This is a genomic window from Pigmentiphaga daeguensis, from assembly GCF_039523035.1.
GTDB classification, from domain to species: Bacteria; Pseudomonadota; Gammaproteobacteria; order Burkholderiales; family Burkholderiaceae_B; genus Pigmentiphaga; species Pigmentiphaga daeguensis.
Window position 1 is genome coordinate 55,534 of record NZ_BAAAEN010000003.1, and the last position, 114,259, is coordinate 169,792.

The following is a 114,259-nucleotide window of genomic DNA, read 5'->3' on the forward strand; positions in this document are numbered from 1 at the left end:
CATCGTGCCTCCTCCCGCGTGGCGGCGTGATCGACCGTGGCGCCGCTGGCCACCATGGCCTGGATGTCCTCCTCGCCCAGGCCGGCGTCGCGCAACAGTTCGATGCTGTGCTCGCCGATGTGCGGCGCGGGCCACTTGAGAGCCGGCTCGTAGGTCGAGAAACGGACCGGATTGCGCAGGTTGGTGATCGTGCCTTCGGTGGGATGCTCGACCTTCTGGAACAGCCCCGTGTCGGCCAGGTGCGGATCGTCCAGCACCGAATCCAGCGTGTGCAGCGGCATCGCGGGAATGTCGGCGGCCTCCAGGATCTCCAGCCATTCGGCCGTGGTCCGCGTCGCGAACACCTCGTTGCGGATGCGGAACATCTCGCCGATGTTCTCGAAACGGGCGCGTTTCTCGGCAAAGCGCGGATCGGTCCGCAACTCGGGGCGGCCCATCGCCTCGAACATCGCGAAGACTTGCGCGTCGGTATTGGCGGTCACGCAGATATAGCCGTCGGCGGTGCGGACCGGCCGCGAATTGGGGTCCAGCAGGCGCGAGTCGCCGGTGGCGCCCAGCGGCGGATCGAAGGTCTTCAGGAACATGTGCTCGGCCAGCACGAAGGCGGTCATGCTCTCGAACATGGGCACCTCGACCACTTGCGGGCCGCCGTGCCGCAACCGCTGCACCACCGCCATCAGGATGCTGTTGGCCACCATCACCCCCACGGTACGATCGGCGATGACCATGGGCACGAAACGCGGCTGGCCGTCGCCGCCGTTGTTGATGGCAGCCAGGCCCGAGGCGCCCTGGATGATGGAATCGTAGGCGGGCTTGTCGCGGTAGCGACCTTCCTGGCCGAAGCCCACCACGCTGCAATAGATCAGGTCGGGCTTGAGCCGGATCAGGTCCTCGGCCGACAGGCCCAGGCGCGCCGCCGCCGACGGCCGCATGTTGTGCACCACCACGTCGGCCGACGCGATCAGCTTCTTCAGGGCATCGAGCGCGCCGGGTTTCTTCAGGTCCAGCGCCAGGCTCTTCTTGTTGCGGTTCAGGTGCAGGTATTTCGCCGCCATGCCGGGCGTGGGAGAACGCCCGCCTATCCAGCGCGCCAGATCGCCCGAGGGATGCTCGATCTTGATGACCTCGGCGCCGAAGTCCGCCAGGAACTGCGTCGCGTAGGGCCCCACCACCACCTGCGTCAGGTCGACGATGCGCAGGCCTTCCAGCGGCGCGCGGCCCGCCTGCTGCGATACGGATGCCGTCATGCCGACTCCTTCGTGGCCGAGCCTTGCAGCGTGGTCTTGCCCGCTTCGGTCACGACGCGGAACTCGATCGCGCCGGGCGCTTCGCCCGCGCGGCTCTCGACGCGGAAGGGCACGCCCTCGAACAGCGGCGAGGTATTGCGGGTGGTCAGGCTCGACAGGCGCGCGCCGCCCCAGGCCTCGTGCAGGTGCTCGGCGGCGCAGAGCGCCCCCAGGCCGCCGTTGACCACCAGGCCGGGATAGCCTTCGACCTGGGTGGCATAGGGCTGGTCGTAGTGGATGCGGTGGCCGTTGAAGCACAGCGCGCTGTAGCGGAAGATCATCACGGCATCGGCCACGATGGTGTCGGACCGGTGCAGGGCCTCGAAGGCGGGCGCGGCGGCAGCCTTGGCCGCGCCGCCGTCCTTGGCCAGGGTGCTGTCGCGGTAGACCACGTCCTGCTCCTCGACCACCACGGTGCCGGCGGCATTGCTGACGACGTGGCGCACGGTAACGAACACCAGCGGTCCGGAACTGCCCTGCTTGGGGGTGATCGAGGCGATGGTGGACACCCGCTCGAGTTCGTCGCCGATGCGGATGGGCGCGACGAACTGGATGCGCTTGCCGGCGAACATGCGCTTGGGCAGCGGCACGGGCGGCAGGAAGTCGCCCAGCGCCGGATGGCCGTCGCGGCCGAGCTGGGAGCGCGGCACGACGCGCGGGAAGAGCACGCTATACCACATCTGCGGGAATTCGGCGCCCCGGGCGAACGCGGCGCCGCGCGAGGACTCGATGGTGGCCGACAGGCGTTCGGCCAGTTGGGGGGTGACGACGTCGGCGTTCGTCTCGCTGCGGCCCACCCAGGCTTGCAACGCGTCGAGTGCCGCGGGCGTGGTGTCGGAGGTCACGATGGTGTCTCGCTGGAGTTCTGTAGTACGGCGCCCATCGTAGACCCGCCCCTCGTTTCCGAGAAATGATAAATTGCGGATGTCTATTCCATTTTGGAAACGTACTCCTGGAATACCCCCATGAAACTCCAGCAAGTGCGCGCCTTCTGCGCCGTCATCGACCATGACATGAGCGTGTCGCGGGCGGCGCGGGCCCTGCACACCACCCAGTCGGCGGTCAGCAAGCAGATCGGCCAGTTGGAGGACAGCCTGGGCGTGGCGCTGCTGATTCGCGCCAAGAGCCGCATCCTGGGGCTGACCGACGTGGGCCGGCAGGTGCTGCAATGCATGCGCGGCATCCTGGCGGCGACCGAGGATATCTCGCTGATCGTGGCCGACCACCGGCGCGAGGCCGGCGGCCGGCTGGCCATCGCCACCACGCACACGCACGCCCGCTACGCGCTGCAGGACATCGTGCCGGGCTTCACCCGGCGCCACCCGGGCGTGGGCCTGCACCTGGTCCAGGCCACGCCGTCCGAGATCGCCGACCTGGTGGCCACCGGCGAAGTCGACCTGGGCCTGTCCACCGCGCCGCAGATCCTGCCGCCTTCGCTGGCCACCATCCCCTGCTACCAGCTCAAGCACGTGCTGATCGGCGAGCGCGGCCATCCCGTGTTCGAGACGTCGCCCTTGACACTGGAGGCCATTGCCCGCCACCCGCTCATCACCTACAGCGAACAGCACGCCATCGGCCGGCGGGTGAACGAAGCCTTCGCCGCCGCCGGCCTGTCGCCCAAGATCGCCATGCGCGGCACCGACGTGGAGATCATGAAAAGCTATGCGGCCACCGGCGTGGGCCTGGCCGTCATCCCGCTGATCGCCTATTCCCGCACGCGCGACCGCAAGCTCGACGCGCGCCCGGTGGACCACCTGTTCCCGACCAGCATCGTCTACGCGCTGGCCCGGCGCGGCGCGTACTGGCCGCGCCACCTGTACGAGTTCGTCGGCAAGCTGGCGCCGGACCTGACGCCCGCCGCGATCGAAGAGGCGTTGCTGAGCACCGAGCCGCCGGCCTGATGCGCATTCCGCATGCAAAAGCGGAAAAATGAAAATGGTTTTTGGAAACGGTTGTTTTCGCGTGGCGGCGATCCTAGAGTGATTTCCGACGGCGGCCATCCCGGGCCGCCCCCCCGGATATCGCCCACGCCATGCGCCGCCGCACCCAGCCGCCCGCCAACGTCACCGCCCTGGAACGCGGATTCGCCGTACTCGACTGCTTCGCGCGCGCCGCGGGCCCGCTGGGCAACGGCGACATCGCCGAAGCCACCGGCATACCCCGCCCCACCGCCTATCGCCTGATCTCCACGCTGGTCGCGCTGGGCCAGCTGCGACCCTGTCCGGACTCCGACAAGTACGAACTGGCCGCCGGCGTGGTGCGCCTGGCGCAATCCTTCCTCGGCGCGATCGACGCCCGCCGCCTGGTGCGGCCGCACCTCGTGGCGCTGGCCGAGGCATGCGGCGCCTCGGCTTTCCTGGGCCTGCGCGACGGCACCGACATCCTGGTGGTCGAGGCGGCCCGCGCGCGATCGGCCGTGGCCTTCCTGGGCGCCGACGTCGGCACCCGCATGTCGCTGGCCAGTTCGGCGCTGGGACGGGCCTGGCTATCGGGCGTGGATGCGCTGACCTGCGCCACCGTCGGCGCCGATACGCTGGCCGCCGGCAGCACCGTGACCGCCTCGCGCCTGGACGCGGCGCTGCGCAAGGCGCGCCGGCTGGGCTACGCGGCCTCGCAGGGCGAATGGCACGCACAGATCAATGCCGTGGCCACGCCGGTGCGCGCGCCCAGCGGCGAGGTCTTCGCCATCAATTGCGGCGGCCCCTCGTTCCTGATCACGCCCGACAAGCTGCACGACCTCGTCATTCCCCGGCTGCTGCGCGCGGCGGCCGACTTCGCCGACGAAATCGGCGGCATTTCCGGCCCCGCGCTGACCGCGGCCGTGCCGCCCGTTCCCCGCAAACGGATGGCCGCCTCGTCGGCGTAGGGCCATCCGCCCCCCACGACCAGAAAACAGAAGGAGACACCCATGCCCGACTTTCCTCCCCGCCCGGGGCGGCGCACCGCGCTTGCCGCGCTGCTCGCCGCGGCGGCCGCGCCCCGCCTCTCGGCCGCCCAGGACGAGAACTGGCCCAATCGCCCCGTCAAGCTCATCGTGCCCTTCGCGCCCGGCGGGCCGACCGACACGATCGCCCGCATGCTGGCCGAGAAGATGCAGGCCGCCTGGCAGCAACCCGTCGTGGTCGACTACAAGCCGGGCGGCGGCACCATCACCGGCACCAATACGGTCGCCAAGGCGCCGGCCGACGGCTACACGCTGGGCATGGCCATCAGCGCGCTGATGATCAATCCCAGCATGCAGCCCTCGCTGCCCTACGACACGCGCAAGGACCTGGCCGCCGTCTCGCAGGTCGCGCTGACGCACTTCGGCCTGTTCGCGCACCCCTCGCTGCCGGTCGACACCGTGCCCGAACTGATCGCCTATGCCAGGAAGAACCCGGGCAAGCTCAGCTACGCCACGCCGGGCGTGGGCACGGGCACGCACCTGGCCGGCGAACTGCTGGCCCACATGGCGGGCATCGAGCTGGTGCACGTGCCTTACAAGGGCAGCAGCCCGGCGCAGCAGGACGTGGTGGGCGGACGCGTGCCGCTGCTGTTCGACGTGATGTTCTCGGCCATGCCCTACGTCGAGGACAAGCGGCTCAAGCTGATCGCGCTCGCCAGTCCCAAGCGGGCCGCGAGCCATCCCGACATTCCGCTGATCGCCGAGACCGTGCCGGGCTTCTCGGCGATGAGCACGATCGGCATCGTCGAGCCCGCGGGCGTCCCCGCCGCGCTGCGGCGGCGCGTCGGCGCGGACATCGGACGCATCGTGAAGGCACCGGACCTGGCGGCGCGCATGCAGCAGCTGGGCATGGAGCCGGTGGGCTCGACCCCCGAGCAATACGCCGCGCTGATCGACGCCGAAATCGACAAATGGGCCAAGGTGGTCAAGACCGCCGGCATCAAGATCGAATAGATTCCCCACAAGGAGAAATCCATACCATGGCACTTACGCTCACGCCCCTGACGCCCGGCTTCGTCGCCGAAGCCTCGGGACTGGACCTCGCCCGGCCGCTGGATGCGGCCGCCGTCCGCGCCATCGAAAAAGCGATGGACGACTACGCCGTGCTGGTGTTCCGCGACCAGCCGCTGGACCAGGACCAGCAGATCCGCTTCGCCAAGAGCTTCGGTCCGCTGGACCTGGGGCTGCGCAAGGTCAAGGGCGGCGCCCACCGCTTCGACCACGCGGAACTGGCGGACATCTCGAACGTCACCGTCGACGGCTCGGTCGCCGGCCGCGAACACGCCAAGATCGTCGGCAACATCGCCAACCAGCTCTGGCACAGCGACAGCTCGTTCCAGCGCCCGCGGGCCAAGTATTCGATGCTGTCGGCGGTGGTCGTGCCGCAGGACGGCGGCCAGACGGAATTCGCCGACCTGCGCGCCGCCTACGACCATCTGCCGGAGGCCATGAAGGCCGCCATCGGCGACCTCCAGGCCGTGCACTACGCCCTGCACTCGCGCTTCCTGCTGGGCGACACCGACTATACCGAGGCCCAGCGCAATGCCCTGCCTCCGGTGCGCTGGCCGCTGGTGCAGACCGATCCGCGCTCCGGCCGCAAGATCCTGTTCGTGGGCATCCACGCCTGCGAAGTCGTGGGCATGACCGTGGCCGAGGGCCGCATGCTGCTGCTCGACCTGCTCGAACACGCGACCCAGCGCGAGTTCGTCTACCGCCACGCGTGGCGCGTGGGCGACCTGGTCATGTGGGACAACACCGCCACCCTGCATCGCGGCCGGCGCTTCGACTTCGCGCAGCGGCGCGAGCTGCGGCGCGCGACCACCGAGGAAGTGCAGTTGTCGGCCGAGGCGCGCGCGGCGGCCTGACCCTGCCGCTACTTGCCGTGCTCGGCCGCGATCGGCCGGGTCTCGCCGGTCTCCACCAGGCTGCGGGTGGCGTCCGGCGAGCCGTAGATCCACAGGATCTTCATCGGCCGCGTCGCCGACAGGTTGCGGAAGCGGTGCGGCACGCCCGGCGGAATGTAGGTCGCGTCGTGCGCCTTGAGCGGGTGGGACTCGCCGTCGATGTCGAGCACGGCCTCGCCCTCGATCAGCACGACGCTTTCCTCGCAGTTGTGGAAATGGAAGGGAATCTGCGCGCCGGCCTCGAATTCGGTGTAGCCGGTCAGGAAACCCTGGGCGCCGACCTGGCGCCCGACCAGCGGCGTGGTGCGCGCGCCGCCGCCGCGGTCGTGGACGGGCAGTTCGGCGGCCTTGAGCAGGACGGCCCGGGATGGCGTGACGTTCATCGTGGGTTCCTCGGCCTCAGTTGGACTGGATGTTGCCGTCGCGGATCAGTTGCTGGTACAGGTCGAAGTTGCCGCGCGTGGCGGCGCCGAATTCGTCGGGGCCGATGCCGCGCAGGGTCATGCCCAGCGGCGCCAACTGCGCCTTCACGTCGGACGCGGCCAGGGCCTTCACCACGCTCTGGTGCAGGCGGTCGACGATGGGCCGGGGCGTCCCGTGCGGCGCGACGATCGTGGCCCACGAGTCGAAGAAGAACCCGGGCAGGCCGGAGGTGTCCACCGTCGGCACCCCGGGGAACTGCGCCAGCGGCTCCTTCGTGGATACCGCCAGCAGCTTCACCTTGCCGCCCTGGATCAACCCCGCCACCGTTCCCAGCCCCTGGAATCCCGCCTGCACTTCCTTGCCCGCCACCGCCACGGCGCCGGGCGTCGCGCCCTTGTAGGGCACGTGCACGATGTCCAGGCCGGCCTTGCGGGCGAACAGCGCCATCGCGATGTGCTGCGGACTGCCGTTGCCGCCCGAGCTGTAGTTGATGCGGCCGGGGTTGGCGCGCGCATCGGCGATGAAATCGGCCGCGGTCTTGTAGGGGGAGTCGGCCGGCACCACCAGCCCCCACTCGACCGTCGCCACCAGCGACACCGGATCGAAGTCCTTCAGGGGATGCCACGGCATGCTGGGATAGATGTGCGGGATCATGGTGAGGATGCTGTCGTTGAAGCCGCCCAGCGTGTAGCCGTCCGGCGCGGCCTTGGCCACCTTGTCCGCGCCGATCAGCCCGGACGAGCCGGGAATGTTCTCGACCACGAAGGGCTGGCCCAGGTCCTCGGACATCTTCTGGACCACGATCCGGACCGCCTTGTCCACCGCGGAGCCCGCGGCCAGCGGGATCACCATGCGGACGGGCTTGGCGGGATAGGCGTCGGCTGCCCGCGCGGGGGTGCCCGCGCAGACCAGCAGCGCCATGCCCACGCTTGCGATGATGGACTTCATGTCTGTCTCCTCCCCCGTCTGTGCGGGTGGTGTCTGGGAACGAATCTGCGGTCAGCTGGCCAGGAGCGGAATCTCCAGTTCCCTGGCCAGCTGGTCCAGCTCGGCCGCCACGCCGCGGGAAACGGGAATGCCCGTTTCCCGGTAGTGCCGGCGGCGCACGTGGCTCTGTTCGCCGGGCATCCAGATGCGCTCGGTGCCGGGCATGCGGGCGCTGCCGCGCAGGTCTCCCACCAGCCGGTCGACCGCCTCCTTGAAGCCCTGCACCGGGCCGAAGGCGGCCAGGTTCAGGACCAGCATGGCCTGGCCGGTATTGGTCGGCGTGACGTGGTCCTTGTTGAAATCGACGACGTCCCGCCCCATCGCGGCACCGTTCAGCGTGCCGGCCAGCAGGCCAACCATCAGGGCCAGGCCATAGCCCTTGTGGCCGCCTATGGGCATCAGGAAACCCTCGTCCGAACGCGTGGGGTCAAGCAGCGGCCGGCCCTCGCGGTCGATCATCCAACCCTCGGGCATCATCTCGCCGCGCTTGGCCTTGGCCTTGACCTTGCCATAGGCCGCCACCGTGGTCGCCATGTCCAGCACCACCGGCGGCTCGTCGCCCGCCGGCACGCCGACCGAGATGGGATTGGTCGACAGCAGCATGTCGGTGCCGCCCCAGGGCGGCAGGTGATTGGCGTTGCCCACCGCGAAATAGATGCCGACCATGTCGTGCCGCAGCGGCATGGCCGAGTACAGCGAGGCCGGGCCGGCATGGTTGCTGCGGCGCGTGCCCACCCAGGCCGCACCCTGGGTCCTGGCCTTGTCGATGGCGATTGCGGTCGCGCGCGACACCACCAGGTGTCCCATGCCGTTGTCGCCGTCCACGACGGCCATGCCCGGCATGTCGGCCACCACCCGGATGTCGGGCCGCACGTTGATGCCGCCCGACCGGATCCGCCTGACGTATTGGGGCAGGCGGATGACGCCGTGGCCGTCCGAGCCCTGCAGGTCGGCCTGGGCCATCAGGCCCGCCACGGTGGCGGCATCGCCCTCGGGCAGCCCCGCTCGCCGCAGCGCCGCGGCAATGAATCGCTCCAGTTGTTCCAGGGAAACCGATATCGAATTGCTATCTACACCCATGTCCGTCCATGCCACAGCGCGTTGACGGCCAATGCTAGAGAGCGCCAGGGCGGAAATCCAATACAGAATTCGCTCCGGGCCATATCATCCTGATATGGTTTATCGGGGGCAGCCATGAATCTGCGCACCTTGCGGTACTTCGTCGCCATCGTCGACGCCGGCAGCCTGAGCGCGGCCGCGCAGGCCATCTCCATCGCCCAGCCCGCGCTCAGCCGCCAACTGCGCGAGCTGGAACGGGAAATGGGCCAGCCCCTGCTGATACGAGGCGCGCGCGGCGTGCGGCTGACGGCCGCGGGGCTGACGCTGTACGAGTCCGCGCAGCGCATGCTGGCCGAGGCGGCCCGGCTGCGCCGGCAGATGACGCAGCGCCCGGCCAGCGCCGCCACCACGGTCACCATCGGCATCTCGCCCACCCTGGCCGCGGTGCTGGTGCCGGGCCTGTTCGAACAATCGCGGCGGGGCCTGGACGGCATCCGCATCAAGGTGCGCGAGGCCTTCACGCCCTCGCTGCTGGAATGGGTGGAACGTGGAATGGTGGACATGGCCGTGGTCACCAACCCCAGTCCAGGCGGTGCGCTGGCCCTGCAGCCGCTGCTGGGCGAACCCTTCGCGCTGGTCGCCAACGTCGCGCTGGGCCTGGGCCCCGTCATCCCGGCCACGCAGTTGCATCGCATGCCGCTGCTGATGACCTCCTTGCACCGCGACATCGTGGACAGGCAATTGATGCCGCTGGGCGTGGACCTGCGATTGGAGGCCGAGATCGACTCGGTCGACGCCATCCGGGAACTCGTCTGCCGGGGCCGCTGGGCCACCATCATGCCGATCTCGGTGTTCAAGGACCTGGTTGCCGCGGGCCGGGTGACCGGCTCGGAAATCACCGGCGTGCAACTGAACCGCATGCTGGTGCTGGCGCGCCGCATCGAGCGGGACAGCCCGGCGGCCTACGACGCGGTGCAGGACCTGCTGCACGCGGAATTCGCGCGGCTCAATCGCGCCAATGTATTCGGCATATCGAACCTGGGCGGGCCATTCGCTGGCGAACGGGATGCCATGCGGGCAGGAGAGTGACGGGGAAAGGGCGCAGGAACGACGAGGGGCGGCGGGTGGCGTCCCCACCAGGAATCGAACCTGGATCTGATTCTTAGGAGGAACCTGTTCTATCCATTGAACTACAGGGACGCAAGCCCGCTACTGTAACAGCAGAAAGGCCCCCGGGACAAGAATCGCCTTGCCGGTGCAAGCCATGTGAGAATGCGGTCAACGGACCGGGCGAGAACGCGCCGACACCACATCCAGCGAGGTGCCCATGGACCTGTTCCGCGTCAAGAGCATAGACAGCATGCTGGCGCAGCGCGAGACGGCGGGCTTGCGCAAAAGCCTGTCCACCTTCGACCTCGTCATGCTGGGCGTGGGCGCGGTCGTCGGCTCGGGCATCTTCATCCTGACCGGCACCGGCAGCCTGATCGCCGGCCCCGCGCTGTCGCTGTCCTTCGTCCTGGCCGCCATCGCCTGCTTTTTCTCGGCGCTGTCCTATGCCGAATTCTCGTCATCGCTGCCCGTATCGGGCTCGGTCTACACCTATGTCTACGCCACGCTGGGTGAACTGCCCGCCTGGCTGATCGGCTGGATCCTGATCCTGGAGTTCGGCCTGGCGGCCTCGGCCGTCGCCGCTGGCTGGTCCGGCTACCTGCAATCGCTGATCGCCGGCTTCGGCCTGCACCTGCCCGAGGCGCTGCGCGCCGCGCCGGGCGCGGTGGCCGGCAGCGCGTCGCTGTTCAACCTGCCGGCCTTCCTCGTCCTGGCCGCCATCACCGCCCTGCTCTCGCTCGGCGTGCGCCAATCCAAGCGCGTCAACAACGCGATGGTAGTGATCAAGATCCTGGTGGTGGTGCTGTTCATCGCCGCCGGCGCCACCCACGTGCGAACCGAGAACTGGACGCCCTTCATGCCCTACGGCATGAGCGGCGTCTATGCCGGCGCCGCGCTGATGTTCTATGCGTTCATCGGCTTCGACGCGGTCGCGTCCTCGGCCGAGGAAGTCAGGAATCCGCAGCGGTCGCTACCCCTCGGCATCCTGGGCTCGCTGCTGATCTGCACCGTGCTGTACGTGCTCGTGACCCTGGTCATGACCGGTATCGTGCCTTACCAGGACTTCACCGCCAATTCCGACCACCCGGTCTCGCTGGCCTTGCAGCGCACCGGGCAGCTGGGCCTGGCCGGCGTGGTCGACCTGGGCGCGATCCTGGGCATGACGACGGTCATCCTCGTCATGAGCTACGGCCTGACGCGCATCCTCTACGCCATGGCGCGCGACGGCCTGCTGCCACGGCGGCTGGCCAGCCTGCATCCGCGCCATGCGACGCCCTTCACGTTGACGTGGACCGTCGGACTGGCCTTCGCGCTGATCGCCGGGCTCATCCCCCTGGCGGTGCTGGCCGAGCTGATCAACATCGGCACGCTGACCGCCTTCGCGCTGATCTCGCTGGCGGTCATCGTCCTGCGCAGGACCCATCCGGAACTGCGCCGCGGCTTCCGCTGCCCCGGCGTCCCCTACGTCCCGCTCGCGGCCGTCGTCTGCTGCGTCTTCCTGATCGCGCACCTGGACCGGATCACCTGGCTGGCCTTCTGCGTATGGCTGCTGGCGGGCCTCGCGGTGTATTTCCTGTATTCGCGCCGCAAGGCCGTGCTGGCCGGCGAACCGGTCACGCCGCCTGGACGCTGATCGCCGGCACCTCGAAGGCTTCCACCCGCGGCGCCTCGCCTTCCCACTTGCGGATCTCCACCAGCGCCGACAGCGCGCTGGGCGCCTGCGCCAGGCGCGAGGTACCCGCGTCCAGGGTCAGCACGTTGGGATTGCCATGCCGCTCCAGCGCCGCATCCAGGGGATCGAACCACGCGCCGGTGGACATGATGGCCACGCCGCGCATCACGTCGTCCTGCACGGAGGCCGCCGCGATGCAGGCGCCGCGGTCGTTGTAGACCTTGACGAGGTCGCCGTCCCGGATCCCGCGCGCCGCCGCGTCCTCGGCCGCCATCCGCACGCGCTCGCGCCCGTGCAGCTTGTTGGCGGTGGACACGATGCCGGCGTCCAGCTGCGAGTGCAGCTTGTCGCCCGGCTGCGATGTGACCAGGTGCAGCGGAAAGCGCGCGGCCAGGTCCGCGCCCAGCCATTCGGCCGGCGGCACCCAGGCCGGATGGGGCGGGCAGTCGTCGTAGCCGAAGCCGGCGATGCGCTCGGAATAGATTTCTATGCGGCCCGACGGCGTCTTGAGCGGATGGGCGGCGGGATCGCGGCGGAACTCCTCGAACAGCACGAACTCGCGCGTCGGCTCGGGCAGTTCCAGGTGTCCCGCGCGCCAGAAGTCCTCGAAACCGGGCGCCTCGAATCCCGCCTCGCGCCACCCCGCGGCCATGCCGTCATAGATGTGGCGTATCCACTGGAACTCGTCGCGGCCGCCGGTGAAGGCCTGCTCGTAGCCGCCCATGGCGGCCAGCTCGCGATAGATGTCGAAGTCGTTGCGGCTTTGCGCATGCGGCGCCAGCGCCTGATGCATGGCCAGCACGAAGCGGTCGCGCGAGGAACCGCCGATGTCGTTGCGCTCGAGCGTGGTGGTGGCCGGCAGCACGATGTCGGCGCGGCGCGCGGTGGGCGTCCACCAGCTGTCGTGCACGACGATGGTCTGGGGCTTGCTCCAGGCGCGCACCAGGCGGTTCAGGTCCTGGTGGTGATGGAAGGGATTACCGCCCGCCCAGTAGATCATCTGGATGTCGGGGTAGACGTCCTTGCGGCCGTTGAACTCGAAAGGCTCGCCGGGCTGCAGCAGCATGTCGGCGATGCGCGCCACGGGAATCGAGCGGCCGATGGGGTTCGCTCCCGAGGACATCTCGGGCGAGGCCGCGGCCGGCCGCGGATTGCCCACGCCGTTCATGGAACCGTGGCCGAACGCGAAGCCGCCGCCGGGCAGGCCGATCTGCCCCAGCGCCGCCGCCAGCGCGATCGCCGCCCAATAGGGTTGCTCGCCGCGGTGCGCCCGCTGCAGCGACCAGGTGCAGGTCAGCATGGTGCGCGTGTCGGCCGCGCGCCGCGCCAGGGCGCGTATGTCGGCCGCCGGCACGCCGCACAGCTCCTGCGCCCACTCGGGACTCTTGGCCTGGCCGTCGGCCCTGCCCAGCACGTAGTCGGCGAAGCGGTCGAAGCCGGCGCAATGGGTCTGCACGAAATCGGCGGCGTGCCGGCCCTCGGCCAACAGCACGTGCACCATGGCCAGCATCAGGGCGGCATCCGTGTTGGGCCGGATGGGGATCCAGCGCGCATCGATGCCTTCCGGCACGTCCGCCCGGGTGGGGCTGACGACCACGAATTCGACGCCCGCTTCCCTGGCGCGCGCCAGCCAGCGCGGCGTGGAATGCTCGCCGGCGCCGCCCGAGGTGATCTGGGTATTGCGCAGCGGTATCCCGCCGAAGGCCACGAGCAGCCGCGTGTGCGCGGCCACGCTGTTCCAGTCGGTGACCCGCCCGGTGACCGGCGAATAGGTGCCGATGATGTGCGGCAGCAGGAATTGCGCCGCGCCCCAGCTGTAGTTGCCGGCCTGGTTGACGCAGCCACCGCCCGCGTTCAGGAAACGGTGGGTCTGCGTGCGCGCATGGTGCAGGCGGCCGGCCGAGGACCAGCCGTACGATCCGCCGAAGATCGACGCATCGCCATGCGTGGTCCGGATGCGCGCCAGTTCGTCGGCCACGAGCTTCAGGGCTACGTCCCATTCCACTTCCACGAACCGGTCGCCGCCACGCGCGCTGCGATCGGCGCGTTCGCGGTCGCGCAGCCATCCCTCGCGCACGGCGGGGCGGGCGATGCGCAAGGGCGAGTGGACCATGCCGGGCATGGACCGCAGGATGGGCGACGGGGCCGGATCGAGCGCGAACGGCTCGCAGGCCTGCAGGCGACCGTCGGCGACGACGGCGGTGAAGGCGCCCCAGTGGGACAGGGACGGAAAGCGTTTGACATCTACGGCCATGGCGGTCTCGGCAGGATCAAGCGTAGTCCAACGGCAGCGCCGTCGTGTATTTCAGTTCTTCCATCGCGAAACTCGAGCTGACGTCGAAGAGTTCCACGACCTGTATGAGTTTCTTGTACACCATATCGAAGCCCTGGATGTCCGGAACCACGACCTTGAGCAGGTAATCGATCTCGCCGCTCATCCGGTAGAACTCGACCACCTCGGGCATGTCGCGCACCCCGGCGGCGAATTTCTGCAGCCATTGCAGGTCGTGGTGGTTGGTCTTGACGGCCACGAACACGGTCACTCCCACGCCCAGCTTGCGGTTGTCGAGCAGGCACACCTGCTTGCGGATCACACCCTCCTGCGTCAGACGCTGGATGCGTTTCCAGCACGCGGTGGGGGACAGGCTGACCCGCTCGGCGATCTCGTTGACCGAGAGCGTGGCGTCTTCCTGGAGGATAGAAAGAATATTGCTGTCTTTTTTATCCATGGGGAATCAATCACTATTCTAGAGATTGGAGGATAAATAATTTTCCCATTTTTTGACAAACCGGTGTCAATAAGGAAAAAAATTTAATCCCCTTCCCCCCTACACTTTCTCCATGCCCGACCGTATCGCGGATGGGGTTCGGCGCCGCCGGCGCCGTCTGTGCATTCGAGGACAAACGCAGCAATGAAAGAGAAGACCAGGCTGGTTACCGCCGGCAGGCATCCCGAGCGTTTCGCCGGGCTCGTGAATACCCCGATCTTCCGCGGATCGACCATTCTTCACGGGTCGATGGCCGAATGGGAGGAAAAGAAGAAGCGGCGCGCCGCCGACGAGCCGGGCGCCACCACCTATGGCCGCTTCGGCACGCCCACCCACCACGCGCTGGAAGAAGCCATCGCCGAACTGGAAGGCGGCCACCGTTCGCAGGTGTTCCCGTCGGGGCTGGCGGCCTGCGCCACCGCGCTGACCGCCCTGCTGGCCGCCGGCGACCACGTGCTGCTGACCGACAGCGCCTATTCCCCCACGCGCACCTTCCTGACCCGCGTGCTGGGCCGTTTCGGCGTGGAAGTGACCATCTACGACCCGACCTCGGGCGGCGGCATCGAAGCCAGCATGCGGCCCAACACCCGCGTGGTCTACGTCGAGTCGCCCGGATCCGAGACCTTCGAGATCCAGGACATCCCCGCCATCGCGGCCGTGGCCCATCGCCACGGCGCCAAGGTGGTCATGGACAACACCTGGGGCACGCCGCTGTTCTTCAAGCCCTTCCAGCACGGCGTGGACGTCTCCATCCAGGCCGCGACCAAGTACATCGTCGGCCACTCCGACGCCATGCTGGGCATCGTCACCTGCACCGAGGAAACCTGGCCGCTGATCAAGCGCACCACCCAGGACCTGGGCCAGACCGCCGGCCCCGACGACGTCTATCTCGCGCTGCGCGGCCTGCGCACCATGAACGTGCGCCTGCAGCAGCACTGGAAGTCGGGCGTCGAGGTGGCTTCGTGGCTGGAGACCCGGCCCGAGGTGGAAAAGGTGCTGCACCCCGCGCTGCCCAGCCATCCCGGCCACGCGCTGTGGAAACGCGACTTCCTGGGCGCCGCCGGACTGTTCGCGGTGGTGCTCAAGCCCGCATCGCCGGCCGCGGTGGAAGCCTTCATCGACAGCCTGCAGTTGTTCGGCATCGGCGTATCGTGGGGCGGCTACGAAAGCCTGGTCATCCCCTTCAACCCGTCGGGCGACCGCGTCACCGCCAAGTGGCCGTACACCGGCCAGGCGCTGCGGCTGCACGTCGGGCTGGAGGACCCGGCCGACCTGATCGCCGACCTCGAAGGCGGCTTCGCCGCGCTGGCCGAAATCGATTCGGCCCCCGTCGCGCGCCGGGCCTGACCGAGAAACCCAGGTCTCGCGCGGGGAACGAAGGTTTCCCCGCGGAGTATCATGTAACAGTTATTCAATCGGTGGAATCGCCATGGCTAAGATGAAAATCGAAGGGTCGTTCGTCGCCCTGATCACTCCTTTCAATCAAGACGGCAGCGTCGATTTCGAAGGCTTCCGCACCCTGCTCAAGTTCCATGAGGACAACGGCACCTCCGCCGTGCTGATCATGGGCTCGACGGGCGAAGTCTCGATGCTGTCGCAGCAGGAGCGCCAGCAGATCATCGCCGAGACCGCCAAGATGAAGAACGGCAAGATGAAGTTCTTCTATGGCTGCACCGGCAACAACACCGACACCACCATCGACTACCTGCGCTTCGCCCACGCCAACGGCGCGGACGGCGCCATCCTGGCCGCGCCGGCCTACATCTGCGGTCCCGAGTCCGACATCGAGGATTACTTCCTGGAAGTGGCCGACGCCACCGACCTGCCGCTGGGCATCTACAACAACCCGCCGCGCGTGAAGACCGACCTGCACTGGGACAACCTGCTGCGCATCTTCAAGCATCCCAACTACGTCGTGCACAAGGAATCGACCACCCGCGTGGGCCAGGTCGCCCAAGTGCTGCGCGCCCGCCCCGACGTGGCCGTGATGTGCTGCGACTCGCCCAACCTGGGCCTGGTCGTCCCGACCATGAGCCTGGGCGGCCACGGCACCGCCAACATGACCGGCAACATCGCCCCGGCCGAGATCGCGACGATCTCCAAGCCCTGGAAGACGCCGGAAGTGTCCGAGAGCTTCCGCGACATGTACCTGCACATGCTGCCCATGCTGCACTTCTCGTATTCGGCCATCAATCCGGTGGCGATCAAGTCGCTGATGAAGGCCGTGGGCCTGCCCGCCGGCGACCTGCGCAAGCCGCTCAAGGGCCTGGCCCCCGAGGCGCTGCAGAAGGGCCTGCGCGTGGTGCGCGAGCTGGAGCTCGACAAGAAGTACGGCTGGAGCTCGCCCGAGCTGAAGTCGGCCTGACGGACGGACGCGACTCATGGACCTCGGCATCCAAGGCAGGAGCGCGCTGGTATTCGGCGGCAGCCGCGGCATGGGGCGCGCCTGCGCGCACCAGTTGTCGCAAGAGGGCGTGCTCGTGACCATCGCGGCGCGCACCCAGGCCACGCTCGAGAAGGCGGCGGCGGAGATCACCGCGCAGACCGGCACGCCGGTACGCTACGTGGTCGCCAACATCACCACCGAAGCGGGACGCGACGCGGCGCTGGCCGCCTGCCCCGCTCCGGACATCCTGGTCAACAATGCCGACGGCCCGGAGCCCGGCGATTTCCGCAAGTGGACGCTGGACGACTGGCACCAGGCGCTGGACTCGATGATGCTGGGTCCGATCGAGATGATCCGCCGCACGGTGGATGGCATGGTCGAACGCAAGTTCGGCCGCATCGTCAACATCGTGTCGCGCAGCGTGAAGACGCCGCAGATCGAGCTGGGCCTGTCCAACGGTGCGCGCTCGGGCCTGGTGGGCTTCGTGGCGGGACTGGCGCGCCAGACCGTGCGCCACAACGTCACGATCAACAACCTGCTGCCGGGCGTGTTCGCCACCGACGCCCAGCGCCGCCACATCGAGGGCATGCTGGAGGACACCGGCAAGACCTTCGACCAGTTGTGGGAAGAACGCGGCAGCAACAACCCCGCCGGCCGCTATGGGCGCGCCGAGGAACTGGGTGCGCTGTGCGCCTTCGTGTGCTCGGCGCACACGGGCTACATCACCGGCCAAAGCCTCCTGATCGATGGCGGCGGCTACCCGGGCACGTTCTGACGGGCACCTGGACAGCGATCCGGGAACAAGAAGGAAAACAGGAGAACAACAAGGCGTCCGCGCCGTCCCGCTTGCGGAACGGCCCAGGATGCGCGGGCTCCGGCCCACCCCTTCGGGGGACGGCTGGCGCATTTTCTAATAACCGAAAAATATATAGAAAACGGAGACAATTCTGTTTTTCGAATATGGGGAAATCATGAACCGCACGACCCGCCGCTCTTTCCTGCACACCTCCCTGGCCGTCGCCGGCCTGGCCGGTGCCGCAGCCCTGGCCAGCCCTGCCCATGCGCAGGGCGATTATCCGTCCCGTCCGATCACCATCGTCGTCCCGCACGCCCCTGGCGGCGCGGTCGACAACACGGCGCGCCTGTTCGCCGACAAGCTCAGGGACGAGCTCAAGCAGTCGATCGTGGTCGAGAACCGCGCCGGCGCGTCGGGCATGATCGGCGCCGCCTATGTCGCGCGCGCGGAACCGGACGGCTACACGCTGTACTTCAATGCCTCGATCCACGCCATCAATCCGCTGCTGTACAAGAAGAACATCAAGTTCGACGCGGTCAAGGACTTCGCCCCCGTCAGCATGCTGGCCCAGGGCGCGCTGATCTTCAGCGTCCATCCCTCGGTCCCGGCCCACAACGTGCAGGAGTTCGTCTCCGTCCTGAAGGCCAACCCCACCAAGTACACCTTCGTGACCAGCGGCTTCGGCTCGGCCGGCCACCTCGGCGCCGCGCAGTTCCTGCACGAGGCCCACCTGACGGGCGACATCCCCATCGTGCTGTACAAGGGCGCCGCCCCGGCGCTGCAGGATCTGGTGGGCGGCCAGGTGTCGGCCATGATGGATCCCATGCTGTCGTCGCTGCCGCACGTGAAGGCCGGCAAGCTGCGCGCCCTGGCCGTGACCGGCCGCGAACGCAGCCCGCTGCTGCCCGACGTGCCCACCATGCGCGAATCCGGCTTCAAGGACTTCGAGTTCTACTCCTGGTATGGCCTGTGGGCGCCCGCCAAGGTGCCGGCCCCCATCCTGAAGAAGCTGGACGCCGCCACGGCCAAGATCATGGCGTCGCCCGACATGAAGGAACGCCTGTCGTCGCTGGGCTTCGAATCGGCCTACAAGAATTCGGCCGACTTCGCCAAGTACATCGACTCGGAGATGGCGCGCTACCAGAAGATCATCGACGCGGCCAAGATCACGGTCGAATAAGCGGCAAGGTTCATGAAAGTACTCGTGCTGGGCGCCGGCGTGGTCGGCGTCGCGACCGCCTACTACCTGTGGAAGGACGGTCACGAAGTCACCGTGGTCGAGCGCCAGCCCGGCCCCGGCCGGGAAACGAGCTACGGCAACGCGGGCGGATTGTGTCCCAGCTTCGCCGGCCCCTGGGCCGCGCCGGGCATGATCTCCAAGGTGCTGAAGCTGTCGGTCCAGCGCGATTCCCCCATCCGGTTCTCGCCGCTGCCCGAGCCCCGCAAGGTGGCCTGGGTGCTGCAATGGATGCGCAATTGCAATGCCGAGCGCTTCCGCGTCAACAAGCTGCGCATGCAGCGCGTGGCGCACTACAGCCTGCAATGCCTGCGCGAGATCGCCAGCGGCGAGGACCTGCCCTCGTTCGACTTCCATGAAGGCGGCACGCTGCAGATCTTCCGCACGCCCGCCGAGCTCGACCTGGGCCGCCTGTCGGCCAAGGCGCTGGAGGAATACGGCGTGCCCTGGCGCATCCTGGATGCCGCCGACATCAGCGCCCTCGAACCGGCCATGGCGCATAGCCGCGCCACGGTGGCGGGCGCGCTGCACATGCCGGCCGATGCCTCGGGCGACAGCTACAAGTTCTCGCAAGGGCTGGCCGCCTTCCTGCAGCAGCGCGGCGTGGATTTCCGCTACGGCGTGCGCATCGACGCGCTGGAGCGCGAGGGCGACGCCATCGGCGCCGTCCGCACGTCGCAGGGCCCGCTGCGCGCCGATGCCTACGTCGTCGCGCTGGGCAGCCATGCGCCGTTCCTGGTGCGGCCGCTGGGCCTGAACCTGCCGGTCTATCCGCTCAAGGGCTACTCCATCACCGTGCCCGTGTCCGACCCCGACGCGGTCCCGCGCATGGCGGTCATGGATGAGCACAACAAGATCATGATCTCGCGCCTGGGCAACCGCATACGCGCCGCCGGCATGGCCGAGCTGACCGGTTACGGGCTGGGACTGAACCCCGCGCGCAAGAAGCTGCTGGTCGACGTCGTGGGCGAATTGTTCCCGCGGGGACTGGACTGGGACCAGGTGGAGTTCTGGGCCGGCCTGCGGCCCATGACGCCGGACGGCCCGCCCATCCTGGGCCGCACGCGCTGGAGCAACCTGTTCCTGAACAGCGGCCATGGCTCGAACGGATGGACGCAATCCTGCGGCACCTCCCGCATCGTGGCGGACATCGTGGCCGGCCGGCAACCCGCCATCGACCTGGACGGACTGACGGCGGAACGTTTCCACGCCTAGAACCTAGGGCCGCTTACGTCTTTTACCTCGCGTAGGACACTTGGACGCCCGCTTGTTGCATGCTATGGCCCGGCTCGTAGCGGAAGAAGCAGCATGGCGAACGGACTTTATCGACTTGCCGAAGGCCACCCCTATCCCCTGGGGGCGACATGGGACGGACGGGGCACCAATTTCGCGCTGTTCTCGGCCCATGCCACCAAGGTGGAGCTGTGCCTGTTCGACGCGCACGGCCATGAGGCCGAACGGATCGAGCTGCCCGAGTTCACCGACGAGATCTGGCACGGCTACCTGCACGGCCTGCAGCCGGGCACGCTGTACGGCTACCGGGTGCATGGTCCCTATGTCCCCGACGAGGGGCATCGCTTCAATCCCAACAAGCTGCTGCTGGACCCCTACGCCAAGGCCCACGCGGGCCAGTTGAAGTGGTCGCCGGAGGTGTTCGGCTATCGCGTGGGCGATCCGGACGCGGACCTGTCCTTCGACGAGCGCGACAGCGCGCCCTTCGTCCCCAAGTGCATCGTGGTCGACTCGACGTCGGGAAGCCGCCCCGAACGGCTGCGCGTGCCCTGGGACATGACCGTCCTGTACGAGATGCATGCGGCGGGCTACACCCGGCTGCACCCGGCCGTGCCGCCCGAACTGCGCGGGACCCTGGCCGGGCTGCAGCATCCCGAAGTCATCTCCTACCTGCGCGGCCTGGGCGTGACGTCGGTGGAACTGCTGCCGGTGCATACCTTCGTCAACGACAACCACCTCCTCGAAAAAGGACTGACCAACTACTGGGGCTACAACACCCTGGGCTTCTTCGCGCCCGACCCGCGCTATTTCGCCGGCGAGGCCGTGCAGGAATTCAAGGGCATGGTGGACCGCTTCCACGATGCCGGCCTGGAAGTCATCCTGGACGTGGTCTACAACCATACGGCCGAAGGCAATGAAATGGGGCCGACGCTGTCCTTCAAGGGCATCGACAACGCCTCGTACTACCGCCTCCTGCCCGACCAGGCCCGCTACTACATCAATGACACGGGCACCGGCAACACCTTGAACCTGAGCCATCCGCGCACGCTGCAAATGGTGACGGACAGCCTGCGCTACTGGGTCGCGGAGATGAAGGTGGACGGCTTCCGCTTCGACCTGGCCACCATACTGGGGCGCGAGACCCATGGCTTCGACGAAGGCGGCGGCTTTCTCGACAGTTGCCGCCAGGATCCGATCCTCTCCAGCGTCAAGCTCATCGCCGAACCCTGGGATTGCGGCCCAGGCGGCTATCAGGTCGGCGGCTTCCCGCCCGGCTGGGCCGAATGGAACGACCGCTTCCGCGACACCGTGCGCGGCTTCTGGAAGGGCGATGCCGGCACGGCCGCCGACTTCGCCACCCGGATCACCGCGTCGGGCGACCGGTTCAACCGCCGCGGACGCAAGCCCTGGGCCAGCGTGAACTTCATCACCGCGCACGACGGATTCACGCTGAACGACCTGGTGTCCTACAACGACAAACACAACGAAGCCAACGGCGAGGACAACCGCGACGGACATTCGGACAACCGATCGTGGAACTGCGGCGCCGAAGGCCCGACCGACGACCCCGACATCCGCGCGCTGCGCGAACGCCAGAAGCGCAACATGCTGGCGACCCTGCTGCTGTCGCAGGGCACGCCCATGATCCTGGCCGGCGACGAGTTCGGCCGCACCCAGCGGGGCAACAACAACGCCTATTGCCAGGACAACGAGATCAGCTGGGTGGATTGGGAAGGGGTGGACGACGACGGCCGCGCGTTGCAGGAGTTCGTGCGCAAGCTCCTGTACCTGCGCCGGCGCCTGCCGGTCCTGCGGCGCAACCGTTTCCTGACGGGAGAGTACAACGAAGCCCTGGACGTCACCGACGTACAGTGGCTCTCGCCCGCCGCGACGCCGCTGACCGGCGAACAATGGGCCGACGAATCCATGCGCTGCTTCGGCATGCTGATCGACGGCCGCGCCCAGGCCTCGGGCATCAAGCGCCCGGCCTCGGATGCGACGCTGCTGCTGGTCTTCAACGCCCATCACGACACGGTCAACTTCACGCTGCCGGACGTCCCCGGCCCCGATGCCTGGACCTGCCTGCTGGACACCAACATGCCGGTGCGCGAAGACCTGCCGGTATTCAACGCAGGGGACGTCTACCAGGTCACCGCGCACTCCCTGCTGCTGTTCGCGCTCGAGGCCAAGGGCGCCTCGGCACGCGTGCTGGCCAACATCGAGACCCGCCTGACCGACGCGCCGGAATAGACCAAATTGGTTCTTGCATGGCCGCGCCGATTCCCAGCCCCGGGGGAAGCCGGTACAATCCGGCGCGGCTGCCACAAGTAACCCTTTATTTCAATTGATACCAAGTTCCAATGTCGGCTGACCGAGCAAGCGCCCAGGCAGGCGACGCCGGAGCCGCTGCCCCCGCCCAAGTCCGCCTTCCCGTCCGTGGACGGGGCCTGATATACGGATGCTCCGCGCTGGCCCTGCTGGCCTGCGCGGTCACCGGCGGCCTGCAATGGCCCATCGCCCTGCCGTTGATCTCCACGCTGGTCGCCGGCGTCATCGTGCTACCCCTGCGCGAATCGACGCTGCTGTCGGCGGCCTCGGTGGTCTTCACCTCGCTGCTGGATTTCTGGAACTGGATGATCGGTCCGCTGCCGCTGGTCTGGCGTCTGCCCGACGTCCCGGTCGCGCCGCTGTTCGCCGTGACCACGCTGCTGTCCGTCGCCGTGGTTCACCTCTGCCTGTCGGCATCGCAGGCGGCGGGCCAGCGGCTGGCTGCGCGAGCGGCCCTCGACCGCCCCGCGCGGCCGGCCACGCACATGGAGCCGCTGCTGGACCGCCTGCCGCACGCCATGGCGATCGCCGGCGCCGACGGCGCGCTGGCCTATGCCAACGGCCCCTACCTGGCCCTGATCGACAAGCCCGCCGACGTCGCGCTGGGGCGCACCATGCGCGAGCTGTGGCCGCGCCGCGCGGCCTCGCTGTGCGCGCCCCACCTGGAACAGGCCGCCCAGGGCAAGGCCGCGAGTTTCCGGCTGCCCTTCACCACGCCCGACAACGTCAAGCGCGAATTCGACGTCTTCCTCTCGCCCCACGCCGATACGGACGGGGGCACCCAGGCCACACTGATGATGCTGGTGGACGTGACCGACGCGGTGCGCGCCAAGCATGGCCTGCTCGAGCGCGAGTCCATGTACAAGGCCGTCATCGAGCACGCTCCCATCGGCATCCTGACCCAGGTCGACGGCCTGCTGATCTACGCCAATCCCGCGGCCTTGCTCATGCTGTCGGCGGACTGGTCGGGCCGTGCCATCGGGCGGCCGTTCTCGGACTTCATCGTCGACAAGGACCGCGAAAAGGTCCGCCGGCGCATCGAGGAACTGTCCCAGGCGCCGGGGTTCGCCGAATTCAAGCCCTACCGGCTGGTGGCGCTGGACGGCCAGAAGCGCGACGTCGAGCTTGCCGCGATCAGCGTCACCCGCGACGGCAAGCAGCGGGTGGAGTTGTTCTGCGTCGACGTCACGGAACACCGCCTGGCCGAGGACAAGATCCGCCAACTGAACGAAACCCTGGAACTGCGCGTGGCCGAACGGACGGCCGAACTCGAGGCGTTCACCAGTTCCGTCAGCCACGACCTGCGTGCGCCGGCCCGCCAGATCATGTCGGCCGCCGATATCATGCTGCGCAAGGCCGGACAGCCGGGCGGCGACATCAAGCCCATGCTGTCGGCGCTCCTGACCACCGCCGAGCGCATGAACCGCACCATCGACGCGCTGCTGGAGCTGTCACGCCTGGGACGCGCCGGCATCGTGCCCTCGCTGTGGCCGCTGGGCACCATGGTGCAGGAAATCCAGTCGGAAATGGCCGCCAACGTGGCGGACCGCACGGTCTCGTGGCGCATCGACAAACTGCCGCGCGTGTTCGCCGATCCCCACCTGATCCGGCTGGTCATGGTCAATCTGCTGGACAACGCGGTCAAGTTCACCCGCTATACCCCCAACGCGCTGATCGAGGTCTGGGCGGACGAGTACGAGCAGACCATCGCCATCAACGTACGCGACAACGGCGCCGGCTTCGACATGCGTCAGGCCGGCAAACTCTTCACCATGTTCAGCCGGTTGCATTCCAACCGGGATTTCGAAGGCACCGGCGTCGGATTGGCGCATTGCCGCCGCATCGTCGAGCGCCACGGGGGGCGCATCGTCGCCCATGGCGAACCCGGCAAGGGCGCCACGCTCCGGTTCACGCTGCCGCACGAACCCCATTCCGTATAAACCCGGAGGCGCGCCCTTCGGTACCTGTATCCGTATGTAAAACGCCACTGCAACATTACATTGCGGAAATGTTTACAGGATGCAACACCGAAAACATAGAATAAACGGTCCCTATTCCTCGCTTTCGAGGTGCCATGACCACCCTCGCCTACAGCTCGCTCGCGGTTGCCTTCCTGCTGGGCCTGCTCAAGTTCCGCGCGTCGTGGCGCAAGCGGCGCCGGCTGCGGGAGATCGAGTTGCGAGGCGGGTCACTGTGCATGGAATGCGGCCGATACCTGAAGCCGCACGCCCGTTACTGCCCGCATTGCCTGGCCGAACAGCGCGGCTAGGAACGGCGGTCAGGCCGGGCCCACGCGGCTTCGGATCTCTGCCAGCGTTTCGATCTGGCGGCCCTGCCCGTCGAAATTGGCGGGGTCGAGCCATCGCCCATACGCCGCATGCAGGGCCGGATAGTCGCTGTCGATGATCGAATACCATGCCGTATCTCGATTGCGCCCGCGCGTGACCACGGCCTGGCGGAAAATCCCTTCGAAGGTGAAGCCGTAGCGCGAAGCCGCCGCGCGTGACGGGGCGTTCAGCGCGTCGCACTTCCACTCGAAACGGCGATAGCCGAGGTCTTCGAACACATGCCCGAGCAGGAGCGCCATCGTTTCGGTGGCGATGCGCGTGCGCTTCATGCGCGGCGAATAGGTGACACTGCCCACTTCGATCACGCCGTTGGGCGCATCGATGCGCATGAGGGCGATCGTGCCCACCGCCTGTCCGCTGGCGAGGTCGATCACGGCATGATGCATGGGATCGCTCAAGCCCGCGACCGTTTCCAGATAGCGGCGATAGGCATCCAGCGAGTCGAACGGGCCGACGGAAAGATAGGTCCAGTCGCGCCAGTCGGGCGCATCGCGATACGCCTCGTAAAGCTCGGCCGCATGGCGCTCCGGATCGATGCGCTCGATCCTGCAATAGCGCCCCGCGAGCGTTCGGCCATCGGGAAGCCGGGCGCCTTGCCAATCCGGCAGGGCCGCACCGACCGGCTGTTGGAATTCGTTCAATCTGGCCGTCACGTCGTTCCCGCCTCTGCCTGGTGTGCAACGCTCCAAGATAAGCCAAGCCCGGCCTTTCCAAAAGCCCCATGACAAAAGGCCTCCCGGGAAGGAGGCCCTTGCGCGACAGCGGGACTACCGGGGCTTACTTGCCGGCCTTCTGATAACGCTCGATGCTGCCGACGATCTCCTGGCGGGCGGCTTCCGGGCCGTCCCAGCCCTTCACCTTGACCCACTTGCCCTTCTCCAGATCCTTGTAGTGCTCGAAGAAATGCTGGATGCGCAGCAGGTATTCGGGCTGCAGGTCTTCCGGCTTCTGCCAGTGGCGATAGATGGGCAGGACCTTGTCCACGGGAACGGCCAGCAGCTTGGCGTCGCCGCCCGCTTCGTCGTCCATGTTCAGGATGCCGATGGGACGGCAGCGCACGACGGCGCCGACGGTGACCGGATGCGGGGTGATGACCAGCACGTCGACGGGGTCGCCGTCGTCGGACAGGGTCTGCGGCACGTAGCCGTAATTGCACGGGTAGTGCATGGCCGTCATCATGAAGCGATCGACGAACAAGGCTCCGGTTTCCTTGTCGACTTCGTACTTGATCGGATCCGCGTTCATCGGGATCTCAATGATGACGTTGAATTCTTCCGGCGCCTTTTTGCCGGGACCGACTCGATCGAGATTCATAACTGCCTGGAAGGTTGGAAAAAACAGGTGGACCGGCCCGGGGCCGGCACGACATCGAAAAAAACCGCTGCGCTAGAGGCCGGCCGCGCGATCGGGCGCCACGTCCTCTTCGCTCTCGAACTGGGGCCGCGCGGCGGCGGGGGCGAACAGGACGGCTTCGTCGGCCTTCAGGACCGGCAGGCCGATCACCGCCTCGGTGGCCAGGCGCCAGTGCCGCACGGCCTCGACGGCGCGGTCGGTGCGATCGTACAGGCTGGCCAGCAGCGCATGCGTGCGCGGGTCGTCGCGCTCGCTCAGGCTGCGTTCGAGATATCGCTGCGCCGGCCCCCACAGGCGCCCGCACAGGCACAGCGTGCCCAGCGCCTGCAGCAGGTCGGGATCGTTGGGGTGCTGGCGCAGCCAGCTCTCGGCCTTCTCCAGCCGCGGGGGTATCTGTTCGGGGCTGCAACGGGCATAGGCCTGAAGCAGGACGGGACTGAGCTGGGCGTCGAGCGCGGTCTCGAGGATGCGGCGGGTCCGCAGCTCGTCGCCATCGGCCTCGAACACCGCGGCGCCGGCCTGCGCCACTTCCGGCAGGACGCGTTCGTCGTCCTTCAGGTCCTTCCAGATCGCGCGCCGCGTGGCGGCATCGCTGGCCGACCGCAACAGCTCGGCCGCGGCGGTGGCGATCATGCGCGTGGCGGCGGCCGGATGCAGGGCATTGCGCTTGGACAGCGTGCGCGCCAGCTTCAGGACCTCGGCCCAGTGCCCCAGGTCGCGATGGGCGCGCAGGGTGAGCCGCAGCGAATGCATGTGCTTGGGGCCGCCTTCGTGCAGTTGCGACAGCAAGGCCAGCGCTTCCTCGGGCCGCTGCTGGTCCAGCAGCATGTCGGCCTCGACCAGGACGACGGCGGGCTTGAGCCCGGCATCGGCGTCGGCGGCCTCGCGGGCCTGCGCCAGCAGCAGGTCGCGGCGGGCGAATTCCTGCATGGCATGCGCCGCCCGGGCGGCCGACAGGTTGGCCAGGACGCGGCGCGACGGCACGTCGGTCTGTCCGGCCACGCTGCTCATGTCGGCCTCGGCCTTGGCATAGCGGCCTTCCAGAAGGTTGATCCAGCCGCGCTCGAGCAGTTCCTGCTGCTGCGCCAGCGCGCGGCGCGCGCGCCAGCGGCGCACCCGCACGGGCAGGTCCAGGGTCCAGGAGATGGCGCGCAGCGCGGCGTACAGCACCGCGAACAACGCGACCAGGATCAGCGCGGCCAGGCTGGCGGACAGCTCGACCCGGTAGGGCGGCAGCAGCAGCGCGACGTTGCCGGAGTGATAACGCAGCCCGACGGCCAGCCCGACGGCGGCCACCAGCAGCAACAGGGTCCAGAACCAGGTGCGCATGCCTTACCTCTGCGCGCCGGGGACGGCGTTGCGCGGCAGCACCGACCGGACCGCGGCCAGGCTGTCATTGAGATTCGGCAGCTCGATGGAGATGTCGGTCTCGCGGATCTGCCGCAGCAGCGTCTGGGCATTGCGCGTGAGCGGCGCGTTCGCATCGAAATAGGCGGGCAGGGCCTGGCCGACGGCGTCCAGGTCGGCGCGCCAGGCATGCTCCTGCCGGGACAACAGGGCCAGCCGGGCATTGAGCAGCCTGAGCTTGAGATTCTCGCGCACCATGGCGCCCTGCTCGGGGGATACCAGCAGGGCGTCGGGCTTGTCGATGCGGCGGATGCGGATCAGGTCGCGCATGTCGCCCAGGAAACCGTCCCGCAGCGGCCGCCACCACGCGGTGGCGCGCTGCCACCAGGGCGCGTCGCCCGCCGGCGCCTGCGCCGTCTCGGCCGCGGCCGGCGCGGGCTGGCCATCGGCCTCGTGGGCCGGCTGCACGCTGGCCAGCAGCGGCAGGCGGTCGAGCAGGCCGATCAACTGGTCGATCTTGACCACCAGGCCGGACACGTCCACCGACGGCAGTCCGCGCAGCCGCTCGAGGTCCTGCGCGATGGCGCGGCGCACGGCGGTGAACTGGGGCCGGTCGGCGCGCGCCAGCCGGGCGTCGGCCACCTGCAGCGCGGCGATGGAGTTCTGCACGTTGCCGGCCAGTTGCAGCTGCTGGGCGGCGATGGACAGGGCCTGTTCGACCTCGATCAAGGTCCATTCGTCCTCGCCGCGCGACAGTTCCTGATAGAGCTGCTCCAGCGCGGCCTGCTGGCTTTGCGACTCCAGCACCTTGGACTCGAGCACGGCCAGCTTGTCGGTATTGCCCTGGGCGATGGACAGGGCCTGGCGGGCGCGGGCCTGGGCATCGCGGGAGAAGGAGTCGATCTCGTTGAAGCGGCGCGCCGATTCGCGGCCGATGGCATCGACCAGCTGCTGCTGGCGCCACAGCGCGGCAGCCAGCACCACGATCACGATCAGCGCGAAGGCGAGCACCGTTCCGAGCCAGGGGAAGGAGCGGGTGGACGCCCTGCCCTTGGGGGCACGGCCGGCGCGCTCGGTTGCGGAACGGGTATCGTTGGGCGCAGGACCCTGCGCGGATGCGGGAGATGCGTTCTCGGATGCAGTCATGACACCGATTCTATCGCGGCCAGGATGTCCTCATCCCGGGGCGCGCAAGTTTGTAACATTGGCGGGTCGCCGCGAGCGGGCAATGCTTCGGCGATCACCGTTATTAAATGCCGGGCGATCCGTGGATGGGTTGCAACGAGACGACAATCGGCCCACCAGTCCAGCAATCCCAGGGCTGCCAGGTGGCCGCGTACCGCGTCCACGCCCTCGGCGCTGGTCAGCAGCCAGGCGGTGGGCGTGCCCGCGCGGGCCAGTTGGCGCAGGCCCTCGGCCTGGTGCGGCGTCCAGGCCGCGGGAACCCGCCTGTACGCGCGGTGCAGGGTGACGGTGGCGCCGGCCTCGCGCAGGCGGCCGGCCAGCCAGTCGCGGCCGGTGCCCTGTTCGCCCCGGCCGCCGCGCACGATCAGCACCCGGGACGGCAGCGGCGCGGCGGACAGGACGGCCCATAGCGCCTCGGAATCGAAATGCGGGCTGTCGGGCGCGGGCTGAACCAGCCGCGGAGCCTGGCCGAAAGCCGGATGTTCGCGCAGCGCCCGTGCGCTGGCCGGCCCGACGACCGCGGCGGCCGTGGCATCGGGCCAGGCCCGGCCCCGGCCGGCGGCCTCGCGCCATGTGTCCAGGAACATCCTCACGGCGTTGCCGCTGACGAAGACGACGAGATCGAAATCGGCGGGATCGGGCACCGGGCCGGCCTCGGGGGTCAGCCGCAGCGCCGGCAGGTCCAGCGCCCGCCACCCCCGCGCCTCGAGCGCCCGCGCCAGGCCCCCGTTCTGGCCGGCGGGACGGGTCAGGACGACGGCTCGCGCGCAAGCCGGTGCGGATGGCTGGGCCGGCATCGCGGCTCAGCCCAGCGTATCGAGGATGTCCGCCGCGCCGGCCGCCAGGAGTTCTTCGGCCACGGCCAGGCCCAGGGCCTCGGCGTCCTTCGCGGTGCCGGTGCGCTCGGCGCGGACGATGCGCCCGCCGTCGGGCGTCGCCACCAGGGCACGCAGGCGCAGCGATTCGCCTTGCGCCTGCGCGTAGGCGGCCAGCGGCACCTGGCAGGAGCCGCCCAGGCGCCGCGATACGGCGCGTTCGGCCAGGGCCTCGGCGGTGGTGGCGGCATGGGCCAGCGGCGCCAGCACCGCGCGCAGGTCGTCGCGATCGGCGCGGATCTCGATGCCCAGGGCGCCCTGCCCCGCGGCCGGCAGGCTGTCCTCGGGCGCCAGCAGGGTCCGGATGCGCTCGCCCAGGCCCAGCCGGCGCAGGCCGGCCGCGGCCAGCACGATGGCATCGTATTCGCCGCGATCGAGCTTGCCCAGGCGAGTCTGCAGGTTCCCGCGCAGGGGCCGCACCTGCAGGTGCGGATGGCGCGCCCGGATCTGCGACTCGCGCCGCAGGCTGGAGGTGCCGATGACGGCGCCGGCGGGCATCTCGGCCAGTTCCGCGTAGCGCGCCGACACCAGGGCGTCGCGCGGATCCTCGCGCTCCATGATGGTGGACAGCAGGAACTCCGGCGCCAGGTCCACCGGCACGTCCTTGAGCGAATGCACGGCCAGGTCGGCGCGGCCGTCCTGCAGGGCGGTTTCCAGTTCCTTGACGAACAGGCCCTTGCCGCCGACCTTCGACAGCGTGCGGTCCAGGATGCGGTCGCCGCGGGTGGTCATGCCCAGCAGCTCGACGGAGCACTGCGGATACAGCGCGCGCAGCCGCGCCTGTACATGCTCGGCCTGCCAGAGCGCCAACTGGCTTTCGCGCGTGGCGATGATCAAACGATCGTTTTTCAAATGCGGGGATCTCGATTGCGATGCGAACAGGCTTCCGCTCTCGCGGCGCCCCCCTTCGGGATTATAGAAGTATTCGATATGGGCTCTTTTTTCATGGCATGCTTTCGGGGCGCCCGCACCGCGTTCTTTTGCCTTTCGGGCCCGTCTCCAAGCATTTGCAGCAGCCGACTCCAACGACAACACGCGCGACGCTCCATGACCCCATCGCTTCAAGATCCCGACCTACCTCTTCGCAACGACATCCGACTGCTGGGCCGCCTCCTGGGCGACGTGATCCGCGCCAGCGAAGGCGCGGGCGTCTTCGACACCATCGAGACCGTGCGCCGCACCGCGGTGCGCTTCCGCCGCGACGGCAACGCCACCGACGGCCGCGCGCTGGAGAAGCGCCTAAAGCTGCTGGCGCCCGACGAGACCAACTCCGTGGTCCGCGCCTTCACCTACTATCTGCACCTGGCCAACATCGCCGAGGACCGCGACCAGAACCGGCGCCGCCGCGCCACCCTGCTCCAGCAGGACGCCCCCGCGCGCGGCAGCCTGCAGGACGCCGTCGCCAGGCTGCGGGCGGCAGGCATCGGCAACGCGCGCATGCGCCAGTTGCTGGACGAAACGCTGATCTCGCCGGTCCTGACGGCCCACCCCACCGAGGTGCAGCGCAAGAGCACGCTGGACGTGCACAAGGAAATCGCCCATCTGCTGCAGGAGCGCGACGACCCGCGCACCACGGACGAATCCTTCGAACAGACCCTGGCCCTGCTGGGGCGCATCACCACGCTGTGGCAGACGCGCATGCTGCGCAATTCCCGGCTGACGGTGGCCGACGAGATCGAGAACGCGCTGTCCTATTACCGCAGCACCTTCCTGTCCGTCATCCCGCAGTTGTACGGCCATCTTTCGCGCCTGCTCGGCCGCGAACCGGCCGATCCGTTCGGCCCCCACCCGGCGCCGCTCAAGTCCTTCCTGCGCATGGGCAGCTGGATAGGCGGCGACCGCGACGGCAATCCCAACGTCGACGCCGAGACGCTGAACCTGGCGCTGCTGCGCCAAAGCACCACGGCCTTCGAGTACTACCTGGACGAAACCCACGCGCTCGGCGCCGAGCTGTCCCTGAGCGCGCTGCTGACGCCCGCCTCGCACGCGCTGGCCGCGCTGGCCGAGCAGGGCGGCGACCTTTCCGAGCACCGCCGCGACGAACCCTACCGGCGCGCGCTGGTCGGCATCTATGCCCGCCTGGCGGCATCGGCGCGAGCGCTGACCGGCCGCGACCTGGCCCGCCGCGAGGCCCCGCCCGCCCAGCCCTATGCCGAGCCGGCCGAATTCGCCGCCGACCTGGCGGTGATCGCCGACTCGCTCAACGGCCACCACGCCTCGCCCATCGCCCGGCTGCGCCTGTCGGCGCTGCGCCAGGCGGTGGACGTGTTCGGCTTCCACCTGGCCACCATCGACCTGCGCCAGAGTTCCGACGTGCACGAACGCACGGTGGCCGAGCTGTTCGCGCGCGCCGGGGTGCAAGCCGACTACGCCAGCCTGGACGAAGCCGCCCGCATCGAGCTGCTGCGGCGCGAGTTGCAGGAAGTCCGCCCGCTGGTCTCGCCCTGGCTGCGCTACAGCGAGGAAACCACCCGCGAACTGGACATCTTCCGGGCGGCCGCCAGCGCCCGCCAGCGCTTCGGCGCGCAGGCCGTGCACCACGCCATCGTGTCGCACACGGAAACCGTGAGCGACCTGCTGGAAGTCCTGGTGCTCCAGCAGGAAACCGGGCTCATCGCGCCCGGAGGCGGCTCGGCGAACGGACACGTTCCGGCCGACGGCGAAGGGCTGATGGTGGTGCCGCTGTTCGAGACCATTCCCGACCTGGCCAACGGCCCCGGCATCATGGCGCAGTTCCTCGACCTGCCCGAGGTCAAGGCCCGCGTGCGCCATGCCCAGCGCGGGGTGCAGGAAGTCATGCTGGGCTATTCCGACAGCAACAAGGACGGCGGCTTCCTGACGTCGAACTGGTCCCTGTACCAGGCCGAACGCGCGCTGGTCGAGGTCTTCCGCGCCCGCAAGGTCAGGCTGCGCCTGTTCCATGGCCGCGGCGGCACCGTGGGCCGGGGCGGCGGCTCGAGCTTCGATGCCATCCTCGCCCAGCCGCCCGGCACGGTGGCCGGCCAGATCCGCCTGACCGAACAGGGCGAGGTCATCCAGAGCAAGTACAAGGACGCCGACATCGGCCGCTGGCATCTCGAACTGCTGACCGCCGCCACGCTGGAGGCCAGCCTGGCCGACCACACCGAAAGCGCCTCCGCCGAGGACGCGCTGTTCGCCAGCTACGGGCAGACCATGGACCGCCTGTCGGCCACCGCCATGCGCAGTTACCGCGCCCTGGTCTACGAGACGCCCGGGTTCGCCGACTACTTCTTCGCCTCGACGCCCATTTCCGAGATCGCCGGCCTGAACATCGGTTCGCGTCCGGCCTCGCGCAAATCCACCGGGCGCATCGAGGACCTGCGGGCCATTCCCTGGGGCTTCTCGTGGGGCCAGTGCCGGCTGCTGCTGCCTGGCTGGTACGGCATGGGCGCGGCCATCGACGACTACCTGCGCCATGGCGAAGGCACCCGGCGCGAGCGCATCGAGCACCTGCAGGCCATGGCGCGCGACTGGCCGTTCTTCCGCACGCTGCTGTCCAACATGGAAATGGTGCTGGCCAAGACCGACCTGGTCATCGCCTCGCGCTATGCGCAACTGGTGCCGGACACCGCGCTGCGCAAACGCATCTTCGGCGCGATCAGCGACGAATGGAAGCGCACCATGAGCGCGCTGAAGCTGATCACCGGCCAGCGCCAGTTGCTGGCCGACAATCCGTCGCTGGCGCGCTCGATCCGCGACCGCATCGCCTACATCGATCCGCTCAACCACGTGCAGATCGAACTGATCCGCCGCTATCGCGCCACCCGTGGCAAGGCGGGCCGCGCCAAGGCGGATCCGGCCGGCCGCACCCAGAACGGCATCCACCTGACCATCAACGGCATCGCCGCGGGCCTGCGCAACACCGGCTGACGCCGCGCCCAGGCGGGCCGCCTGCCGGCCCGCCTGCTTCCCTCCCCTACTGCGCCGGCCTTCGCTCGGCGCCTCCCCCGCTCCCCCCCTTTCCGACGTGCGCCGCTTCCGATGCGCGCGCTGTCGCTTTCGTGGCTTCCCCCTATTGCCTCCATCCTCCGGTAGGTTTTATATTCAAAAAAAGTTTTTCCATACAAAACATCCAGGAAGGAAAGCATGACGGAAGTCGACATCGCGATCGTCGGGGCGGGCATAGGCGGCATGGCCGCGGCCATCGCCCTGCATCGCGCGGGATTCAAGGTGGGGGTCTACGAACAGGCGCCCAGGTTCGGGCGCGTGGGCGCGGGCATCAACCTTACGCCCAACGCGGTCAAGGTGCTGGACGGACTGGGCGTGGGCACGGTGCTGCGCGCCACGGCCTACGAACCCACCTGCCGCATCAGCCGGCTCTGGGACAGCGGCCGGGAAACCTCGCGACTGGAATTGCACACCCAGGGGGCACGGCGCTACGGGGCGCCCCAACTCACCATCCATCGCGCCGACCTGCTGTCGGCGCTGGAGGCCGCCCTGCCGGCCGGCTCGGTCCGCCTGGGCGCCAAGGTGGCCGGCGTCGGCCAGGACGAGCGCCATGCATGGCTGGAACTGGCCGATGGAACGCGGGTATCGGCGCGCGCCGTGGTCGGCTGCGACGGCATCCATTCGGTGGTCCGCGAAGCCATCGCCGGCCCCGAAGCCCCCCGCTTCACCGGCAAGGTCGCGTTCCGCTCCATCGTGCCCACCGCGCCGCTCGCGCGCTACGACCTGACTCCCACCACCAAGTGGTGGGGTCCGGATGCCTCCAGCCAGATCTTCACCTTCCTGATCGACCGTGGCCAGCGCGAGCTGTTCGTGTTCGCCACCGTGCCCGAGACCGAATGGACGCACGAGTCCTGGTCGATCCAGGGACACAAGGACGAACTGCTGCGCGCGTACGCAGGCTTTCACGAGGAAGCGCTCGCCATCCTGGAAGGCTGCGACGTCGTCCTCAAGACGGCGCTCTACGCGCGCGACCCCATGGTGCGCTGGACCCATGGCCGCGTCACCCTGCTGGGCGACGCCTGCCATGCCATGCTGCCCTTCATGGCCCAGGGCGCCGCCATGGGCCTGGAGGACGCCGCGGTGCTGAGCCGCTGCCTGGGCGAAGCCGGGAACGACGTGCCCGCCGCCCTGCTGCGCTACGAACAGGCCCGGCTGGAACGCGCCAGCCGGATCCAGCGCGGCTCGCTGCAGAACGACTGGCTGCGCTCGGACACGAACGCCGACTGGGTCTATGGCTACGACGCCTGGACCGAACCCCTGCCCGAGCGGGCGCACTGAACCCTTCCCTTTCCAGCGGAGTCCTTGCCATGCACAGACGACATTTCCTCGGCACCATGATCGCGGCGGCGGGCGCCGGCGCGGCCCCGGCCGCGCGCGCCCAGCCCGGCTTCCCCTCGCGCCCCATCCGCATGCTGGTGGGCTTCGCGCCCGGCGGCGCCACCGACGTCGCGTTCCGCGTCCTGGCGCAGAACGCGGCCGCCATCCTGAAGCAGCCGGTCGTGGTCGAGAACAAACCGGGCGCCGGGATGGTGATCCCCGCCCAGATGATGCAGACCACCGCCCCCGACGGCTACACGATCGCGCAGATCGCCGTATCGGTGTTCCGCACGCCCTACCTGGTCAAGACCGCCTGGGATCCGCTCAAGGACCTGAGATACATCATCGGCCTGGCGGCCTACCCCTTCGGTCTCGTGGTGCCGGCTTCCTCGCCCATCAAGACGGTGGCCGACTACATCGCCTACGCCAAGGCCAACCCCGGCACGATGACCTACGGCACGCCGGGCACCCTGTCCTCGCCCCACCTGACGATGGAAGACCTGGCCTTCCAGGCCGGCGTGAAATTCAACCACGTGCCCTACAAGGGCGGCGCCGAAGCGCTGGCCGCGCTCCTGGGCGGCCACATCATGTCGCTTGCCGACGGCCCAAGCTGGGCGCAGTACGTCGAGTCGGGGCAACTGCGCCTGCTCGCCACCGGCGGCGAAACGCGCAGCGCGCGCTTCTCGGCGGCGCCCACGCTCAAGGAACTGGGCTACGACATCGTGCAGAACGCCCCTTTCGGGCTGGCGGCCCCGCGCGACACCGATCCGGGCGTGGTCCGCATCCTGCACGACGCCTTCAAGCAATCCATGGACATGGACAACTACCGCGCCGCGCTCAAGCAGTACGACCTCGAGCCCGCCTACCTGAGCAGCGAACAGTTCACCCGCTTCGCGGCGGACACCATGCAGAAGGAAAAGCTGTTGATCGACCGGATAGGGCTGCGCAGACTATAAAATGACCGGGCGCAAGGCGCTCCGCCTTGCGACCCGTCCCATCTGGCCCCTATGACCGAACCCCAGCTGCCGGCTACCGACGACGGCGACGACGCGCCCGACCATGCTTCCGCTCCCCGCAAGGACCCGTACTGGGTCGATGCGCTCGCCCAGGGCCTGTCCGTGCTCGAAGCCTTCGATTGCGAACAGCCCTCGCTCACCCTGACCGAACTCGCGCAGCGGCTGGGCTGGAGCCGCAGCAAGCCGTATCGCTTCGTGCACACGCTGGAGAAACTGGGTTTCCTCGAACGCGAGGAAGTCGGCCGGCGCTACCGCCTGACCGCGCATGCCATGAAGCTCGGCTTCGCCTACCTGAACCGCCTGCCGCTGGTCGAGCTGGCGCAGCCGATCATGAACCGGCTGCGCACCGAGGTCGGCGCCTCGGTGCACATGGCCATCCTGGACCGCGACGAGCTGGTCTACGTGGCGCAGGCCCGCATCCCGCTGCCCACGTCGATCGACATCCACGTCGGGTCCCGCATGCCGCCGCACTCGTCCTCGATCGGACGTATCCTGCTGGCCTACAAGCCCCAGGCGGACATCGCCCGCATCCTGGACGGCGCGCCGATTCCCGCGCTGACCGAAAAATCCACGGTGGATCCCGCCGCGTTCCGCGCGTTGCTGGATACCGCGCGCGAACGCGGCTACGTCTACAACGACGAGGAATTCCACCGCGGCGTGCGGTCGATCGCCGCGCCCGTGCTGAACGCACAGGGGGAAGTGGTGGCGGGACTGAACGCGACCTCGATGATCTACACCTTCACGGACGAGGTCGTGGCCGGGACCGTGATCCCGGCCGTCGTGCGAGCGGCGCGGGAATTGTCGCTGGCACTGGGCTACCGCGAGCGGTAGCCCCGGGCGATTCAGCGCAGGTACGACACCGCGACCGCGATCACCACGCCGACGGCGCCGATCAGCACCAGCATCTGCATCAGCGTCAATCCTTTCTGCAAGCTCTTCATTCCATCCTCTGGCGCCGCCCCGCGGGGCGGCAATAAGAAAACACGCGTCGAAATCCGACGGGGCATTAGGTTAGCCTGTTTCACGCCGCCCGATGGCGCGGGCGCCCCCGGAATGAACATGGTCGCCCACCGAGCGACCAGCCTCCGGTGTGGCGGGTCTATATTTGCAGATTGAGCCCAGTATCCACCCATATCGCTTGCGTCGAATTCAATAATGAAGACCACCCTGGACGAGTTGCAGGCCTTCGTGGCCGTCGTGGACACGGGCTCGATCACGGCGGCCTCGGAAGTGCTCGGGCTGACCATTTCCGCCACCAGCCGCACCCTGGGACGGCTGGAGGAGAAGCTCCAGACCACCCTGCTACGCCGCACGACCAGGCGGCTGGAGCTGACCGAGGAAGGCTCGACCTTCCTGCGCCATGCGCGCGCCATCCTGGCTTCGGTCGACGAAGCCGAGGAACAGATGGCGGCCCGGCGCCTGCACCCGGCAGGGCGGTTGCGGGTCGATGCCTCCACGCCTTTCATGCTGCACGTCCTGGTGCCGCTGCTGGACGGTTTCCGCGCCCGCTACCCCAAGGTTGAACTGGAGCTCGATTCGAACGAAGGCATCGTCGACCTGATCGAAAAGCGCACCGACGTGGCCTTCCGCATCGGGGCCTTGAAGGATTCCACCCTGCACGCCCGCCCCGTCGGCACCAGCCGCATACGCATGCTTGCCAGTCCCGGCTACCTGGCGCGCCACGGTTCGCCGGCCGATCCGGAACAGTTCGAATCGCACACGCTGCTGGGTTTCACCCAGCCCGAGACGCTGAACGACTGGCCGGTGCGCGACGCGGACGGAAACACCTTGCGCATCCGGCCCACGATCGCCTCGTCCAGCGGGGAAACGCTGCGGCACATGGCCCTGGCGGGCCTGGGCATCGCCTGCCTGTCGGATTTCATGACCGGCGACGACCGCCGGCAAGGACGCCTGGTGCAATTGTTTCCCGGGCGGACGCTGGACGTGCGCCAGCCGATCAACGCGGTCTACTACCGCAATACCGCCCTGGCCTCGCGCATCACGGCTTTCGTGGACCACGTCGTCCAGGCGCTGGGCAAGCGCCCTTTCGACGCATGATGCGCTCCAGAACGACAACGCCCTGCCGAGGCAGGGCGTGCCGCGCACCGGGCCTGGCGGCCCCGCGCTCCGATCAGGCGTGGCTGGCCTGCGCCGCCTTCTTCCGGCGAGCCAACCACATCCCCACGCCGACGACGACCAGCGCGCCTATGATTTCCGCGGCATAGGTGATCTGCGTGTTGTAGGCCGCCAGCGAGGTCGGCTGGATCACGTGCGACTGGACCGCGACGTCGGTCGCCAGCATGCCGCCGGCAATCCATCCCAGCAGCGCGCCGCCCAGCGTCACCACGATGGGGAAGCGGTCGATCAGCTTCAGGACCAGCGTGCTGCCCCAGATGATGATGGGCACGCTGACCAGCAGGCCGAAGATGACCAGCCCGATCTGGTGGGACTCATCCGCCTGCTGGGCCGCGCCCGCGATGGCGATGACGTTGTCCAGGCTCATGACGAAGTCGGCGACGATGATGGTCTTGATCGCCCCCAGCAGCGTGGCGCCCCCTTCGATGTTGTCGTGCGACTCGTCCTCGGGCACCAGCAGCTTGATGCCGATCCAGAACAGCAGCACGCCGCCCACGACCTTCAGGAAGGGAATCTGCAGCATCGTGACCGCGAAGGCGATGAGCACGACGCGCAGCACGATCGCGCCCGCCGTCCCCCACAGGATCCCCTGCATCCGCCGCTTGGCCGGCAGATTGCGGCAGGCCAGCGCGATGACCACCGCGTTGTCCCCGCCCAGCAGGATGTCGATCAGAATGATTTGAAATACGGCCGCCCAGCTGAGCGTCTGGAGAAATTCAAGCACGTGTAGCTCCCTAAGCCAGATCCGGACGAGCGAATCTTCCTGTGCGGAAGATTGGCTCTTCCTTTTTTTGAATTCACGACACCTTTCGGAGGAAGCTCCCACACACCCGCATGCTGGAAGACTTCCCGCCCCGAAGGCGAAACCGGCCCGGCATCCCATGCCAGGCCGGCGTACTACGATGATGAAGCGTTGCCGGCCGTCAAGCGGGCTGGTCGCCGGAGCGGCGCCGCGACATCAGCACCTTGCCCACGACCAGCACGATCAGGGCCCCGACCACGCCCGCGGCAATCTCGGCGCCATGATGGCTCAACCCCATGGACGCCTCGACGGCCTCGGTATGCAGCGCGGGATCGTTGACGAACAGTTCGCCGGCGATGAACCCCAGCAGCGCGGCACCCAGCCAGACGATCAGCGGGAAGCGCTCGATGACCTTCAGCAGCAGCGTGCTGCCGAAGATCACCAGCGGGATGCTGATGGCCAGGCCCAGGACCAGGAGCACGGTATTGCCCATGGCGGCGGCCGCCACGGCAATCACGTTGTCCAGGCTCATGACCAGGTCGGCGATCAGGATGGTGCGGATGGCGGCCATCAGGCCGTCCTTGGCCAGCTTGCCTTCGTCCTCTTCACCTTCCGGCAGCAACAGCGAAACACCGATGTACAGCAACAGCAGCGAGCCGATCAGTTTCAACCAGGGCAGTTGCAGCAACTGGGCCGCAACCAGCGTCAGGATGATACGCATCACGATGGCGGCCGCAGAGCCGATCACGATTGCTTTCTTTTGTTGATGGGCCGGCAGCGAACGAGCCGCCAGCGCGATGACCACCGCGTTGTCCCCCGACAACAGGATGTTCACCCAGATGATTTGAATGAGAGCCAGTACGAAGGCCGCTGAACCAAATTCCACGCTTCTCTCCTGAAATGGCGACGGGCGCGGTGATCAACCGCGCCCGTCTCTCTTCTGTTTTACAGCACGGACTTGAGCAGTTTGCCCATCTCGGACGGGTTCTTGGTCGTCTTGATGCCGCAAGCTTCCATGATGTCGAGCTTGGCCTGGGCCGTGTCGGCGCCGCCGGAAATCAGCGCGCCGGCGTGGCCCATGCGCTTGCCGGCCGGAGCCGTCACGCCCGCGATGAAGCCGACCACCGGCTTCTTCATGTTGTCCTTGGCCCACTGGGCGGCGTTCACTTCGTCCGGACCGCCGATTTCGCCGATCATGATGACGGCGTCGGTGTCGGGATCGTCGTTGAACATCTTCAGCACGTCGATGTGCTTCAGGCCGTTGATGGGGTCGCCACCGATGCCGACGGCGCTCGACTGGCCCAGGCCCAGTTCCGTGACCTGCGCCACGGCTTCATAGGTCAGGGTGCCCGAGCGGCTGACGATGCCGATGCGGCCCTTGCGGTGGATGTGGCCGGGCATGATGCCGATCTTGATTTCGTCGGGGGTGATCAGGCCGGGGCAGTTGGGTCCGAGCAGCAGCGTGCGCTTGTTCTCGGCGCGCATGCGGTTGCGGACTTCCAGCATGTCGCGGACGGGAATGCCCTCGGTGATGCAGATGGCCAGGTCCAGGTCGGCCTCGACGGCTTCCCAGATGGCGGCGGCGGCGCCGGCGGGCGGCACGTAGATGACCGACACGTTGGCGCCGGTGGCGGCCTTGGCTTCGGCGACGTTGGCGTAGATGGGCACGCCTTCGAAGTCCTCACCGGCCTTCTTGGGGTTCACGCCGGCCACGAAGCAGTTCTTGCCGTTGGCGTACTCGCGGCACATGCGGGTGTGGAACTGGCCGGTCTTGCCGGTGATCCCCTGCGTGACGACCTTGGTATCTTTGTTGATCAGAATCGACATTTCGAGTCCTTAATATCCTGTGCTGGGCGCAACGATTACTTCTTGGCGGCGGCCACGACGGCGGTGGCGGCTTCGGCCATCGTGTCGGCGCTGATGATGGGCAGTCCGGAGTCGGCCAGCATCTTCTTGCCGAGCTCTTCGTTGGTGCCCTTCATGCGCACCACCAGCGGCACGCTCAGGCTGACGGCCTTGCACGCGGCGATCACGCCTTCGGCGATGACGTCGCAGCGCATGATGCCGCCGAAGATGTTGACCAGGATGGCCTTCAGGCCCGGGTTCTTCAGCATGATCTTGAAGGCTTCGGTCACCTTCTCGGCCGTGGCGCCACCGCCGACGTCCAGGAAGTTGGCCGGCTCGCCGCCGAACAGCTTGATGGTGTCCATGGTCGCCATGGCCAGGCCGGCGCCGTTCACCAGGCAGCCGATGTTGCCGTCGAGCTGGATGTAGGCCAGGCCGAACTTGCTGGCTTCGATTTCGGCGGGGTCTTCTTCGTCGGTGTCGCGGTAGGCCACGATCTCGGGGTGGCGGAACAGCGCGTTCGAATCGAAGTTGAACTTGGCGTCCAGGGCGATGATCTTGCCCGAGCCGGTGACGATCAGGGGGTTGATCTCGGCCAGGTCGGCGTCGGTCTCGACGTAGCAGGTGTACAGCTTCTGGATCTGGTCGGCCGCGTCGGCGATCGAGCCTTCGGGAACGCCGATGCCGCGGGCCAGTTGCGAGGCTTCCTCGGTGGTCAGGCCCTTGGCGGGATCGACGAACACCTTCAGGATCTTCTCGGGCGTGGCGTGGGCGACCTCTTCGATCTCCATGCCGCCTTCGCTCGAGGCCATCACGCAGACGCGCTGCGAGCTGCGGTCGGTCACGATGCCGACGTACAGTTCCTTCTTGATGTCGGCGCCTTCTTCGATCAGCAGGCGGCGGACCTTCTGGCCTTCCGGGCCGGTCTGGTGCGTGACCAGCTGCATGCCCAGGATCTGGCCGGCCAGCGTGCGCACTTCCTCGATGGAGCGGCCCAGCTTGACGCCGCCGCCCTTGCCGCGGCCGCCCGCATGGATCTGGGCCTTGACGACCCACACCGGGCCGCCCAGTTGTTCAGCGGCCTTGACGGCCTCGTCCACCGAGAACACGGGGATGCCGCGCGGAACGGTGACGCCAAATTTCTTCAGAAGCTCTTTGCCCTGATACTCGTGGATTTTCATGCGGAGCCTTCGCTGTCGGGTAGACGTTGAATGTTCGGTTGGAAAAGACCAGCGCCATGACGGGTCATGCGCCTGGATACGGATGGGGATAGCCCAGGCGTAGCCGCGGCCGGGCAAACAAAAGCCCACGGACCTGTGCTCGGGACGAGCAAAGTCGCGGGCTGTCGCATAGCGAGGCGATTGGCGGTTACGGGCATGCGCTAAGGTGCCGATTGCATCGGGGGCGCCGGCAGATTCCGGGCGTGGCCGGGAGGCAATGGGCGGGCGATAAAACCCGGAGAGTATAGCACCCCTGCCCCCGGCTTCCTTCAGCCCCCGGCGGGAACGCCCTCCGGCACGCGCGCCGGACGCCAGGCGCGCCCGGCCCCTTGGGCTACTGGACGACGACGGTCAGGGCCGAGCCTGCCGGCACCGCCACGGTTTCCGAGTACGACGCGCCCGACGGCCGGCGCACCACGGGGAAATGGCCCGAGGCCTTGAGCGTGGACGGCGAACTGGACGGTAGCGTGCGCAGCGATGTGTAATCGGGGCCGTTGATGGCGGGCAGGTCGTAGCCGCCCTGCGTGCGGCGCGGATAGCCGAACCCGGCCGGCGGCGATGCGGGCAGCAGGGCCAGCGCCGCGCCCCAGTCCCGCAAGGCGGGCCGCGCGCCCGCTCCGCCCGCCTGCCTGACGGCCTGGTCCAGCAGGGTGAACGAATCGGTGGACGAGGTGCCGCGCAACAGGCTGCGATAGAAATCCGTGCCGTATTGCCGCAGCAGGTAGCCGCCGAAGTTGGCGGCGATGGGATACGAGAAGCAGCTGGAGGACACGCTGGCGTCCCAGCCACGGATGTAGTCGCAGTTCTGGCTCTGGTGCAGCCAGTTGCCGTAGTCCCCGTCGCGCAGCGGGTTGAAGCCCGGCACCACCCGGCCCGAGGCCAGGTCCTCCATCATCAGGGCCGAGGTCTCTTCCAGCCAGACCGCGAAGCGGTTGTCCGGACTCACGCCCGTGCGCGCGGCCCGCTGGTAGAAGTTGACCATGTGGGTCATCTCGTGCGCCAGCGTCGTATAGCCGGTATTCCGGCCCGCCTGGCCGCCCAGGTACATGGTTTCGGTGTCCAGGAACAGCACCACCGCTTCATTGCTGAGCGCCTCGTAGCTTTTCAGGAAGGCATTGGCGTTGAAGAAATAGCCGATCACGCCCCAGGGCTTGCCATCGGGCGTGATGTTGGACAGCACGATGTGCAGGTCCTGGTCGGGACCGATGTAGCCGCTGCCGACGGTGGCGCCCCAAGGCGCGCCCGCGAGATCGGTCACGATGGGATAGACGGAGTCCTGGTTCGACGAGAACCGGCTCTTCAGGCTGTCCAGCAGGGCCTCGCTCACCTTCGCGGCGGACCGCTCGCCGTCCTGCACCCAGATGTTCAGCATGCGCCCGTCGGTGGCTGCCCAGCGGCGGGCCAGGGTGGCCTGGAACCGCGTGCCGCTGCTGTCCTGCCATTCCCGCGTATCGCCTTCGACCGCCGCCCGCACGGCGGTGGCGGGGCCCTGCCGCGTCGATGCCCGGGGCTGGGACGCGCGATCGACCGGCGGCTGGTAGTCGCGGATGTGCGCGGGAATCTGGTTGACGCCCGGCAGGTGATCCGGATCGGCCGGGGCTTCGATTTTCGATGAGGCCGCGGGACGATCCGCCACCGAGGCGCTGATCGAGGCCATGCCCGCATCGCGGTCGGAAACGTTGGTGAAGACCAGCGTGACGGTACGGCCATTGACGCCATTGAGAGCGATCGGCACCGACGTGCCCGAGCTCGAACCGCTATTGTCGTAGCGCCAGATGCCCACGCCGCTACCGCGGTAGGTCTGCGCATCGGCGGCGCCGCATTGCGCGCCGCTGCATGCCACGGACAATGCCCCCGATCCGGAGACCTCGCCGCCCCCGCCGCCACCACAGGAAGCCAGCAGCGCCGCCAACGCAATCCCGGCCAGTGTCCGGATGGTACCCACGGTATCGCGATTCATCTTGCCCCCGCAGAAGAAGCTTACGCGCAACATACCATGGCGCGCGGACCAGGGCCTGTTCACAGGCCCTATCGGATGGACTGCACCTGCAACTGGGCGGGCATCCCGCCGCCCGCCTCGCCGGCGGCGCGCGCCACCGTGCCGGTGACCGTGACGGTGCGCGATTGCAGGTCCTGCATCTGCTGACGGGTCAGGCCGCGCAGGTCCCATTGCCGGTCGCCCGACTCGAGCACGGCGACGACGAAGGGCTCGTTGCCCTTGAGCACGATGCGTCCTTCCAGCGTGATCACGTCGCCCGCCCGGGGGGCGGGCTGGGCACAGGCCCACAGGCTGGACACACTCAGGCACAGGGCCAGCAACAATGCACGCATGGCAGCCTCGCGGCGAAAGGGGATGCGGAAAGTGTACGGGCGTTCCGGCAAGCGGCCTAGCCCTGGCCGTCGTCCAGGTCATCGAGGTCCACACCTCGCAACACCTGCCTGATGGTGGCCTGGCCGAAGCCCCGGGACATCAGGAAACGCACCTGCTTGGCACGCTGGCTGGCATCGGCCGGCAGCGTGCCGAAGCGCTTGCGCCACACATCGCGCGCCCGGGCCAGTTCGGTGGCTTCCAGCGTGTCCCGCAGTTCGGCGATCTGCGTGTCCGCCACGCCGTGCTGGCGCAGCTCATACATGATGCGCAAGGTGCCCTGCTTGGCCGCCAGCCGGTGCACCACGCTTTGCGCATAGCGCTGGGTAGACAGCCAGCCTTCCTTCTCCAGGCTGTCGAGCACGGCGCGAACCTCGTCCTCTTCCCCGAAACGGGCCAGCTTGCGGCCCAGTTCCAGGCGGCTGTGTTCGCGCCGGGACAGATAACCCACCGCCCGGGCCTTCAGCGAAGGGCCGGAGGCGGGCTTGCCGTCATCACTCGTCTTCAAGCTCGGCTTCGGTCACTTTGCCGGCGCCGGCCACCCGGGCTGCCACGCCCAGGCTGTCGCGCACGCGGTTCTCGATCTCGATGGCCATTTCCGGGCGTTCCTTCAGGAACTCGCGGGCGTTGTCCTTGCCCTGGCCGATGCGCTCGCCGTTATAGCTGAACCACGAACCGGACTTCTCGACGATGCCCGCCTGCACGCCCAGGTCCAGGATCTCGCCTTCGCGCGAGATGCCGGCGCCGTACATGATGTCGAACTCGGCGCTCTTGAACGGCGGCGACACCTTGTTCTTGACGACCTTGACGCGGGTCTCGTTGCCGATGACCTCGTCGCCCTTCTTGATGGAGCCGGTGCGCCGGATGTCGAGGCGGACCGAGGCGTAGAACTTCAGCGCGTTGCCGCCGGTGGTGGTTTCGGGGTTGCCGAACATGACGCCGATCTTCATCCGGATCTGGTTGATGAAGATGACCATGCAGTTGGTGCGCTTGATCGAGGCGGTCAGCTTGCGCAGCGCCTGGCTCATCAGGCGGGCCTGCAGGCCGGGCAGGGAATCGCCCATCTCGCCTTCGATTTCGGCCTTGGGCACCAGCGCCGCGACCGAGTCGATGACGATCAGGTCGACCGCGCCCGAGCGCACCAGCGCGTCGGTGATTTCCAGGGCCTGCTCGCCGGTGTCGGGCTGCGAGATCAGCAGGTCGGTCAGGTTCACGCCGAGCTTGGAGGCGTACTGGACATCGAGCGCGTGCTCGGCGTCGATGAAGGCGCAGGCGCCGCCCAGCTTCTGCATTTCGGCGACGACCTGCAGCGTGAGCGTGGTCTTGCCCGACGATTCCGGGCCGTAGATCTCGATGACCCGGCCGCGCGGCAGGCCGCCCACGCCCAGGGCGATGTCCAGGCCGAGCGAGCCGGTGGAGACGACCTGGATGTCGTGCTCGACCTCGTTGTCGCCATAGCGCATGACCGAGCCCTTGCCGAACTGCTTTTCGATCTGGGACAGCGCGGCGGCCAGGGCCTTGGTCTTTTCGTTCTGGGCAGCGGCTGCGGCCTTGGAAGCTTTGGTGTCGTCCATTCTGGGATCCTTGGGTTGATGGGCGAATTATGGCACTGCCCGACACTGTATAAAAAAACAGTATGGGACTGCAAGCTCCCAGGCCAAATTAACAACGGAATTCTGGAAAAACGGACGCGGAGACGTCCGCTCAGTACCCCGCCCTGGCGTAGGGGTTGCTCCCCCGCCGGTACACCATCAGCGCGCGCCGGTAGCGGTTGATCATCTCCCCCCGCTGGTTGCGCGCCTCGGTCAGCACCGTCACCACGCCCTGGTCGGGCCGCGAACCCGACAGCCGCGTGCCCTCGACCGTGGACCGGGCCTCCAGCGTGTCCCCCGGCATCAGGTCGGCGCCGAACTCCACGTCGGTCCATCCCAGGTTGACGGTGACCCGGCCGAAGGTGCGCGTGGACAGCGCCACGGCCACGCCTATCCCCCAGGTCTGCGGCACGACCGGCGCCGCCAGCCCCAGCGCCTGCGCGCAGGCGTGGTCGTGGCTTTGCGGCTGCCACTCCATGGCGCGCAGCGCGTGCAGCGTGGATTCCTCGGCCAGCAGGGTCTTGCGGGGGCTGTGAATGAAGGTTTCCCCCTGCCGCAGGTCCTCGAAGAACAGGCCGGTCTGCTCGACCCAGGCGCCGTCCCCGCGCGCGGCATGCGACAGGAAACGGGCCTCGTCCGAGGCCGAAGCGCCGGCGATCACGTCGGGCCCGGCCGCGCCGTGCCACAGCTCGGCCACGTAGCGCAGCTCGGCCACCTGCTCGCCGCGCTGGTTGTAGCCGCGCGTGAGCAGGCTGGCGCGCCCCAGGTGCGCATCCACCGGCTCGGTGGCCAGCACCTCGGTCTCGACATACAGGGTGTCGCCGCCGAACATCGGCCGGGTCAGCGCGATATTGGACATGGACACGATGCGGCGCCGCCGGCCGAAGGTCTTGGAGGTCATGCCGATCAGCCGCTGCAGGGTCAGCGTGCTGACCATCAGGGGCCGCTTCCAGTCGGTCAGCCCGGCGTAGCGATCGTCGTAGTGGACCATGGCGGCGTTGATGGAATCCAGGGCCTCGGCCACGTTGTCCTGTTGCGAGAACGTGATGCCCGGCCGATGGACGAAACGCTGCCCGGCGGACAGGTGCTCGAAGCCCAGGCCGAAACGCTCGGCATACAGGCCGTCTCCCAGGTGGTAGTAGGAACTATGCATGATGGTCTCCAGCGGCGGATGGGTTCGGCGCGGCGGCACGCCGCAGGATGCGCAGGGCGCTCTGGTAGACGGGCTCGTCCACCATGGTGGCGCCCACCGCGCAGGCGCGGCGGCCCGCGCGTTCGTAGGCGGCGGCCACTTCGCTCGCCCACGCCAGCCGGCGCGGATCGGGCGCGAAGGCCTGCACGATGATGGGCCACTGGCGCGGATGGATGGCGAGCTTGCCGGAGAAGCCCATGGCGCGCGCCCGCTCGCAATCGGCGCGCAGGCCGGCGTCGTCGTCGATGGCGATGTGCGGCACGTCCAGCATGGGCACGCCGCTGCCGGCGGTCTCGAACACCAGGCGCCCGCGTACGTAGGCCAGCGCGTCCCAGGCGTTGTCCGCGCCGGTCTCGGCGCTGAAGTCCGCGGCGCCGAAGGCCATCGCCGCCAGCCACGGTCCGGCCTGCGCGATGCCGGCCGCGCGGCGCACGCCCTGCGGCGACTCCACCAGCGCCATCAGCCGCAGCGCGGGATTGGCCGCGGCCGCGTGCGTGCGGACCATGCGCAATTCGGAGGCGTCCTCGGCCTTGGGAACGGCCACGAGATCCAGGGCGGGCAAGGCGCCCGCATGGGCCAGCGCATAAAGGTCCTCCAGGCCCGCGGGCGTCTGCGGGGAAGACACCCGCAGCGCCACCATGGGCGCGCCCGGACCGGCCGGGGGCAGCGCCGCCAGCCAGGCCAGGGCGTCGCGCCGGGCGGCGGCCTTGTCGGCCGCCGGCACTGCGTCCTCGAGGTCGATGATGACGCCCGGCGCGCCGCCGCGCAGCGCCTTGTCGTAGCGGTCGGGCCGGTTGCCGGGACAGAACAGGAAGGTGGAAGGAACGACGGGATGGGTCACGCGGGCTCTCCGGGACAAGGTCGCGGCCCGCGCGATCGGATCAGCCGATCGGCTCTCGCCGCATCACGGTGCTGAACAGGTGCCGCCCTTCGGGGAAGAGCCCCACCGAAGCGACGATCAGGTCTTTCTTGGCGCCGTAGTACCAGGTGCGCGTGCGCAGCGTCGGCGTGCTGAAGCGCGTCTGCAGCAGCCCGGCCTGCGCCCGGGTCAGCCGCACGGCATCGATTTCCTGGCGGATTTCGCATACCCGGTCGCCGCGCCGCTCGGCCAGCCATTCGGCCACCGAGGCCCGGTAGCCGTCCAGTTGCTCGAGCGCGTCCGCGTACAGCGGCGGGACGTGGTGTTCGCTGTAGACGACCGGCGGCGCGCCCTCGGCCTGCCGCAGGCCGGTCACCCGGACGAAGCGCTGGCCGGCGGGCAGCCGCAGCGCGCGCGCCGCCCCCTCGTCGCCGTCGACCTCGCGAATGTCCAGGATGTGGAAGCGGAAGCCGCGGGTGAAGCGCAGGATGTCGTCCACCGTGTTGCCCACGTGCACGAAATTGCCCGAGGGCTGCGCCGACTCCACGCGGGTCCCGATGCCGGGCCGGCGGCTGACCAGCCCCTGCACCTCCAGCTCGCGCAAGGCCCCGCGCACGGTGATGCGGCTGACGTTGAACTGCTGTCCCAGTTCGTTCTCGGTGGGCAGCAGGCTGCCGGGCGGATACTCGCCATCGCGGATCCGCCGGATCAAGGTCTGGGCCAACAGCTTGTACTGCGAGCCGGCACTGCGCTGGAACATGAGGCGACACGTCAGAGAACACCAAGGGTCCTTAGTCTACCTTGCTCCTCTTCGCCGATCCCGATGCCGGCCAGCAGCTCGCGGGTATCGGCGCCCATGGCCGGCGCCGGTCCGACGGCGGCCGCCGGCCGCGACGTGCGCAGCGGACTGTCCAGTACCCGCAGCGCGCCGCCGCCCGCCAGGTCGACGCGGCGGATGCGGCCGTCGGCCTGCGCCAGGGGCGCGTCCAGCGCCTGCCCCACGGACCACACGGGCGCGGCGGGCACCGTGCCGGCGAAATGCCGCATCCACTCGGCCGTGGTGCGGGCCGACAGCGCCTCGTCCAGCAGGCGGGTCAGCTCCTCGCGATGCCGGCCCCGGGCGCCGAAGTCGACGAAACGCGCGTCCGCGATCCACTCCTGCCGCCCGATCCGCTCGCACAGGTTGCGCCAGAATTTTTCCTTGTTGCACATCAGGTAGATCCAGCCGTCGCCGGTGCGATAGAGCTGGCACGGCGTGAGCGAGGGATGGCCGGACCGGGGCTGGCGGTCGGTCTCGGCCGCGCCGTTCAGGTACCACGCCGCCACGTAGTTGAGGTTGAACAGCGCGACGTCGTACAGGCTGGTGTCCACGTCGCATCCCTTGCCGCTGCGCGTGGCCTCCAGCATGCCGCTGAGCAGCCCCACCGACATCATCACGCCGGTCATGTAGTCGACCAGCGACAAGCCCATGCGCGAGGGCGCCGTGTCCGGCTCGCCGGTCAGCGAGAAATAGCCCGCCTCGGCCTGCATCAGATAGTCGTAGCCCGGCCAGGCCGCGCGCTCGCCGGTGCGGCCATAGGCCGATATGTGGGCGCAGACCACGGCCGGATTGACGTCCTTCAGGTCTTCGTAGGTCAGGCCCAGCTTGCCCGCGACGTCGCCGCGCAGGTTGTCGACCACGCCATGGGCCGTGGCCGCCAGCTTGCGGAACACCGCCCGCCCCTCGGGGTGGGCGAGGTTCAGCGTGATGCTTTTCTTGCCCTGGTTCAGGCTCTGGAAGAACAGGCTTTGCGCGCTGTCGGGCAGGCCGGCCAGGAAATGCGGCCCGACCTGCCGCGACACGTCGCCGCCCTGCGCGGCCTGCTCGATCTTGATGATTTCGGCCCCCAGCGCGGCCAGCAACTGGGTGCCGAAAGGCGCCGCGCCGTACTGCTCGACGGCAAGAATACGGAACCCGTGAAGTAGCGACATGAAGCTCCCCGGACGGTGTGGGACAAGGACATCTTGAGTTTGTTATAACAATATATCAAAATCCGGAAACAGAAAAGCCGACCGATGGCACTATTCCCGAGGAGACCCTTCCCATGAACAAACTGCTCTTACTGCTCTGCCTGGCCTTGGGCCTGGCCAGCCAACCCGCCCAAGCCGACCAGGCGTTCCCCAGCAAGCGGGTACGCGTGGTCATCCCCTTCCCGCCCGGACAGGGGTCGGACATCCTGGCCCGCGCCATCGGCGACAAGCTGGCGCAGAAATGGGGGCAGCCCGTGGTGGTGGAGAACCGCGCCGGCGCCAACGGCTCCATCGCGCTGCAGGAAGTGGCGCGGGCCGAGGGCGACGGGTACACGCTGCTGGTCACCTCCAACTCTCCGGTCGTGATCAACCCCAACCTGTACAAGCACCTGCCCTACGACGTGGGACGCGACTTCCAGCCCGTCGCGCTGCTGGCCGGCACCGACATGCTCATGGTGGTGAACGCGCAGTTCCCGGCCACCACGCTATCCGAGGTCATCGCCCAGCTGAAGGCCAATCCCGGCAAGTTCAGCTACGGATCGCCGGGCACGGGCTCCACCAGCCATCTCAGCATGGAAGTCTTCAAGCAACTGGCGGGCGTGGACATCGTGCACGTGCCCTACAAGGGCAGCCCGCCGGCGTTCACCGACCTGATCGGCGGCTCGATCAAGCTGATGATCGACGCCCTGCCCAGCGCCATGCCCCAGGTGAAATCGGGCCGGGTCCGGGCCATCGCCATCACCAGCAGCGACACGCCGTCCACCCTCATGCCGGACGTGCCGCTGGCCAGCAGGGCAGGCCTGACCGGCCTGCCGGGACGCGCCTGGTACGGCATGTTCGCGCCCAAGGCCACGCCCCCCGCCACCATGGCGCGCATCGTCGCCGACGTGCGGGCGGTGCTGCAGACGCCCGATATCGTCGCCAAGCTGCCCCAGCTCGGCCTGGAGGCCGTGGAACCCATGACGCCCCAGGAATTCGGCCGCTTCGTGGACAAGGAAACCGCCTACTGGGCCGACGCGACGCGCCGCACGGGGATGTATCAGATCGAATAGCGATAGTGACGGGGACGCGCGCCTGGGGGACAATGCATCGGGGCCCCTCGACGCATTCCCCCGAAGCTACAATTCCCCCATGCGCATCCTCATCGCCGAAGACGACAACATCCTTGCCGACGGCCTGTCCCGCTCCCTGCGCCAGAACGGCTACGCAGTCGATGCCGTCCACGACGGACTCGAGGCGGACTCCGCGCTGGCGGCGCAACCCTTCGACCTGCTGATCCTGGACATCGGCCTGCCCCGGCTCTCGGGCACCGAAGTCCTGCGCCGCCTGCGGGCGCGCAACTCGCACATGCCGGTCCTGATCCTGACCGCCGCCGACAGCGTGGAGCAGCGCGTCAAGGGGCTGGACCTGGGCGCCGACGACTACATGGCCAAGCCGTTCGCGCTGTCCGAGCTCGAGGCCAGGGTCCGGGCGCTGACGCGGCGCGGCGCGGGCGGCGGCCCGGCGGTGCTGCGCCATGGCCGTCTGGCCTTCGACCAGGTCGGCCGCGTGGTGACCATAGACGAGCAGATCGTCGAGTTGTCCGCGCGCGAAGTCAGCCTGCTGGAAGTCCTGCTGTCCCGCAGCGGCCGCATGGTCAGCAAGAAACAGCTGGTGGACCACCTGTGCGAATGGGGCGAGGAAGTCAGCACCAACGCCATCGAGGTCTACGTGCACCGGCTGCGCAAGAAGCTGGAACCGGGCGGCGTCAAGATCGCCACCGTGCGCGGGCTGGGATACTGCCTGGAACGCGAGCCCGGCGCCCAGCACGGCGCGGCTTAGGACCTGTTCCGGGAGCATGGACGACGACCACAAGGGGCCGCAGCCCATCCCCGCCGTCGAACGGCCGGCGCGCTCGCTGTTCGGCGAGATCCTGGACTGGATGCTGGTACCGCTGTTCCTGCTGTGGCCGGTCAGCGTCGCCATCACCTACGTGGTCGCACAGTCCATCTCCGTCGCTCCCTACGACCGCAGCCTGGCCAACAACGTGCTGGCCCTGGCCCAGCAGATCAAGGACGTCAACGGCCGGGCCCGGCTGCAACTGCCGGTCTCGGCGCGCGAGATGCTGCGCGCCGACGAAACCGACAGCGTGTTCTACCTCGTGCTGGGCAGCCGCGGCGAATACCTGGGCGGCGACCGTGAACTGCCGCTGCCGTCGCTCGAGCGCCCGCTGCCCGGCATCGTCCAGTATCGCGACGACGTGATGCGCGGCTTCGCGGTGCGCGTGGCCTATACCTGGGTGTCGCTGCCCACGATCCCGGGCGCGCAGCCGGCGCTGGTGCAGGTGGCCGAGACGCTGGAGAAACGATCGCAACTGGCCAACGAGATCATCAAGGGCGTGGTGCTGCCTCAGTTCGTGGTGCTGCCGCTGGCGGTGGTGCTGGTGTGGTTCGGCCTGTCGCGCGGCATCGCCCCGCTGGGCCGGCTGCAGGCGCGGCTGCGCGCACGGCGGCCGGACGACCTGTCGCCGATCGACGATCGCGAGGTGCCGCAGGAGATCGCGCCGCTGGTCGGCGCCATGAACGAGCTGCTGCAGCGCCTGTCGGCCAACGTCGACGCGCAGAAGCGCTTCGTCGCCGACGCGGCGCACCAGTTGAAGACCCCGCTAGCCGGCATACGCACGCAGGCCGAGCTGGCGCTGCGCAATGCGAGTCCGGAAGACATGGAGGCCAGCCTGCGGCACCTGATCTCGGGCGCCGAACGGGCCACGCGCCTGGTGAACCAGTTGCTGGCGCTGGCGCGCGCCGAGGACAAGGGCAGTCCCGTGGACGTCTCCGCCCGGGTCGACCTGCTGGCCATCGCCAGCGACCAGACGCAGAACTGGGTGCACGAGGCGATGGAGCGCGGGATAGACCTGGGCCTGGAAGGCCCGGAAACGCCGGTCCTGGTGGCCGGCAACGCCCTGCTCCTGGCCGAGCTCGTCAACAACCTGATCGACAACGCGCTGCGCTACACCCCGGGCGGCGGCACCGTCACCGTGCGCGTGGCGGCAGCCGCCACGGGCGCGACGCTGGACGTCGAAGACTCCGGCCCTGGCATCCCGCCCGAGGAACGCGAATTGGTGTTCGACCGCTTCTACCGGATCCTGGGATCCAACGCCGAAGGCAGCGGGCTGGGGCTGGCCATCGTGCGCGAGATCGCCCAGCGGCACGGTGCCACCCTGGCGATATCGGACAACTCCCAGGACACCGCCTCCGGCATGCCCGGCACGCGCATCAGCGTGAGCTTCCCGCCGGCCTGAAGCCCGCGGCCGCTCAGAAGTCCAGTCCCGCCTCCCGCGCCGCCATGTCATACAACGCGCGGCGCATCAGCAGGCCGGGCTTGTCGGGCGCGAAATTGAGGTCGAACTGCGGTTCGGTGTCGCGCGTCACCACGTCCAGTATCCACTCCAGCGCATCCACGTCCTCGAGATAGGCCTTGGACGAGGCCTCGTGCAGGTAGGCGTCGGCGGCCGGATCGTCGAGGTTGGAGTCGCGGCTGTTGAACCACCAGTAGTGGATGCTGCCGTTGGTCTCGGGCGTGAAGGCGTGGGTGATGTTGAAGCGATAGGTGCGCGGCGCGCCGCCGGCATCGTGGTTGTCGACGATGCGGGCGAAGGCGACGTGCAGGCCGGGCGAGGCGAAGCGGGCCTCGGAATAGCGGTCCACCGGCTTGCCGGTCAGGCCGGTGGGCACGCCGTAGACGTCGGGCGGCGGCGAATGCTTCAGCGCACGGTCGATGATGACCACGTCGCCCTCCTGGCGCACGTCCAGCTTGCTGCGCGCGTACTCCGGCGTGCCGATGGCGCCGGGATGCAGGAAGGGGAAGTGGGTCTGGTCCAGCAGGTTCTCGTGCATGGAAACGTAGTCCGCCTTCATGTGGAAGGACCCGCCCACGCTCTTCCATGCCGGGCTGGCCAGCCAGCTCGTGTCCGGGATCAGGGCCGGGTCGGCATGGTCGGGATCGCCCATCCATATCCACACCAGCGGCGCCCGTTCGACGATCGGAAAGCTGCGCACCTGGGCATGGGTGGGGACCAGCGGCATGGACGGCATCTTCACGCAGCGGCCGGAGGGATCGAAGCGCATGCCGTGATAGCCGCACATCAACTCGTCGCCGTCCAGGCGGCCCCTGGCCAGCGGAAAGGAACGGTGCGGACAGCGGTTGCGCACTGCCACCGGCTCGCCGGCTTGGGTGCGGTACAGGGCGACGTCCACGCCCAGGAAACGGCGGCTGCTCAGCTCGCGGGTGATCTCGCTGGACAGGCCCGCCACGTACCAGCAGTTGCGCACCAGCGGCGTGGCGTGGTCGGCGAAGCCGCCGGGCTCGAAGGAAAAGTCGCTGCGGAGTTCGGGAATGGGGTCGGCGATGCGGTTCATGATGGCGCGCTCCTGAAGGAATGGCTCGGAATGGTCAGGCGTCCAGCACCAGGCGCGTGCCGCGGATGCGCGACACGCAGATGCACAAGGTCTGGCCCGCGGCACGCTCTTCTTCGCCCAGATAGCGATCGCGATGATCGATGGGGCCGTCGGCGGAGACGACGGGCAGCGGGCACAGGCCGCATTCGCCACGCGCGCAGTCCCACAGCACCGGCACGTCGGCCAGGCGCAGCGCATCCAGGATGCTGGCGTCGGGGCCGACCTGGACGGTCCTGCCCGTGCGGCGCAGTTCGACCTCGAAGGCCGTCTCGTCGCCCGTGGGTCCGGCGGTGAACACTTCGCTGCGCACGCGGCCGGGCTCCCACCCCAGCGCGGCGCCTGCCTGGTGGGTAGCGGCGATCATGGACGCGGGGCCGCACACATACACGCGCACCCCGTCCGGCTGCGAGGCGAGCAGGCCGCGCAGGTCGAGCACGCCCGCCTCGTCGCTGTAGTGGAAGCGCACGCGGTCGCCGGCCACCTGTTCCAGCACGTCGCGATAGGCCATGGCCGACGGATCGCGTCCGGCATACACGACGCTGTAGCGACAGCCCCGGCGGGCCAGGCTGCGCGCCATGGACACGATGGGCGTCACGCCTATGCCGCCGGCGATGAGCAGGGTGCGGGCGTCGCGCCGGTCCAGCGGGAAATCGTTGACCGGCGCGGCGACGCGCAGGCGCGTGCCCGGCGCGAAGGTATCGTGGATGAAGGCCGAGCCGCGCGCCCGGTCCTCCCTTTGCACGGCGATGCGATAGACGTGCCGCGGATCGTCCGGGCCGGCCAGTCCGCCTATCAGCGAGTAGTGCCGCACGATGGGCCCCCGCTCGCGCGACACCATGTGCAGCGCCACGTGCGCCCCCGGCTCGTAGCGCGGCAGCGGCCGGCCATCGGCCGAGGCCAGCAGATATTCCTTGATGCGCGGCGTCAGCGGCCGGGCCCCGGCCACCACCACCTCGAAGTGCTTGCTTGCCACGACTGTGCTCCCGTGCGGCGTCAATCCAGGTGGATATCGGCGCCCTTGATGATCGGTCCCCACTTGGCGATTTCCTCGTCCACCAGCCGCGCCATGTCGCGCGGCGGCATGGCATAGGCCTCGTAGGTGAAGGTGGCCAGTTTCTCCTGCACGTCGGGCGCCTTCAGCGCGGCGGCGATGCCTTCGTTCAGCCGCTGCACGATCCCGGCCGGCGTGCCCTTGGGAACGAACAGGCCGTTCCAGCCGCCGACCTCGAAGCCGGCCGGTCCGCCGGCCTGCGCCACGGTCGGCACCTCGGCATAGCCCGGCAGGCGCTGCGGCGCCGCCACGGCCAGGAAGCGCACCTTCCCGGACTGGTAGACGGGCCCGGCCGACACGGGCGTTCCCAGTGTCCAGTTCACGTCTCCCACGGCCACCGACTGGAACAGCTGGGCCGATTCCTTGTAGGGCACGTGCATCATGCTCGTGCCGGTGGCCGCCTCCAGCAGCAGCCCGCCCAGGTGCGCCGGACTGGCCACGCCCCAGGATCCGTACGAGACACCGCCGGGCCTGGCCTTGGCCGCGGCGACGAGATCGCCCATCGTCCGCCATGTCGAACCGGCGGGTACCACGATGAAGAAGTAGTTGCGGACCAGCGGCGTGACCGGATCGAAATCCTTGCGCACGTCGTAGGGCAGCCTGGCGAACAGGTAGGGCTGGGTGCCCACGTGGTAGCTGTCCATGTGGACCAGCGTGTAGCCATCGGGCGCGGCGCGCCGGCCGGCCTCGAAGGCGAGGAAGCCGCTTGCGCCGGGCCGGTTCTCCACGATCACCTGCTGCCCCAGCGTGGCGGTCAGCTTCTCGGCGACGATGCGCAGCAGCACGTCGGGCCCCTGGCCCACGGCGAACGGCGTCACGATCTTGACCGGCCGTGCCGGGTAGCCCGGTCCGGCGGCCCCGGCGGCGGCCGATGCCGCGGCCAGGACGGCGGTGGCCAGCATGCGCAGGATCGGCGATTTTGGCATGGGAGTCTCCTCTTGATGGATACGGGGGCGTCGCTTGCGCCCTCATTGTGGGAAGACATTTTATTAAGGAATAATGGCGAATATTTGTTCAAAAAATAGCTATCAGTAATCTCGAACTGGAATAAATTGGACGCCATCACGCAACTGCGCACCTTCACCACCGTCGCCGCCTGCGGCGGCTTTTCCGAGGCGGCCCGGCAGATGGACGTCGTCCCCTCGGTGGTGGCCAAGCGCATCCGCCAGCTGGAAGCCACCGTGGGCGCCCGGCTGTTCGACCGCACCACCCGCACGGTGCGCCTGACCGAAGCGGGCGAGAAACTGCACGCCCGCGCCGGCGTGCTGGTGGCCAGCTTCGAGGACCTGGTGCAAAGCGTGGAGCGGGATGCCTCCAAGCTGGTGGGACACCTGCGGATCGCGACGCCGACCACGCTGACCACGGTCCGGCTGGGGCCGCTCTTCAATGCCTTCCTGGCGCGGCACGATGGCATCACGATGGAGATCTCGCTGGTCGACCATTCCACCAACCCCGCCGAGCGGGACTACGACCTGGCCATCAGCGGCAGGCCCGCCAGCTACGAAGGCGTGGTCGAGATCCCCCTGTGCCCGGTGGACACCATGCTGTGCGCGGCGCCCGGCTATCTGGCGCGCCACGGCCGGCCCCGCCATCCCCAGGCCCTGACCGAACACGCCTGCCTGGTCTTCAAGCCGTCCGGCCGCGCCTGGCATTTCCGCAGCGCCCGCGGCGACATCAGCCTGGACATCCCCCCGCGGCTGGTGGCCGACGACAACCTCACGCTGCGGGACGCCGCCCTGTCGGAACTGGGCATCGCCGCCCTGCCCGCCTACGTCGCCCGCCCGGCGCTGGAGGCGGGCACGCTGGAGACGGTACTGGACGATTTCCCGCTGCAGGAAACCTGGTTCAAGGCCTATGTCCCCCGGCGCAGGCAGCACGTCGCCCGTGTCTCCGCCCTGGTCGACTGGCTGGTCGCCCACCTGCGGCCGGACGTCCCGCCCGCCCGCTGATCCCCGCCCCGCGGCGTCTCGCCGCCGCCACGCCTGGACGCCGCCCGCGCGCCTGCGGGAAACCCCCAGTCACGGCCGCTCCCGCCCCGCCTCCAGGCGCCGCGCGGGCGGCCGGCGCGTCCCGGGCGTGGGCATATCACCAGTTCGTGAAAATTCAGTTTTTTGTCAGCAACTTGTCAGTACCGCGTCAGTAACTGTTTCTACTCTGATTTCAAGCCCGAGGCTCCCGTGGCTGAGGGCCAGTCTGCCGTTCCAACTATTACTCCTTTACAGCAGGCCCACCCAGGAGACATTCCTTCATGAGCACCACCGTCAGCAGTTCAGGGGCGCCGACTCCGGCCGCGCGTCCCATGACCAAGGAAGAGCGGCGCGTGATCTTCGCCTCGTCGCTAGGCACGGTATTCGAGTGGTACGACTTCTATCTTTACGGCTCGCTGGCCGCCATCATCGCCAAACAGTTCTTCTCGGGGGTCAACGACACGGCGGCCTTCATCTTCGCGCTCCTGGCATTCGCGGCAGGCTTCGCGGTCCGGCCGTTCGGGGCCCTGGTGTTCGGCCGGCTGGGCGACCTGGTCGGGCGCAAGTACACCTTCCTGATCACCATCCTGATCATGGGCCTGTCGACCTTCATCGTCGGGATACTGCCCTCGTACGCGTCCATCGGCATCGCCGCGCCCGTCATCCTCATCCTCCTGCGGCTGGCGCAAGGCCTGGCGCTGGGCGGCGAGTACGGCGGCGCGGCCACCTACGTGGCCGAGCACGCCCCGCAGGGCAAGCGCGGCGCCTACACCGCCTGGATCCAGACCACCGCCACCCTGGGCCTGTTCCTGTCCCTGCTGGTGATCCTGGGCGTGCGCAACGCCACCGGCGAGGAAGCCTTCGCTTCCTGGGGATGGCGCATCCCGTTCCTGGTCTCCATCTTCCTGCTGGCGATTTCGGTCTGGATCCGGCTCAAGCTGAACGAGTCGCCCGCCTTCCAGCGCATGAAGGCCGAGGGCAAGGGATCGAAGGCGCCGCTGACCGAATCCTTCGGCCAGTGGAGCAATCTGAAGGTGGTCCTGCTGGCGCTGCTGGGCCTGACCGCCGGCCAGGCCGTGGTCTGGTACACGGGGCAGTTCTATTCGCTGTTCTTCCTGACCCAGACCCTGAAGGTGGACGCCACCACCGCCAACATCCTGATCGCCCTCGCCCTGCTGATCGGCACGCCCTTCTTCCTGATCTTCGGCTCGCTGTCGGACAGGATAGGCCGCAAGCCCATCATCATGGCCGGCTGCCTGATCGCCGCCCTGGCCTACTTCCCGCTGTTCAAGGCCATCACGCACTACGCCAACCCCGCGCTGGAAGCGGCACAGGCCAAGGCGCCGGTGGTGGTCGTGGCCGATCCCAAAACCTGCTCGTTCCAGTTCAACCCCGTGGGCACCGCCAAGTTCGTCAGCTCCTGCGACCAGGTCAAGTCCTTCCTGGCCTCGAACTCGGTGAACTACAGCAACGAGGCGGCCCCGGCGGGATCCGTGGCCAAGGTCAAGGTGGGCGACACCACGATCGACTCCTTCGAAGGCGCGGGCCTGGCGGCGGCCGAGCTCAAGACCCGCGGCGACGAGCTCAAGGCCCGGCTGACCTCGGAAATCCGCAACCACGGCTACCCCGCCAAGGCCGATCCGGCCCAGGTCAACAAACCCATGCTGGTGCTGCTGCTGACGCTGCTGGTGATCCTGGTCACCATGGTCTACGGCCCGATCGCGGCCATGCTGGTGGAAATGTTCCCGACCCGCATCCGCTACACCTCCATGAGCCTGCCCTACCACATCGGCAACGGCTGGTTCGGGGGCTTCCTGCCCACCACCGCCTTCGCCATCGTGGCGGCCACCGGTAACATTTATAACGGACTGTGGTACCCGATCATCGTCGCGGTGATGAGTTTGGTCATCGGTACCCTGTTCATCAAGGAAACCAAGGACAACCGCCTGGAGGACTGATATCGGCGGGGAAGCGCGGCCCGCCGCGCCCTTCCCCGATGCGGCGTGTTTGCAACAATCCGCCCCAGGGCGGATTGTTGCAAGGCTTCCCACGATCACAAGTCTTGGGTTATCGTACCAAGCGTTACAATCCCGGCCTTGCCGGGTTTTGTTTTTTCAGCCAGTTGGAGACCTTGCCATGCGGGCGACCCAGCCCCAGGCCACAGGCCGCACATCGGGGAGTACCCCAGGGGGCGCCCCCGGGAGCACACCGAGCCTCGTCGCCGAGTCTCTCAGCAAATCCTTTCTATCCGGTAATGTTCGCGAGCGCATTTTGCGAGATTTGTCGGTTAGCATCATGCCCGGCGAACTGACATTGATTTCTGGGCCATCGGGCTGCGGCAAAAGCACCCTGCTGGCCATACTCAGCGGCATGCTCCGTCCGGATGCCGGCATGGTGCGCGCCCTGGGCCAGGACCTTGGCCTGTTGCAGCTTCAAGAGCTTGAACGTTTCCGGCTGATGCATACCGGCTTCGTCTTCCAAGGCTTCAACCTCTTTCCCGCCCTGACGGCTGTCGAACAGGTCGTCCTGCCCCTGCGCTACGTGGGCCTGTCCAAGCCGCAGGCCGAGGAACAGGCCTGGGCCGCCCTCGAGGAAGTGGGCATGAGCGGACGAGCCCGCCAGCGGCCCTCCGGCCTGTCGGGCGGCGAACAGCAGCGCGTGGCCATCGCCCGCGCGCTTGCCAAGGAACCCGAACTGCTCTTTGCGGACGAGCCGACCAGCGCGCTGGACGCCGGCAACGGCATGAAAGTCATCGACATCCTGCACCGCATCGCCAAGCGCCACGGCGCCACGGTGTTGTGCGTCAGCCATGATCCGCGCCTGATCAGCCATGCCGACCGCGTCCTGACCATGGAGGATGGACGCATCCTGGACGACAGGCGCACCGGTGCGCTGGTCGCCGAAACCGAGGAATTTCCCAGCTCGTGCCTAAGCTTTTCACCTCTTTTCGCCTTGGAATCGTGGCCGCGCTGACCGGCAGCCTGGTGCTGGCCGCGTGTTCCCGCCAACAGCAGGCCGAAGCCCCGGCGGCCGACCAGCCGCCCTACGCCGCCGTCGCGCGCGGGCGCGTCGACGTCGAAGGCGGCCTGGTGCGCGTGGGCGCGGCCGTGGACGGCACCGTCGCACGCGTGGCGGTGCGCGACGGCGACCAGGTCAGGAAGGGCCAGGCGCTGATCGAATTCAATCCTTCGGCGGCCCAGCTGGCCGTCGATGCGGCCGACGCCGAACTGCGCCAGGCGCAAGCCCAGGAACGCGTACTGCGCAGCCGCCTGCCGGGGCTGAAGCAGCGCGCCCAGCGGCTGGCCGAAGCCGCGGCCGGCGGGGCCATCGACGGGCAGGCCGCCGACGACGCGCGCAGCGCCGTGGCGCAGGCCGAGGCCGAGGTCCTGGCGGCCCAGGCGACGGTGGACGTCGCGCGCCAGAAATTGCGTGCTGCGCAATGGACGTTGGAGCGCCAGCAGGTCCGCTCGCCCGTGGACGGCGAGGTCGTGGGCCTGGAGGTGCAGGTCGGCAACGCGGTCACCGCCCAGACGGAAATGCTGCGGGTGCTGCCCAAGCGGCGCCTGATCGTCCGGGCCGAGGTGAACGAAGCCTACGTCGGGGCGCTGAAACCCGGCATGCAGGCCGAGATCGTGGAAGAATCCGCCCCCGGCGGCACCCCGATCCCTGCCCGCCTGGAACGCATAGGCAGCGTGTTCCAGGTCATGTCTCCCAGCGACGATCCCCAGGAGCGGATCAGCCGCCGCGGCGTCGAAAGCCTGCTGTCGATCGAAAACCCCGAAAAGCTGCGTGTCGGCCAGCGCGTGCTGGTCCGTTTCCTTCCCTAAAGGCTTGCCATGTTGCTCAGTCAGTACACCGTCGACGAACGCCCCGGCTCCGAGTGGATCGTGTTGTGCGACTTCGACGGCACCATTTCCAAGCAGGATGTCACCGATACCCTGCTTGAACACTTCGGCCGGCCGGGATGGCAGGAACTGGAAGCCGCGTGGGAACGGGGAGAGATCGGCTCGCGCGAATGCATGGCCAAGCAGATCGCGCTGCTGGACGCCAGCAAGGAAGAGCTGGACGACCTGGTGGCGAGCATCGAGATCGATCCGGCCTTCCCCGGGTTCGTGGCCCAGGCGCGCAGCCTCGGCACGCCGGTGCACATCGTCAGCGACGGGCTGGCCGGCGTGATCACCGCCATCATGGACCGCCACGGACTGGCGGACCTGCCCGTGGTGGCCAACCGCTTCGAACAGGCCGGCCCGCGCGACTGGCGGCTGACCTTCCCCTACGCCGATGCCGCCTGCCGCAAGGCCAGCGGTACCTGCAAGTGCTCCTACGGGTCGGGCGTGCGCGGTCTCCACGAGAAAATCCTGTACGTGGGCGACGGCGCCTCGGACTTCTGCGTGTCCGGCACGGTCGACTTCGTGCTGGCCAAGCACCGCCTGATCGACTACTGCCGCGACCATGGCCTGGTGCACATTCCCATTGCCGGCTTCGACGAGGCCCGCAATGCGCTCGACTTCATCCTGAAAGGCCAGTTGCAAGCCATCGCGCAACCTCCGCGCGGCTTCACCACCGCGCCGGCGGCAGCCAGCACCGCCTGAGCCCCGCGCGGCCCCATTCTTCACCTCATGATCAAATCCGCGGATTTCTATTTCGAAGGCGGCCGCGCGGGCGTGCTGCTCATCCATGGCCTGACCGGCACTCCCAACGAAATGCGCACCGTGGGCAAGGGCCTGCACCGGGCCGGCTTCACGGTCTACGGCATGCAGTTGGCGGGCCACTGCGGCGACGTCGACGATCTCATCCGCACCGGCTGGAAGGACTGGTACGCCAGCGTGCTGGAGGGCGTGGACCGCCTGCGCCGCGATGTCGACCACTGCTTCGTCGCCGGCCTGTCGATGGGCGCGGTGCTGGCGCTGAAGGCGGCGGCCGACCGGCCCGACGACATCGCCGGCGTCGGCGTCTACGGCGCCACCTTCCGCTACGACGGCTGGAACATTCCCTGGTACTCGCGCCTGTCGTTCCTGCTGCCCTGGTTCAAGCGCTTCAACCTGTTCCAGGACAAGGTCTTCGACGAAGAGCCCCCCTACGGCCTGAAGGACGAACGGCTGCGCGCCGCGGTATCGTCCAGCATGCTGGGCGGCGACAGCGCGGACGCGGGACTGCCCGGGAACCCCTGGCCCTCGCTGGCCGAACTCATCGACCTGTCGGCCACGGTACGCCGCCAGCTGCACCAGGTGCGCGCGCCCTGCCTGGTCATGCACGCCGCCGAGGACGACATGGCCAGCGTCGGCAACGCGCAGCTGGTGATGGAGCGCGTCGGCGGCCCGGCCAAGCTGGTGCTGCTGCACGACAGCTACCATATGATCACGGTGGATCGCGAGCGCCGCGAGGTCATCCGCGAGTCGGCCGAGTTCTTCTCGGAAATCGCCGCGCAGCGCGAAGGCGCCACGCCGCGGGCGGCGGCGCGATGACTCCGCTCGTCGCCCTGCTGTGGACGCTGAACGTGCTGGTCGATACCGGCGGCCAGCTCGCCTTCAAGGCGGCCGCCACCACGCCGGCCGAGGGCAGCGGCCTGCGCTACTGGCGCGAGCTGGCGCGCCGCCCCTGGATCTGGATAGGCATCGCCTGCTATATCCTGGAGTTCGTCGTCTGGCTGGCCTTCCTGTCGCTGGTGCCGCTGTCCGAGGGCGTGCTGCTGGGCTCGATCAACATCGTCGCCATCATGATCGCCGGCCGCTTCCTGTTCAACGAACACCTGACGCCGCTGCGGGTGGCCGGCATCGCGCTGATCGCCGCCGGCGTGGCGGTCGTGGGGATACCGTGATGCGCCGCTTCTACCTGATCGGCTTCGGCCTGCTGATGGCCTTCGACACGCTGGCGCAGATCAGCTTCAAGTACGCCGCCAACCATGCGATGCCGCTGGCCGCCGACCTGGACTGGCTGCTGCGGGTATTCGGCCAGCCGTGGATCTACGGCGCCTTCGTCGGCTACATCGGCGCCTTCTTCACCTGGATGTCGCTGCTCAAGCGCGCGCCCATCGGGCCCGCCTTCGCCGCCTCCCACCTCGAAGTCGTGACGGTCATGCTGGTGTCGGTCTGGCTGTTCGACGAACACATCACCACCAACCAGATGCTGGGCGCGCTGCTGATCATCGGCGGCATCGTCTGCCTGGCCTTCGGCGAGGCCAGCGAATCGCGGCGCCTCCACCCGGAGTCCGGCCGTGCCGACGCCTAGGCTCGCGGCCGGCGCCCACGGGCGCGACATCCCCCCCACGGCGGGCCTGCCGCTGCGGTGGAGCGACCTGTTGCCGGGCGGTCCCGCGGACCTGGAGACCAGCCTGGCAGCCTGGCTGGGCGTCGACGCCTTGCAGCTGGAATGCTCCGGCACCTCCAGCCTGGTCGTCTCGCTGTTGACGCTGGCCCGGCGCAGCTCGCGCAAGACCGTCGTCCTGCCCGCCTACACCTGCCCGCTGGTCGCGCTGGCAGTCCACCACTGCGGGCTGCGGCTGAAGCTGTGCGACCTCGCCCCCGGCCATTTCGATCTCGACCCGGACGCGCTCGAGGCGGCCTGCGACGGCGATACGCTGGCCATCGTGGTCACCCACCTGGCCGGACGCGTGGCCGACACCGATGCCGCGCTGCGCTGCGCCGCCCGCTGCGGCGCGGCCGTCATCGAGGACGCGGCGCAGGCGCTGGGCGCCCGCCGCAACGGACGCAGCGTGGGCCTGGACGGCGACATCGGCTTCTTCAGCCTGGCCGCGGGCAAGGGCCTGAGCATCTACGAGGGCGGCCTGCTGCTGGCGCGCGATCCCGCGCTGCGCGACGAGCTGCGCGCCACCAGCGCGCGCACCGTCGGCCGCCGCCCGGGATGGGAGGCGCGCCGCAGCCTGGAACTCCTGGCCTACGCGCTGCTGTACGGGCCACGCGGCATGCGCCTGGCCTACGGCAACCCGCAGCGCGCGGCCTTGCGGGCCGGCGATCCCGTACGAGCCGCCGGCGACGATTTCCCCCTCGACATCCCCATCCACCGGGTCGGCCGCTGGCGCCGCGGCGTGGGCGCGCGAGCGGCCCGCCGCCTGCCGGCGTTCCTGGACGATGCCCGGGCGCGCGCCCGGCGGCGCCTGGAGCGGCTGCAAGGCCTGCCCGGCGTACGAGTGATGCAGGACACCGCGGGCGGCGACGGCGTCTGGCCGTTCTTCATGCTGCTGCTGCCCGATGCGCAATCCCGGCGGCTCGCGCTGGACCGGCTATGGGGCGCGGGACTGGGCGTGGGCCCCTTGTTCGTGCACACCCTGCCCGACTACGATTACCTGCGCCCCATCGTCGCCGATGCGCCGGTGCCCCACGCCCGCGACTTCGCGGCGCGGACGCTGTCGATCACCAACAGCCGCTGGCTGGACGACGAACGATTCGAGGTGATTTGCGCCTCGCTTGCCGCCTCGCTCCCCTCGCCCTGAGCGTCGCGGCGCTTCGGCGCGTCAAAGAAAGCGGTCCAGGATACGGCGGCTGGCCCGGTCCAGGCGCTCCAGGTCGCGGATCAGGAAATGAATGCCGTGGCCGTCCGAGATCAGGAGCTTGGACTGGGAGATGCGCCGGATGTCCTGTTCGCTCTTGAGCCACAGCCGGGCTTCGCCGCGGTTGGTGCGGACGGTCCAGGTCGTGGGCGTGACGTAGCTCGCCACCTGCACGATGCGCTGGATCTCGGGCATGAATTCGCGGTGCCCGAGTTCTTCCCGCACCAGATCCCGCGCCGCGGGCGGCAGGTCCGCCAGGCGCGGGATCCAGGCGACCTCGTGCCCGCCCGGGCCGACCAGCGAGATGTCCTCGGACTCGGTATCGATGGGAAAGGCGCGCACGGGCGTCACTTCCTCGGCCGCGCCGCCATCGGCGGGGGTGCAGATCAGCCGGCCGTAGGCGTTGCGGCTCAGCGTATAGGGAAAGGCCTGGCTCATGCTTGTTCCTCGTCGTCGCCGTCCCAGGTGTTGTCGCTGTCGCTGCCGGGAGGATCGAGCTGGCGGGTCTGTGCCTGGTGCAGGCGGTAGTAGGCGCCGCCCTTGGCGATCAGGTCCTCGTGGCGGCCCTGCTCGACGATGCGGCCACGGTCCAGCACCACCAGCCGGTCGGCCCGCCGCAAGGTGCTGAGCCGGTGGGCCACGGCGATGGTGGTGCGCCCCTGCACCAGGTTGTCCAGCGCCTTCTGGATCTCCTGTTCGGTCGAGGTGTCGACCGACGACGTGGCCTCGTCCAGGATCAGGATGCGCGGATCGATCAGCAGCGCGCGGGCGATGGAGATGCGCTGGCGCTCGCCTCCCGACAGGGCCTGGCCGCGTTCGCCCACCAGCGAATCGTAGCCGTGCGGCAGGCGCAGGATGAACTCGTGCGCGTGGGCCGCGCGCGCGGCGGCCACGATCTCCGCGCGGGTCGCGTCGGGCTTGCCGTAGGCGATGTTCTCGGCCACCGTCCCGAAGAACAGGAAGGGCTCCTGCAGCACCACGCCGATGTTGCGCCGGTACTCGGGAATGGACAACGCGCGGATGTCGACGCCGTCCACCTTGATCGATCCCTGCGCGACGTCGTAGAAACGGCAGATCAGGTTGACCAGCGTGCTCTTGCCCGAGCCGCTGTGCCCCACCAGGCCAATCATCTCGCCCGGCCGGATGTCCAGGTCTATGCCGCGCAGCACGGCGCGCGTGCCGTAGCGGAAGGTCGCCTCGCGGATCTGGATGCTCCCCTCCACCCGGCCGATGGGCACCGGATGGGCCGGTTCGGGCACGCTGGAGACGCGGTCCAGGATGTCGAAGATGCGCTTGGCGCCCGCCGCCGCCTTCTGCGTGACCGAGACGATGCGGCTCATGGAGTCCAGCCGCAGGTAGAAGCGGCTGATGTAGGCCAGGAACGCCGCCAGCACACCCACCGAGATATGGTGGTTGGCGATCTGCCAGATGCCGAATATCCAGACCACCAGCAGGCCGACCTCGGTCAGCAGGATGACCGTGGGCGAGAACATCGACCACGTGGTGTTGACCTTGTCGTTGACCGCGAGGTTGTGGTTGTTGGCCTCGCGAAAGCGCGCCACTTCGCGCTTTTCCTGGGCGAAGGCCTTGACCACCCGGATGCCCGGGATGGTGTCGGCCAGCACGTTGGTGATCTCGGCCCAGTTGCGGTCCACCTTCTCGAACCCGTGGCGCAGCTTGTCGCGCACCAGGTGGATCAGCCAGGCGATGAAGGGCAGCGGCAGCAGCGTGACCAGCGCCAGCCAGGGATCGATGGAGACCAGGATGCCGGCGGTCATCAGGATCATCAGCACGTCGGTGGCGAAGTCCAGCAGGTGCAGCGACAGGAAGACGCAGATGCGGTCGGTCTCGTTGCCGATGCGCGCCATGAGATCGCCCGTGCGCTTGCCGCCGAAGTATTCCAGCGACAGTTGCTGCAGGTGTTCATAGGCGCTGGTGCGCAGGTCGGCGCCGATGCGCTCGCTGACCCACGCCAGGATGTAGGTGCGCGACCAGCCCAGCACCCAGGCCACCAGCGCCGCGCCCAGCAGCCCGGACAGGTACAGCGCGGCCAGCTCGTAGTCGATGGGCTTGCCGTTCTGGAACGGGATCAGCACGTCGTCCATCAGGGGCATGGTCAGGTAGGGCGGAACCAGCGTCGCGGCGGTGGACAGGACAGTCAGGATGAAGCCCAGGAGCAGCCGGCCGCGATAGGGGCGGGCGAAACGGCGCAGCCGCAGCAGGGCCCAGCCCCGGTTCTCGACCGGTGCCTCCGCCTCGCAGGCCGGGCAGTCCTGCTCGCCTTCCGGCAGCGGCGCATGGCAGCGCGGGCAGGCCGGGGCCAGCCGGGCCGCCACGCCGCCCCGCGCCAGCGCGACCAGTTGGCGGTCGAACTGGTCGGCCAGCCGGACGGCACCGGCGTGGTGCGCCATGGTCGTGCGCCAGAGCGCCAGCCGGGCCTGCGTATCCACCAGCTCGACCGCGACTACGCCCGCGTGGTCCGACAGCGCCAGCCGCATCCCCTCGCGCAGCGGCCAGTCGCGCCATCCCGGCGCATCGGCCGAGGCCGCCAGCAGCCGGGTCTCGGTCAGCACCAGCGCGCCCCGGGCATAGCGCAGTTCGGTATCGAGATCCAGCTCCAGCCAGGCGCAGACGGTTTCGCCGTCGGCCAGCGGCGGGGCGGCCTGGCCACGCCAGGCATCGGGCAGGGAGGACAACGGATGAGACGCGGCAGTCATCGGCGGGCAGTGCCCCAAATAAGCAACATAGTATTTGTAACTATTTATAATTCATGAAAATATGTCAGCCTCACGTAAGTATTATAGTTCCCACCAACTTCCGTTGTTCGAGAAACCGATGCGTTGTAGCGTCGCATCTAGGGGATTCCCTAAACCGTGTATTCCATCTTGCCTGCCAGGCAAGGGGGCAATACATTTCCGCTCATCTACGATTGTCATCGGATTGACTCGAGTACGCCCCGAGAGCGTACACCCAGCTCGCATCGTTCCACCCGGACCCTCGTCCCAACTTCTCAGCCTGTCCGCGCCGCCTGCACGCCCCGGTTTTCCGTTCCGCGCCGTGCGCCCCGCTCCAGACCCATTTTCGTCATGAAACGCAAACACATTGAATTCCTCGATGTGCTGTCCCTGCGCGGACCCAGCATGTGGACTTATCCGCCCGTCCTCGAGGCCTGGGTGGACATCGGGGAGCTCGAGGACTTTCCGTCCAACCTGATCCCGGGCTTCTACGAACGGCTGGAGGCCTGGCTGCCGACGCTGATCGAGCACCGTTGCAGCTACGACGAACGCGGCGGCTTCCTGCGCCGCGTGCGCGAAGGCACCTGGCCGGGCCACATCCTGGAACACGTCACGCTGGAGCTGCAGAACCTGGCCGGACTGCCGGGCGGCTTCGGCAAGGCGCGCGAGACGTCCACCCGCGGGGTCTACCGCGTCATCGTCAGCGCCTACCAGGAAGAAGTCACGCGCGCCGCGCTCCACACGGCGCGCGATCTGGTCATGGCCGCGATCGAGGACCGCCCCTACGACGTGCCGGCGGCCATCGAGGCCCTGCGCGACCTCGTCAACGAACACTGGCTGGGCCCCAGCACCGCCAGCATCGTGCAGGCCGCCGAGGACCGCCGCATTCCCTACATCCGCCTCAACCAGGGCAACCTGGTGCAGTTCGGCTACGGCGCCGCCCAGCACCGCATCTGGACCGCCGAGACCGACCGCACCAGCGCCGTGGCCGAAGGCATCGCCTGCGACAAGGACCTGACCAAGAGCCTGCTGCAGGCCTGCGGCGTCCCCGTGCCCGAGGGACGCGCCGTGGACAGCAAGGACGACGCGTGGGAAGCCGCGCAGGAAATCGGCCTGCCGGTGGTGGTCAAGCCCAGCGACGGCAACCACGGCCGGGGCGTGTTCCTGGACCTGCGCACGCGCGAAGCCATCGAGACCGCATTCGACGTGGCCAGCGGCGAAGGCAGCGGCGTGATCGTCGAGCGCTGCGTGCCCGGCAACGAACATCGCCTGCTGGTGGTGGGCGACCGCATGGTGGCCGCGGCGCGCGGCAAGACGGCCTCGGTGATCGGCGACGGCCGCTCCACGATCCAGCAGCTGATCGGCAGCCAGCTCAACTCGGACCCGCGCCGCGGCAACACCGAAGAGCATCCGCTGAACCTGGTCGCGCTGGACTCCGCCGCGCGCATCGAACTCGAACGCCAGGGCTATGACGGCGACTCCGTCCCGCCCGCCGGCAAGGAAGTCCTGATCCAGCGCAACGGCAACGTCGCCTTCGACGTGACCGACGAAGTCCACCCCTCGGTCGCGGCGCACGTGCGGCTGGCGGCGCGCATCGTCGGCCTGGACATCGCCGGCGTGGACCTGGTGGCCGAGGACATCTCGCGGCCGCTCGAGGAACAGGGCGGCGCCATCGTCGAGGTCAACGCCGGCCCCGGCCTGCTGATGCACCTGAAGCCGGCCGAGGGCAAGCCCCGTCCCGTGGGCCGCGCCATCGTCGACCACCTGTTTCCCAACGGCGCCGAAGGCCGCATCCCCCTGGTGGGCGTGTCCGGCAGCCACGGCATGACCGGCGTGGTGCACCTGGTCGGGCAATTCCTGCGGCTGTCGGGCCGCCGCGTGGCCACGGCGTCCAGCCAGGGCCTGTACTTCGACCACCGCCAGGTCGATCGCGCCCCCGCCGGCTGGAGCGCCGTGCAGCGCGCGCTGATGAACCCCCTGATGGAAGCGGCCGCGATCGAGAACGGCGCGCGCGCCATCCTGACGCAAGGCCTGGCCTACGACCGCTGCCAGGTCGGCGTGGTGACCAACCTGGACCCCGCGCAGACGCATCCGGACCTGTCCATCGTCGAGCCGCAGCAGATCTTCAACGTGCTGCGCACCCAGGTCGACGTCGTGCTGCCCACCGGCTGCGCCGTGCTGAACGCCGCCGACGAACTGGTGGCCGACATGGCCCGGCTGTGCGACGGCGAGGTGATGTTCTTCGCGCGCGACGGCAAGCTGCCCCGCATCGCCGAGCACCTGGCCGCCGGCAAGCGCGCGGTCTTCGTACGCGCCGGCTCCATCGTGCTCGCCCACGGCGCGGACGAAACCCTCCTGGCCCCGCTTGCCTCCGTGCCCTGCCTGGCCGGACAGCCGGGCCTGCCGATCGAAAGCGTCCTGGCCGCCGTTGCCGCGGGCTGGGCGCTGGACCTGCCGCGGGACTGCATCCGCGCCGGGATCGAAACCTACGGCATGCCGGCCCCCGCGGCCGCCGCGGCCTGAAAGCCTGGGAAACGCACAGGAAGAACATCATGGAAGTCTCACGTATCCGCGCGCTGCGCGGCCCCAACCTGTGGAGCCGGCGCACCGCGCTCGAGGCGATCGTCTCGTGCACCGAAGCCGAGCGCGCCATCGCCGGCATCCCCGGCTTCGAGGCGCGCCTGCGCGCCCGCTTTCCCGCCATCGGCCTGTTGCAGCCGGCGGGACAGGAACGCTCCGTGTCCATGGCACGCGCGCTCGGGCTCGCCACGCTGGGGCTGCAATCGCAGGCCGGCTGCCCGGTCACCTTCGTGCGCACCGTCCCCACGCTGGACGCGGGCATCTACCAGGTCGTGGTCGAGTACACCGAGGAAGAAGTCGGCAGGCTGGCCCTGAAATTCGCGCTCGAACTGTGCCAGGCCGCCGAACAGGACACGCCCTTCGACCTGGAGGCCGCGCTGGCCAAGCTGCGCGACCTGGACGAGGACGTCCGCATCGGTCCCAGCACCGGCGCCATCGTGCAGGCGGCGGTCCAGCGCGGCATCCCGTACCGCCGCCTGACCCAGGGCAGCCTGATCCAGTTCGGCTGGGGCAAGAAGCAGCGGCGCATCCAGGCTGCCGAAATGGACCGCAGCAGCGCCATCGCCGAATCGATCGCCCAGGACAAGGAACTGACCAAGACGCTGCTGCATGCCGCCGGCGTCCCGGTGCCCGAGGGCCGCCCCGTCGAGGATGCCGAGGACGCCTGGGCGGCGGCGCAGGAGATAGGCGCCCCCGTGGTCGTCAAGCCGCGCGACGGCAACCAGGGCAAGGGCGTCGCGGTCAACATCTCGACGCGCGAGCAGGTCCTGGCGGCCTATGCCGTGGCCGAAAAGTACGGTTCGGCGGTCCTGGTCGAACGCTACATTCCCGGCCACGATTTCCGCCTGCTGGTGGTGGGCAACAACCTGGTCGCGGCCTCGCGGCGGGATCCGCCGCAGGTGTTCGGCGACGCGGTGCACACCATCCGCGAACTGGTGGAAGAAGTGAACAAGGATCCTCGCCGCGGCGAGGGCCACGCCACCAGCCTGACCAAGATCCGCCTGGACGACATCGCCATCGCGACGCTGGCCAAGGCGGGCTACACTCCCGACTCGGTCCCGCCCAAGGGCGCGCTGGTCATCCTGCGCAACAACGCCAACCTGAGCACGGGCGGCACGGCCACCGACGTCACCGACGAAGTCCACCCCGAGTTCGCCGCCCACGCCATCGCGGCGGCGCGCACGGTGGGCCTGGACATCTGCGGCGTGGACGTCGTGGCCGGCACCGTGATCAAGCCGCTGGAAAGCCAGGGCGGGGCCATCGTGGAAGTCAATGCCGCTCCCGGCCTGCGTATGCATCTCGCCCCGTCCTACGGCAAGCCGCGCGCCGTGGGCGAGGCCGTCATCGCCGACATGTTCGCGCCCGAGGACGACGGCCGCATCCCCCTGGTCGCGGTGGCCGGCACCAACGGCAAGACCACGACCGTGCGCCTGATCGCCCATCTGCAGGGCGTCAACGGCCATCTGGTCGGCATGACCAATTCGGACGGCGTCTACATCGGCCAGCAGCGCATCGACGTGGGCGACTGCAGCGGGCCGCGCAGCGCCCGCAACGTGCTGCTGCACCCCGACGTCGACGCGGCCGTGTTCGAGACGGCGCGCGGCGGCATCCTGCGCGAGGGACTGGGCTTCGATCGCTGCGACGTGGCGGTGGTGACCAACATCGGCATGGGCGACCACCTGGGCCTGAACTTCATCAGCACGGTCGAGGATCTCGCGGTGGTCAAGCGGGTGATCGTCGAGAACGTGGCGCCCACCGGCACCGCCGTGCTCAACGCCACCGACCCCAACGTCGCCAACATGGCCGACAGCTGCCCCGGTTCGGTGATCTTCTTCTCCAGCGACCGCCAGCACACGCTGATCACCACCCAGCGCGCCAAGAACCAGCGCGTGGTCTATCGCGACGGGCAAGCCATCGTCGCGGCGCGCGGCGCCGAGGAACAGCGCATCGCGCTGGCCGACATCCCGCTGACCTACGACGGCGCGATCGACTTCCAGGTCGAGAACGCCATGGCGGCCATCGCCGCCGCCTGGGCGCTGGGCCTGGACTGGCAGGTCATCCGCCGCGGCCTGGCCAGCTTCGTGAACGACGCCCAGACCGCGCCCGGCCGTTTCAATCGCTTCGAGTTCCGCGGTGCCACGATCTTCGCCGACTACGGCCACAACCCGGACGCCATCCAGGCGCTGGTGCGCGCGATCGAGCGCATGCCCGCCAAGCGGCGTTCGGTGGTGATCAGCGGCGCCGGCGACCGCCGCGACGTGGACATCCGGCGACAGACCGAAATCCTGGGCACCGCCTTCGACCAGGTCGTGCTGTACGAAGACCAGTGCCAGCGCGGCCGCGAGGATGGCGAAGTGCTGGCCCTGCTGCGCGAGGGCCTGGCGGGCGCGACCCGCGCGCAGGACGTACGCGAGATCCGCGGGGAGTTCCTGGCCATCGACACGGCCATGGACGAACTCGGGGCGGGCGATCTGTGCCTGATCCTGGTGGATCAGGTGGAGGAAGCGCTGGCCCACATCGAGCAGCGCATCGCCGCGGATTGCGCGATCAATGCGGCGATGCGGCAGCCAGCAGGCCAATCAATCGCGCATTGAGCGCGTGCTGCTGGGCCTGCCATTGCGCCAGGAGTTCCGCCGATGGCGCCTCCTGGCCGTCGGCGGCGCTCAGCCACCGCTTCCACCAGGCGCGGTACTCGTAGTGCGAGACCTCGCCCGTGATGTCGCTGCCGATCACGCGGCCCGACAGCGCCTCGAGCGCCCGGGCCACGTGCTCCTCGCGCAGGATGCCCTGGTCCCAGTTGGTGCGCGCCACCTCGGGGTGGAACACGTCCTTGTCGATCGAGACATAGGTCGGCTCGGACGAGGCCGCCAGGACGGGCAGCACCGCATCCATCAGCGCCTGCGGGCCGTCGAAGCTGCGCACGGCGCCGCCCAGGCCCAGCAGCCGGGCCCAGCCGGCATCCACGTTCATGCACCAGTAGCTGAGCTTGCCGCCCGCCAGCGGACGCAGATAGTTTTCCCAGCTGTGCGACCAGCCCACGTCGCCCGACGTGATGCCGATCACATGGACGTGCGACACGAAGGGCAGCGCGGCCACCCTGCGCACCCACGACCCGCAGTGGATGCCGAACAGATAGCGCATGTTGTCCGGATGGTTGTCGAACACCACCACGCGGAACGGCCCTCGCGCGCGCATGCGCTCGATCAGGGGCCAGCTCAGGTGGTGGAAATCGCCGCTGCCCATCAGCACCGTGCCATGCTGCGCGGGCATCGCGCCGTCCAGCTCGCGCCGCAGGGCGCGGAACGTGGCCAGCGAGCACCCGAAGCGCACGGACTCCTGCCAGGACTGCAGCGGCAGCACCGTGGCGCCGGCCACGTGGCCGCAGGCATCGTCGAAATCGAGCACCAGCGGAGCCGCATTCATGACTTGTCGCCCTCGCTCCACGTACGGTCGCCCTCGAAACGCCCGGCGAAGCGCTTGAGCACGGCCCGCAGCAGGGGATTGCGGATGTAGACGGCGTGCCGGGTGAAGGTGAACGACGCCCCCAGGTAGGATTTCACCTCGGGATCGGTCCAGCCGGCGATGTAATGGCGCAAGCCGCGTTCCAGCGCGTATTCGAGGTTGACCATCCAGCTGACGAAATACAGGTTGTTGTCCCGCGCCTCGGGATACCGGAACCCGATGTACTTGTCGACCAGGTTGCCGTCGCACTCGAAGCAGATGTTGTAGCCGATCATCCGGCCTTCGCGCCGGTACACGAAAATGATCCCGCCGCTGTCGCCATCCTGCAGGACCCGCTGGAAGAAGTCTTCCGTCAGCAGGTCGAAATGCATCTCGCTCTGGTCGTAGACGTTGCGGTACAGCGCATAGAACTCGCGCAGCACCTCGGGGCGCGTGAACCGGGCATCGCCCGCCATGACCCGCTCGATGTCCAGCCCCGCGCGCGAGCGCAGCTTGCGGCGGATGTTCTTGCGCCGCGAATAGGACACCCTTTCCAGATAAGCGTCCAGGCTGGTGAAATCCACGGGTACGTAGGCCAGCGCCTGGCCTTCCACCAGCACGAAGCCCTCGGCCTGGCAGGCCTGGGCCAGCGCCGCCGCGTAGTCGTTTTCCTCAGCGCTCAGCAGCGGCGAGTCCTGCGGCAGGTCCTTGACGATCAGGAACGGCTGCTGGCCGCCGTGCTCGGCCTTCAGTTGCGCGGCCAGGCGCACGGGATCCGTGCCCGCGGCCAGCAATGCGTATTCCGAGACGGTCGTGCCGACGAACGCGGTGCGCGGCTGCAGCAGGCCCTTCCAGAAGCGGAAGCCCGGCAGGCGCCGCACGAGGCGCTTGGCACCGTCGTCGGCAGTGGTCAGCAGGTCGAAGCGGGCGCGGAACATCGGGCCGCCGCTGGCGGTCACCCACGCAGAAAAGCCTTGGGGCGGGCAAGCCAGGAAATGGCCTACCAGCCCCTCGGGTTCCAACCTGTTCAGGTACGGCCGCAGGAAGTCCGGGGTCGCCCCCGGACCGGCAACCTCAACCGCCGTTCTTTGCACGAGTCAGCAACTGGTCGAGCAGCGCCAGTCCCTGGTCGATCTCTTCCGGCGTGATGTGCAGCGAAGGCGCGAACGTGATGACGTTCTTGTAGTAGCCGCCGACGTCCAGGACCAGGCCCATCTTCTTGCCCTTGTAGTCCAGGTCGCCGGACAGGCCGATGTCCACCATCCGGTCCAGCAGCGCCTTGTTGGGCGTGAAGCCGTCCTCGGTGCAGATCTCGGCGCGCAGGGCCAGGCCCAGGCCGTCGACGTCGCCGATCTCGCGATGGCGCTTCTGCAGGTCCTTCAGGCCCTCCAGGAAGTGCTTGCCGCTGGCCATCACCATGGCCTCGTAGTCGACCTCGGCCAGCATCTTCATGGTTTCCAGGCCGACGGCGGTGCCGAGCGGGTTGGAAGCGAAGGTGGAGTGGGTCGATCCCGGCGGGAACACCGTGGGGTTGATCAGCTCTTCGCGCGCCCACAGGCCGGCCAGCGGGTTCAGGCCGTTCGTGAGCGCCTTGCCGAAGACCAGCACGTCGGGCTTGACGCCGAAGTGCTCGATGGCCCAGAGCTTGCCGGTACGGTAGAAACCCATCTGGATTTCATCGACCACCAGCAGGATGCCGTATTGGTCCAGCACCTTCTTCAGGCCCTTGAAGAAATCGGGCGGGGGCACGACGTAGCCGCCGGTGCCCTGGATGGCCTCGACGTAGAACGCGGCGTATTCGGCCTGGCCCACCTTCGGGTCCCAGACGCCGTTGTATTCGGTCTCGAACAGGCGGGCGAAACCGGCCACGCAATGTTCGCTGTATTCCTCGGGCGTCATGCCGCGCGGGCGGCGGAACGGATACGGGAACGGCACGAAGTGGGCGCGCTCGCCGAAGTGGCCGTAGCGGCGGCGGTAGCGGTAGCTGGAGGTGATGGCCGAGGCGCCCAGGGTACGGCCGTGGTAGCCGCCCTCGAAGGCGAACATCAGGCTCTTGCCTTCCGTGGCGTTGCGCACCAGCTTGAGCGAGTCCTCGACGGACTGCGAGCCGCCGACGTTGAAGTGCACGCGGCCCTTGTAGCCGAACTTGCGCTCGGCGTCCTGCGCGATGACCTTGGCCAGCTCGATCTTGGTCGGATGCAGGTACTGGCTGGCGACCTGGGGCAGCACGTCCAGCTGCTTCTTGAGCACGTTGTTCAGGCGCTCGTTGCCATAGCCGAAGTTGACGGCCGAATACCACATCTGCAGGTCCAGGTACGGCGTGCCCTGGGCATCGTACATGTAGCTGCCTTCGCAGCGATCGAAGATCTTCGGCGGATTGACGTAATGGACGGTATCACCGAACGAGCAGTATTGCGCTTCGTCGGCAAGCAGTTGGGATTCGGAGCTCATTAAGGGAAACCTCGGGGGAGATCAGTTGCGGCCGCGGGCCTTGTGGGCTGGGCGCCCACCGCTTATCGTTCTGGGAAGTACACGGGAAAGTCCCCGGCGACCTTCCCGACCCTCCGCCGTTGCGCAGTATCGCAGAAAAGCCGTGGACTGCCATCGTCGACACGGCCGGTGGGCTGCGCCTGTTGCAGGAGGCGCATAGGGTAAACGGCCATGGTGGACATTTCCATTACCATTCAGTAAGACGCTCCTGCCGCGGAATTATAGCTGCCCGGCGCCCGATATATCGCGCCGCTCGCGCCCGATGCCCAACAGACAGTAAGATCACGCCTGTCGCGATTTCGCCCCTCGTCGCCGGGGCCGCTTACCGCCTCCACGCCCCACAGCTCCTCTGCGCGCCTGGCCATGCCCTTTTCCCGTATTCCGCAGTGCCCTCCTTTTCGCCCCGGCCTCCGATGGGCGCTGGTCCTGGCGGCCGCCGCCCTGGCCGGCTGCGTGAGCGTTCCGGCCCCGGACCTGCATGCCGACGTCCCCGCGCAATGGAGCAATGCCGCACCGGGCGCGGCCGCACCCGCGCCCGCCGAATGGTGGAAGGCGTTCGGCGACCCGCAGCTCGACGGCCTGGTGGAGCAGGCGCTGGCCGGCAACCTGACCATCGCCGAGGCCCATGCCCGCCTGCAGGCCGCGCGCAAACTGCATGACGCAGCCAACGCGCCCTACCTGCCCAACCTGAATTTCCGCACGCGCGACGCGGTCGCGGCCGACGCCAGCAGTTCGTACTTCCAGGCCGGATTCGACGCCACCTGGGAATTCGGCCTGTTCGGGCGCGGCGAAAGCGCCGAACGGCAGGCCCGCGCCAGCGTGGACGCGGCCGCCGCCACCTTGCAGGGCGCGCGCGTCAGCGTCGCCGCCGAGGTCGTGCGCGCCTGGCGCGAGCTGCGCAGCGCCCAGGCCCGGCAGCGATTGCTGAAGGAAGCGGTCACTCTGCAGGAACGCCAGGTAGAACTTGTCTCGCTACGGGAACGTACGCGCCTCGCGTCGCGCGTGGACGTCGAGCGGACCCAGGCCGCGCTGGAACAGGCCCGGGCCTCGCTGGCCGACCCCGGCATGGCCGTGCGGCAAAGCGCGCTCAAGCTGGCCGTGCTCCTGGGCCGCCACGAGCCCGACCCCGCCTGGACCCGCGAGCCGGCCGTCGCCACGCCCCCCGCCACGCTGGCCGCGATCGCCAGCACGCCCGCCGACATGCTGCGCACCCGTCCCGACGTCCAGATGGCCCAGGCGCGCGTGCTGGATGCCGCGGGCGCGCTAGGCATCGCCCGGGCCGACCTCTACCCCCGGCTGGGCATAGGCGGTTCGCTGACGGTGGCCAGCAACTTCGCCAACAACTTCAACCGGCGCAATACGCCTACCTATACCCAGACGATCTTCTCGCTGGGGCCGCTGATCGACATCCCGCTGTTCGACTGGGGCCAGCGGCAGGCCGCCGCGCACGCCCGCAGCGACGAACTCGATGCCGCCCTGCTGGCCTACCGGCAGGCCGTGCTGGAAGGATTGTCCGAGGCCGAGTCGGCGCTGATCGAACTCGACCACTACCGGCAACGCCGCGAAGCCGAGGAACGCGCGCTGCAAGCGATCGGCCGGGCCGCCGACCACGCCGGGCGGCTGACGGCCTCGAAGCTGTCGAGCGAATTCGACAACGCCGACCTCGCCTCGCGCCGCATCCAGGCCCAGCTGGCGCTGTCGGCCACCACGCTGGCGCGGGACCTCGCGTTCATCTCGCTGCACAAGGCCGTGGGCGGCGCCCCGGCCTGGCGCGGCGAGGAACAATCCTCCGCCGCCGCTTCCCCCCACGATCATTGACATGCTCGCACGCAAGACTCTCATCCACGAATGGCCGCGCTTCCTGCCGGCGGTGGTGGCGGTGGCCTTCTCGGGCCTGCTGCTGCTGGCCCAGGCCAGCCTGGTACTGGGCATCTTCGGCAACGCGGCGGTCTACATCACCGCGTCCGACGCCGACATCTGGATAGGCTCGCCCGGCACGCAAAGCATCGACCAGGGCCTGCCGCTGAACCCCGACATCGAGATGCCCCTGCGCATGGACCGCGGCGTCGCGGCCGTGGAACCCTTCTACCTGCGCTCGGCCGAATGGCGCAGCCCCGAGGTGCATGGCGGGATGAGCGTGGCCGTCTCGGGCGTGGACGTCCGGCCGGGCAGCATGCTTTTCGCGCGCCTGCTGTCGCCCGAGATGCGCGAACGCCTGGCCGAGATCGGCACCATCGTCGTGGACCGCGCCGACCTGCACAAGCTGGGTACGCGGCAAGGCGGACAGGCGACGCTCAACGGCCATCCGGTGCGTGTCATCGGCGTCATCAGCGGCCTGCGCGCCCTGGACGGCGCCAACGTGCTGGCCTCGTCCGACACGGCGCGGCTGATCAGCACCCCGGACGAAGGCGACCTGCCCACCTACTTCGTCGCCAAGGTGCGCAACCCGTCGGAAGCCGAAGCGGTGCGCGAACGGATCGCGAACCAGCGCAGCTTCGGCGCCTACGAGGTCTGGAGCAGCAAGGAGTTTTCCAAGAAGACGCAGCTGTACTGGCTGCTGCAGACGGGCGCCGGCGCTGGCGTGCTGTTCCTGGCCGGCGTGGTGTTCCTGGCGGGCGCAGCCATCACCAGCCAGACCCTGATCGCCGCCATCGCCGGCTCCATGCGTGCCTACGCCACGCTCAAGGCCATGGGCGTCAGCGCTTCGTCGCTGCGCACGGTGGTGCTCAAGCAGGCGTTCGGCGTGGGCGTGACCGGCACCGCGCTGGCCGCCATCCTGTGCGTCGTCCTGCTCACGATCGCGCGCGGGCAGAACGTGCCGGTGCGCATGACGCCCGCGGTGGCAACGGTGTGCGCCATCCTCGTCATGGCGATCGCGCTGATCTCCGGGCTGTTCGCGGTCCGGCGCCTGCATCGCGAGGATCCGGCATCGCTGCTGCGCTGACCAAGCGGTAAGGCCGCCTCAGTCGCGCAGCGGCCGCGCGTCCTGGGGCCAGTCGGGGCGGGTCGAGAACATCGGCAGCAGGCGATCGGGATCGATGCCCATGGGGGCCAGGGCGGGTTGCAACGAACGGGCGCGCGCCGCCACCTCCTCCTGGCCGGGCAGCGCCCCGGCCGAGGCCAGGACCACCCGGTTGGCGCCGCGCAGATTGTAGAACGGCCCGAACACCTCGGCATACGTCGCCGATTCGCTCGCGTACGAGCCGCTGGACGCGAACGTGTTGGCCGCCAGCACGCCGTCGGGCCGCAGGATGGACCGCACCTCGCGGATGAACTCCACGGTCGACAGGTGCCGGGGAATGTAGGTCTCGTCGAAGGCATCGAGCATGACGATGTCGTAGCGGTCGCCGCGCCGGGCCGCCGCCTCTACGAACGCACGTCCGTCGGCCACTTCCACCCGCATGGACGGCCCTGTCCGGAAGCCGAAGAAGCGTTCGGCCACGCGGGCCACGGCGGGATCGATCTCGACCACGTCGATGCGGGCCTTGGGCACGACCCTGGCCAGCGCCATGGGCAGGCTGCCGCCGCCCAGGCCGATCACCAGGATGCGTTGCGGGTCCGGGCGCAGGTACAGCGAGGCCATCATCATCCGGGTGTAGTCGAACAGCAGCTGTTCGGGCCGCGCCGGCAACTGGCAGGTCTGGCGCCCGGGCGCATGCACGCTGCCGAACTTCATGCAGCGCTCGCCCCGGGACTCGTAGACGACGATGTCCTCGAAGGCCGATTTTTCGTTGTGGAGAATGGTCTGCGCCGACAGCGGCGTTGCCGCCGCCAGCGCCAGGACCGCCACGCGCGCCGCGAGGCGCGTATGCCGCATGGACATGGATTCCCGCTCCGATGTCCTCGCGGACAAGGGCCGTCAGTTGTTGAGGATGATGCTGGCAATCACGCCGGAAGCGATCGCGACCAGCAGGTACTCGGAACCCATCTGCACCCACTGGTAGCCCGGACGCGGCCGATAGAGCCGATGGGCATGCCAGTCGTTCACGACATAATAACCGCCGCGATGGTAGTTGGGCAGGCGGTCGCCGCGCGCCCAGCGGTGCGGCGGAGGCGGCGCCCAGCCGCGATGGACGACGCGCGGCGCATCGCGATAACCGTCGCGGTAGCCATGGCGGTAGTCGCGGTCGCGGCGGCGGTCGTCCCAATGGCGATGGCCGCCCCGGTCGTGCTTGTCGTAATGGCCGTGACCGTGGCCGCGATCCCAACGGTCTCCCTTGGCCTGGGCCGCAGCGCCCAGCGCGAGGCCGGCACAGGCCATCGCAATCACCAGCGTCTTCTTGATCATGATGTCGTTTCCTTCTAACCCGGCGCCGCCTGCGCCGCCGCGTACGCAGCGGCGAGCACACTTGGCTTTCGGCAAGCTGACTGTACACCGCGGCAATATTGATACATTGCTACATACGTAATCAAACGTGTGCGCGCGGCGGCCCCGCGGACGGAATCTCCAGGCGCGGCGCGGGCCGGGCGATGTTGCAATAAGCCGGGCGGACCGTCCCGCCGCCGCGACACGCGCCGCTCAGGCCGGGCCGCGCTCCTGCTCGAGCAGTTGCCTCAGGACGCGGCGTATGCGGATCGAGCCCGTATCGGTGGCCAGCAACACCGGCTGGGCGTCGAACAGGTCGGTGCCCCCCAGCAGCCGCTGCTGCGCCTCGATCACCGGCTTGTCCTCCTCGACGAAGACGCGCGTCATCAGCGCATGCCGCAGCCGGGTCATGTCCTCGTCGTCCTGCCGGTACTCGCGCGTCAACCAGTACCAATAGTGGGACGAGGTCCGCGTCTCGGGCGTGACGATATGGGCATTGAAGGTACGCAGGCCCTGCTCGGCGGGCGCGCCCATGGGCGTGACGCTGATATCCAGCTTGAGCAGTCCGGCGGGACTCCAGGTCACGCGATTGACGAAGTCCACGAGCACGCCCGGCTGCGGCAGGAAACGGTCGTAGACCGGCGGCGCCGGCTGTCCCTGGCTGCGCAGTTCGATGACCACCTCGGTGCCCTGCTCGGATACGACGGGACGGTTCTCGACGAAGGCGCCGCCGCCCAGCGTGGTCGCATGCAGATACTCGACATGGCTGAGGTCGGCGACGTTGTCGACGATCAATTGGTAATGGCACGCCGAGGGCATGGCGCCGCGCGACTGCGCGGTGGCAGGCACGCGCGCCATGTGGCCCAGGTCGGGCACGCGGGCGGCGTCGGCGGCCTCAGGCACTCCCATCCAGATCCACAGCACGCCGTCGCGCTCGGCCATCGGAAAGGCCGGCACGCCGGCCTTGGCCGGGATGGCGCCGTGCGGGTTCTCCACGCAGCGCCCGCCGGCATCGAAGCGCAGGCCGTGATAGATGCAGCGCAGCGTATCGCCGGCCAGCGTGCCGCGGCTGAGCGGCGCCACCCGATGCGGGCAGCGGTCCAGCAGGGCGACGGGTGCGCCGTCCCCGCGGCGGAACAGCACCACCGGCTGCTCCAGGAAGGTGCGCGGCAGCAGCGTCCCGGCGGGGAGCTCCTCGCTCCAGCCCGCCATGTACCAGCAATTTCTCAGGAACTCCATGCCATCCTCACGACATGCGGCATTGCGCGTGGAAACTGTCCTTGGCGTCGGACAAGGGCTTGGACACGGTCTTCAGGCTGACCCGCCCCTGAGCATCGCGCGCGGCCACGAACATGTAGAAATCCTGGATCGGGTAGTTGTTGGTGTTGAAGCGGAAATTGCCGCGCACCGACTTGAAATCCGCCGCCCGCAAGGCCTTGCCCAGGGCCTGCTTGTCGTCCACCTTGCCGCCGGTGGCCTTCAGCGCCGAGCCGATCAGCCGCGCGGAATCGTAGGACTGCGCCGCGTACTCGGACGGAATGCGGCCGTACTTGGCCTCGAAGGCTGCGACGAACTGCCGGTTCTCGGCATTGGGCAGGTCGGGCCCCCAGTTGCTGCTGTTGAACACGCCCAGCGCGGCCTCCTTGAGGGCGGGCAGGTTGGTGCCGTCGGCCGCCGCATTGGTCAGCAGCGGGATCTTGCCCAGCAGGCCTGCCTGCCCATAGGCACGCACGAAGGCCACGCCGTTGGCGCCCGGGTAGAACGCATAGACCGCGTCCGGCCGCGCGGCCGCGATGCGGGTGATCTCGGCCGAGAAATCCAGCTGGGCCAGCGGGGTGTAGATCTCGTCGGCCAGCGGCTGGCCGTAGTTGCGCTTGAAACCGGCCACGAAATCCTTGCCGGCCTGATAGTTGGGCGCGAGCGCGATCACGCGCGCATAGCCCTGCTGCCTGGCATAGGTGCCGCTGGCCTCGGCGAACTGGTCGTTCTGCTTGGCCGCCGAAAAGAAGAAAGGCGAACAGGCGGATCCGGCCGTGGGCGACGGTCCGGCGTTGCCGGACACCATGAACACCTGCGCCGCGGCGAATTTGCGGGTCACCGCCATCGCCACGTTCGAGAACGTCATGCCGGCCACCAGCGCCACTTTCTCGCGCTCGATCAACTCGTCGGCGATCTGCGTCGCGACCTCGGGCTTGAGCTGGCTGTCCCGGCGCACGATGGCCACGGGAATGCCACCCAGCTTCCCGCCTTCCTGTTCCACCGCCAGCATGAAGCCGTCGTACATGTCCTGGCCCAGCATGGCCTGCGGACCGGACAGCTCTCCCATGAAACCGATCCTGACCTGGGCCTGCGCCCCCGAAGCCAGGCACGCCCAGGCCAGCGCCGCGGCCAGCGGATATCTTGCTTGCATGCATCGTCTCCTGTCGGCGCCTGGCGCCTCGTTCTTGGATGGCCCCCCCCGGCCGGGGGCCCAGCCAGCAATCTAACGGCGCCAACAGAATTCCAATAGCAAATATTTCTAATATCGACTATTTGATATTCAGATAATATCCGCGACATGAAGACCGACCTGAACCTGCTGCGCGTGCTGGTCGCCATCTACGACACCGGCAGCGTCAGCGCCGCGGCGCAGCGCCTCGCCATGAGCCAGCCGGCCGCCAGCGCCGCGCTGTCGCGCCTGCGCGCATCCCTGGGCGACCAGTTGTTCGTGCGGCGCGGATCCCGCATGGAAGCCACGCCGCGCGCACAGCACATCATTGCCCGCACGCGCGAGGTCATCCAGGTCATCGACCACGAGATCCTGCCCAACCCCGAGTTCTCGCCGTCCCGCTTCGACGGCGAACTCACGCTGTGCATGAGCGAGATCGGCGAGGCGGTCTTCCTGCCCGCCCTCTACCGGCGCATCCGCGCCGAGGCACCCGGCGCGCGCCTGCGCACCATCGGCCTGCTGCCGGCCGAACTGGAAGGCGCCCTGTACGAAGGCCGCGTCGATTCGGTGCTGGGCTACTTCCCCGACCTGCAATCCCACTTCATCTTCCAGCAGCGGCTGTATTCGCACGACCTGACCTGCCTCGTGCGCCAGGCCCATCCACTGGCCGGCCCGCGCATGACGCTGGACGAATTCCTGGGCATGGACCACGTGCTGGTGCGCGACGACGGGCGCAGCCAGGAAATGTTCGAGCAGGAACTGGCCGCCCGCGGCATCGAGCGCAAGATCGCGCTGCGCACCTCGCACTACATGAGCCTGGGCACGCTGATCAACGACAGCGACCTCATCGTCGTGCTGCCGCGCGCGGTGGCCGAACTGCACGTGCGCAGCGCCAACGCGCGCATCGTCGAACCGCCCTTCCCCATCCGCCGCTACGACCTCAAGCAGTACTGGCACCGGCGCTTCCACGACGACCCCAAGAGTATCTGGCTGCGCACGCTCATCCAGGGCGTCCTGGGAGAACCGGCGCCGGCCATGCCGTGACGGCACCGGCATGCGGCATGTTTCCATCAATTAAATCGCTTGCGATTTAATTTTTCGCTATCTATACTGCCGGCATGAATGCGAAACCCCAAGCCGCCGCCAGGTCCGCGCCGCTGTCGCTGGACAACCAGCTCTGCTTCGCGCTGTACTCCACCAACCTGGCGATGAACAAGCTCTACCGTCAGTTGCTGGGCAAGCTGGAGCTCACCTATCCCCAGTACCTGGCCATGCTGGTGCTATGGGAACGGGACGGCCTGACGGTTTCCGAGCTGGGCCAGCGGCTGTTCCTGGATTCCGCCACGTTGACGCCCCTGCTCAAGCGGCTCCAGGCCATGGAATTGATCGCCCGCACGCGCGGCAAGGAAGACGAACGCCAGGTGCTCGTCACGCTGACGCCGAAAGGCCGGGCGCTCAAGGCCAAGGCCGCTTCGGTTCCTTCCGCCGTCCTGTGCGCCAGCGCATGCACCCCTGCCCAGCTCGCCGCCACCAAGCAGCAATTGGAGGCCCTGCGGGACAGCCTGTTGAAGAACGGCTGAGACATGGCGGCCCAACCGGAGATCCGCATGGCGCGTCACGGCATTTAAATAGCACACGATTAAATCGCTAAATACACATGTAGCCGGCCGGGGTGGCGGCCGACTGCATCCCCAACCGCCACCCATGGCTCTGCGAGCCCTTCCAGGAGTTTCATCATGCCCATCGAAAAAGTCCTCTATGTTGCCCACGCGACGGCCACCGGCGGCCGGGACGGCAAGGCCGCCTCTTCCGACAACGCGCTGGACGTGCGCCTGTCCACGCCCAAGGAACTGGGCGGCGCGGGCGGCCCCGGCACGAATCCGGAACAGCTGTTCGCTGCCGGCTACTCGGCATGCTTCCTGGGTGCGCTGAAGTTCGTCGCCGCCAAGGAGAAGGTCGGCCTGCCAGCGGACACGCAGATCGAAGGCGCGGTGGGCATCGGTCCCATTCCGACCGGTTTCGCGATCGAGGTGGAACTCAGGATCTCCCTGCCGGGCCTGGAGCGCGCCACGGCCGAATCGCTGGTGCAGAAGGCCCACGTCGTGTGCCCCTACTCCAACGCGACCCGCGGCAACATCGACGTCACGCTCACGGTGGTCTGACCCGCCGCGCGGCGGCGCGGATCGTTCACTTCGTTGTCACCCGCGGCGGGTAGCCTGCCCGGCGTCTTCCCCACGCGAACACGACGAACATGACCGATACTCTTGCCCGCCGCCGCTTCCTGCGCGGCGTCGCCCTGGGCGGCGCCGGCGCCGCCTCTTCCCTGGCCCTGGCCGCCTGCGGCGGCGGCGACGATGACCATCCCGTCGACGTCGGCTTCACCCATGGCGTGGCCAGCGGCGATCCGCTGGCCGACCGCGTCGTCATCTGGACCCGCGCCGTCCCGGCCGGCGGCGGCGACGTCGACATCAAGTGGGAAATGGCCACCGACGAGGCCTTCAAGAACATCGCCAAGAGCGGAGCGGCCAGCGCCCGCGCCGACCAGGACCACACCGTCAAGGTCGACGTCGCCGGGCTCGCGGCGGGGACGGTCTACTGGTACCGCTTCAAGCACGAGGACAAGGTCTCGCCCATCGGCCGCACCCGTACCCTGCCCACCGGCCCGGTCAAGCAGGCCAAGCTGGTGGTCTTCTCCTGTTCCAACTACCCGGCCGGCTATTTCCACGTCTACGCCGAGGCCGCCAGGCGCGGGGACCTCGACGCCGCCATCCACCTGGGCGACTACATCTACGAATACGGCCGCGACGGCTATGCCTCGGAACAGGCGCAGGCCATGGGCCGGCCGTCCGAACCCGCCAACGAGATCGTCTCGCTGGCGGACTACCGACGCCGCTATGCCCAGTATCGCAGCGACCCCGACCTGCAGGCGGTGCATGCCGCCCTGCCCTTCATCGCCGTGTGGGACGACCACGAGATCGCCAACGACACCTGGGAAAACGGCGCCGAGAACCACCAGCCCGATACCGAGGGCGATTTTGCGCTGCGCAAGGCGGCCGCCGTGCGCGCCTACCACGAGTGGCTGCCCACGCGACCGCAGTCGGCGCCCAACGTCATCTACCGCAGCTTCGACTTCGGCGACCTGCTGTCGCTCCACATGCTCGATACGCGCGTCCTGGCCCGCGCCAGGCAGCTGTCCTACACCCGCTACTTCGGCGCGCTGCTCGGCAATCCCGACCCCGCCGCCGGTCTCGCGCAGTTCGCCGCCGCATTCACCGCCGACGTCGCCGCGCCTGGCCGGCAACTGATGGGGCAGGCGCAGACCACCTGGCTGCGCGACCGCATGGCCGCCTCGAAGGCGACCTGGCAAATCCTGGGCCAGCAGGTGCTGATGGCGCCGGTGCACCTGCCCATGCCGGTCCTGCTGGGCCTGCTGGCCTCGACCGGCCAACTGGGCGACGTCGAGATCCCCGCCCAGTTCGCGATGGACCCCGCCGCCTATGCCCGGCTGGTGGCCCGGCAGCAGGCCGGCGATCCGACCCTGACCGCGCAGGAACGCGCCATCCTGGCCATGCCCTGCATCCCGTACAACCTCGATTCCTGGGACGGCTATTGGGCCGCGCGCGAGACCGTGCTGGGGATGGCGCGGCAACTTGACAAGAACCTGGTCGTGCTGGCCGGGGACACCCACAACGCATGGGCCAGCGACCTGCGCGACAAGGACGGGAACGCCGTGGGCGTGGAGTTCGCCGCGTCGTCGGTGACCTCTCCCGGCTTCGAGGAATACCTGGGCGACGGCGTGCCTGCGGGCCAGTTGGCGGCCCTGCTGACCGGCCTGGCCAACCTGTCCACCCTGGCCGCAGGCAACAAGTGGGCCGGCAGCCTGAAATACGCCGACACCAGCCTGCGCGGCTACATGGTCCTGACCGTCACGCCCGAACGCATCCGCGCCGACTGGCAGTACGTCGACACGGTGCATGCCCGCGACTATCGGGCGTCGCTGGGCAAGAGTCTCGCCACGCTGCCGGGCGCGTCGAACCGCAGGCTGGTCGAGGTCTGATCTCCCAAGCACCACGACAGGGTTCCGGGCGCGCCTTCATGGTGCGCCTTGACCCTTATTTGTGCATCGCAACATTTTTCTGGCGATCCGGTTTTTCAGGCGCTACCATCAAGGCAATCCACCAGGATTACCCGAACTGCGATGCACAACGAAACCCGCTCCACCCTCTTGTCCGCCGCCATTGCCGTCCGGTCCGAACTTCAGTTCCACTACCACGGCGCCACGCGCATAGCCCATCCCCACAGCCTGGGCTCCACCACCGACGGCACGCTGATCGTGATCGCCTGGCAGCTGGACGGCCGCTCGGGCGATCCGCCCGGCTGGCGCCTGTACAACGCCGACAGGATGAATCGCCTGGTCCGCACGGGCCAGCGCTTCGAACCCTTGCCGTCTCCGCCCTACAAGCTGGCCGGACTGATCAGGACGCCGTACGAATCGCCCTTCGACGACGACCGTCCCTTCGACCTGCCGCCGCTGGCCAGCCAGCAGCGCAAGAGCCGCGGCAGGTGGCTGCGGACGATCTGAGTCCGCGGTTGCCGCCCGCGCTCACCCCGCCACGGTCAGCTTGCACGACCTGCCCAGGTTGGCCTGGATGATGGCGCGATCCGCGTCATCGGTCTTGCCATCGTGGTTGAGGTCGTACCAGCTGGATTGGGCCACGCCCTCGTGCAGGTTCAACCGGCTGAGCTCCATCCAGTTGTCCAGGTCCTTCTGGTCGACCACGCCGTCGCGGTTGCCGTCGCCCGGACAGTTGAGCGAGTCGTAGCTGTAGTTGTAGGCCGCCACGCGGTCCCGCAGGTCCATCTCGGCCTTCAAGGCGGCATAGGCCTGCTGCGCCTGGGCATCCAGCGCGGCGGTGATGGTGGGCGAGCCCGTGGCGATGGCGCTGCCGCTCCGGTCCAGCGTGGGATCGGGAACGGCCATGTCGATCCGGTAGAGTTCGTCGGTGTTCCGGTTTTCCACATATGCCGAGTTGACCGGATTGGCGGTGTCCACCGTATAGGTCTTGCGGTTCAGGCGCACCAGCTTGTAGCTGCCGTCGCTGACGGCTTTCTGTGAATCCGGCAGGACGTCCACCGCGTCGTCCGCGTCCAGCGCCTTGCGGTAGGACAGCACCTGTCCGCATTGGCTGAAACCTTCCGCGGGCACGCCCGCCAGCCCGGAGCCCGCCCCGTACCAGACGCCGCTCTGGTCTTCGCACAAGGCCTTGTTCGGAAAAATGGTGAAGCAGGCATTGGCCGCTTCCACGACGCAGGGCTGGGGCGTGATGTCGCTGGCAGGATTGGTGAAATTCGTACCCATTTCGGAGAAATTCAGGCTGCGGATGGCGCCTTGGCCGGGGTTGGTCAAGTAGGCCAGCATGGGCTGGGCGTCCACCGGGCGGTTGGCGGGCACGCCTGCCTTGACATCGGCCCCGGCGATTTCCGCGAACAACTGGTACAGGTCGGGCGAGCTGACCTGGTGCGCCACCTCCCGGCCCGGCTCCTTCACGATCGGGCCGGCCACCAGCAACGGCACCGATACGCCGGTCTGGTAGGGGAAGCCCTTGGCGCGCGTGGGGTCGAAGCGGCCCGGCGCGGTGAACTTCACGCTGTTGACGTAGGTGCCGTTGTCGCCCATGACGACCACCACGGTGTTGGTTTTCTCCGGCTGGTAGTTCAGCGTGCCGTCGCCGTTCCAGGTGGCAAGACCCAGTTCCACCAACAGGCGGCCGATCTCCTTGTCCATGGCCTCGACCATCAGGTTGGTGACGATGTGGTCATCGATCAGCGCCGTGATCCGGCCCGGCGCGCCTTCGATGTCGCTGGCCGGCGAGCAGAGCAGGTTGTCGTTGCGGCCCGGGGTCGATTCCGACACCAGCGACAGGGGCGGCACTTGCAGCGGCGCGTGGATGGCGGAATAGCCGACCGACATCATCCAGGGCGTGTCCGTGGACTGCCCACGGGCCCAGGCCACGGCACGGTCGGTCTCCATGGTGCTGCGATAGCCGCGCGCGGACGGATCGGTGGCCGTGACCTTGCGCGAGGTGCCGTCGGCCCAGCTCTGGATGAACTCGCCGGTGTAGTAGCCGTTCTGCGCGCTGAAGTCGATGTAGCCGGGCCGGGCGCCCTGGCAGGACTGGCCGGGGTCGAAGATCCCGCCGCGTTCCATGCAGCTGCGGCCCGGCGTGACGATGTCGCTGCTGCGGGTGATGGACTCGCAGCTGCCCGTCGCGAAATAGCACGCGCCGCCGTCGGCGCCGTTGACGGGGTCCATCGTCGTGTTCGACACGAAGCCGCATTTGTAGGTGCCTTCGGCCACGGTGGCCAGGCCCGCCCGCGTGTCGATCGGATAGGGGGCACCGTCCAGATAGCCGTCGAAGTAGTCCCAGCCCAGCTTCCACATGGTCTGGTGGCCGTACGGCAGGTTGGCGGCGGTGCCCAGGTCGGAGCCGGTCAGGTGCATCTTGCCGATCAGCGCGCTGGTATAGCCCTGGGTGCGCAGGAGCTTGGGCAGCGTGACCTCGTAGGGCGAGATCTCGGAATTGGCCAGGTCGGTGGACACCACCGCGTTCAGGATGTTGGTGCTGGACGGGTAGCGGCCGGTGAAGAAGGTGGCGCGGGTCGGCGTGCAGGTGGGCATGGCCCAGGCATTGCGGAACTGCAGGCCGGCCTTGGCGATGGCCGTCAGGTTGGGCGTCCTGGGCGGCACGGCGCCGCCGTAGCCATACGAGGTCAGTTGATCCAGGCCGAAATCGTCGATCACGATGAACAGGATGTTGGGCTTCTGCTGCGCCTGCGGCGAGGGCTTGGCGCCGCTGTCGTCCGAGCAGCTCGACAGCAGCAGCGCGGATGCGGCCGCGGCCGCCGCGCACAGGATGGTCGGCTTGGCGCACGGTATCGTTTTCATGCTTGCTCTCCCTTTCAAGTCCTGACCAGCCGGAATCCCAGGTGGGACATGGGGCTGTAGGGGTCGGAGCCGCGCCGGGCGCTGGGCCGGTACGACAGGCAATAGTCTTCGTTGCACAGGAACGAGCCGCCGCGGATGACCCGCTTGGGCGCATCGAACGGAACGCCGGGCTCGCCGGGGTCATAGGAGCCGGCCGGCCCCTGGGGGTTGTCGATGGGATGGGCCGGCAGCCTGGCCTGCTGCGCGAAGTAGTCGGCGCGGTACCAGTCAGCCACCCACTGCCAGGCGTTGCCGGTCATGTCCAGCAGGCCATAGCCATTGGGCGGAAAGGTGCCCGCTTCGACCGTGCCGGCCGCTCCGCCCGCGCGCGGACTGACCACGGGAAAGCGGCGCTCGCGCACGTCCCAGTAGTTGGCCTGGCGCGCGCCGTCCACCAGCGGTTCGTCGCCCCAGCCATAGGTGGCCTGCTCCAGGCCGCCGCGCGCGGCGAACTCCCATTCGGCCTCGGTCGGCAGGCGCTTGCCCGCCCACTTGGCATAGGCCAGCGCGTCGGGATGGCTGACCTGGACCACCGGGTGGCCGCCCTTGCCCTCGATGGAACTGCCCGGCCCCTGGGGATGGCGCCAGTCCGCACCCGGAACGTAGCGCCACCAGCGGGAATAGTCGTCCAGGCGCACGGGCCGGTCGGTGCCGACGAACACCATGGCCCCGGGCACCAGCACGTCGTCGGGCGGGCGCGGCGTGCCGGGCGGCAGTTGCACGCGCACGGTCTCCCAGTCCGGCTTCCGTTCGGCGGTGGTGACGTAGCCTGTTTCCCGGACGAAGCGGGCGAACTGGTCGTTGGTGACGTGCGTGACATCCATCCAGAAGCCCGGGACGCGCACCTGGTGCGTGGGGCGTTCGTTGGGATAGGCCAGCCGGTGATCGCTGCCCATCAGGAACACGCCGCCCGGCACCCAGGCCATGCCCTGGGGCGTACGGACGCCGTCGCCGAGCACGACGCGTGGCCTTTGCGCGGGTCGGCTGCGCCACGCCTGCCACCCGAGGACACCGCCGGCGGCGGCGCCCGCGGCCGCCAGGGCCACTCCGCCCATCAGCAGGCGCCGGCGGCCATTCTTGGGGTCAGTAGATGCCATGGCTCTTGGGGCAGGTCTTGCCCAGGTTGTTCCGGACGATCTGGCCGTCGGCGTCGTTGGTGCGCCCGTCGAGCACACTGCCGATCACGAAGTCATAGACGCTGGACAGGCCCCAGTCGCGGGCCAGCCGGCTCCAGTTGGACAGGTCCTGCGCATCGACCACGCCGTCGCGGTTGCCGTCGCCCGGGCAGTCGGGATCGGCGGCCAGCATCTCGTCGAGCCTGGCGCGCAGGTCGACGTAGGCGGCATTGACCTCGGCGGAAGGGGAAGCCGCCAGCAGATCGCGGTCGGGCGTATCGAGCAGCGGCGTGGGCGTGGCCTGGTCGACCTCGTACAGCTCCTCGGTGACCACCGTGGTGCCGCTGTCGCTCGCGGCATCGTAGGCCTGGCGGGTGTTGCGGACCAGCTTGTAACGGTCGTTGCGGATCGCGGCCGAGATCTCGGGCAGGATATCGAGCTGATCGCGGCCGGCCTTGTACAGCGCCTGGTTCACGCTCCAGCACGAACCGTAGCCGGCGCCGCCATCGGGCACCACCGACGGATCGTCATGGCCGGCTCCCCACCAGGTACCCTGGTTGTCCTCGCACACGCTCTTGGACACCGGGATCTGGGTGCAGCTCGTATTGATCACGCAGGCGCCGTTGCGCCCGCCATCGGCCTGCTGGTTGTAGCCGCCGATGGTGAAGTTGATGGTGCGCAGGCTGGGCTGGTCGGGGTGGGTCAGGTAGGGCAGGATGGCCACCGAGTCGATCGTGCGCGGTACCGCCGCGTGCGCGTCGATGCCGGCCACCTCGCCGAAGAACTGGAACAGGTCCACCATGTTGACCATGTGATCGACCTCGCGGTCGGGTTGAGCGACCAGCGGCCCGGCGATGATGAGCGGATCCCAGACACCGGTCTGGTAGGCCGTGCCCTTGGCCCGCGAGCCGCTGAACGGCAGCTTGACCGCCGACCCCAGCGTGCCGTTGTCGCCCACGATCACGATCACCGTGTTGGCAGCCTTCGGGTCGTACTGCAGCCGGCCGTCGTCGCCGCGCCGCGCCAGCCCCGTCTCCACCAGCAGGCGGCCGAACTCGGTGTCCATGGCCTCGGTCATCTGGTCCTGGATCAGGCGGCCGGTCAGCGTGCCATTGCAGTCCCAGCCGTCGGACAGCGCGTTGCCGCTGACCGGCACCAGGCTGCGCGGCGGCTGCTGCCAGGGCGTATGGGCGGCGCTATAGCTGACGGTGGCCATCCACGGGCGCGAGGACGGACGCGACTTGATCCAGTCGATGGCGGCATCGGTCTCGATGCGCGTGCGATAGCCGCGCGCACGCGCATCCGTCAGCGGAACTTCGGTGACCTTGCCGCCATCGATGATCACCAGCGGCGAGACGTAATAGGCATTCTCGCGCTCGAAGTCCAGCGTGGCCGGCACCTTGCCGCAGCTCTGGCCGGGCACGAAAATGCCGCCCGCGGACAGGCATTGCAGACCGGCCGCATCCTGCAGGGGCGAGGTGCGGCTGACGGTCGTGCAGCTGTTGTCGGCCCGGTAGCAGGCTCCCGAGTCCGCGCCCCCGGCGGCCTTGCCCGGCACGAAACCGCAGGCATAGGTCTTCTCGGCCGCGATGCCGCCCGCGGTCGAGTCGATCGATGCCGGCAGCCCGCCTATCCAGCCGTAGAAATGGTCCCAGCCCAGCACGCTGGGCGTGGCGTTGCCGGCCTCGTTGTTCTCGGGGCCGGCCAGGTGGAACTTGCCGAACATCGCGCTTTCGTAGTTGGCCCGCTTGAGCAGCTTGGGCACCGTCGTCTCGTACGGCGACACCTGGGAATTCGCCAGATCGTTGGGACCGATGGCCTGGTAGATGCGGGTGCGGGTCGGGTAGCGGCCCAGGAAAAAGGCCGCCCGTCCCGGCGAGCATTCCGGCATCGACCAGGTATTGCGAAAACGCACGCCGGCCGCGGCGACCGCATTGATGTTGGGCATGCTGGGCGCGGTGGCGCCGCCATAGCCGAAGGCGGACATCTGGTCGATGCCCACGTCGTCCATCACGACGAACAGGATATTGGGCGGCCTCGTGCCCGGCCCCTCGGCCTGCCCGTCCCCGCCGCCGGACGATCCGCCGCCGCAGGCGGCCAGTAGCGTGATGGCGACGGCTCCCATCGCCGCCATGCGGATGTATCTTCTCATTGGTATTCCCCCGGACCCGCGCGGTCGATCGCCCGCGATGGGCGCATCTTAGTCACGCCTGGGCCGGCGGCTGAATACCATGTACATGGTATGGCCGGCGCGGCGGCCTCTGCGATACTTGCTCAATGGAGAAATGCGCGCTCGCGCCAGGCCCGCGGGACGGCCGCGGCCGCAGCGCGGCCAGGAGAACTGCAATGACGAAGGGTCCGCTCAGGATTCTGCTGACCGAAGACGACGGGCCCATACGCGAGCGCCTCGCCCGCATCATCGGCGAATGGCCCGAAGCGAACCTGTGCGCGGCTTGCGCCAACCTCGAGGAAACCCTGATCGCCATCGGGGCCAACGAGATCGATCTCCTGATCACCGATCTCAACCTGCCCGACGGCAGCGGCATCGATGCCATCCGTTTCCTGGCCAAGCGACAGCCCAAGGCCGAGGCGATGGTCATCTCCATCCTGGCCGATGAGCGCTCGGTCCTCGATGCCATCGAGGCGGGCGCCGCCGGCTACCTGCTCAAGGACGCCGACTCCATCGACCTGCTCGACGCGATCCGGGACGTCATGGCCGGCCGTTCGCCCATCTCCTCGCGCATCGCCCGCGTCCTGGTCCGTCGCCTGGCCGAACAGGGACACGCTGCCGGCAACGCCGGGAAGACCGCGGACAAACCCATCCTGACCGAACGCGAGATGGACATCCTGTGGGGCATCGCCAAGGGCTTCACCTATGGCGAACTGGCCGACAAGCTCGCCATTTCCCGGCAGACCGTTCCGGTCCATATCCGCAACATCTATCGCAAGCTGCAAGCCACCAACCGCTCCGAGGCCGTGTTCGAGGCTTCGCGGCTCGGGCTCATCAGGCTGTGATGGAAGCGCGCGCTGGCCTGTCGCACGACCGTGGCAAGCTGATCGCCTGGATTCTGCTGATCGCCGCCACGATCGCGATCGGCGCCCTGCCCCACCTCGTTGACACCTCGCCCCCGCCTGGCGCCCTGGCGATCGCCGAAGCGCGCTTCATCCAGGAAGGAGAAGGCCCGGAGCAGCAGGTTTCCCTGCCGCACCACTGGCTGCCCGAGACGCTCTACGAACTGACGACCGGCAGCTATCGCCTTTCCTTCCACGCCACCGACGTACCGGGCGAGTCGATGTTCCTGTTCATCCCCGCCGTCCGCCATCACGTCCAAGCCTGGGTCAACGGCCGCAGGGCGGACACGGCGCCGGATACCGTGTGGTCGACGCCCACCAGCGGCTATGCCTTCCTGGCGCGGATTCCCGACGGCGCGATCCACCCGGGCCACAACGAAATCCTGCTGCGGCAGACCCGCAAGATCGGATGGCTGCCGGGCCGTCTTTCCCAGGTCAGCGTGGGAACCGCCGCCGTGGTCATGCCCGCGTACCAGCTGTCGAACTTCCTCATCGAGGAAGTCCGCGCCATGACCTTCGCCCTGCACATCGCCCTGGCGATAGGCATCGCCAGCATCTGGACCGCCCGCCGGCACGACCCGGTCTTTGGATGGCTGGCCGCCATGTCGATCACCAGCATCCTGGTCGTCGTGGCCCAGTCCCCGCACGCCACGCTGGGCACCTTGGAGCAACTCCAGTCGATCTCGCTCATGTCCGCCGTCGGCCTGATGGCGATCGGCATGGCATTGGCCATTGCGGGACGGCGCCGCCCCAGGCAGCTGCTGCCGGCCGTCATCGCCGTTCCGGCATGTCTCCTGGCCCTGGGGCTGACCGGCCTGGTTCCGTTCCCGATGATCGGACTTCTGAGCGCCTGCATCACGCTGACCGCCTATGTCGCCGCCGCCGGCATCCTGGCGCATCAATTCGCGCAGGACAAGAATTGGGATGCCGCCATCATGGTGGGGCCCTGCGCGCTGACGGTCTGGTTCGGCGTGCACGACGTCCTGGTGGTGACCGGACGATACGACGACCCCTTCCTGCTTGCCTCGTACGCCCGTACCCTGATGCTGCTGGCCATCATGGTCATCCTGATGGGCCGGCTGGCCCGCAGCCTGAACAGCCTGGACCATGCCAACGACACGCTGCGGCAGAAACTGGCGGCGCGGGAGTCCGAACTGGGGCTGCTGCACGAGAAGGAAAAAATCCACGCCGGCCAGATGGTGCGCGAACAGGAACGCCAGCGCCTGATGCGGGACCTGCACGACGGGATGAGCGGCCACCTCGTCGCCATCATCGCTCTTTCCGAACGCCACCCGGAGGGCGGCCAGGCCATCGAGCGCGCGGCCCGGGCCGCGCTCGACGACCTGCGGCTGGTGGTCCATTCCCTGGACCTGGGCGACGGCGACCTGGGCGTGGCCCTGGCGGCCTTCCGCGAACGGCTCGAGCCGCAACTGCGGCGCCTGGGCATCGCATTCCACTGGTCCACCGAGAAACTGCCCGCGGTCACCGGCGTCACGCCGCAGAACGCCCTGTCCGTGCTGCGCATCCTCCAGGAAGCCGTCACCAACGCCATCCGCCATGGGCCCGCGCGTCGCCTGTCCATCGAAGGCAGGACGACCGAGGACGGGATGGCGACGCTATCGGTGTCCAATGATGGGGGCCGGCCGCTCCAGGCCGGCACGGGGAACGGGCTGCGCAACATGCAACGCCGGGCCCGCGAGCTGGGCGGGCGCGTGGCGTTCACGATGGGAGACGATGGTGCGAGGCTGTTGCTGGTGTTTCCGGCGCGGTTGCCGGAGTGAAGGCGTGGCTGCCACCGGCCGCTGAAAACAAAACGGCCCGCATCGCTGCGGGCCGCATGAATTCTGGTGGCGCATCCCTGATTCGAACAGGGGACCTGCGGATTATGATTCCGTCGCTCTAACCGGCTGAGCTAATGCGCCAAAAAATCTAAGACCGCGATTATATACAGTCCGGAAACGGGACGCAAATGGGCGTCCGGCCCAGGCCAATACCCCGGAATCACCCAAAAAAATGGCCCGACAGTAAACTGTCGGGCCAATAGGGAGCACACAATGCCGCGCCTCAATATGCTCGCGGGGGAAGCGCGGTATCGGTGTCGGACAACAACCCTGCCAGGCGCTGGGGATCTGCGGATTCCGCCGGCGCCCTTAGCGGCAAAGCAATCATCTGAGGCTCCAGTCTAGACCGGGGGGACTGACAGAGACCTGAACACGGCGCCGGCGTGGCGTCCGTCCAACCCCGCCCCTCTGTTAAAATGGCGTGTTCCGCCTTCCTGCCCCCGGGCTATAACCCCGTCACGGCAATCGACATGAGCAATCCCACTCCCCGCAAGCTGTACATCCGCACCTTCGGCTGCCAGATGAACGAGTACGACTCGGACAAGATGGTGGACGTCCTGAACGCCGACCAGCCGCTGGAAATCACCGATCGTCCCGAAGACGCGGACATCATCCTCTTCAACACCTGTTCGGTGCGCGAGAAGGCGCAGGAAAAGGTCTTCTCCGACCTGGGCCGCGCCAAGATGCTCAAGCGCGAGAAGCCGGACCTGGTCATAGGCGTGGGCGGCTGCGTGGCAAGCCAGGAAGGCGAGGCCATCGTGGCGCGCGCGCCCTATGTCGACGTGGTGTTCGGTCCGCAGACGCTGCACCGGCTGCCCGAGCTGATCGCCAGGCGGCGCGCCTCGGGCGTGTCGCAGGTGGACATCAGCTTCCCGGAAATCGAGAAGTTCGATCACCTGCCGCCGGCCCGGGTGGAAGGCGCCACGGCCTTCGTGTCGATCATGGAAGGCTGCAGCAAGTATTGCAGCTTCTGCGTCGTGCCCTACACCCGCGGCGAGGAAGTGTCGCGCCCGTTCGAGGACGTGCTGACCGAGATCGCCGACCTGGCGGACCAGGGCGTCAAGGAAGTGACGCTGCTGGGGCAGAACGTCAACGCCTATCGCGGCAGGATGGGCGACTCGGCCGAGATCGCCGATTTCGCGCTGCTGCTGGAATACGTGCACGACATCCCCGGCATCGAGCGCATCCGCTACACGACCTCGCATCCCAAGGAAATGACGCCGCGGCTGATCGAGGCCTATGCGCGCCTGCCCAAGCTGGTGTCCTTCCTGCACCTGCCGGTGCAGGCGGGCAGCGACCGCGTGCTGGCGGCGATGAAGCGCGGCTACACGGCGCTGGAGTTCAAGTCCATCGTGCGCAAGCTGCGCGCCGCCCGGCCCGGGCTGTCGCTGTCGTCGGACTTCATCGTGGGCTTCCCCGGGGAAACCGAAGAAGACTTCGAGAAGACCATGCGGCTGATCGACGAGGTCGGCTTCGACACCTCGTTCTCGTTCGTCTATTCGCGCCGCCCCGGCACGCCGGCGGCCGACCTGGCCGACGATACGCCGCAGGCCGTCAAGCTGGCGCGCCTGCAGCGCCTGCAGGCGCTGATCAACGACCAGGCCGCGGCCATCAGCCAGGGCATGGTCGGCACCACGCAGCGGGTCATCGTCGAAGGCCCGTCGCGCAAGGATCCCAACGAACTGATGGGCCGCACCGAGAACAACCGCATCGTGAACTTCCCCGCACCCGCGCGGCTGGTCGGCCAGGTGGCCGATATCCGCATCACCACAGCGCTGTCGCACACGCTGCGCGGCGAGGTCGTAACGCGCGAGACGGCCGGGGGCGTGCCCGCATGACGGCCGCCTCCCGCGCTTCCCACCGCCGCGCCGCGCCGGTCGTCGTATCGCTGGGCGACGACAACGCCCGGCTGTCGAATCTTTGCGGCCCGCTGGACGAGAACCTGCGCCAGCTGGCCGCCGCCTATGGCGTCGAACTGGCGCGCCGCGGCCACCGCATCACGCTGGAAGGCGAACGCGCCGAAGCGGCCTCGGCGGCGCTGCAATACCTGTATGAGCACGCGGACCAGCCGCTGTCGGTGGACCAATTGCAGTTGAACCTGGTCGAGCTGGGCGCGATGACCGCCGCCCACGACACCGACGAGGACACGCCGCCGCAGGGCGCCCCGGACGAGGCCGAGGTGGTGCTGCGCCTGCCGCGCCGGCAGGACCTGCGCGGCCGCACACCGCGCCAGCGCGACTACCTGCGCAACATCCTGGCGCACGACATCTCGTTCGGCATGGGCCCGGCCGGCACCGGCAAGACCTATCTGGCGGTGGCCTGCGCGGTCGACGCGCTGGAGCGCGAGTCGGTGCGCCGCATCGTGCTGACGCGGCCGGCGGTCGAGGCGGGCGAGCGGCTGGGCTTTTTGCCGGGCGACCTGACGCAGAAGGTCGACCCCTACCTGCGTCCGCTGTACGACGCGCTGTACGACCTGATCGGTTTCGAACGCGTGACCAAGCTGTTCGAGAAGCAGACGATAGAGATCGCGCCGCTGGCCTATATGCGCGGGCGCACGCTGAACCACGCCTTCGTCATCCTGGACGAGGCGCAGAACACCACGCCCGAGCAGATGAAGATGTTCCTGACGCGCATCGGCTTCGGCAGCAAGGCGGTCATCACCGGCGATCCGTCGCAGGTGGACCTGCCCAAGGGCCAGCGCAGCGGCCTGCTGGACGCCTCGCAGGTGCTGGCCTCGGTGCAGGGCATTTCGTTCACCCAGTTCACCAGCGGCGACGTGGTGCGGCACCCGCTGGTGGCGCGCATCGTCGACGCCTACGAGAAGCATGGCCAGCAGAACGCCCCGGGCCGCTAGCGCGGCCGCCGCCGGGCCGGCGCTGTCCCTGGCCGTCCAGTACGGGCAGGAAGAGGCCAGGCTGCCGCGCTGGCGGCTGCGGCGCTGGGTGACCCAGGCCCTGCGGGCGCCGGAACTGGCCCATGTGGCGGGAGTCGCCCTGACGCTGCGGCTGGTGGGCGCCGCCGAGGGCCGGCGGCTGAATCGCGATTTCCGCCAGCGCGACTACGCCACCAACGTGCTGACCTTCGAATACGGCGCGGACCCGGAGGGCGTGGTGGGCGGCGACATCGTGCTGTGCCTGCCGGTGCTGGCGTCCGAGGCCCGGGCGCAGAAAAAGCCGTTTTTGCATCACGCCGCCCACCTGGTGGTCCACGGCGTACTGCATTCCCTGGGCTACGACCACCTGAACGATCGCGACGCCCGGCGCATGGAGGCCCTGGAGACCCGTATCCTGGCCGAGATGGCAATACCCGACCCGTATCGGGTATCCTAAACTTTTGCAACACTTGTCCTATTGGACGATGTCAGACACCTCGCCTAGTCCGGCGTACGTTTCGCGTACGCCCAAACACCCACCCAGAACCTTCTTCGAACGGCTTTCGGCGCTGATCCACCGCGAACCGGAAGACCGCGAGGACCTCAAGGCCGTGCTCGAGGCGGCCTACAGCCGCGACCTGCTCGACGCCGAGGCGCTGTCCATGATCGAGGGCGTGCTGGCCGTTTCCGAGCTCACCGCGGGCGACATCATGATCCCGCGCTCGCGCATGGACATGCTGGAAGTCCTGCAGCCCATCGACGTCCTGCTGCCCACCATCATCGAGACCGCCCACTCGCGCTTCCCGGTATACGAGGACAGCCGCGACAACGTCATCGGCATCCTGCTGGCCAAGGACCTGCTGCGCTACATGATCGACCGCGAACTGGACCTGCGCACGCTGCTGCGGCCGGCGGTCTTCATCCCCGAATCCAAGCGCCTGAACGTGCTGCTGCGCGAATTCCGCAGCAACCGCAACCACATCGCCATCGTCGTCGACGAACATGGCGGCACCGCCGGCCTGATCACCATCGAGGACGTGCTCGAGCAGATCGTGGGCGAGATCGAGGACGAGTTCGACGACGCCGCCGTCGAGCAGTCCATCTTCCCCGACGGCAAGAACCGCTGGCGGGTCATGGCGCTGACCAACATCCGCCGCTTCAACGAGACCTTCGGCTCGTCGCTGGACGACGACGAATACGACACCGTGGGCGGGTGGATGGCCGGCACCCTGGGCCGCATTCCCCGGCGCGGCGACCGCATCGAACGCGACGACCTGCGCATAGACGTGATCCGCGCCGACGCCCGCCGCGCGCTGTGGCTGCGCGTCTCCCGCCTGGCGGCTGGCGCCGCGCCCGCGGCCCCGCTTCCCAACCAAGGCTGAGCCCGCCCGTGCCCATGCCCTATGCCGCGCTGGCCGGAGCGCTGATCCTCGGCATGCTGCAGGGACTGGCCTTCGCGCCCACCCCGTTTCCCGCCTGGTTCCTGCCGGTGCTGCAGCTGTCCACCTTCGGCGGCATGAGCTGGCTGACCTGGCGCGCCGAGGGCCTGCGGGGCGCCATCTGGACCGGAGCGGCCTTCGGCGCCGGCACCTTCCTGGTCGGCGTGTCCTGGATCTACATCAGCCTGCACGTCTACGCCTTCATGGCGGCGCCGCTGGCCGCGCTGGGCGTCGGCCTCCTGGCCGCCTATCTGTCGCTGTATCCCGCGCTGGCCACCGGCGTGGCGTGGTGGCTGTCGCAACGGCCGGCCACCGCGGGCCGCCCCGCCCGGCTGGCCTCGCCGCTGACGTGCGTGCTGGCGATGGCGGTGGCCTGGACCGGCTCGGAATGGCTGCGCGGCATCCTGTTCACCGGCTTCCCCTGGCTCAACATCGGCTATGCCCACGTCGACGGCCCGCTGCAAGGCTGGGCTCCGCTGCTGGGCGTCTACGGCGTCGCCTTCGCCGCCGCGCTGACCGCCTCCGGGCTGGTCTGGGCGGCCAGCGCCGTGGCCGAACGCCGCGCCGCCGGCATCGCGGCCGCGCTGGGCCCGGGCTGGCGCGCGCCCGCGGCGGCACTGGCCGCGCTGGCCGTCGGCATGGCGGGCGCCGCCTGGAACTGGGTGCAACCCTACGGCGCGCCGCTGACCGTCCGGCTGGTCCAGGCCAATATCCCGCTGTCCGACAAGTTCGACCCGGCGCAGATCTGGCAGGGCATGGACCGGCACCGCGACCTGGCCGAGCCCCCGCGGGCCGACGGCAAGCCCATCGCCCTGACGCTGCTGCCCGAGACCGCCGTGCCGGTGTTCCAGGACCAGCTCAGCGCCGAGGCCTGGAAGGAATGGGTGGACAGCGCCGCGCTGCGGGGCGGCACGTTCGCGCTGGGCGTGGCCATGCGCGACATCCATCCCGACCGCGACTACTACTACAACAGCGTCATCTCGCTGGATGGCCGCAGCTCGCCCGAACAACTGGTCGCCGGCCGCGTCGCGCACCGCTACGACAAGCGCCATCTGGTCCCCTTCGGCGAATTCGTGCCGCCCGGCTTCCGCTGGTTCGTGGACGAGATGGTCATGCCGCTGGGTGACTTCGACCGGGGCCGGGAACGGCAGAAACCGTTCGACATCGGCGGCCAGTACATCGCGATGAACATCTGCTACGAGGACGTGTTCGGCGAGGAACTGCTGCCCGCGGTCCGACCCGGGCCGGCCGACCCGGGCGCCACCATCCTCGCCAACGTCAGCAACCTGGCCTGGTTCGGCAATTCGCTGGCGCTGCCCCAGCACCTGCAGATGTCCCGCATGCGGGTGCGCGAGACCGGTCGCCCCATGCTGCGCGCCACCAACACCGGCATGACGGCGGTGGTGGACGAGCGGGCGCAGGTGGTGGGCGAACTGGCGCCGCACACCGCCGGCGCGCTGGACGCCACGGTGCAGGGCACCACGGGGCTCACGCCTTACGCCCGCACCGGCAACGTGCCCATCCTGTTCATCGTCGCGGCCCTGCTGGCGGTACTGGGCTGGCTGCGGGTCCGGCGCGTGGACTGAGCCCGCCGCGGCACCGTCCGTCCGTATTTCGCCCGGGCCAGTTAAAATCCAGGGTTTGGCCGTGCCGCAAGGCCGCCCGCGGCCGCATCTACTCCAACACCATGCTGACATTTCAACAAATCATTCTCCGACTCCAGGAATACTGGAGCCAGCAAGGCTGCGCCCTCCTGCAGTCCTACGACATGGAAGTCGGTGCCGGCACGTCGCACACCGCCACCTTCCTGCGGGCGCTCGGCCCCGAGCCCTGGCGCGCGGCCTACGTCCAGCCCTCGCGTCGCCCCAAGGACGGCCGCTATGGCGAGAACCCCAACCGCCTGCAGCACTACTACCAGTACCAGGTGGTGCTCAAGCCCTCGCCCCCGAACATCCTCGACCTGTACATCGGTTCGCTGCAGGCGCTGGGCATCGATCCCCAGGAACACGACATCCGCTTCGTCGAGGACGACTGGGAAAACCCCACGCTGGGCGCCTGGGGCCTGGGCTGGGAGGTCTGGCTCAACGGCATGGAAGTGACGCAGTTCACCTACTTCCAGCAGGTCGGCGGCATCGACTGCAAGCCCATCATGGGCGAGATCACGTATGGCCTGGAGCGCCTGGCCATGTACCTGCAAGGCGTGGAAAGCGTCTACGACCTGGTCTGGACCGAAGCGCCGGACGGCACGCGCGTCACCTACGGCGACGTCTACCACCAGAACGAAGTCGAGCAGTCCACCTACAACTTCGAGCATTCGTCGGCCGAGACCCTGTTCCGCCATTTCAACGACTACGAGGCCCAGGCCAAGCGCCTGGTGGAAGTGCCGCTGGCGCTGCCGGCCTACGAGATGGTGCTCAAGGCGGCCCACACCTTCAACCTGCTCGATGCCCGCGGCGCCATCAGCGTCACCGAGCGCGCCGCCTACATCGGCCGCATCCGCAACCTGTCGCGCGCCATCGCGCAGGCGTACTACGAATCACGAGAACGACTGGGCTTTCCCATGCTTGCACGCAAGGAGGCCGCGTAAATGCCGGCCGCTCAACCCCTCCTGCTGGAACTGTTCACCGAGGAACTCCCGCCCAAGGCGCTCAACCGCCTGGGACAGGCCTTCGCCGAAGGCATCGCCGCCGGCCTGAAGAGCCGGGGTCTGTTGGCCGAGGGCAGCACCGCCACCGCCTATGCCACGCCGCGGCGGCTGGCCGTACGCCTGTCGGCCGTGCTGCCGCAAGCAGCCGACAGCGAATTCTCCGAAAAGCTCATGCCCGTGAGCGTGGGGCTGGACGCCACTGGCCAGCCCACCCCCGCGCTGCTGAAGAAGCTCGCGGCCAAGGGCCTGGAAGGCGTGGACGTCTCCGGGCTGGCGCGTGAGTCGGACGGCAAGAACGAACAGCTCGTGTACCGCGGCATCGCCAAGGGCGCGGCGCTGGCGCCCGCCTTGCAGGCGGCGCTGGAAGATACGCTGGGCAAGCTGCCCATCCCCAAGGTCATGAGCTACCAGTTGGCCGACGGCGTCACCACCGTCCGCTTCGTGCGCCCCGCGCACGGCCTGGTCGCGCTGCACGGCGACACGGTGGTCGACATCTCCGCGCTGGGCCTGCGCGCCGGCCGCAACACGCGCGGCCACCGCTTCCAGTCGCAGGCGACGATCGAACTGCCCTCGGCCGACGCCTACGAGGCGCTGCTGCACGAGCCGGGCCGCGTGATCGCCTCGTTCGAACAGCGTCGCGCCGCCATCGAGCGCCAGCTGCGCGACCAGGCCGCGCGCCTGCAGTCGTCGCTGGGCGACGAGGCCGACGTGGCCTCGCTGCTGGACGAGGTATGCGCGCTGGTCGAGTACCCCACGGTCTACGTGGGCGAGTTCGAATCCGAATTCCTTGCCGTGCCCCAGGAATGCCTGATCCTGACGATGCGGCTGAACCAGAAGTACTTCCCGCTGTTCGACGCCGCCACCGGCAAGCTGACGCATCGCTTCCTGATCGTCAGCAACATGGCGCTGGCCAACCCGTCCAACATCGTCGAAGGCAACCAGCGGGTCGTGCGGCCGCGCCTGGCCGACGCGCGCTTCTTCTTCGAGACCGACAAGAAGGTGCCCCTGGCCCAGCGGGTCGAGCAACTCGCCACCGTCGTCTATCACAACAAGCTCGGCACCCAGCTCGAACGCGCGCAGCGCGTGCGCGCGCTGGCGCGCTGGGTGGCCGGCGCGATCGGCGCCGACCCCGAACGCGCGGACCGCGCCGCCCTGCTGGCCAAGGCCGACCTCGTCACCGGCATGGTGGGCGAGTTCCCGGAACTGCAGGGCGTCATGGGCGCCTACTACGCGGCGGCGGACGGCGAAGCCCCCGACGTGGTCGAGGCCATCCGCCAGCAGTACCGCATCCGGCTGGACCGGCCCGTCGACGCCGACGGCGCCACGGCGGCCGCGCTGTTCGTGGCCGAACGCGCGGAAACGCTGCTGGGCATCTGGAGCATCGGCCTGGTGCCCACCGGCGACAAGGACCCCTACGGCCTGCGCCGCGCGGCGCTGGGACTGATCAGCGCGTTCGAGCAGCTCGATGCGGGTGGGCGCCTGCCCGCCGACGGCAGCGGACTCACGCTGGACGGCCTGCTGGCGCGGGCGGCGGAAACCTTCGCCACGCCGCCCACGGCGGCCCAGATCGACGAGGTCCGCGCCTTCGTGTTCGAACGCTACCGCAACCAGCTGGCCGGCCAGTTCGACCGTGCCGCGGTCGATGCCGTGGTCGCCGTGACGCCGCCCCTGGCCCAGGTGCCGGCGCGGGTGCGCGCGGTGGTCGCCTTCTCGGCGCTGCCCGAGGCCGCCGCGCTGGCGGCCGCCAACAAGCGCATCGGCAACCTGCTCAAGAAGGTCGAGGGCGAACCCGGCGCGGTCGACGAAGCCCTGCTCAAGGAGCCAGCCGAACAGGCGCTGGCGCAGGCCGTGCGCACGCTGCGGCCGCAGGCCGAAGGCAAGTTCGCGCAGGGCGACTTCGGCGGCGCCCTGACGGTGCTGTCGCAGGCCCGCGAACCGGTCGACGCCTTCTTCGCCGACGTCATGGTCATGGCCGAGGATCCCGCCGTGCGGGCCAACCGCCTGGCGCTGCTGGCCGAACTGCATCGCACGATGAACCACGTGGCCGATCTGTCCCGTTTGGCAACCGCCTGACATGATGAGCCCCCCGCTACGCGCTGACGCGCGCCCCCCAGGGGGCGACGCAGGCGGACCGGCAAAGCCGGATCCGCTGCGTCCCGGATCGAGTCGCGCTCGTTTCATGCGATGCGCATCGTGCCACACCATGGATACCTGACATGCCCACCACTCCTGCCCGCCCCAAGCTGGTGGTCCTGGACCGCGACGGCGTCATCAACCAGGACAGCCCCGACTTCGTGAAGTCGCCGGACGAGTGGATTCCGCTGCCCGGCGCGCTCGAGGCCATCGCCCGGATCAACCAGGCCGGCTATCGCGTCGTGGTCGCCACCAACCAGTCGGGCCTGGGCCGAGGCCTGTTCGATGCGGCCACGCTGAACGCGATCCACGCCAAGCTGCGGGCGTCGCTGGCCAAGCATGGCGGCGCCATCGACGCCATCTTCGTCTGTCCGCATGCGCCGGATGAAGGCTGCGACTGCCGCAAGCCGCTGCCCGGCCTGTACCGCGAAATCGCCCGGCGCTTCGAGGCCGACCTGCACGGCGTGCCCTCGGTGGGCGACTCGGCCCGCGACCTGGAAGCCGCGGCGGCCGCGGGATGCACGCCCTGGCTGGTACTGACCGGCAACGGCCCCAAGACCCTCGCCAAGGGGCAATTGCCGGCCGGCACCGTGGTCTGGAACGACCTGGGCGAGGTGGCCGACGCGCTCGAAGCCGCGGCCCAGGCCGAGGAGCACTGATGCGCTGGCTCCGGTCGCTGCTGTTCTCGGTTTTCTTCATCGCCACGGTCATTCCCTACGCCATCGCCTGCGTGCTGTGGCTGCCGCTGCCCCTGCGGTGGCGCTACCGGCTCACGATAGGCTGGCCGCGCCTGATGATCTGGGGTGCCCGCTGGATCGTCGGCATACGGTGGCGCGTCAAGGGCTGGGAAAACCTGCCCGATCAACCGGCCATCCTGCTGCCCAAGCACCAGTCGACCTGGGAAACCATGTTCCTGGCCGGCTGGATGCCGCGCGAGATCTGCTACGTGTACAAGCGCGAACTGAACTGGGTGCCGTTCTTCGGCTGGGGCCTGGCGGGGCTGCGCATGATCGCCATCGACCGCAAGAAAGGCAGCGACGCCTTCGAGCAGGTGGTGGCGCAGGGCCGCGAGCGCCTGGCCGCGGGCCGCTGGATGGTGATGTTCCCGGAAGGCACCCGCATCGCTCCGGGCAAGAAAGGCAAGTACAAGAGCGGCGGCGCTCGCCTGGCCGCCCGCACCGGCGCCCTGGTGGTGCCCATCGCCCACAACGCGGGCGAATGCTGGCCGCGCAAGGCCTTCGTCAAGCGCCCCGGCCTGGTCACCGTTTCCATCGGCCCGCCTATCGATCCGCAGGGCCTGACCGCCGACGAGATCAACCGCCGCGTCGAGGACTGGATCGAAGCCGAGATGCGCCAGCTCAACCCCGAGCGCTATCCGGAGGCCCGGGGCGCCGAACGCGCCGCCGGTTGACCGCCATGGCCACACGTCCCGCTACCGATCCCGGCGCGCCTCCGGCTCCGCAGCGAGAGACCGCTCCACAGTCCGCGCAGCTCGACCTGTTCGCCGAGCCTCCCCCCCAGGCCGTGGCCGCGCCCGCGGCGGCCGCGCCCGCCGTCCTCGCGCCCGCCGCGCCGGCACCCGCCTCCCCGGCCATCCAGCTGCCGCCCGGCGCGCGCTGGCACGAAGTGGTGGCCGAGGGACAGCGGATACGATTCGTCCTGCAACGCTCGCGCCGCCGCACCATAGGTTTCCTGATCGGCGACGACGGCCTGCGCGTGACGGCGCCACGCTGGGTCGGCCTGGCAGAAATCGACGGCGCGGTCCGCGAGAAGGCGCGCTGGATCCTGTCCAAGCTGCACGAGTGGCAGCAGCGCCGGGAACGGCTCGCGCTGAACCAGACGCGCTGGGAAGAAGGAGGCGACCTGCCCTACCTGGGCCGCCGCATCGTCATGCGCCTGGACGCGCAACGCGACACCGGGCTGGCTACGGCCGACCTCGACGCGCCGACCGATGGCGACGTGCTTTGGCTGGGCCTGCCGCCCGACGCGACGGCGGCCCGCATCCGCGATACCGTCCAGGCCTGGCTGCAAGGCCGTGCCCGCGTCCTGTTCGACGTCCGCCTGCGTGACTTCCTGGCCCGCACCGGGCTTTCCATCAGCCGCTGGCGCCTGTCGTCGGCCGCCACGCGCTGGGGATCGTGCACCAGCGAGGGCAGCATCCTGCTGAACTGGCGCCTGATCCATTTCCCGGTCGACATCATCGACTACGTCATCGCGCACGAGCTGGCGCACCTGCGCGAGATGAACCATGGCCCGGGCTTCTGGGCCGAGGTCGGCCAGCTGATGCCCGGTTTCGAGAACGCCCGCGACGCCCTGCGGCGCCACGATCCAGGCAGCCTGCCGCGGTTCGACTAAGCCTGTTTACACTAAGGGGCCGGATTCCCCTTCCCACGATTAGCGAGGTCATCCATGCGACTACTCCACACCATGCTCCGGGTCGGCGACATGCAACGTTCGATCGACTTCTACACCAAGGTCCTGGGCATGCGCCTGCTGCGCAGCAAGGACTATCCCGACGGCAAGTTCACGCTGGCCTTCGTCGGCTACCAGGACGAGAAGGACGGCGCGGTGATCGAACTCACGCACAACTGGGGCGTGGACAAGTACGACCTGGGCACCGGCTACGGCCACATCGCCGTGGCGGTCGACGATGCCTATGCCGCCTGTGACCGGGTGCGCGAACTGGGCGGCAAGGTCACGCGCGAGGCCGGCCCCATGAAGCACGGCTCCACGGTCATCGCCTTCGTCGAGGACCCGGACGGCTACAAGATCGAGTTCATCCAGACCAACACCCACAAGGACTGACGCGCGGCCGCGCGGCGCGCCGCTATCGGCCCGCCGTGCGCAGGCGCTCCAGTTCGGCGAAAAAGCCGTCCACCTTCGCCTGCCCTTCCCGTCGCAGTGCCTCGTCGCGGCGCGCGCAGCCTTCGGCGTCCTCCAGCGCGCCCGCCTGTCCCACCTGCCGCGAGACCTCCTGCACCAGCCGGCACATGGGATGGCGGCGGCGGCCGAACGCCAGCAAGGCCTGGTCCAGCGTCCCTTCCGCCTCCAGCGACTCGGCCAGCACCACCGCATCCTCGAGCGCCATCGCACCGCCCTGCCCCATGAAGGGCGTCGAGGCATGCGCGGCATCGCCGATCAGCAGCACCCGCCCGCGGTGCCAGGGCAAGGGCGCGATCACCTCCTCCACGCCGGTGTACAGCACCTCGGCCCCCTCGCCCAGCTGATCCAGGAAGGGCGCCGCCGGCCCCCCGAACTCGGCGAAGCGCTCGCGCATCAGTGCCGGCCACGCCGCGCGCTCGTACCAGCAGTCCCGGGGTTCGAGCATGACGCCGAACAGATAGAGCTTCTCGTCGCTGATGGGCATGATGCCCAGGCGCTTGCCCGTGCCCATCATCATGATCTTGGCGTCGAGCTCCCGCGGACGATCGTGCACGCTGCGCCAGACGCCAAAGCCCGAATAGGTCGGCGCCAGCTCCGGGAATGCCTCGGCCCGTACCTGGGATCGAATGCCGTCGGCGCCGATGACCAGGTCGCAGGCGGCTCGCGTGCCGTCGGACAGGACCACGCGCACCGGACCGTCGTCCTGGGCGGACGACAGGCTGGCCAGCGTCGTGCCGAGCTTGAGCGCGATGCCCAGCTCCTGGATGCGGCCGGCCAGGATGCGATGGAGCTCGGCACGCTTGATGCCGAGGATGGCAGGCAGTCCCTCCGGCGAGGGATAGACCGTCTCGACGATGAACGAGCCGTCCGGGCCGAAATAGCGGTTGCGCCCGCCCGGCACGGCAAAACCCGCCTGCAGGATCTGCGCAAGCACGCCGATTTCCCGCAACGCCCGCAGGCCATTGCTGTAGATGAACAGCCCGGAACTCTGGAACTGCCAGGCCTGCTGCTTTTCCACCAGGGTCACCCGCGTGCCTTGCTGCGCGAGCGCGATCGCCGCCGAGCAACCGGCGATGCCGGCGCCGACGATCAGGGCGTGGTCGATTCGAGGCATGATAATCTCCGTGTCGATTCCATGAGTGTCGATGCCGCCGGCTCCCGCCTCAACCCTCGAGACGCCGGATCCGGGCACCAAGCGTCCGGAAATCCGCCACGCGGCGCGTCCCGACTTCCGATTCCGCATGCACGCTTCCGGAGACCTTCTGAGCCGCCTGCTCGCCCACTGGCGATCCGATCGCGCGGTGACGGCCCGTTTCGCGCTGTCCGCGCCCTGGGCCTTGCGATCGGATGGCGTCGAAGGCGCGCTGATCAGGATGGCGACCGGGACTCCCTACTGGATCGCCGTCGGCCAGGACGAACCGCAAAGGATCGAGGCCGGCGACATCCTGATGCTGCCCCACGGCGACACGCATACCATCTCGTCCACTCCCGGGCTGCCCGCGCGTCCGTTCCAGCCGCTGATCGCGGCGCACCAGATCGGCGCCCACGGCGAACGGCCCATCGTGTTCTCGCACGGCGGCGACGGCGCGGTCACGGGCATGTTCTCGCTCCACCTGTGGATGCCGGAGAGCGGCGTGGGCACGCTGGTCGATACCCTGCCCCGGCTGATCGTGATCCGCCGGAGCGAGGCGCCGATGACGGCCGCGCTGGCGCAGACGATGGAGTCGCTGGTCGACCAATCGCTGCTGCAGCCCCCGGGATGGCAGCTGGCGACGGCCCGCATGGCCGACCTGTTGCTGGCGCACATCCTGGGGGAACACCTGCGAGCCTCGGCCGAACGGGGCGCCGGCATGCTGCGCGGCATGGCGGACCAGGGCATCGCGCGCGCCATGCTGGCCATCCATGACCATCCCGGGCGCCCCTGGACCGTGGCCACGCTGGCCTCGGCCTGCCATCTCTCGCGCACGGTGTTCAGCGAACGCTTCCGGCACCTGGTGGGCATGACGCCCATGCAGTACCTGGCCTCGTACCGCATGGCCGTCGCCGCCGAGAAACTCAAGGATCCCGCCCTGACCCTGGACGACATCGCCGCCGCCGTGGGCTACGAATCGGACAAGGCGTTCGCGCGCGCTTTCCGGCGCTGGAACGGCATGACGCCCGCGGCCTACGCCCGCCGCCGCTGACCGGCAGCCGGACGAATCGCTACAATCAGCGGGATTTGCCGCGCCTCCCGGGCCGGCGCCTTGTCCTCTACTCCTGTCGCGCATGCTGAACAAACTCTGGCTGGGATTTTTCATCGCCGCGGCAGCCGCCGCCCTGGCGCGCTGGGGCATCGCCCACGATCCGACGGTCTTCCAGGCCATGGTCGCCTCGCTGTTCGCGATGGCCAAGCTCTCGGTGGAAGTCATGGTGCTGCTGTTCGGCACCATCGCGCTGTGGCTGGGTTTCCTGAAGATCGCCGAACAGGCCGGGCTGGTCGACGCGCTGGCGCGGATCCTGGGACCGCTGTTCGCGCGGCTCATGCCCGAGGTACCGCGCGGCCATCCCGCCATCGGCCTGATCACGCTGAACTTCGCCGCCAACGTGCTGGGCCTGGACAACGCCGCCACGCCCATCGGCCTGCGGGCGATGAAGTCGCTGCAGACGCTCAACCCCAGCGGCACCACGGCCAGCAACGCGCAGATCCTGTTCCTGGTCCTCAACGCCTCGTCGCTGACGCTGCTGCCGGTCACCATCTTCATGTACCGCGCGCAGCAGGGCGCGGCCGACCCCACCCTGGTGTTCCTGCCCATCCTGCTGGCGACCAGCGCCTCGACGCTGGCCGGCTTCCTGTGCGTAGCCGCGGTGCAGCGCCTGCGGGTCTGGGATCCCGTGGTGCTGGCCTGGGTGGGCGGCACCGCGCTGCTGCTGGGCGGCTTCATGGCCTTCCTGTCCACGCTTTCGGTGGCGGCGCTGGGCGCGCTGTCCTCGCTGCTGGGCAACCTGACGCTGTTCGCGCTGATCCTGTTCTTCCTGGTCGTGGCCGCGATCCGCAAGGTTCCCGTCTACGAAAGCTTCATCGAGGGCGCCAAGGACGGCTTCGACGTGGCCAAGGGGTTGCTGCCCTATCTGGTCGCCATGCTGTGCGCGATCGGCGTGCTGCGGGCCTCGGGCGCGCTCGACTTCGCGCTGGACGGGCTGCGCCTGGCCATCCAGTGGCTGGGTTTCGACACCCGTTTCGTGGACGCCCTGCCCACCGCGCTGGTCAAGCCTTTCTCCGGCAGCGCGGCCCGCGCGCTGATGATAGAGACCATGCAGAACCACGGCGTGGACAGCTTCCCCGCGCTGCTGTCGGCCACCATACAGGGCAGCACCGAAACCACTTTCTACGTGGTGGCCGTGTACTTCGGCGCGGTCGGCATCCAGCGCACGCGGCATGCCGTGGGCTGCGCGCTGCTGGCCGACCTGGCCGGCGTGCTGGCCGCCATAGGCGTGTGCTACTGGTTCTTCGGCTGACCCGCCGGCGCGGCGATCGGCCGCGCGCCCTTGGCCTGCGCGAAGGCCCGCAGCGAATCGAGCATGAGCGCCAGCATGTGCGCCGCCGCCGGCGACAACGACCGGCCCTCGCCATGCAGCACGCCGACACGGCGCTCGATGCGCGGCGCCGCCAACGGCACGAACGCCAGGTCGTGCTCGACCGCCGGCCGCGCCAGCGTCGGCAGCACGGTAATTCCCAGGCCCGCCTTCACGGCGGCGATCAGCGACGTCCGGTTCTTGATGACCAGGTGGGGCCGTTGGAGCAGCGCCGCCACGCGATGCCCGCGCAGCGCATGGAAAGTGGTGTTCTCGATGATGGGTTCGCCTTCCAGGATCCGCCAGGGCACCGGTCTCCCGCGCCCGGCGATGGGATGGTCGCGGCGGCAGACGACGCCGAACGTGTCCTGGGCCACGGGTATGCAGCGCAGGCCCGCGAGGTCCGCGCCCACTCCGGCGATGCCGAGCTGGGCCTCGCCGCTGGCCACCATGGGGCCGACCTGCGGCGAGGACACGTCGGCGATTTTCAGGCTGACGCCGGGATGATCCGCGGCGAACCGCCGCAGCACCCGGGGCAGCCATTCCTCCGCCAGCGACGGCATGACGGCCAGGGCGATCGACCCCTGCTCGCCCGACGCCAGCAGGCCGACCTCGTTCTGCACGCGGTCGTGCAGCGCCACCAGCTCCCGCAGCAGCGGCAGCACGGACTCGCCCAGGGGCGTAAGGCGGGCCTGGTGCCCGTGCTCGAACAGGCTGCCGCCTACCTGGGCCTCGAGGTTCTGCATGGCCAGCGTGACCGCGGCCTGGGTGCGGTGGGTTTCCTCGGCCGCGGCCCGCAGGCTTTGCCGCGTGGCGGCGATGACGAACTGACGAAGCTGGGGGATCTTGAACGCCTCGGGCATGGGGACGTGGCCGGTTTTCCAGTAAGTCTTAATTTTAATTAAAAAAATTAAAATTGTTAAAAGCCCGGGAAGCACGGATAGTGGGCGGCATCGCCACGGCAAGACCGTGGGCAACGTCAACCGGAGACTTCATGTCCACTCCCGCATCCATGTGGCCGGGCGGCGCGCGCATCGTCGTGGCGCTGACCTTCCTGGTCGAAAGCTGGTCCGAGGGCAAGGCCCCGCCCTACTCGCCCATGACGAGTCCCCCCAAGCCGGGCGCGAAGGACCTGGCCGGCATCACCTGGTCGGAATATGGCGCGCGGGCCGGCGCCTACCGGCTGATGCGGCTGGCGCGCGACCGCGGGCTGCCCGCCACGTTCTGCGTCAACGCGCGGGTGGCCGAACTGTTTCCCGAGGTCATCCACGCCATCGTCGGCCAGGGCTTCGAGCTGGCGGGCCACAATTACGCGCAGGACGAGGTGCTGCCCGGCCTGGACGAAGCGGAGGAACGCGCCCTGATCCGCAAGAGCCTGGACATCCTGCATCGCACCGCCGGGGTGCGGCCCCAAGGATGGCTGAGCTCGACCATCGCGACCACCGAACGGACGGCGGACCTGCTGGCCGAGGAAGGCATGCTCTGGCATGGCGACTACAACTACCTGGACCTGCCCTGCCAGATCCAGACCCGGCACGGCGGCATGGTCGCCATCCCGCACAGCGATTTCGCCGACAACCGCGTGCTGCGCGCCGCCCCGCGCGACTTCTTCCAGTGCTACCGGGACACCTTCGATTTCCTGTATCGCAAGGAACCCAACGCGTTCATCAACATCACCGTGCATGGCCACTTCGGCGGGCGGCCGCTGATCAGCGCGATGCTGGACGAGGTGCTGGGCTACATCGCCGCCCATCCCGGCGTCTGGTTCCCCCGGCACGATGAGCTGGCCCGCTGGGTCAACGAAAACCGCATCGGATTCATTCCTTATTCCGTGCGCTTCCCGCCCGCGGCCTGACACGGCGACGGCCGCCTCTCGCGCGGCCGCGACCACGAACATCAAGGAGACACCATGAACCCGATGAGGCGGGCGCTGGCCGCCCTGTGCCTGATGCCCCTGCCGGCCCTGGCCGGCACCTATCCCGACCGCCCGGTCCGGGTGGTCGTGCCTTTCGCGGTGGGCGGCGCCGCCGACACCGTGGCCCGGGCCGTGGCCCACAAGCTGGGCGAGGCGCTGGGGCAGACCTTCATCGTCGACAACCGCGCCGGCGCCAACAGCATGATCGGCTCCGAACTGGTGGCGCGGGCCGCCCCGGACGGCTACACGCTGCTGATGCAGCTCGGGCCGCCCCACAACACGCTGCCATTCTTCTCGCGCAACGTCCCCTACGATCCGGTCAAGGACTTCACGCCGGTGGCGATGATAGGCACGGCGCCGCAGGCCATGGTGGTCAACGCCGCGCTGCCCGTGAAGGACCTGAAGGAATTCCTGGCCTATGCCAAGGCGCGCCCGGGCAAGCTCTCGTATGGGACATCGGGCGTCGGTTCATCCCAGCAACTGGGCGGCGAACTGCTCAAGGCCTCGACCGGCATAGACATGATCCACGTGCCCTACAAGGGTGGCGCGCCGGCGCTCAACGACGTGGTGGGAGGACAGGTGCCCGTGGGCATCCTGGTCCTTTCCAACGTCCTGCCGCACGTGAAGGCGGGCAAGCTGCGTCTGCTGGGGGTGCTGCAGGCCGAGCGCGCCAAGGCCGCGCCCGAGGTCCCCACGCTGGCCCAGGCGGGCCTGGCGGGCTTCGCCGTGCCGGACACCTGGGTGGGACTGCTCGGCCCGGCGGGCATGCCGCCCGCCGTGGTCGAGAAACTGCGCGGCGGCATCGAAGACGCCCTGGCCTCGCCGGACCTGCAGGAACGCCTGGAGACCGCGGGCTTCGAGGTCGAGGCGCATCCTTCGCCGGCGACATTCGCGTCGCTGCTGGCCAGCAGCGTGGACACCTACCGGGGCATCGTCGCCAAGGCGGGCATCCAGCCCGAGTAGCGCGCCGCGCCGCCGGATGGCGGCGCGATCAGACCACGCCGGCCTCGTGCAGCACGTCGGCCAGCGCGATGAACTGCGCCACCGACAACGCCTCGGCGCGCGCGGTTTCCGGTATCCCCAGTCGTTCCCAGGGCACCAGCCCCGCCCAGTCGCCCAGCCCCCGCCGCAGCATCTTGCGGCGCTGGGCGAACGCGCGGGCCACGGTGGCCGACAGGGCTTCCTCGCTGCGCGCGCGCGGCCGGTCGGCCGGCAGCGGGATCATGCGCACGACGGCCGAGACCACGCGTGGCGGCGGATCGAAGGCCTCGGGCGGCACGTCGAACAGCTTCTCCATGTCGTAGCGCGACTGCAGCATGACCGACAGGCGCCCGTAGTCGGCATCGCCCGGCCGGGC

The 114,259-nt window shown here is 68.7% G+C and carries 100 protein-coding genes, 2 tRNA genes and 1 pseudogene (3 of these 103 only partly in view); 57 read left to right on the top strand and 46 right to left on the bottom strand.

Annotated elements, in window-relative coordinates; translation table 11 throughout:
- On the bottom strand, positions 1-3 hold the 5' portion of the coding sequence (locus ABD104_RS05185; protein ID WP_243724452.1) for an HpcH/HpaI aldolase/citrate lyase family protein. The gene continues 915 nt to the left of window position 1, outside the view; only the first 3 of its 918 coding nucleotides appear in the window; its start codon is at positions 1-3; its stop codon lies beyond the left edge, outside the window.
- A protein-coding gene (locus ABD104_RS05190) for a CaiB/BaiF CoA transferase family protein (RefSeq protein ID WP_087836894.1) crosses the window boundary here: on the bottom strand, positions 1-1,247 show its 5' portion. It extends 1 nt beyond the left edge of the window; only the first 1,247 of its 1,248 coding nucleotides appear in the window; the start codon lies at positions 1,245-1,247; its stop codon straddles the left edge of the window (only 2 of its three bases are visible, at positions 1-2). Before ABD104_RS05190 ends, ABD104_RS05185 begins: the two co-directional genes overlap by 4 nt.
- Positions 1,244-2,131, bottom strand: a complete 888-nt coding sequence (locus ABD104_RS05195) for an HTD2 family dehydratase (RefSeq protein WP_176400639.1) — start codon at positions 2,129-2,131, stop codon at positions 1,244-1,246. The genes ABD104_RS05190 and ABD104_RS05195 overlap by 4 nt, the downstream gene beginning before the upstream one ends.
- A 120-nt stretch (positions 2,132-2,251) precedes the next feature.
- On the opposite strand from ABD104_RS05195, the gene ABD104_RS05200 reads away from it, so the two are divergent.
- The 4 genes from ABD104_RS05200 to ABD104_RS05215 all read left to right on the top strand — a co-directional run bounded on the left by ABD104_RS05200 (position 2,252) and on the right by ABD104_RS05215 (position 6,095).
- A complete protein-coding gene (locus ABD104_RS05200; RefSeq protein ID WP_087836896.1) occupies positions 2,252-3,187 on the top strand; it encodes a LysR substrate-binding domain-containing protein in 936 nt (311 codons plus the stop codon).
- 131 nt (positions 3,188-3,318) lie between these two features.
- Positions 3,319-4,152 carry an IclR family transcriptional regulator gene (locus ABD104_RS05205; RefSeq protein ID WP_087836897.1) on the top strand — a complete coding sequence of 278 codons (834 nt, stop codon included), beginning with the start codon at positions 3,319-3,321 and terminating at the stop codon, positions 4,150-4,152.
- A gap of 42 nt (positions 4,153-4,194) precedes the next feature.
- Positions 4,195-5,184: a tripartite tricarboxylate transporter substrate binding protein gene (locus tag ABD104_RS05210; RefSeq protein WP_087836898.1), complete on the top strand. Its 990-nt coding sequence runs from the start codon at positions 4,195-4,197 to the stop codon at positions 5,182-5,184.
- 26 nt (positions 5,185-5,210) lie between these two features.
- Positions 5,211-6,095: a TauD/TfdA dioxygenase family protein gene (locus tag ABD104_RS05215; RefSeq protein WP_087836899.1), complete on the top strand. Its 885-nt coding sequence runs from the start codon at positions 5,211-5,213 to the stop codon at positions 6,093-6,095.
- Between the two features lie 8 nt (positions 6,096-6,103).
- On the opposite strand, the gene ABD104_RS05220 is transcribed toward ABD104_RS05215, so the two are convergent.
- From ABD104_RS05220 to ABD104_RS05230, 3 genes are read right to left on the bottom strand one after another with little or no spacing between them, the layout of a single operon-like run.
- The gene (locus ABD104_RS05220) at positions 6,104-6,517 is read right to left on the bottom strand and encodes a cupin domain-containing protein (RefSeq protein WP_087836900.1); all 414 of its coding nucleotides are present in this window, start codon (positions 6,515-6,517) and stop codon (positions 6,104-6,106) included.
- A 16-nt stretch (positions 6,518-6,533) separates the two neighbouring features.
- A complete protein-coding gene (locus tag ABD104_RS05225) occupies positions 6,534-7,505 on the bottom strand; it encodes a Bug family tripartite tricarboxylate transporter substrate binding protein (RefSeq protein WP_087836901.1) in 972 nt (323 codons plus the stop codon).
- Positions 7,506-7,556: 51 nt separating this feature from the next.
- Positions 7,557-8,624, bottom strand: a complete 1,068-nt coding sequence (locus ABD104_RS05230; RefSeq protein WP_279817984.1) for an Ldh family oxidoreductase — start codon at positions 8,622-8,624, stop codon at positions 7,557-7,559.
- A gap of 114 nt (positions 8,625-8,738) precedes the next feature.
- On the opposite strand from ABD104_RS05230, the gene ABD104_RS05235 reads away from it, so the two are divergent.
- Positions 8,739-9,692 carry a LysR family transcriptional regulator gene (locus ABD104_RS05235; RefSeq protein ID WP_132979413.1) on the top strand — a complete coding sequence of 318 codons (954 nt, stop codon included), beginning with the start codon at positions 8,739-8,741 and terminating at the stop codon, positions 9,690-9,692.
- A gap of 36 nt (positions 9,693-9,728) precedes the next feature.
- Here the strand turns inward: ABD104_RS05235 and ABD104_RS05240 are convergent.
- Positions 9,729-9,803, bottom strand: a tRNA-Arg gene (locus tag ABD104_RS05240).
- Between the two features lie 127 nt (positions 9,804-9,930).
- Between ABD104_RS05240 and ABD104_RS05245 the strand changes: the two genes are divergently transcribed.
- Positions 9,931-11,346, top strand: a complete 1,416-nt coding sequence (locus ABD104_RS05245; protein WP_087836904.1) for an amino acid permease — start codon at positions 9,931-9,933, stop codon at positions 11,344-11,346.
- Here the strand turns inward: ABD104_RS05245 and ABD104_RS05250 are convergent.
- Both ABD104_RS05250 and ABD104_RS05255 read right to left on the bottom strand, forming a co-directional pair.
- A complete protein-coding gene (locus ABD104_RS05250) occupies positions 11,327-13,639 on the bottom strand; it encodes a molybdopterin guanine dinucleotide-containing S/N-oxide reductase (protein ID WP_132979414.1) in 2,313 nt (770 codons plus the stop codon). The two genes, ABD104_RS05245 and ABD104_RS05250, sit on opposite strands and share 20 nt — an antisense overlap.
- A gap of 16 nt (positions 13,640-13,655) precedes the next feature.
- A complete protein-coding gene (locus tag ABD104_RS05255) occupies positions 13,656-14,114 on the bottom strand; it encodes an Lrp/AsnC family transcriptional regulator (RefSeq protein WP_087781515.1) in 459 nt (152 codons plus the stop codon).
- Positions 14,115-14,297: 183 nt separating this feature from the next.
- Here ABD104_RS05255 and metC point away from each other — a divergent pair, with 183 nt between their 5' ends.
- The 8 genes from metC (at position 14,298) to ABD104_RS05295 (ending at position 24,402) form a co-directional block, all read left to right on the top strand.
- Complete coding sequence (metC, locus tag ABD104_RS05260; protein WP_087836906.1) at positions 14,298-15,500, top strand: cystathionine beta-lyase; 1,203 nt, start codon at positions 14,298-14,300, stop codon at positions 15,498-15,500.
- Between the two features lie 82 nt (positions 15,501-15,582).
- Positions 15,583-16,518, top strand: a complete 936-nt coding sequence (locus tag ABD104_RS05265) for a 4-hydroxy-tetrahydrodipicolinate synthase family protein (protein ID WP_132979415.1) — start codon at positions 15,583-15,585, stop codon at positions 16,516-16,518.
- 16 nt (positions 16,519-16,534) lie between these two features.
- Positions 16,535-17,314 carry an SDR family NAD(P)-dependent oxidoreductase gene (locus tag ABD104_RS05270; protein ID WP_087836908.1) on the top strand — a complete coding sequence of 260 codons (780 nt, stop codon included), beginning with the start codon at positions 16,535-16,537 and terminating at the stop codon, positions 17,312-17,314.
- 196 nt (positions 17,315-17,510) lie between these two features.
- On the top strand, positions 17,511-18,515 hold the full coding sequence (locus tag ABD104_RS05275; protein WP_087836909.1) for a Bug family tripartite tricarboxylate transporter substrate binding protein: 1,005 nt from the start codon (positions 17,511-17,513) through the stop codon (positions 18,513-18,515).
- A 12-nt stretch (positions 18,516-18,527) separates the two neighbouring features.
- Positions 18,528-19,787: a D-amino acid dehydrogenase gene (locus ABD104_RS05280; protein WP_087836910.1), complete on the top strand. Its 1,260-nt coding sequence runs from the start codon at positions 18,528-18,530 to the stop codon at positions 19,785-19,787.
- A gap of 93 nt (positions 19,788-19,880) precedes the next feature.
- Positions 19,881-22,055: a glycogen debranching protein GlgX gene (glgX, locus tag ABD104_RS05285; protein ID WP_343927229.1), complete on the top strand. Its 2,175-nt coding sequence runs from the start codon at positions 19,881-19,883 to the stop codon at positions 22,053-22,055.
- Positions 22,056-22,165: 110 nt separating this feature from the next.
- Positions 22,166-24,073 carry a sensor histidine kinase gene (locus ABD104_RS05290; RefSeq protein WP_343927230.1) on the top strand — a complete coding sequence of 636 codons (1,908 nt, stop codon included), beginning with the start codon at positions 22,166-22,168 and terminating at the stop codon, positions 24,071-24,073.
- 134 nt (positions 24,074-24,207) lie between these two features.
- Positions 24,208-24,402 (top strand): hypothetical protein, encoded by a 195-nt coding sequence (locus tag ABD104_RS05295; RefSeq protein WP_087836913.1) that lies wholly within the window; start codon positions 24,208-24,210, stop codon positions 24,400-24,402.
- Between the two features lie 9 nt (positions 24,403-24,411).
- On the opposite strand, the gene ABD104_RS05300 is transcribed toward ABD104_RS05295, so the two are convergent.
- From ABD104_RS05300 to hemC, 6 genes are all read right to left on the bottom strand, one after another.
- A complete protein-coding gene (locus ABD104_RS05300) occupies positions 24,412-25,134 on the bottom strand; it encodes a GNAT family N-acetyltransferase (RefSeq protein ID WP_132979418.1) in 723 nt (240 codons plus the stop codon).
- Between the two features lie 124 nt (positions 25,135-25,258).
- Positions 25,259-25,795, bottom strand: coding sequence for an inorganic diphosphatase (ppa, locus tag ABD104_RS05305; RefSeq protein ID WP_132979419.1), 537 nt, complete (start codon positions 25,793-25,795; stop codon positions 25,259-25,261).
- A 72-nt stretch (positions 25,796-25,867) separates the two neighbouring features.
- On the bottom strand, positions 25,868-27,163 hold the full coding sequence (locus tag ABD104_RS05310; RefSeq protein ID WP_087836924.1) for a heme biosynthesis HemY N-terminal domain-containing protein: 1,296 nt from the start codon (positions 27,161-27,163) through the stop codon (positions 25,868-25,870).
- Positions 27,164-27,166: 3 nt separating this feature from the next.
- Positions 27,167-28,327, bottom strand: coding sequence for a uroporphyrinogen-III C-methyltransferase (locus ABD104_RS05315; RefSeq protein WP_087836925.1), 1,161 nt, complete (start codon positions 28,325-28,327; stop codon positions 27,167-27,169).
- Positions 28,324-29,163, bottom strand: a complete 840-nt coding sequence (locus ABD104_RS05320; protein WP_132979421.1) for a uroporphyrinogen-III synthase — start codon at positions 29,161-29,163, stop codon at positions 28,324-28,326. The genes ABD104_RS05315 and ABD104_RS05320 overlap by 4 nt, the downstream gene beginning before the upstream one ends.
- A 6-nt stretch (positions 29,164-29,169) precedes the next feature.
- Entirely contained in the window at positions 29,170-30,093 is a 924-nt protein-coding gene (gene hemC, locus ABD104_RS05325) for a hydroxymethylbilane synthase (protein ID WP_243724453.1), read from the bottom strand.
- Positions 30,094-30,288: 195 nt separating this feature from the next.
- Here hemC and ppc point away from each other — a divergent pair, with 195 nt between their 5' ends.
- From ppc to ABD104_RS05350, 5 genes are all read left to right on the top strand, one after another.
- A complete protein-coding gene (ppc, locus tag ABD104_RS05330) occupies positions 30,289-33,132 on the top strand; it encodes a phosphoenolpyruvate carboxylase (RefSeq protein ID WP_165963094.1) in 2,844 nt (947 codons plus the stop codon).
- A 216-nt stretch (positions 33,133-33,348) separates the two neighbouring features.
- On the top strand, positions 33,349-34,488 hold the full coding sequence (locus ABD104_RS05335; RefSeq protein WP_343927231.1) for an FAD-dependent monooxygenase: 1,140 nt from the start codon (positions 33,349-33,351) through the stop codon (positions 34,486-34,488).
- 29 nt (positions 34,489-34,517) lie between these two features.
- A complete protein-coding gene (locus tag ABD104_RS05340; RefSeq protein ID WP_425543313.1) occupies positions 34,518-35,483 on the top strand; it encodes a tripartite tricarboxylate transporter substrate binding protein in 966 nt (321 codons plus the stop codon).
- Positions 35,484-35,534: 51 nt separating this feature from the next.
- Positions 35,535-36,374 carry an IclR family transcriptional regulator gene (locus tag ABD104_RS05345; RefSeq protein ID WP_087837299.1) on the top strand — a complete coding sequence of 280 codons (840 nt, stop codon included), beginning with the start codon at positions 35,535-35,537 and terminating at the stop codon, positions 36,372-36,374.
- 324 nt (positions 36,375-36,698) lie between these two features.
- Positions 36,699-37,601 carry a LysR substrate-binding domain-containing protein gene (locus tag ABD104_RS05350; protein WP_343927232.1) on the top strand — a complete coding sequence of 301 codons (903 nt, stop codon included), beginning with the start codon at positions 36,699-36,701 and terminating at the stop codon, positions 37,599-37,601.
- Between the two features lie 73 nt (positions 37,602-37,674).
- Here the strand turns inward: ABD104_RS05350 and ABD104_RS05355 are convergent, their stop codons facing one another.
- The 12 genes from ABD104_RS05355 to ABD104_RS05410 all read right to left on the bottom strand — a co-directional run bounded on the left by ABD104_RS05355 (position 37,675) and on the right by ABD104_RS05410 (position 49,468).
- Positions 37,675-38,403, bottom strand: coding sequence for a TerC family protein (locus tag ABD104_RS05355; RefSeq protein WP_087837301.1), 729 nt, complete (start codon positions 38,401-38,403; stop codon positions 37,675-37,677).
- A gap of 199 nt (positions 38,404-38,602) precedes the next feature.
- Positions 38,603-39,307: a TerC family protein gene (locus ABD104_RS05360; protein ID WP_087837302.1), complete on the bottom strand. Its 705-nt coding sequence runs from the start codon at positions 39,305-39,307 to the stop codon at positions 38,603-38,605.
- A gap of 59 nt (positions 39,308-39,366) precedes the next feature.
- The gene (sucD, locus tag ABD104_RS05365; RefSeq protein WP_087837303.1) at positions 39,367-40,248 is read right to left on the bottom strand and encodes a succinate--CoA ligase subunit alpha; all 882 of its coding nucleotides are present in this window, start codon (positions 40,246-40,248) and stop codon (positions 39,367-39,369) included.
- Positions 40,249-40,283: 35 nt separating this feature from the next.
- A complete protein-coding gene (gene sucC / locus ABD104_RS05370) occupies positions 40,284-41,447 on the bottom strand; it encodes an ADP-forming succinate--CoA ligase subunit beta (RefSeq protein WP_087837304.1) in 1,164 nt (387 codons plus the stop codon).
- Positions 41,448-41,820: 373 nt separating this feature from the next.
- Positions 41,821-43,446 (bottom strand): M30 family zinc metallopeptidase, encoded by a 1,626-nt coding sequence (locus ABD104_RS05375; RefSeq protein ID WP_343927233.1) that lies wholly within the window; start codon positions 43,444-43,446, stop codon positions 41,821-41,823.
- 68 nt (positions 43,447-43,514) lie between these two features.
- Entirely contained in the window at positions 43,515-43,817 is a 303-nt protein-coding gene (locus ABD104_RS05380; protein ID WP_165963096.1) for a hypothetical protein, read from the bottom strand.
- A 56-nt stretch (positions 43,818-43,873) separates the two neighbouring features.
- Positions 43,874-44,362 (bottom strand): recombination regulator RecX, encoded by a 489-nt coding sequence (gene recX, locus ABD104_RS05385; protein ID WP_132979423.1) that lies wholly within the window; start codon positions 44,360-44,362, stop codon positions 43,874-43,876.
- A complete protein-coding gene (recA, locus tag ABD104_RS05390; protein WP_087837307.1) occupies positions 44,349-45,428 on the bottom strand; it encodes a recombinase RecA in 1,080 nt (359 codons plus the stop codon). The genes recX and recA overlap by 14 nt, the downstream gene beginning before the upstream one ends.
- Before the next feature lie 130 nt (positions 45,429-45,558).
- The gene (locus tag ABD104_RS05395) at positions 45,559-46,599 is read right to left on the bottom strand and encodes a hotdog family protein (protein ID WP_132979424.1); all 1,041 of its coding nucleotides are present in this window, start codon (positions 46,597-46,599) and stop codon (positions 45,559-45,561) included.
- Positions 46,592-47,479 (bottom strand): HpcH/HpaI aldolase/citrate lyase family protein, encoded by an 888-nt coding sequence (locus ABD104_RS05400; protein WP_279819782.1) that lies wholly within the window; start codon positions 47,477-47,479, stop codon positions 46,592-46,594. The genes ABD104_RS05395 and ABD104_RS05400 overlap by 8 nt, the downstream gene beginning before the upstream one ends.
- A gap of 40 nt (positions 47,480-47,519) precedes the next feature.
- Positions 47,520-48,257, bottom strand: coding sequence for a GntR family transcriptional regulator (locus ABD104_RS05405; RefSeq protein ID WP_087837310.1), 738 nt, complete (start codon positions 48,255-48,257; stop codon positions 47,520-47,522).
- An 11-nt stretch (positions 48,258-48,268) separates the two neighbouring features.
- Positions 48,269-49,468 carry a CaiB/BaiF CoA transferase family protein gene (locus tag ABD104_RS05410; RefSeq protein ID WP_087837311.1) on the bottom strand — a complete coding sequence of 400 codons (1,200 nt, stop codon included), beginning with the start codon at positions 49,466-49,468 and terminating at the stop codon, positions 48,269-48,271.
- Between the two features lie 113 nt (positions 49,469-49,581).
- Between ABD104_RS05410 and ABD104_RS05415 the strand changes: the two genes are divergently transcribed.
- The 3 genes from ABD104_RS05415 (at position 49,582) to ABD104_RS05425 (ending at position 52,787) form a co-directional block, all read left to right on the top strand.
- The gene (locus ABD104_RS05415; protein ID WP_087837312.1) at positions 49,582-50,559 is read left to right on the top strand and encodes a Bug family tripartite tricarboxylate transporter substrate binding protein; all 978 of its coding nucleotides are present in this window, start codon (positions 49,582-49,584) and stop codon (positions 50,557-50,559) included.
- Positions 50,560-50,638: 79 nt separating this feature from the next.
- Positions 50,639-51,328, top strand: coding sequence for a response regulator transcription factor (locus tag ABD104_RS05420; RefSeq protein ID WP_087837313.1), 690 nt, complete (start codon positions 50,639-50,641; stop codon positions 51,326-51,328).
- 16 nt (positions 51,329-51,344) lie between these two features.
- Positions 51,345-52,787 (top strand): sensor histidine kinase, encoded by a 1,443-nt coding sequence (locus ABD104_RS05425; protein WP_243724454.1) that lies wholly within the window; start codon positions 51,345-51,347, stop codon positions 52,785-52,787.
- Between the two features lie 13 nt (positions 52,788-52,800).
- Here the strand turns inward: ABD104_RS05425 and ABD104_RS05430 are convergent, their stop codons facing one another.
- From ABD104_RS05430 to ABD104_RS05440, 3 genes are read right to left on the bottom strand one after another with little or no spacing between them, the layout of a single operon-like run.
- Complete coding sequence (locus ABD104_RS05430) at positions 52,801-53,904, bottom strand: aromatic ring-hydroxylating oxygenase subunit alpha (RefSeq protein ID WP_132979427.1); 1,104 nt, start codon at positions 53,902-53,904, stop codon at positions 52,801-52,803.
- A gap of 34 nt (positions 53,905-53,938) precedes the next feature.
- Positions 53,939-54,916, bottom strand: a complete 978-nt coding sequence (locus ABD104_RS05435) for a PDR/VanB family oxidoreductase (protein ID WP_087837315.1) — start codon at positions 54,914-54,916, stop codon at positions 53,939-53,941.
- Between the two features lie 20 nt (positions 54,917-54,936).
- Positions 54,937-55,920, bottom strand: coding sequence for a Bug family tripartite tricarboxylate transporter substrate binding protein (locus ABD104_RS05440; protein WP_338615958.1), 984 nt, complete (start codon positions 55,918-55,920; stop codon positions 54,937-54,939).
- 126 nt (positions 55,921-56,046) lie between these two features.
- Here ABD104_RS05440 and ABD104_RS05445 point away from each other — a divergent pair, with 126 nt between their 5' ends.
- The 9 genes from ABD104_RS05445 to ABD104_RS05485 all read left to right on the top strand — a co-directional run bounded on the left by ABD104_RS05445 (position 56,047) and on the right by ABD104_RS05485 (position 64,411).
- Positions 56,047-56,943: a LysR family transcriptional regulator gene (locus ABD104_RS05445; protein WP_343927234.1), complete on the top strand. Its 897-nt coding sequence runs from the start codon at positions 56,047-56,049 to the stop codon at positions 56,941-56,943.
- A 299-nt stretch (positions 56,944-57,242) separates the two neighbouring features.
- Positions 57,243-58,919 carry an MFS transporter gene (locus tag ABD104_RS05450; protein ID WP_425543314.1) on the top strand — a complete coding sequence of 559 codons (1,677 nt, stop codon included), beginning with the start codon at positions 57,243-57,245 and terminating at the stop codon, positions 58,917-58,919.
- Between the two features lie 178 nt (positions 58,920-59,097).
- Positions 59,098-59,934: an ABC transporter ATP-binding protein gene (locus ABD104_RS05455; RefSeq protein ID WP_343927235.1), complete on the top strand. Its 837-nt coding sequence runs from the start codon at positions 59,098-59,100 to the stop codon at positions 59,932-59,934.
- A complete protein-coding gene (locus ABD104_RS05460) occupies positions 59,886-60,788 on the top strand; it encodes an HlyD family secretion protein (protein ID WP_165963098.1) in 903 nt (300 codons plus the stop codon). The genes ABD104_RS05455 and ABD104_RS05460 overlap by 49 nt, the downstream gene beginning before the upstream one ends.
- Positions 60,789-60,797: 9 nt before the next feature.
- Complete coding sequence (locus ABD104_RS05465; RefSeq protein WP_132979431.1) at positions 60,798-61,553, top strand: MtnX-like HAD-IB family phosphatase; 756 nt, start codon at positions 60,798-60,800, stop codon at positions 61,551-61,553.
- A 27-nt stretch (positions 61,554-61,580) separates the two neighbouring features.
- On the top strand, positions 61,581-62,426 hold the full coding sequence (locus tag ABD104_RS05470; RefSeq protein ID WP_087837322.1) for an alpha/beta hydrolase: 846 nt from the start codon (positions 61,581-61,583) through the stop codon (positions 62,424-62,426).
- Positions 62,423-62,779, top strand: a complete 357-nt coding sequence (locus tag ABD104_RS05475) for an EamA family transporter (RefSeq protein WP_087837323.1) — start codon at positions 62,423-62,425, stop codon at positions 62,777-62,779. The genes ABD104_RS05470 and ABD104_RS05475 overlap by 4 nt, the downstream gene beginning before the upstream one ends.
- Positions 62,779-63,189 (top strand): DMT family transporter, encoded by a 411-nt coding sequence (locus ABD104_RS05480; RefSeq protein ID WP_087837324.1) that lies wholly within the window; start codon positions 62,779-62,781, stop codon positions 63,187-63,189. Before ABD104_RS05475 ends, ABD104_RS05480 begins: the two co-directional genes overlap by 1 nt.
- Entirely contained in the window at positions 63,176-64,411 is a 1,236-nt protein-coding gene (locus ABD104_RS05485; RefSeq protein ID WP_132979432.1) for a DegT/DnrJ/EryC1/StrS family aminotransferase, read from the top strand. Before ABD104_RS05480 ends, ABD104_RS05485 begins: the two co-directional genes overlap by 14 nt.
- 21 nt (positions 64,412-64,432) lie before the next feature.
- On the opposite strand, the gene ABD104_RS05490 is transcribed toward ABD104_RS05485, so the two are convergent.
- Together ABD104_RS05490 and ABD104_RS05495 are read right to left on the bottom strand one after the other, a co-directional pair.
- Positions 64,433-64,906, bottom strand: coding sequence for a cyanophycin metabolism-associated DUF1854 family protein (locus tag ABD104_RS05490; RefSeq protein WP_087837326.1), 474 nt, complete (start codon positions 64,904-64,906; stop codon positions 64,433-64,435).
- On the bottom strand, positions 64,903-67,185 hold the full coding sequence (locus tag ABD104_RS05495) for a cyanophycin metabolism-associated ABC transporter (protein ID WP_343927236.1): 2,283 nt from the start codon (positions 67,183-67,185) through the stop codon (positions 64,903-64,905). The genes ABD104_RS05490 and ABD104_RS05495 overlap by 4 nt, the downstream gene beginning before the upstream one ends.
- A gap of 369 nt (positions 67,186-67,554) precedes the next feature.
- On the opposite strand from ABD104_RS05495, the pseudogene ABD104_RS05500 reads away from it, so the two are divergent.
- Together ABD104_RS05500 and cphA are read left to right on the top strand one after the other, a co-directional pair.
- Positions 67,555-69,693 (top strand): annotated as a pseudogene (locus ABD104_RS05500) (cyanophycin synthetase); the annotation flags it as partial.
- 62 nt (positions 69,694-69,755) lie between these two features.
- Positions 69,756-72,377 carry a cyanophycin synthetase gene (gene cphA, locus ABD104_RS05505; RefSeq protein WP_132979433.1) on the top strand — a complete coding sequence of 874 codons (2,622 nt, stop codon included), beginning with the start codon at positions 69,756-69,758 and terminating at the stop codon, positions 72,375-72,377.
- Here the strand turns inward: cphA and ABD104_RS05510 are convergent.
- The 3 genes from ABD104_RS05510 to ABD104_RS05520 form a co-directional block, all read right to left on the bottom strand.
- Positions 72,331-73,206, bottom strand: a complete 876-nt coding sequence (locus tag ABD104_RS05510; protein ID WP_087837330.1) for an arginase family protein — start codon at positions 73,204-73,206, stop codon at positions 72,331-72,333. The genes cphA and ABD104_RS05510 overlap by 47 nt on opposite strands.
- Positions 73,203-74,162 (bottom strand): GNAT family N-acetyltransferase, encoded by a 960-nt coding sequence (locus ABD104_RS05515; RefSeq protein WP_207958612.1) that lies wholly within the window; start codon positions 74,160-74,162, stop codon positions 73,203-73,205. The genes ABD104_RS05510 and ABD104_RS05515 overlap by 4 nt, the downstream gene beginning before the upstream one ends.
- Before the next feature lie 136 nt (positions 74,163-74,298).
- Positions 74,299-75,675 carry an aspartate aminotransferase family protein gene (locus ABD104_RS05520; RefSeq protein ID WP_087837331.1) on the bottom strand — a complete coding sequence of 459 codons (1,377 nt, stop codon included), beginning with the start codon at positions 75,673-75,675 and terminating at the stop codon, positions 74,299-74,301.
- A gap of 492 nt (positions 75,676-76,167) precedes the next feature.
- Between ABD104_RS05520 and ABD104_RS05525 the strand changes: the two genes are divergently transcribed.
- Both ABD104_RS05525 and ABD104_RS05530 read left to right on the top strand, forming a co-directional pair.
- Positions 76,168-77,532, top strand: a complete 1,365-nt coding sequence (locus ABD104_RS05525) for a TolC family protein (protein ID WP_165963099.1) — start codon at positions 76,168-76,170, stop codon at positions 77,530-77,532.
- Between the two features lies 1 nt (position 77,533).
- The gene (locus ABD104_RS05530; RefSeq protein ID WP_279819821.1) at positions 77,534-78,658 is read left to right on the top strand and encodes an ABC transporter permease; all 1,125 of its coding nucleotides are present in this window, start codon (positions 77,534-77,536) and stop codon (positions 78,656-78,658) included.
- An 18-nt stretch (positions 78,659-78,676) separates the two neighbouring features.
- Here ABD104_RS05530 and ABD104_RS05535 read toward each other — a convergent pair whose 3' ends face one another.
- The 4 genes from ABD104_RS05535 to ABD104_RS05550 form a co-directional block, all read right to left on the bottom strand.
- Complete coding sequence (locus ABD104_RS05535) at positions 78,677-79,537, bottom strand: spermidine synthase (protein WP_243724457.1); 861 nt, start codon at positions 79,535-79,537, stop codon at positions 78,677-78,679.
- A 36-nt stretch (positions 79,538-79,573) separates the two neighbouring features.
- Positions 79,574-80,002, bottom strand: a complete 429-nt coding sequence (locus ABD104_RS05540; RefSeq protein ID WP_207958613.1) for an RcnB family protein — start codon at positions 80,000-80,002, stop codon at positions 79,574-79,576.
- Positions 80,003-80,233: 231 nt separating this feature from the next.
- On the bottom strand, positions 80,234-81,259 hold the full coding sequence (locus ABD104_RS05545) for an aromatic ring-hydroxylating oxygenase subunit alpha (RefSeq protein WP_279819827.1): 1,026 nt from the start codon (positions 81,257-81,259) through the stop codon (positions 80,234-80,236).
- 7 nt (positions 81,260-81,266) lie between these two features.
- Complete coding sequence (locus ABD104_RS05550) at positions 81,267-82,430, bottom strand: ABC transporter substrate-binding protein (RefSeq protein ID WP_130360867.1); 1,164 nt, start codon at positions 82,428-82,430, stop codon at positions 81,267-81,269.
- A 147-nt stretch (positions 82,431-82,577) separates the two neighbouring features.
- On the opposite strand from ABD104_RS05550, the gene ABD104_RS05555 reads away from it, so the two are divergent.
- The 5 genes from ABD104_RS05555 (at position 82,578) to ABD104_RS05575 (ending at position 87,030) form a co-directional block, all read left to right on the top strand.
- Positions 82,578-83,492, top strand: coding sequence for a LysR family transcriptional regulator (locus ABD104_RS05555; RefSeq protein WP_087837336.1), 915 nt, complete (start codon positions 82,578-82,580; stop codon positions 83,490-83,492).
- Between the two features lie 74 nt (positions 83,493-83,566).
- Complete coding sequence (locus tag ABD104_RS05560; RefSeq protein WP_087837337.1) at positions 83,567-84,028, top strand: MarR family winged helix-turn-helix transcriptional regulator; 462 nt, start codon at positions 83,567-83,569, stop codon at positions 84,026-84,028.
- Between the two features lie 156 nt (positions 84,029-84,184).
- Positions 84,185-84,610, top strand: coding sequence for an organic hydroperoxide resistance protein (locus ABD104_RS05565; protein ID WP_087837338.1), 426 nt, complete (start codon positions 84,185-84,187; stop codon positions 84,608-84,610).
- 89 nt (positions 84,611-84,699) lie between these two features.
- Positions 84,700-86,505 carry an alkaline phosphatase D family protein gene (locus ABD104_RS05570; protein ID WP_279819837.1) on the top strand — a complete coding sequence of 602 codons (1,806 nt, stop codon included), beginning with the start codon at positions 84,700-84,702 and terminating at the stop codon, positions 86,503-86,505.
- A gap of 141 nt (positions 86,506-86,646) precedes the next feature.
- Positions 86,647-87,030 carry a WYL domain-containing protein gene (locus ABD104_RS05575; RefSeq protein WP_087837340.1) on the top strand — a complete coding sequence of 128 codons (384 nt, stop codon included), beginning with the start codon at positions 86,647-86,649 and terminating at the stop codon, positions 87,028-87,030.
- A 21-nt stretch (positions 87,031-87,051) separates the two neighbouring features.
- On the opposite strand, the gene ABD104_RS05580 is transcribed toward ABD104_RS05575, so the two are convergent.
- Genes ABD104_RS05580 through ABD104_RS05590 form a run of 3 tightly spaced genes read right to left on the bottom strand, consistent with a single transcriptional unit; the run spans position 87,052 to position 92,700 of the window.
- Positions 87,052-89,394 carry a sulfatase-like hydrolase/transferase gene (locus ABD104_RS05580; protein WP_087837341.1) on the bottom strand — a complete coding sequence of 781 codons (2,343 nt, stop codon included), beginning with the start codon at positions 89,392-89,394 and terminating at the stop codon, positions 87,052-87,054.
- Positions 89,395-89,408: 14 nt separating this feature from the next.
- Positions 89,409-90,530 carry a formylglycine-generating enzyme family protein gene (locus ABD104_RS05585; protein WP_165963100.1) on the bottom strand — a complete coding sequence of 374 codons (1,122 nt, stop codon included), beginning with the start codon at positions 90,528-90,530 and terminating at the stop codon, positions 89,409-89,411.
- Positions 90,517-92,700: a sulfatase-like hydrolase/transferase gene (locus ABD104_RS05590; RefSeq protein ID WP_279819842.1), complete on the bottom strand. Its 2,184-nt coding sequence runs from the start codon at positions 92,698-92,700 to the stop codon at positions 90,517-90,519. The genes ABD104_RS05585 and ABD104_RS05590 overlap by 14 nt, the downstream gene beginning before the upstream one ends.
- Before the next feature lie 194 nt (positions 92,701-92,894).
- On the opposite strand from ABD104_RS05590, the gene ABD104_RS05595 reads away from it, so the two are divergent.
- Entirely contained in the window at positions 92,895-93,563 is a 669-nt protein-coding gene (locus ABD104_RS05595; protein ID WP_087837343.1) for a response regulator, read from the top strand.
- Positions 93,563-95,401, top strand: a complete 1,839-nt coding sequence (locus ABD104_RS05600) for a sensor histidine kinase (protein WP_343927237.1) — start codon at positions 93,563-93,565, stop codon at positions 95,399-95,401. The genes ABD104_RS05595 and ABD104_RS05600 overlap by 1 nt, the downstream gene beginning before the upstream one ends.
- 64 nt (positions 95,402-95,465) lie before the next feature.
- Here the strand turns inward: ABD104_RS05600 and ABD104_RS05605 are convergent.
- A tRNA-Met gene (locus ABD104_RS05605) sits at positions 95,466-95,542 on the bottom strand.
- Positions 95,543-95,931: 389 nt separating this feature from the next.
- Here ABD104_RS05605 and miaB point away from each other — a divergent pair.
- The 11 genes from miaB to gloA all read left to right on the top strand — a co-directional run bounded on the left by miaB (position 95,932) and on the right by gloA (position 107,357).
- Entirely contained in the window at positions 95,932-97,299 is a 1,368-nt protein-coding gene (gene miaB, locus ABD104_RS05610; RefSeq protein WP_243724459.1) for a tRNA (N6-isopentenyl adenosine(37)-C2)-methylthiotransferase MiaB, read from the top strand.
- Positions 97,296-98,315 (top strand): PhoH family protein, encoded by a 1,020-nt coding sequence (locus tag ABD104_RS05615; RefSeq protein ID WP_343927238.1) that lies wholly within the window; start codon positions 97,296-97,298, stop codon positions 98,313-98,315. Before miaB ends, ABD104_RS05615 begins: the two co-directional genes overlap by 4 nt.
- Positions 98,287-98,790, top strand: a complete 504-nt coding sequence (gene ybeY / locus ABD104_RS05620) for an rRNA maturation RNase YbeY (RefSeq protein WP_087837347.1) — start codon at positions 98,287-98,289, stop codon at positions 98,788-98,790. The genes ABD104_RS05615 and ybeY overlap by 29 nt, the downstream gene beginning before the upstream one ends.
- A gap of 28 nt (positions 98,791-98,818) precedes the next feature.
- Positions 98,819-99,715, top strand: a complete 897-nt coding sequence (locus tag ABD104_RS05625) for a CorC family transporter (protein ID WP_087837348.1) — start codon at positions 98,819-98,821, stop codon at positions 99,713-99,715.
- A gap of 14 nt (positions 99,716-99,729) precedes the next feature.
- On the top strand, positions 99,730-101,358 hold the full coding sequence (gene lnt, locus ABD104_RS05630) for an apolipoprotein N-acyltransferase (protein ID WP_343927301.1): 1,629 nt from the start codon (positions 99,730-99,732) through the stop codon (positions 101,356-101,358).
- Positions 101,359-101,459: 101 nt separating this feature from the next.
- Positions 101,460-102,359, top strand: coding sequence for a glycine--tRNA ligase subunit alpha (gene glyQ / locus ABD104_RS05635; protein ID WP_087837688.1), 900 nt, complete (start codon positions 101,460-101,462; stop codon positions 102,357-102,359).
- Positions 102,360-104,492, top strand: coding sequence for a glycine--tRNA ligase subunit beta (gene glyS / locus ABD104_RS05640; protein WP_279820913.1), 2,133 nt, complete (start codon positions 102,360-102,362; stop codon positions 104,490-104,492).
- Between the two features lie 143 nt (positions 104,493-104,635).
- Positions 104,636-105,211: a D-glycero-beta-D-manno-heptose 1,7-bisphosphate 7-phosphatase gene (gene gmhB / locus ABD104_RS05645; protein ID WP_087837690.1), complete on the top strand. Its 576-nt coding sequence runs from the start codon at positions 104,636-104,638 to the stop codon at positions 105,209-105,211.
- Positions 105,211-105,963, top strand: a complete 753-nt coding sequence (locus ABD104_RS05650; protein ID WP_087837691.1) for a lysophospholipid acyltransferase family protein — start codon at positions 105,211-105,213, stop codon at positions 105,961-105,963. Before gmhB ends, ABD104_RS05650 begins: the two co-directional genes overlap by 1 nt.
- Before the next feature lie 5 nt (positions 105,964-105,968).
- On the top strand, positions 105,969-106,907 hold the full coding sequence (locus ABD104_RS05655) for a M48 family metallopeptidase (protein WP_343927239.1): 939 nt from the start codon (positions 105,969-105,971) through the stop codon (positions 106,905-106,907).
- Between the two features lie 54 nt (positions 106,908-106,961).
- A complete protein-coding gene (gloA, locus tag ABD104_RS05660) occupies positions 106,962-107,357 on the top strand; it encodes a lactoylglutathione lyase (protein ID WP_279820467.1) in 396 nt (131 codons plus the stop codon).
- Positions 107,358-107,379: 22 nt separating this feature from the next.
- Here the strand turns inward: gloA and ABD104_RS05665 are convergent, their stop codons facing one another.
- The gene (locus ABD104_RS05665) at positions 107,380-108,549 is read right to left on the bottom strand and encodes an FAD-dependent oxidoreductase (RefSeq protein WP_279820470.1); all 1,170 of its coding nucleotides are present in this window, start codon (positions 108,547-108,549) and stop codon (positions 107,380-107,382) included.
- Between the two features lie 127 nt (positions 108,550-108,676).
- Here ABD104_RS05665 and ABD104_RS05670 point away from each other — a divergent pair, with 127 nt between their 5' ends.
- Together ABD104_RS05670 and ABD104_RS05675 are read left to right on the top strand one after the other, a co-directional pair.
- On the top strand, positions 108,677-109,618 hold the full coding sequence (locus ABD104_RS05670; protein WP_343927240.1) for an AraC family transcriptional regulator: 942 nt from the start codon (positions 108,677-108,679) through the stop codon (positions 109,616-109,618).
- Positions 109,619-109,700: 82 nt separating this feature from the next.
- A complete protein-coding gene (locus ABD104_RS05675; RefSeq protein WP_087837695.1) occupies positions 109,701-110,930 on the top strand; it encodes a nucleoside recognition domain-containing protein in 1,230 nt (409 codons plus the stop codon).
- Here ABD104_RS05675 and ABD104_RS05680 read toward each other — a convergent pair.
- Positions 110,912-111,850 carry a LysR family transcriptional regulator gene (locus ABD104_RS05680; protein WP_087837696.1) on the bottom strand — a complete coding sequence of 313 codons (939 nt, stop codon included), beginning with the start codon at positions 111,848-111,850 and terminating at the stop codon, positions 110,912-110,914. The two genes, ABD104_RS05675 and ABD104_RS05680, sit on opposite strands and share 19 nt — an antisense overlap.
- A 131-nt stretch (positions 111,851-111,981) precedes the next feature.
- Here ABD104_RS05680 and ABD104_RS05685 point away from each other — a divergent pair, with 131 nt between their 5' ends.
- Positions 111,982-112,842 (top strand): polysaccharide deacetylase family protein, encoded by an 861-nt coding sequence (locus ABD104_RS05685; protein ID WP_140416835.1) that lies wholly within the window; start codon positions 111,982-111,984, stop codon positions 112,840-112,842.
- A gap of 54 nt (positions 112,843-112,896) precedes the next feature.
- Positions 112,897-113,865, top strand: coding sequence for a Bug family tripartite tricarboxylate transporter substrate binding protein (locus ABD104_RS05690; RefSeq protein WP_087837698.1), 969 nt, complete (start codon positions 112,897-112,899; stop codon positions 113,863-113,865).
- A gap of 28 nt (positions 113,866-113,893) precedes the next feature.
- On the opposite strand, the gene rsmA is transcribed toward ABD104_RS05690, so the two are convergent.
- Positions 113,894-114,259: the end of a 16S rRNA (adenine(1518)-N(6)/adenine(1519)-N(6))-dimethyltransferase RsmA gene (gene rsmA, locus ABD104_RS05695; protein ID WP_087837699.1), read on the bottom strand. 414 nt of this gene lie beyond the right edge of the window; only the last 366 of its 780 coding nucleotides appear in the window; the start codon falls outside the window, past its right edge; the stop codon is at positions 113,894-113,896.

Excerpts from the sequence above, each read along its gene's own strand:
- ABD104_RS05470 (WP_087837322.1), top strand. The coding sequence starts at position 61,581 with ATGATCAAATCCGCGGATTTCTATTTCGAAGGCGGCCGCGCGGGCGTG.
- ABD104_RS05560 (WP_087837337.1), top strand. The coding sequence starts at position 83,567 with ATGAATGCGAAACCCCAAGCCGCCGCCAGGTCCGCGCCGCTGTCGCTG.
- ABD104_RS05255 (WP_087781515.1), bottom strand. The coding sequence starts at position 14,114 with ATGGATAAAAAAGACAGCAATATTCTTTCTATCCTCCAGGAAGACGCC.
- ABD104_RS05290 (WP_343927230.1), top strand. The coding sequence starts at position 22,166 with ATGTCGGCTGACCGAGCAAGCGCCCAGGCAGGCGACGCCGGAGCCGCT.
- ABD104_RS05510 (WP_087837330.1), bottom strand. The coding sequence starts at position 73,206 with ATGAATGCGGCTCCGCTGGTGCTCGATTTCGACGATGCCTGCGGCCAC.
- ABD104_RS05675 (WP_087837695.1), top strand. The coding sequence starts at position 109,701 with ATGCTGAACAAACTCTGGCTGGGATTTTTCATCGCCGCGGCAGCCGCC.
- ABD104_RS05415 (WP_087837312.1), top strand. The coding sequence starts at position 49,582 with ATGAACAAACTGCTCTTACTGCTCTGCCTGGCCTTGGGCCTGGCCAGC.
- ABD104_RS05225 (WP_087836901.1), bottom strand. The coding sequence starts at position 7,505 with ATGAAGTCCATCATCGCAAGCGTGGGCATGGCGCTGCTGGTCTGCGCG.
- recA (WP_087837307.1), bottom strand. The coding sequence starts at position 45,428 with ATGGACGACACCAAAGCTTCCAAGGCCGCAGCCGCTGCCCAGAACGAA.
- ABD104_RS05685 (WP_140416835.1), top strand. The coding sequence starts at position 111,982 with ATGTCCACTCCCGCATCCATGTGGCCGGGCGGCGCGCGCATCGTCGTG.
- ABD104_RS05335 (WP_343927231.1), top strand. The coding sequence starts at position 33,349 with ATGACGGAAGTCGACATCGCGATCGTCGGGGCGGGCATAGGCGGCATG.
- ABD104_RS05245 (WP_087836904.1), top strand. The coding sequence starts at position 9,931 with ATGGACCTGTTCCGCGTCAAGAGCATAGACAGCATGCTGGCGCAGCGC.
- ABD104_RS05205 (WP_087836897.1), top strand. The coding sequence starts at position 3,319 with ATGCGCCGCCGCACCCAGCCGCCCGCCAACGTCACCGCCCTGGAACGC.
- metC (WP_087836906.1), top strand. The coding sequence starts at position 14,298 with ATGAAAGAGAAGACCAGGCTGGTTACCGCCGGCAGGCATCCCGAGCGT.
- glyS (WP_279820913.1), top strand. The coding sequence starts at position 102,360 with ATGCCGGCCGCTCAACCCCTCCTGCTGGAACTGTTCACCGAGGAACTC.
- ABD104_RS05350 (WP_343927232.1), top strand. The coding sequence starts at position 36,699 with ATGAAGACCACCCTGGACGAGTTGCAGGCCTTCGTGGCCGTCGTGGAC.
- ABD104_RS05490 (WP_087837326.1), bottom strand. The coding sequence starts at position 64,906 with ATGAGCCAGGCCTTTCCCTATACGCTGAGCCGCAACGCCTACGGCCGG.
- ABD104_RS05215 (WP_087836899.1), top strand. The coding sequence starts at position 5,211 with ATGGCACTTACGCTCACGCCCCTGACGCCCGGCTTCGTCGCCGAAGCC.
- ABD104_RS05575 (WP_087837340.1), top strand. The coding sequence starts at position 86,647 with ATGCACAACGAAACCCGCTCCACCCTCTTGTCCGCCGCCATTGCCGTC.
- ABD104_RS05615 (WP_343927238.1), top strand. The coding sequence starts at position 97,296 with ATGACGGCCGCCTCCCGCGCTTCCCACCGCCGCGCCGCGCCGGTCGTC.
- ABD104_RS05210 (WP_087836898.1), top strand. The coding sequence starts at position 4,195 with ATGCCCGACTTTCCTCCCCGCCCGGGGCGGCGCACCGCGCTTGCCGCG.
- ABD104_RS05440 (WP_338615958.1), bottom strand. The coding sequence starts at position 55,920 with ATGCCAAAATCGCCGATCCTGCGCATGCTGGCCACCGCCGTCCTGGCC.
- ABD104_RS05535 (WP_243724457.1), bottom strand. The coding sequence starts at position 79,537 with ATGTCCATGCGGCATACGCGCCTCGCGGCGCGCGTGGCGGTCCTGGCG.
- ABD104_RS05590 (WP_279819842.1), bottom strand. The coding sequence starts at position 92,700 with ATGAGAAGATACATCCGCATGGCGGCGATGGGAGCCGTCGCCATCACG.
- ABD104_RS05540 (WP_207958613.1), bottom strand. The coding sequence starts at position 80,002 with ATGATCAAGAAGACGCTGGTGATTGCGATGGCCTGTGCCGGCCTCGCG.
- ABD104_RS05565 (WP_087837338.1), top strand. The coding sequence starts at position 84,185 with ATGCCCATCGAAAAAGTCCTCTATGTTGCCCACGCGACGGCCACCGGC.
- ABD104_RS05475 (WP_087837323.1), top strand. The coding sequence starts at position 62,423 with ATGACTCCGCTCGTCGCCCTGCTGTGGACGCTGAACGTGCTGGTCGAT.
- ABD104_RS05250 (WP_132979414.1), bottom strand. The coding sequence starts at position 13,639 with ATGGCCGTAGATGTCAAACGCTTTCCGTCCCTGTCCCACTGGGGCGCC.
- ppc (WP_165963094.1), top strand. The coding sequence starts at position 30,289 with ATGACCCCATCGCTTCAAGATCCCGACCTACCTCTTCGCAACGACATC.
- ABD104_RS05395 (WP_132979424.1), bottom strand. The coding sequence starts at position 46,599 with ATGCATAGTTCCTACTACCACCTGGGAGACGGCCTGTATGCCGAGCGT.
- gloA (WP_279820467.1), top strand. The coding sequence starts at position 106,962 with ATGCGACTACTCCACACCATGCTCCGGGTCGGCGACATGCAACGTTCG.
- ABD104_RS05480 (WP_087837324.1), top strand. The coding sequence starts at position 62,779 with ATGCGCCGCTTCTACCTGATCGGCTTCGGCCTGCTGATGGCCTTCGAC.
- ABD104_RS05600 (WP_343927237.1), top strand. The coding sequence starts at position 93,563 with ATGGAAGCGCGCGCTGGCCTGTCGCACGACCGTGGCAAGCTGATCGCC.
- ABD104_RS05530 (WP_279819821.1), top strand. The coding sequence starts at position 77,534 with ATGCTCGCACGCAAGACTCTCATCCACGAATGGCCGCGCTTCCTGCCG.
- cphA (WP_132979433.1), top strand. The coding sequence starts at position 69,756 with ATGGAAGTCTCACGTATCCGCGCGCTGCGCGGCCCCAACCTGTGGAGC.
- ABD104_RS05670 (WP_343927240.1), top strand. The coding sequence starts at position 108,677 with ATGCACGCTTCCGGAGACCTTCTGAGCCGCCTGCTCGCCCACTGGCGA.
- sucC (WP_087837304.1), bottom strand. The coding sequence starts at position 41,447 with ATGAAAATCCACGAGTATCAGGGCAAAGAGCTTCTGAAGAAATTTGGC.
- sucD (WP_087837303.1), bottom strand. The coding sequence starts at position 40,248 with ATGTCGATTCTGATCAACAAAGATACCAAGGTCGTCACGCAGGGGATC.
- ABD104_RS05585 (WP_165963100.1), bottom strand. The coding sequence starts at position 90,530 with ATGGCATCTACTGACCCCAAGAATGGCCGCCGGCGCCTGCTGATGGGC.
- ABD104_RS05410 (WP_087837311.1), bottom strand. The coding sequence starts at position 49,468 with ATGTCGCTACTTCACGGGTTCCGTATTCTTGCCGTCGAGCAGTACGGC.
- ABD104_RS05270 (WP_087836908.1), top strand. The coding sequence starts at position 16,535 with ATGGACCTCGGCATCCAAGGCAGGAGCGCGCTGGTATTCGGCGGCAGC.
- ABD104_RS05450 (WP_425543314.1), top strand. The coding sequence starts at position 57,243 with ATGAGCACCACCGTCAGCAGTTCAGGGGCGCCGACTCCGGCCGCGCGT.
- ppa (WP_132979419.1), bottom strand. The coding sequence starts at position 25,795 with ATGAATCTCGATCGAGTCGGTCCCGGCAAAAAGGCGCCGGAAGAATTC.
- ABD104_RS05235 (WP_132979413.1), top strand. The coding sequence starts at position 8,739 with ATGAATCTGCGCACCTTGCGGTACTTCGTCGCCATCGTCGACGCCGGC.
- ABD104_RS05650 (WP_087837691.1), top strand. The coding sequence starts at position 105,211 with ATGCGCTGGCTCCGGTCGCTGCTGTTCTCGGTTTTCTTCATCGCCACG.
- ABD104_RS05320 (WP_132979421.1), bottom strand. The coding sequence starts at position 29,163 with ATGCCGGCCCAGCCATCCGCACCGGCTTGCGCGCGAGCCGTCGTCCTG.
- ABD104_RS05295 (WP_087836913.1), top strand. The coding sequence starts at position 24,208 with ATGACCACCCTCGCCTACAGCTCGCTCGCGGTTGCCTTCCTGCTGGGC.
- ABD104_RS05375 (WP_343927233.1), bottom strand. The coding sequence starts at position 43,446 with ATGAATCGCGATACCGTGGGTACCATCCGGACACTGGCCGGGATTGCG.
- ABD104_RS05265 (WP_132979415.1), top strand. The coding sequence starts at position 15,583 with ATGGCTAAGATGAAAATCGAAGGGTCGTTCGTCGCCCTGATCACTCCT.
- ABD104_RS05380 (WP_165963096.1), bottom strand. The coding sequence starts at position 43,817 with ATGCGTGCATTGTTGCTGGCCCTGTGCCTGAGTGTGTCCAGCCTGTGG.
- ybeY (WP_087837347.1), top strand. The coding sequence starts at position 98,287 with ATGGCCAGCAGAACGCCCCGGGCCGCTAGCGCGGCCGCCGCCGGGCCG.
- ABD104_RS05275 (WP_087836909.1), top strand. The coding sequence starts at position 17,511 with ATGAACCGCACGACCCGCCGCTCTTTCCTGCACACCTCCCTGGCCGTC.
- ABD104_RS05310 (WP_087836924.1), bottom strand. The coding sequence starts at position 27,163 with ATGCGCACCTGGTTCTGGACCCTGTTGCTGCTGGTGGCCGCCGTCGGG.
- ABD104_RS05430 (WP_132979427.1), bottom strand. The coding sequence starts at position 53,904 with ATGAACCGCATCGCCGACCCCATTCCCGAACTCCGCAGCGACTTTTCC.
- ABD104_RS05570 (WP_279819837.1), top strand. The coding sequence starts at position 84,700 with ATGACCGATACTCTTGCCCGCCGCCGCTTCCTGCGCGGCGTCGCCCTG.
- ABD104_RS05405 (WP_087837310.1), bottom strand. The coding sequence starts at position 48,257 with ATGTTCCAGCGCAGTGCCGGCTCGCAGTACAAGCTGTTGGCCCAGACC.
- glgX (WP_343927229.1), top strand. The coding sequence starts at position 19,881 with ATGGCGAACGGACTTTATCGACTTGCCGAAGGCCACCCCTATCCCCTG.
- gmhB (WP_087837690.1), top strand. The coding sequence starts at position 104,636 with ATGCCCACCACTCCTGCCCGCCCCAAGCTGGTGGTCCTGGACCGCGAC.
- ABD104_RS05465 (WP_132979431.1), top strand. The coding sequence starts at position 60,798 with ATGTTGCTCAGTCAGTACACCGTCGACGAACGCCCCGGCTCCGAGTGG.
- ABD104_RS05420 (WP_087837313.1), top strand. The coding sequence starts at position 50,639 with ATGCGCATCCTCATCGCCGAAGACGACAACATCCTTGCCGACGGCCTG.
- ABD104_RS05520 (WP_087837331.1), bottom strand. The coding sequence starts at position 75,675 with ATGAGCTCCGAATCCCAACTGCTTGCCGACGAAGCGCAATACTGCTCG.
- ABD104_RS05545 (WP_279819827.1), bottom strand. The coding sequence starts at position 81,259 with ATGGAGTTCCTGAGAAATTGCTGGTACATGGCGGGCTGGAGCGAGGAG.
- ABD104_RS05690 (WP_087837698.1), top strand. The coding sequence starts at position 112,897 with ATGAACCCGATGAGGCGGGCGCTGGCCGCCCTGTGCCTGATGCCCCTG.
- lnt (WP_343927301.1), top strand. The coding sequence starts at position 99,730 with ATGCCCTATGCCGCGCTGGCCGGAGCGCTGATCCTCGGCATGCTGCAG.
- ABD104_RS05550 (WP_130360867.1), bottom strand. The coding sequence starts at position 82,430 with ATGCAAGCAAGATATCCGCTGGCCGCGGCGCTGGCCTGGGCGTGCCTG.
- ABD104_RS05680 (WP_087837696.1), bottom strand. The coding sequence starts at position 111,850 with ATGCCCGAGGCGTTCAAGATCCCCCAGCTTCGTCAGTTCGTCATCGCC.
- ABD104_RS05315 (WP_087836925.1), bottom strand. The coding sequence starts at position 28,327 with ATGACTGCATCCGAGAACGCATCTCCCGCATCCGCGCAGGGTCCTGCG.
- ABD104_RS05230 (WP_279817984.1), bottom strand. The coding sequence starts at position 8,624 with ATGGGTGTAGATAGCAATTCGATATCGGTTTCCCTGGAACAACTGGAG.
- ABD104_RS05580 (WP_087837341.1), bottom strand. The coding sequence starts at position 89,394 with ATGAAAACGATACCGTGCGCCAAGCCGACCATCCTGTGCGCGGCGGCC.
- ABD104_RS05345 (WP_087837299.1), top strand. The coding sequence starts at position 35,535 with ATGACCGAACCCCAGCTGCCGGCTACCGACGACGGCGACGACGCGCCC.
- ABD104_RS05555 (WP_087837336.1), top strand. The coding sequence starts at position 82,578 with ATGAAGACCGACCTGAACCTGCTGCGCGTGCTGGTCGCCATCTACGAC.
- ABD104_RS05495 (WP_343927236.1), bottom strand. The coding sequence starts at position 67,185 with ATGACTGCCGCGTCTCATCCGTTGTCCTCCCTGCCCGATGCCTGGCGT.
- ABD104_RS05455 (WP_343927235.1), top strand. The coding sequence starts at position 59,098 with ATGCGGGCGACCCAGCCCCAGGCCACAGGCCGCACATCGGGGAGTACC.
- ABD104_RS05515 (WP_207958612.1), bottom strand. The coding sequence starts at position 74,162 with ATGTTCCGCGCCCGCTTCGACCTGCTGACCACTGCCGACGACGGTGCC.
- glyQ (WP_087837688.1), top strand. The coding sequence starts at position 101,460 with ATGCTGACATTTCAACAAATCATTCTCCGACTCCAGGAATACTGGAGC.
- ABD104_RS05220 (WP_087836900.1), bottom strand. The coding sequence starts at position 6,517 with ATGAACGTCACGCCATCCCGGGCCGTCCTGCTCAAGGCCGCCGAACTG.
- ABD104_RS05425 (WP_243724454.1), top strand. The coding sequence starts at position 51,345 with ATGGACGACGACCACAAGGGGCCGCAGCCCATCCCCGCCGTCGAACGG.
- ABD104_RS05665 (WP_279820470.1), bottom strand. The coding sequence starts at position 108,549 with ATGCCTCGAATCGACCACGCCCTGATCGTCGGCGCCGGCATCGCCGGT.
- miaB (WP_243724459.1), top strand. The coding sequence starts at position 95,932 with ATGAGCAATCCCACTCCCCGCAAGCTGTACATCCGCACCTTCGGCTGC.
- ABD104_RS05340 (WP_425543313.1), top strand. The coding sequence starts at position 34,518 with ATGCACAGACGACATTTCCTCGGCACCATGATCGCGGCGGCGGGCGCC.
- ABD104_RS05595 (WP_087837343.1), top strand. The coding sequence starts at position 92,895 with ATGACGAAGGGTCCGCTCAGGATTCTGCTGACCGAAGACGACGGGCCC.
- ABD104_RS05200 (WP_087836896.1), top strand. The coding sequence starts at position 2,252 with ATGAAACTCCAGCAAGTGCGCGCCTTCTGCGCCGTCATCGACCATGAC.
- ABD104_RS05625 (WP_087837348.1), top strand. The coding sequence starts at position 98,819 with ATGTCAGACACCTCGCCTAGTCCGGCGTACGTTTCGCGTACGCCCAAA.
- ABD104_RS05655 (WP_343927239.1), top strand. The coding sequence starts at position 105,969 with ATGGCCACACGTCCCGCTACCGATCCCGGCGCGCCTCCGGCTCCGCAG.
- ABD104_RS05280 (WP_087836910.1), top strand. The coding sequence starts at position 18,528 with ATGAAAGTACTCGTGCTGGGCGCCGGCGTGGTCGGCGTCGCGACCGCC.